90 protein-coding genes, 2 tRNA genes and 1 pseudogene are annotated in these 91,212 nt (G+C 66.7%); 34 read left to right on the forward strand and 59 right to left on the reverse strand.

What is annotated here, in order from left to right:
• Position 1 precedes the first annotated feature (1 nt).
• The 5 genes from BMZ19_RS18320 to moaB form a co-directional block, all read right to left on the reverse strand.
• Positions 2–77 (reverse strand) — tRNA-Ala (locus tag BMZ19_RS18320).
• Positions 78–255: 178 nt separating this feature from the next.
• Complete coding sequence (gene gltX / locus BMZ19_RS18325) at positions 256–1,737, reverse strand: glutamate--tRNA ligase (protein WP_090313030.1); 1,482 nt, start codon at positions 1,735–1,737, stop codon at positions 256–258.
• Between the two features lie 136 nt (positions 1,738–1,873).
• Complete coding sequence (locus BMZ19_RS18330; protein WP_090313031.1) at positions 1,874–2,950, reverse strand: NAD(P)-dependent alcohol dehydrogenase; 1,077 nt, start codon at positions 2,948–2,950, stop codon at positions 1,874–1,876.
• A 104-nt stretch (positions 2,951–3,054) separates the two neighbouring features.
• Complete coding sequence (locus BMZ19_RS18335) at positions 3,055–4,251, reverse strand: molybdopterin molybdotransferase MoeA (protein WP_090313032.1); 1,197 nt, start codon at positions 4,249–4,251, stop codon at positions 3,055–3,057.
• Positions 4,248–4,787 (reverse strand): molybdenum cofactor biosynthesis protein B, encoded by a 540-nt coding sequence (gene moaB / locus BMZ19_RS18340; RefSeq protein WP_090313033.1) that lies wholly within the window; start codon positions 4,785–4,787, stop codon positions 4,248–4,250. Before moaB ends, BMZ19_RS18335 begins: the two co-directional genes overlap by 4 nt.
• A 186-nt stretch (positions 4,788–4,973) precedes the next feature.
• Here moaB and BMZ19_RS18345 point away from each other — a divergent pair.
• Positions 4,974–5,050, forward strand: a tRNA-Pro gene (locus tag BMZ19_RS18345).
• Positions 5,051–5,213: 163 nt separating this feature from the next.
• Here BMZ19_RS18345 and BMZ19_RS18350 read toward each other — a convergent pair.
• The 11 genes from BMZ19_RS18350 to BMZ19_RS18400 form a co-directional block, all read right to left on the reverse strand.
• The gene (locus BMZ19_RS18350; RefSeq protein ID WP_090313034.1) at positions 5,214–5,756 is read right to left on the reverse strand and encodes a flavodoxin; all 543 of its coding nucleotides are present in this window, start codon (positions 5,754–5,756) and stop codon (positions 5,214–5,216) included.
• A gap of 227 nt (positions 5,757–5,983) precedes the next feature.
• The gene (gene clpX / locus BMZ19_RS18355; protein WP_090313035.1) at positions 5,984–7,315 is read right to left on the reverse strand and encodes an ATP-dependent Clp protease ATP-binding subunit ClpX; all 1,332 of its coding nucleotides are present in this window, start codon (positions 7,313–7,315) and stop codon (positions 5,984–5,986) included.
• Entirely contained in the window at positions 7,308–8,189 is an 882-nt protein-coding gene (nifM, locus tag BMZ19_RS18360; RefSeq protein ID WP_090313036.1) for a nitrogen fixation protein NifM, read from the reverse strand. Before nifM ends, clpX begins: the two co-directional genes overlap by 8 nt.
• The gene (locus BMZ19_RS18365; RefSeq protein WP_090313037.1) at positions 8,179–8,649 is read right to left on the reverse strand and encodes a nitrogen fixation protein NifZ; all 471 of its coding nucleotides are present in this window, start codon (positions 8,647–8,649) and stop codon (positions 8,179–8,181) included. The genes nifM and BMZ19_RS18365 overlap by 11 nt, the downstream gene beginning before the upstream one ends.
• A 19-nt stretch (positions 8,650–8,668) precedes the next feature.
• Positions 8,669–9,016, reverse strand: coding sequence for a nitrogenase-stabilizing/protective protein NifW (nifW, locus tag BMZ19_RS18370; protein WP_090313038.1), 348 nt, complete (start codon positions 9,014–9,016; stop codon positions 8,669–8,671).
• Positions 9,013–9,552: a hypothetical protein gene (locus BMZ19_RS18375; protein ID WP_090313039.1), complete on the reverse strand. Its 540-nt coding sequence runs from the start codon at positions 9,550–9,552 to the stop codon at positions 9,013–9,015. Before BMZ19_RS18375 ends, nifW begins: the two co-directional genes overlap by 4 nt.
• Positions 9,553–9,563: 11 nt before the next feature.
• Entirely contained in the window at positions 9,564–10,346 is a 783-nt protein-coding gene (gene cysE / locus BMZ19_RS18380) for a serine O-acetyltransferase (protein WP_090313040.1), read from the reverse strand.
• Complete coding sequence (gene nifV, locus BMZ19_RS18385) at positions 10,343–11,497, reverse strand: homocitrate synthase (protein WP_090313041.1); 1,155 nt, start codon at positions 11,495–11,497, stop codon at positions 10,343–10,345. Before nifV ends, cysE begins: the two co-directional genes overlap by 4 nt.
• Positions 11,498–11,549: 52 nt before the next feature.
• Positions 11,550–12,758, reverse strand: a complete 1,209-nt coding sequence (gene nifS / locus BMZ19_RS18390) for a cysteine desulfurase NifS (protein WP_090313042.1) — start codon at positions 12,756–12,758, stop codon at positions 11,550–11,552.
• Position 12,759: 1 nt separating this feature from the next.
• On the reverse strand, positions 12,760–13,743 hold the full coding sequence (nifU, locus tag BMZ19_RS18395) for a Fe-S cluster assembly protein NifU (RefSeq protein WP_090313043.1): 984 nt from the start codon (positions 13,741–13,743) through the stop codon (positions 12,760–12,762).
• Positions 13,744–13,805: 62 nt separating this feature from the next.
• On the reverse strand, positions 13,806–14,129 hold the full coding sequence (locus BMZ19_RS18400; RefSeq protein WP_090313044.1) for a HesB/IscA family protein: 324 nt from the start codon (positions 14,127–14,129) through the stop codon (positions 13,806–13,808).
• Positions 14,130–14,548: 419 nt separating this feature from the next.
• Here BMZ19_RS18400 and BMZ19_RS18405 point away from each other — a divergent pair, with 419 nt between their 5' ends.
• From BMZ19_RS18405 to BMZ19_RS18425, 5 genes are all read left to right on the forward strand, one after another.
• Positions 14,549–15,361, forward strand: coding sequence for a TOBE domain-containing protein (locus BMZ19_RS18405; protein WP_090313045.1), 813 nt, complete (start codon positions 14,549–14,551; stop codon positions 15,359–15,361).
• A gap of 15 nt (positions 15,362–15,376) precedes the next feature.
• Complete coding sequence (gene modA / locus BMZ19_RS18410; protein ID WP_090313046.1) at positions 15,377–16,138, forward strand: molybdate ABC transporter substrate-binding protein; 762 nt, start codon at positions 15,377–15,379, stop codon at positions 16,136–16,138.
• Positions 16,139–16,157: 19 nt separating this feature from the next.
• Positions 16,158–16,841 (forward strand): molybdate ABC transporter permease subunit, encoded by a 684-nt coding sequence (gene modB, locus BMZ19_RS18415; protein ID WP_090313047.1) that lies wholly within the window; start codon positions 16,158–16,160, stop codon positions 16,839–16,841.
• A gap of 23 nt (positions 16,842–16,864) precedes the next feature.
• Positions 16,865–17,992, forward strand: a complete 1,128-nt coding sequence (gene modC / locus BMZ19_RS18420) for a molybdenum ABC transporter ATP-binding protein (protein WP_090313048.1) — start codon at positions 16,865–16,867, stop codon at positions 17,990–17,992.
• Between the two features lie 178 nt (positions 17,993–18,170).
• Positions 18,171–18,389 carry a Nif11-like leader peptide family natural product precursor gene (locus BMZ19_RS18425; RefSeq protein WP_090313049.1) on the forward strand — a complete coding sequence of 73 codons (219 nt, stop codon included), beginning with the start codon at positions 18,171–18,173 and terminating at the stop codon, positions 18,387–18,389.
• Between the two features lie 85 nt (positions 18,390–18,474).
• Here the strand turns inward: BMZ19_RS18425 and BMZ19_RS18430 are convergent, their stop codons facing one another.
• The 11 genes from BMZ19_RS18430 to BMZ19_RS18480 form a co-directional block, all read right to left on the reverse strand.
• Entirely contained in the window at positions 18,475–19,221 is a 747-nt protein-coding gene (locus BMZ19_RS18430) for a DUF364 domain-containing protein (RefSeq protein ID WP_170847808.1), read from the reverse strand.
• Positions 19,218–19,595 carry a hypothetical protein gene (locus BMZ19_RS18435; protein WP_090313050.1) on the reverse strand — a complete coding sequence of 126 codons (378 nt, stop codon included), beginning with the start codon at positions 19,593–19,595 and terminating at the stop codon, positions 19,218–19,220. Before BMZ19_RS18435 ends, BMZ19_RS18430 begins: the two co-directional genes overlap by 4 nt.
• Positions 19,592–20,092 carry a hypothetical protein gene (locus BMZ19_RS18440; RefSeq protein WP_090313051.1) on the reverse strand — a complete coding sequence of 167 codons (501 nt, stop codon included), beginning with the start codon at positions 20,090–20,092 and terminating at the stop codon, positions 19,592–19,594. Before BMZ19_RS18440 ends, BMZ19_RS18435 begins: the two co-directional genes overlap by 4 nt.
• A gap of 5 nt (positions 20,093–20,097) precedes the next feature.
• Complete coding sequence (locus tag BMZ19_RS18445; RefSeq protein WP_090313052.1) at positions 20,098–20,421, reverse strand: 2Fe-2S ferredoxin; 324 nt, start codon at positions 20,419–20,421, stop codon at positions 20,098–20,100.
• A gap of 11 nt (positions 20,422–20,432) precedes the next feature.
• Positions 20,433–20,729, reverse strand: coding sequence for a ferredoxin III, nif-specific (gene fdxB, locus BMZ19_RS18450; RefSeq protein ID WP_090313053.1), 297 nt, complete (start codon positions 20,727–20,729; stop codon positions 20,433–20,435).
• A 390-nt stretch (positions 20,730–21,119) separates the two neighbouring features.
• A complete protein-coding gene (locus BMZ19_RS18455) occupies positions 21,120–21,329 on the reverse strand; it encodes a CCE_0567 family metalloprotein (protein WP_090313054.1) in 210 nt (69 codons plus the stop codon).
• 15 nt (positions 21,330–21,344) lie between these two features.
• On the reverse strand, positions 21,345–21,827 hold the full coding sequence (locus BMZ19_RS18460; RefSeq protein WP_090313055.1) for a NifX-associated nitrogen fixation protein: 483 nt from the start codon (positions 21,825–21,827) through the stop codon (positions 21,345–21,347).
• Positions 21,828–21,854: 27 nt separating this feature from the next.
• Positions 21,855–22,331, reverse strand: a complete 477-nt coding sequence (locus BMZ19_RS18465; RefSeq protein ID WP_090313056.1) for a NifB/NifX family molybdenum-iron cluster-binding protein — start codon at positions 22,329–22,331, stop codon at positions 21,855–21,857.
• Between the two features lie 3 nt (positions 22,332–22,334).
• Positions 22,335–23,711, reverse strand: coding sequence for a nitrogenase iron-molybdenum cofactor biosynthesis protein NifN (gene nifN / locus BMZ19_RS18470; protein WP_090313057.1), 1,377 nt, complete (start codon positions 23,709–23,711; stop codon positions 22,335–22,337).
• Positions 23,712–23,722: 11 nt separating this feature from the next.
• Positions 23,723–25,117: a nitrogenase iron-molybdenum cofactor biosynthesis protein NifE gene (gene nifE, locus BMZ19_RS18475; protein ID WP_090313058.1), complete on the reverse strand. Its 1,395-nt coding sequence runs from the start codon at positions 25,115–25,117 to the stop codon at positions 23,723–23,725.
• Positions 25,118–25,418: 301 nt separating this feature from the next.
• On the reverse strand, positions 25,419–26,072 hold the full coding sequence (locus BMZ19_RS18480) for a peroxiredoxin (RefSeq protein WP_090313059.1): 654 nt from the start codon (positions 26,070–26,072) through the stop codon (positions 25,419–25,421).
• Positions 26,073–26,388: 316 nt separating this feature from the next.
• Here BMZ19_RS18480 and BMZ19_RS18485 point away from each other — a divergent pair, with 316 nt between their 5' ends.
• Positions 26,389–26,907, forward strand: coding sequence for a metal-dependent hydrolase (locus BMZ19_RS18485; RefSeq protein WP_090313060.1), 519 nt, complete (start codon positions 26,389–26,391; stop codon positions 26,905–26,907).
• Between the two features lie 78 nt (positions 26,908–26,985).
• On the opposite strand, the gene BMZ19_RS18490 is transcribed toward BMZ19_RS18485, so the two are convergent.
• From BMZ19_RS18490 to nifH, 9 genes are all read right to left on the reverse strand, one after another.
• Positions 26,986–29,493 carry a DEAD/DEAH box helicase gene (locus BMZ19_RS18490; RefSeq protein ID WP_090313061.1) on the reverse strand — a complete coding sequence of 836 codons (2,508 nt, stop codon included), beginning with the start codon at positions 29,491–29,493 and terminating at the stop codon, positions 26,986–26,988.
• A gap of 1 nt (position 29,494) precedes the next feature.
• A complete protein-coding gene (locus tag BMZ19_RS18495) occupies positions 29,495–30,421 on the reverse strand; it encodes a HamA C-terminal domain-containing protein (protein WP_090313062.1) in 927 nt (308 codons plus the stop codon).
• Between the two features lie 475 nt (positions 30,422–30,896).
• Positions 30,897–31,628, reverse strand: a complete 732-nt coding sequence (locus BMZ19_RS18500; protein WP_090313063.1) for a 4Fe4S-binding leucine-rich repeat protein — start codon at positions 31,626–31,628, stop codon at positions 30,897–30,899.
• Between the two features lie 8 nt (positions 31,629–31,636).
• Entirely contained in the window at positions 31,637–31,906 is a 270-nt protein-coding gene (locus BMZ19_RS18505; RefSeq protein WP_090313064.1) for a DUF6129 family protein, read from the reverse strand.
• A 10-nt stretch (positions 31,907–31,916) separates the two neighbouring features.
• A complete protein-coding gene (locus tag BMZ19_RS18510; protein WP_090313065.1) occupies positions 31,917–32,660 on the reverse strand; it encodes a dinitrogenase iron-molybdenum cofactor biosynthesis protein in 744 nt (247 codons plus the stop codon).
• 3 nt (positions 32,661–32,663) lie between these two features.
• The gene (gene nifT, locus BMZ19_RS18515; protein WP_090313066.1) at positions 32,664–32,885 is read right to left on the reverse strand and encodes a putative nitrogen fixation protein NifT; all 222 of its coding nucleotides are present in this window, start codon (positions 32,883–32,885) and stop codon (positions 32,664–32,666) included.
• A gap of 158 nt (positions 32,886–33,043) precedes the next feature.
• Positions 33,044–34,615, reverse strand: coding sequence for a nitrogenase molybdenum-iron protein subunit beta (gene nifK / locus BMZ19_RS18520; protein ID WP_090313067.1), 1,572 nt, complete (start codon positions 34,613–34,615; stop codon positions 33,044–33,046).
• Positions 34,616–34,728: 113 nt separating this feature from the next.
• The gene (gene nifD, locus BMZ19_RS18525) at positions 34,729–36,210 is read right to left on the reverse strand and encodes a nitrogenase molybdenum-iron protein alpha chain (RefSeq protein ID WP_090313068.1); all 1,482 of its coding nucleotides are present in this window, start codon (positions 36,208–36,210) and stop codon (positions 34,729–34,731) included.
• A gap of 122 nt (positions 36,211–36,332) precedes the next feature.
• Positions 36,333–37,214, reverse strand: a complete 882-nt coding sequence (gene nifH / locus BMZ19_RS18530) for a nitrogenase iron protein (RefSeq protein ID WP_090313069.1) — start codon at positions 37,212–37,214, stop codon at positions 36,333–36,335.
• 443 nt (positions 37,215–37,657) lie between these two features.
• Here nifH and BMZ19_RS18535 point away from each other — a divergent pair, with 443 nt between their 5' ends.
• Complete coding sequence (locus tag BMZ19_RS18535) at positions 37,658–38,554, forward strand: SIR2 family protein (RefSeq protein ID WP_090313070.1); 897 nt, start codon at positions 37,658–37,660, stop codon at positions 38,552–38,554.
• Positions 38,555–38,556: 2 nt separating this feature from the next.
• Positions 38,557–39,120, forward strand: coding sequence for a hypothetical protein (locus BMZ19_RS18540; RefSeq protein ID WP_090313071.1), 564 nt, complete (start codon positions 38,557–38,559; stop codon positions 39,118–39,120).
• 218 nt (positions 39,121–39,338) lie between these two features.
• Here the strand turns inward: BMZ19_RS18540 and BMZ19_RS18545 are convergent, their stop codons facing one another.
• A complete protein-coding gene (locus tag BMZ19_RS18545; protein WP_090313072.1) occupies positions 39,339–40,076 on the reverse strand; it encodes a helix-turn-helix domain-containing protein in 738 nt (245 codons plus the stop codon).
• 117 nt (positions 40,077–40,193) lie between these two features.
• Here BMZ19_RS18545 and BMZ19_RS18550 point away from each other — a divergent pair, with 117 nt between their 5' ends.
• The 5 genes from BMZ19_RS18550 to BMZ19_RS18570 all read left to right on the forward strand — a co-directional run bounded on the left by BMZ19_RS18550 (position 40,194) and on the right by BMZ19_RS18570 (position 46,784).
• Positions 40,194–41,024 (forward strand): hypothetical protein, encoded by an 831-nt coding sequence (locus BMZ19_RS18550; RefSeq protein WP_090313073.1) that lies wholly within the window; start codon positions 40,194–40,196, stop codon positions 41,022–41,024.
• A gap of 15 nt (positions 41,025–41,039) precedes the next feature.
• On the forward strand, positions 41,040–43,214 hold the full coding sequence (gene aas, locus BMZ19_RS18555; RefSeq protein ID WP_090313074.1) for a bifunctional acyl-ACP--phospholipid O-acyltransferase/long-chain-fatty-acid--ACP ligase: 2,175 nt from the start codon (positions 41,040–41,042) through the stop codon (positions 43,212–43,214).
• Positions 43,211–45,088 carry an MFS transporter gene (locus BMZ19_RS18560; protein ID WP_090313075.1) on the forward strand — a complete coding sequence of 626 codons (1,878 nt, stop codon included), beginning with the start codon at positions 43,211–43,213 and terminating at the stop codon, positions 45,086–45,088. The genes aas and BMZ19_RS18560 overlap by 4 nt, the downstream gene beginning before the upstream one ends.
• A gap of 98 nt (positions 45,089–45,186) precedes the next feature.
• A complete protein-coding gene (locus tag BMZ19_RS18565) occupies positions 45,187–46,110 on the forward strand; it encodes an aldo/keto reductase (protein WP_090313076.1) in 924 nt (307 codons plus the stop codon).
• A complete protein-coding gene (locus BMZ19_RS18570) occupies positions 46,110–46,784 on the forward strand; it encodes a DUF6064 family protein (RefSeq protein ID WP_090313077.1) in 675 nt (224 codons plus the stop codon). The genes BMZ19_RS18565 and BMZ19_RS18570 overlap by 1 nt, the downstream gene beginning before the upstream one ends.
• 83 nt (positions 46,785–46,867) lie before the next feature.
• On the opposite strand, the gene BMZ19_RS18575 is transcribed toward BMZ19_RS18570, so the two are convergent.
• The 14 genes from BMZ19_RS18575 to rsxA form a co-directional block, all read right to left on the reverse strand.
• Positions 46,868–47,101: a hypothetical protein gene (locus tag BMZ19_RS18575; RefSeq protein ID WP_244517274.1), complete on the reverse strand. Its 234-nt coding sequence runs from the start codon at positions 47,099–47,101 to the stop codon at positions 46,868–46,870.
• Between the two features lie 197 nt (positions 47,102–47,298).
• Entirely contained in the window at positions 47,299–47,727 is a 429-nt protein-coding gene (locus BMZ19_RS18580) for a hypothetical protein (protein ID WP_090313078.1), read from the reverse strand.
• 282 nt (positions 47,728–48,009) lie between these two features.
• Positions 48,010–48,396, reverse strand: a complete 387-nt coding sequence (locus BMZ19_RS22270; RefSeq protein WP_139214709.1) for a hypothetical protein — start codon at positions 48,394–48,396, stop codon at positions 48,010–48,012.
• 406 nt (positions 48,397–48,802) lie between these two features.
• Entirely contained in the window at positions 48,803–49,534 is a 732-nt protein-coding gene (locus BMZ19_RS18585) for a dinitrogenase iron-molybdenum cofactor biosynthesis protein (protein WP_090313079.1), read from the reverse strand.
• Positions 49,534–49,674 carry a hypothetical protein gene (locus BMZ19_RS22480; RefSeq protein WP_170847809.1) on the reverse strand — a complete coding sequence of 47 codons (141 nt, stop codon included), beginning with the start codon at positions 49,672–49,674 and terminating at the stop codon, positions 49,534–49,536. Before BMZ19_RS22480 ends, BMZ19_RS18585 begins: the two co-directional genes overlap by 1 nt.
• A gap of 21 nt (positions 49,675–49,695) precedes the next feature.
• On the reverse strand, positions 49,696–50,094 hold the full coding sequence (locus tag BMZ19_RS18590) for a NifB/NifX family molybdenum-iron cluster-binding protein (RefSeq protein WP_090313080.1): 399 nt from the start codon (positions 50,092–50,094) through the stop codon (positions 49,696–49,698).
• A gap of 2 nt (positions 50,095–50,096) precedes the next feature.
• Positions 50,097–50,819 (reverse strand): dinitrogenase iron-molybdenum cofactor biosynthesis protein, encoded by a 723-nt coding sequence (locus BMZ19_RS18595; protein WP_090313081.1) that lies wholly within the window; start codon positions 50,817–50,819, stop codon positions 50,097–50,099.
• A gap of 23 nt (positions 50,820–50,842) precedes the next feature.
• Positions 50,843–51,097, reverse strand: a complete 255-nt coding sequence (locus BMZ19_RS18600) for an RnfH family protein (protein ID WP_090313082.1) — start codon at positions 51,095–51,097, stop codon at positions 50,843–50,845.
• A gap of 21 nt (positions 51,098–51,118) precedes the next feature.
• Entirely contained in the window at positions 51,119–51,805 is a 687-nt protein-coding gene (locus BMZ19_RS18605; protein WP_090313083.1) for an electron transport complex subunit E, read from the reverse strand.
• Positions 51,802–52,479, reverse strand: coding sequence for an electron transport complex subunit RsxG (gene rsxG, locus BMZ19_RS18610; protein WP_090313084.1), 678 nt, complete (start codon positions 52,477–52,479; stop codon positions 51,802–51,804). The genes BMZ19_RS18605 and rsxG overlap by 4 nt, the downstream gene beginning before the upstream one ends.
• The gene (locus BMZ19_RS18615; RefSeq protein ID WP_090313085.1) at positions 52,476–53,576 is read right to left on the reverse strand and encodes an RnfABCDGE type electron transport complex subunit D; all 1,101 of its coding nucleotides are present in this window, start codon (positions 53,574–53,576) and stop codon (positions 52,476–52,478) included. Before BMZ19_RS18615 ends, rsxG begins: the two co-directional genes overlap by 4 nt.
• Positions 53,573–55,033, reverse strand: coding sequence for an electron transport complex subunit RsxC (gene rsxC / locus BMZ19_RS18620; RefSeq protein ID WP_090313086.1), 1,461 nt, complete (start codon positions 55,031–55,033; stop codon positions 53,573–53,575). The genes BMZ19_RS18615 and rsxC overlap by 4 nt, the downstream gene beginning before the upstream one ends.
• 20 nt (positions 55,034–55,053) lie before the next feature.
• On the reverse strand, positions 55,054–55,578 hold the full coding sequence (locus BMZ19_RS18625; protein ID WP_090313087.1) for an RnfABCDGE type electron transport complex subunit B: 525 nt from the start codon (positions 55,576–55,578) through the stop codon (positions 55,054–55,056).
• Between the two features lie 43 nt (positions 55,579–55,621).
• The gene (gene rsxA / locus BMZ19_RS18630; protein ID WP_090313088.1) at positions 55,622–56,194 is read right to left on the reverse strand and encodes an electron transport complex subunit RsxA; all 573 of its coding nucleotides are present in this window, start codon (positions 56,192–56,194) and stop codon (positions 55,622–55,624) included.
• Positions 56,195–56,644: 450 nt separating this feature from the next.
• On the opposite strand from rsxA, the gene nifL reads away from it, so the two are divergent.
• From nifL to grxD, 8 genes are all read left to right on the forward strand, one after another.
• Positions 56,645–58,204 (forward strand): nitrogen fixation negative regulator NifL, encoded by a 1,560-nt coding sequence (gene nifL, locus BMZ19_RS18635; protein ID WP_090313089.1) that lies wholly within the window; start codon positions 56,645–56,647, stop codon positions 58,202–58,204.
• A gap of 18 nt (positions 58,205–58,222) precedes the next feature.
• Positions 58,223–59,788, forward strand: coding sequence for a nif-specific transcriptional activator NifA (gene nifA, locus BMZ19_RS18640; protein ID WP_090313090.1), 1,566 nt, complete (start codon positions 58,223–58,225; stop codon positions 59,786–59,788).
• Positions 59,789–60,068: 280 nt separating this feature from the next.
• Positions 60,069–61,580: a nitrogenase cofactor biosynthesis protein NifB gene (nifB, locus tag BMZ19_RS18645; protein WP_090313091.1), complete on the forward strand. Its 1,512-nt coding sequence runs from the start codon at positions 60,069–60,071 to the stop codon at positions 61,578–61,580.
• Between the two features lie 41 nt (positions 61,581–61,621).
• A complete protein-coding gene (locus tag BMZ19_RS18650) occupies positions 61,622–61,900 on the forward strand; it encodes a 4Fe-4S binding protein (protein ID WP_090313092.1) in 279 nt (92 codons plus the stop codon).
• Between the two features lie 10 nt (positions 61,901–61,910).
• Entirely contained in the window at positions 61,911–62,351 is a 441-nt protein-coding gene (locus BMZ19_RS18655) for an ArsC/Spx/MgsR family protein (RefSeq protein WP_090313093.1), read from the forward strand.
• Between the two features lie 2 nt (positions 62,352–62,353).
• Positions 62,354–62,938 (forward strand): nitrogen fixation protein NifQ, encoded by a 585-nt coding sequence (locus tag BMZ19_RS18660; RefSeq protein WP_090313094.1) that lies wholly within the window; start codon positions 62,354–62,356, stop codon positions 62,936–62,938.
• On the forward strand, positions 62,935–63,294 hold the full coding sequence (locus tag BMZ19_RS18665; protein ID WP_090313095.1) for a rhodanese-like domain-containing protein: 360 nt from the start codon (positions 62,935–62,937) through the stop codon (positions 63,292–63,294). The genes BMZ19_RS18660 and BMZ19_RS18665 overlap by 4 nt, the downstream gene beginning before the upstream one ends.
• Positions 63,295–63,307: 13 nt before the next feature.
• The gene (gene grxD, locus BMZ19_RS18670; RefSeq protein WP_090313096.1) at positions 63,308–63,637 is read left to right on the forward strand and encodes a Grx4 family monothiol glutaredoxin; all 330 of its coding nucleotides are present in this window, start codon (positions 63,308–63,310) and stop codon (positions 63,635–63,637) included.
• A 61-nt stretch (positions 63,638–63,698) separates the two neighbouring features.
• Here grxD and BMZ19_RS18675 read toward each other — a convergent pair whose 3' ends face one another.
• Positions 63,699–63,977, reverse strand: coding sequence for a glutaredoxin family protein (locus BMZ19_RS18675; RefSeq protein WP_244517275.1), 279 nt, complete (start codon positions 63,975–63,977; stop codon positions 63,699–63,701).
• Between the two features lie 153 nt (positions 63,978–64,130).
• On the opposite strand from BMZ19_RS18675, the gene BMZ19_RS18680 reads away from it, so the two are divergent.
• Positions 64,131–66,092 carry a cation:proton antiporter gene (locus BMZ19_RS18680; protein ID WP_090313098.1) on the forward strand — a complete coding sequence of 654 codons (1,962 nt, stop codon included), beginning with the start codon at positions 64,131–64,133 and terminating at the stop codon, positions 66,090–66,092.
• A 79-nt stretch (positions 66,093–66,171) separates the two neighbouring features.
• On the opposite strand, the gene BMZ19_RS18685 is transcribed toward BMZ19_RS18680, so the two are convergent.
• Complete coding sequence (locus tag BMZ19_RS18685; RefSeq protein ID WP_090313099.1) at positions 66,172–67,380, reverse strand: ammonium transporter; 1,209 nt, start codon at positions 67,378–67,380, stop codon at positions 66,172–66,174.
• 595 nt (positions 67,381–67,975) lie between these two features.
• Between BMZ19_RS18685 and BMZ19_RS18690 the strand changes: the two genes are divergently transcribed.
• Complete coding sequence (locus tag BMZ19_RS18690) at positions 67,976–69,196, forward strand: EAL domain-containing protein (protein WP_090313100.1); 1,221 nt, start codon at positions 67,976–67,978, stop codon at positions 69,194–69,196.
• Between the two features lie 500 nt (positions 69,197–69,696).
• On the opposite strand, the pseudogene BMZ19_RS22275 reads toward BMZ19_RS18690, so the two are convergent.
• The 6 genes and pseudogenes from BMZ19_RS22275 to BMZ19_RS18725 all read right to left on the reverse strand — a co-directional run.
• Positions 69,697–69,837: pseudogene (locus tag BMZ19_RS22275) on the reverse strand (MFS transporter); the annotation flags it as partial.
• A 200-nt stretch (positions 69,838–70,037) separates the two neighbouring features.
• Positions 70,038–70,796: an SDR family NAD(P)-dependent oxidoreductase gene (locus tag BMZ19_RS18705; RefSeq protein WP_090313102.1), complete on the reverse strand. Its 759-nt coding sequence runs from the start codon at positions 70,794–70,796 to the stop codon at positions 70,038–70,040.
• 17 nt (positions 70,797–70,813) lie between these two features.
• A complete protein-coding gene (locus tag BMZ19_RS18710) occupies positions 70,814–71,989 on the reverse strand; it encodes an acyl-CoA dehydrogenase family protein (RefSeq protein WP_090313103.1) in 1,176 nt (391 codons plus the stop codon).
• Positions 71,990–72,021: 32 nt separating this feature from the next.
• Positions 72,022–72,741: a histidine phosphatase family protein gene (locus BMZ19_RS18715; RefSeq protein WP_090313104.1), complete on the reverse strand. Its 720-nt coding sequence runs from the start codon at positions 72,739–72,741 to the stop codon at positions 72,022–72,024.
• Entirely contained in the window at positions 72,734–73,108 is a 375-nt protein-coding gene (locus BMZ19_RS18720; protein WP_090313105.1) for a DUF6285 domain-containing protein, read from the reverse strand. The genes BMZ19_RS18715 and BMZ19_RS18720 overlap by 8 nt, the downstream gene beginning before the upstream one ends.
• Positions 73,105–74,157, reverse strand: coding sequence for a phosphotransferase family protein (locus tag BMZ19_RS18725; protein ID WP_090313106.1), 1,053 nt, complete (start codon positions 74,155–74,157; stop codon positions 73,105–73,107). Before BMZ19_RS18725 ends, BMZ19_RS18720 begins: the two co-directional genes overlap by 4 nt.
• A 372-nt stretch (positions 74,158–74,529) precedes the next feature.
• Between BMZ19_RS18725 and BMZ19_RS18730 the strand changes: the two genes are divergently transcribed.
• From BMZ19_RS18730 to BMZ19_RS18775, 10 genes are all read left to right on the forward strand, one after another.
• Positions 74,530–77,184 (forward strand): winged helix-turn-helix domain-containing protein, encoded by a 2,655-nt coding sequence (locus BMZ19_RS18730; protein ID WP_090313107.1) that lies wholly within the window; start codon positions 74,530–74,532, stop codon positions 77,182–77,184.
• A 116-nt stretch (positions 77,185–77,300) separates the two neighbouring features.
• On the forward strand, positions 77,301–79,088 hold the full coding sequence (locus BMZ19_RS18735; protein ID WP_090313108.1) for an acyl-CoA dehydrogenase C-terminal domain-containing protein: 1,788 nt from the start codon (positions 77,301–77,303) through the stop codon (positions 79,086–79,088).
• Positions 79,089–79,262: 174 nt separating this feature from the next.
• A complete protein-coding gene (locus tag BMZ19_RS18740; protein ID WP_090313109.1) occupies positions 79,263–81,365 on the forward strand; it encodes a 3-hydroxyacyl-CoA dehydrogenase NAD-binding domain-containing protein in 2,103 nt (700 codons plus the stop codon).
• A 32-nt stretch (positions 81,366–81,397) separates the two neighbouring features.
• Positions 81,398–82,582, forward strand: coding sequence for an acetyl-CoA C-acyltransferase (locus BMZ19_RS18745; RefSeq protein ID WP_090313110.1), 1,185 nt, complete (start codon positions 81,398–81,400; stop codon positions 82,580–82,582).
• Positions 82,583–82,599: 17 nt separating this feature from the next.
• Positions 82,600–83,373, forward strand: a complete 774-nt coding sequence (locus BMZ19_RS18750) for an SDR family NAD(P)-dependent oxidoreductase (RefSeq protein ID WP_090313111.1) — start codon at positions 82,600–82,602, stop codon at positions 83,371–83,373.
• 102 nt (positions 83,374–83,475) lie between these two features.
• Positions 83,476–85,443 carry a propionate catabolism operon regulatory protein PrpR gene (gene prpR / locus BMZ19_RS18755; protein ID WP_090313112.1) on the forward strand — a complete coding sequence of 656 codons (1,968 nt, stop codon included), beginning with the start codon at positions 83,476–83,478 and terminating at the stop codon, positions 85,441–85,443.
• A gap of 293 nt (positions 85,444–85,736) precedes the next feature.
• Positions 85,737–87,338 carry a long-chain fatty acid--CoA ligase gene (locus BMZ19_RS18760; protein WP_244517279.1) on the forward strand — a complete coding sequence of 534 codons (1,602 nt, stop codon included), beginning with the start codon at positions 85,737–85,739 and terminating at the stop codon, positions 87,336–87,338.
• Between the two features lie 161 nt (positions 87,339–87,499).
• Complete coding sequence (locus tag BMZ19_RS18765) at positions 87,500–89,365, forward strand: DUF1302 domain-containing protein (protein ID WP_090313114.1); 1,866 nt, start codon at positions 87,500–87,502, stop codon at positions 89,363–89,365.
• A gap of 30 nt (positions 89,366–89,395) precedes the next feature.
• Positions 89,396–90,754 carry a DUF1329 domain-containing protein gene (locus BMZ19_RS18770; protein ID WP_090313115.1) on the forward strand — a complete coding sequence of 453 codons (1,359 nt, stop codon included), beginning with the start codon at positions 89,396–89,398 and terminating at the stop codon, positions 90,752–90,754.
• Between the two features lie 86 nt (positions 90,755–90,840).
• A partial coding sequence (locus tag BMZ19_RS18775) for a WD40/YVTN/BNR-like repeat-containing protein (RefSeq protein ID WP_244517276.1) occupies positions 90,841–91,212 on the forward strand: 372 nt, incomplete at its 3' end.

The raw sequence follows: 91,212 nt of genomic DNA on the forward strand, positions 1-91,212 counted from the left end.
TTGGTGGAGCTAGACGGGATCGAACCGTCGACCTCTTGCATGCCATGCAAGCGCTCTCCCAGCTGAGCTATAGCCCCACTTTCGTGAGCGCCTTCACTTGCGAACCAGGTTCGTCGTGAAGACGGGGCGCATGTTAATGGCGACCCGCAAACCCGTCAACACTTTTTTCGATTTTTTCTTAAAAGATTTCGCAAGCAGAACAAACACTTACCTCAAGCGAAGGGATGGCGGGAGTGGCCCGCCATCCCTTCCGGCTTACTCGATGGCAGCCAGCAGCTTCTCCCACTCCTTGGTTTCCTTCTTCGACACGCCGCCGAGCAGCTCGACGGCCTGGCGCAGACGGAAGCGCGACAGGTCGGGGCCGAGGATCTCCATGGCGTCGAGCACCGATACCGAGCTGGCCTGCCCGCTGATGGCCGGGAAGATCAGCGGCATCAGGTCACGCAGCTTGCAGCCCATGAAGGCGGCGACCGCATTGATGATCGCGGTGATGTTGTCCTTGTTCCACTGGCGCAGCGCCTCCAGCTTCCAGAGGATCAGCTGCAGCGCTTGGCGCACCTGCTCGGGCGACAGTTTCTTGTGCTCGAACAGCTTGGCGTCCGGGCTCACCCCGCCCATGAAGAAGAAGCCGGCCAGCGGCGCCAGCTGGCTGAAGGTCTCCACGCGGTTCTGCACGTGCGGGGCGATCTGCATCAGGTACTGCGGGTTGAGCGCCCACTTCTGGATTTCGGCAGCGAAACGCTCGACCGGCAGTTCGCGCAGCCACTGGCCGTTCAGCCAGGACAGCTTGTCGACGTCGAAGATCGGCCCGCCGAGCGACACGCGGCTGAGATCGAAGTGCTCGACCATCTCGGCCAGGGAGAACTTCTCGCGCTCGTCCGGCATCGACCAGCCCATGCGCCCCAGGTAGTTGAGCATGGCTTCGGGCAGGTAGCCCATGCGCTGGTAGAAGGTCACCGAGGTGGGGTTCTTGCGCTTGGACAGCTTGCTCTTGTCCGGGTTGCGCAGCAGCGGCATGTAGCACAGCTGCGGCTGTTCCCAGCCGAAGTACTCGTACAGCTTGATCAGCTTGGGCGCCGACGGCAGCCATTCCTCACCGCGCAGCACGTGGGTGATGCCCATCAGGTGGTCGTCGACCACGTTGGCGAGGAAGTAGGTGGGCAGGCCGTCGGTCTTCATCAGCACCTGCATGTCCATGCGATCCCAGGGGATCTCCACTTCGCCACGCAGCATGTCCGGCACCACGCAGACGCCCTCGGTCGGCACCTTCATGCGCACCACGTGGGCCTCGCCGGCAGCGATGCGCTGCTGCGCCTCGGCCGGATCGATGTGCATGCAGTGGCCGTCGTAGCGCGGGGTTTCCTTGTTGGCCATCTGCTCGGCGCGTACCGCATCGAGGCGCTCGGCGCTGCAGAAGCAGGGGAAGGCGTGGCCCTTGGCGACCAACTCGTCCGAGTACTGCTTGTAGATGTGGCCGCGCTCGCTCTGCCGGTACGGACCGTGCGGGCCGCCGACGTCCGGGCCCTCGTCCCACTCGATGCCCAGCCAGCGCAGGGCGTCGTAGATCTGCTGTTCGGACTCGCGGGTCGAACGCAGCTGGTCGGTATCCTCGATGCGCAGGATGAACTGACCGCCGTGCTGGCGGGCGAAGCACAGGTTGAACAGGGCGATGTAGGCGGTGCCGACGTGCGGGTCGCCGGTGGGCGACGGCGCGATGCGGGTACGAACGGTGGTCATGGCGACTCTCGGACTGAGCGTTGATGCAAAGGCGCGATGTTAGCAGCCACGCGGCCTCCGGCTCCAGCCGCAGCCGCGTGCGCCACAAACGACGAAGCCCGGACGCGGCCGGGCTTCGTCGACTTCAGGGCACCCCTCAGAACGGCTTGATCGCCACCTTGAGCACGCCGTCGCGCTGGTGGCCGAACAGGTCGTAGGCCTCCACGATCTGCTCCAGCTTGTACTCGTGGGTCACCAGCAGGCCCAGATCGACCCGCCCGGAGGCCACCACATTGAGCAGCCGGCGCATGCGCTCCTTGCCGCCGGGGCACAGCGAGGTGACGATCTTGTTGTCGCCCAGACCGGCATGGAAGGCGCCCAGCGGAATGACCAGATCGCTGGAATACACGCCCAGGCTGGACAGGGTGCCGCCCGGCTTGAGCACGCGCAGCGCGCTCTCGAAGGTCGTCTGCGTGCCGAGCGCCTCGATCGCCGCATCCACGCCGCGGCCGCCGGTCAGCTTGAGGATTTCGTCGACCACGTCGACTTCGCGGAAGTTGAGGGTGACGTCGGCGCCCAACTGCCTGGCGATCTGCAGGCGCTCGTTCACTCCGTCGATGGCGATGATCATGCTCGCCCCGCGCAGCTTGGCACCGGCGGTGGCGCACAAGCCGATCGGTCCCTGGGCGAACACCGCGACGATGTCGCCGATCTTGATGTTGGCCGCCTCGGCGCCGGCGAAGCCGGTGGACATGATGTCCGGGCACATCAGCACCTGCTCGTCACTGAGGCCATCTGGCACCGGCGCCAGGTTGGCCTGGGCGTCGGGCACCAGCACGTATTCGGCCTGGGTGCCATCGATGGTGTTGCCGAAGCGCCAGCCGCCCATCGGCTTGTAGCCGTGGCAGGTGCAGCCGCCGTCCTGGGAGGACAGACCATCCTGACTGGCGTAGGAGTTGAAGCTCGGGCAGATCGCCCCGGCGATCACCCGCTGACCCTCCTGGTAACCCTGCACGTTGCTGCCGAGCTTCTCGATGATGCCCACCGGCTCGTGGCCGATGGTCAGCCCCGGCGCCACCGGGTACTCACCCTTGAGGATGTGCACGTCGGTGCCGCAGATGGTGGTGGTGGTGATGCGCACCAGCGCATCGTTCGGCCCCACCGGCGGGATCGGCTTGTCGACCAGCTCGATGCGGCCGGGGGCCACGAATACCGCTGCTTTCATCATCGTCATCGGAACACTCCTTAGTACCAATGGAGCCGGGCAAGCCGGCCTGGACAGGCATTCACTCTAGTCCAGCGCCGATGACAACGACATGCCCGAGGTCATGGCCGCGCTCAGAACAGCTCGCTGAGCGGAATGAAGGTCACCGCATCGCCCTCCGCCAGGGTGCTGCCCTCGCGGACTTCGACCAGCCCATCGGCCCAGGCGGCGCTGCGCAGCACGCCGGAACTCTGGTTGGGATGCAGCACCGCCCTGCCCTGCTCCAGCCGCCCGCGGAGGAATTCGCGACGCCCGCCGGCCTTCGACCAGACGAAGCCGGCCGGCACGCTGAAGCGCAGCGGCTCGAGACGCGTCGCGCCGAGCCGGCGCAGCAGGTAGGGACGCACCAGCAACCCGGCGGTCACCAGGGTCGCCGCCGGGTTGCCGGGCAGACCGATCAGCGGCGTGCCGCGATAATGTCCGCAGGTCAGCGGCTTGCCCGGCTTGAGCGCCAGCTTCCACAGGGTCAGCTCGCCCTCCTCGCGCAGCACCTGGCCGAGGAAGTCCGCCTCGCCCACCGACACGCCGCCGGTGGAAAGGATCAGGTCGGCCGCGCCCAGCGCCGCGAGGCGCGCGCGGGTCTGCGCCAGATCGTCGGGCAGGATGCCGGCGTCCAGCACCTCACAGCCCAGCCGGGTCAGCCAGGCCGCCAGCAAGGCCCGGTTGCTGTTGTAGATCTGCCCGGCACCGAGCGGCTGGCCCGGCTCGACCAGTTCGTCGCCGGTGGACAGCAGCGCCACCCGCGGCCGGCGACGCACCTCGACCTGCGCCACGCCGAGCGAGGCGACCAGGCCCAGCTCTACCGGCCCCAGACGACTGCCGGCCTCCAGCAGGACTTCACCGCTGGTCACCTCCTGGCCACGCGGGCGGACGTTCTGCCCCAGGCGCAGCTCTTCGCAAAAGCGCACCCGGCCATCGGCCAGCACTTCGACGTTCTCCTGCATCTCCACCGTGTCGGCACCCTCGGGCAGCGGCGCGCCGGTGAAGATGCGCGCGCAGCTGCCCGGCTGCAGCGCAACCGGCGCCTGGCCGGCGAAGATCTGCTGGCTGACCGCCAGCGGCTCGCCGGTCCAGTCGGCCAGGCGCAGGGCGTAGCCGTCCATTGCGCTATTCGGCCAGGGCGGCAGATCGAGTCCGGCGACCAGCGCCGTCGCCAGCACCCACCCCTCGGCTGCGCCGGCGGGGATGCACTCGGTCTCGACGATCGGCTCGGCCGCGGCCTGCGCCAGCAGGCGCTCCAGCGCCTCTTCCAGCGGTAGCAGCGCACTCATCCGCGCGACTCGCAGGCCGGCGCCTGCTTGAGGTGGGCGACGAAGTTGCACGGCCGATGCCGCGCATCCAGCTGGCTGGCGAGGATGCCGTCCCAGCCGGTGCGGCAGGCGTTGGTCGAGCCCGGCAGGCAGCACACCAGGGTGCCGTTGGCCAGCCCGGCCAGGGCGCGCGACTGGATGGTCGAGGTGCCGATGTCGTCGAAGGATATCTGCCGGAACAGCTCGCCGAAGCCGTCCACCTGCTTGTCGAGCAGGCAGGCCACCGCCTCGGGAGTGCTGTCGCGGCCGGTGAAGCCGGTGCCGCCGGTGATCAGCACCACCTGCACCTCGTCCTCGGCGATCCACTGCGCCACCTGGGCGCGGATGCGGTACAGGTCGTCCTTGAGCAGCACGCGAGCCGCCAGATGGTGGCCGGCACCCTGCAGGCGCTCGACCAGCAGGCCACCGGAGGTATCGGTGTCCAGGCTACGGGTATCGCTGACCGTCAGGACGGCGATGTTCAAGGGAACGAAAACGCTCTCGGCATGCTTGCTCATCAAGGGGGCTCCACGCGTGATTGGGGATGAAAAACGACTGACCGGTTTATAGCACCAACCTAGCACCAACCGGGCCAACTGCACCCGCAGCACTTGCGCGCCATTCCGGGATGCGGAAATTTTGATTTTTTTTCAGCTAACCCCTTGTGCCCCATAAGTTTTTCTGTAGAATGCGCCCCATCAACACGGAGCGTAGCGCAGCTTGGTAGCGCGTCTCGTTCGGGACGAGAAGGTCGCTGGTTCGAATCCAGTCGCTCCGACCATATCCCGATTCATTGATCGGCTCGATCGGTGAATCAAACAGAAAAGCCCGCTCAATGCGGGCTTTTCTGTTTCTGCACGTCCAATCTCCCCCGCCCAAGTGCTCGCCTACGGTGCAAGCGGCCCGGTCATGGCCCGTGGGCGCATGACCGGAATCCGTTCGTCTTACAGCGGCAGGTCGAAGTCCGCGGCGATCAGCTGCAGCCAGTTGCTCAGACGCTCTTCGGTGAGGCCGCTCTGGTTGTCCAGATCCAGCGCCAGACCGACGAACTTGCCGTCGACCACCGCCTCGGAATGCTTGAACTCGTAGCCTTCGGTCGGCCAGGCGCCGACCACCTTGGCGCCGCGCTCGGCCACGAACGCGTGGAGAATGCCCATGCCATCGAGGAACTCGTCGGGATAACCCACCTGGTCGCCCAGACCGAAGAGGGCCACGGTCTTGCCGGTGAAATCGACGTCCTGCAGCTGCGGCAGGAATTCCTCCCAGCTCTCGTTCTCGCAGTCGGCCGACAGGCCCGGCAGCTCGCCGTCGCCCAGGGTCGGCGTGCCGATGATCAGGTACTGGTACTGGGCCAGCTCCTCGGCCGTGGCGCGGTTGACGTTGAGCGCGTCCGCCATGGTGTCGTCGTCGAAGCGTTTCTTGATCATTTTGGCCACCTTGCGGGTCTTGCCCGTGTTGGTGCCGAAGAAGAGTCCAATCCTGGCCATAACTCACCTCTGACTGCGTACATGTGATCCGAATTCGGGGCTGCCTGCCTCGGCGCGGGCCAGGCTGGCCCTTACCTACCAGCAGGAATCGGGCCACCGCCGATGCCTGCGCGAAAAACACCAAGCAATTGATTCAAAAGGACTTTATTTCCTTACGGGGCACGCCTTGTCGCAAAACCGACGCGGCGCGACGGCCGCTGCGAGCCGGTCTGTCGGCTTTGCCACACTCACTGGTCGGCCGCCAGGCGCGCCGGCTCGGTGCTGGTTGCGACCAGCGGAGCGCTGTCCACCGCCAATGCACTGGCCTCCTCCTCGGCCAGGGTTTCCAGCACCTTGATGCGGGCATCGCCCCCCTCCTCGACCAGGTCCAGGGTGCAGACCCGCAGCAGCGGCTGCGACGGCATGTCGAACATGGTCTGCTGCAGGGCCACCTCGAGCACCGCGCGCAGGCCGCGAGCGCCGGTCTTGCGCTGCAGGGCCTGGTCGGCGATGTGGTCGAGCGCCGCCGCGGTGATCTCCAGCGTCACGCCCTGATAGGCGAACAGCTGCTTGTACTGCTTGACCAGAGCATTGCGCGGTTCGGTGAGGATGCGCAGCAGGGTGGCGTGATCCAGCTCCTGAAGGAAGGTGATGATCGGGAAGCGACCGATGAACTCGGGGATCAGACCGAACTCGTGCAGATCGTCCGGCAACAGCGAGGCTAGCAACTCGTTGATCGACGGCTGCGCCTGGCGCGGCGGCTGGGCATGGAAGCCGATGCCGCCGGTCTTCGGCTGGATGCGGCTGCAGACCAGCGCCTCCAGGCCGGGAAAGGCGCCGCCGGCGATGAACAGGATGTTGCGGGTGTCGACCACCTGCTCCTCGCCGTGTTCGCTGCGCCGGCCGGACTTGGCGATGCGCACCTCGGTGCCCTCGACCATCTTCAGCAGGGCCTGTTGCACGCCCTCGCCGGAGATGTCGCGCACCGCCGTGCCGCCGCCGCTGCGTCGCGCCAGCTTGTCCACCTCGTCGATGTAGACGATCCCCCACTGCGCCTGCTGCACGTCGCCGTTGGCGGCTTCCAGCAGGCGGGTGATGATGCTGTCGACGTCGTCGCCGACATAGCCGGCCTGGGTCAGGGTGGTGGCATCGGCCGACGCGAACGGCACGCCGAGGATGCGCGCCAGGGTGCGCACCAGCAGGGTCTTGCCGGTGCCCGACGGACCGGCCATGAGGATGTTGGATTTCTCCAGCTCGACTTCCTCGCCGAGCTGGCAGATCGGCTCGCGGTCGCAGTTGAGCAGACGCAGGTAATGGTTGAAGACCGCGACGGACAGGGTTTCCTTGGCCGCCTCTTGGCCGATCACCGACTCGTCGAGGTGCTGCTTGTAGGCGGCCGGGGTACGCAGCTGTGGCGCCAGCTGCTGCAGCTTGCGGCGCTGCCCCCAGCTGCTCACCACCTGATGGGCCAGGTTGACGCAGGCTTCGCAGATGCAGCCTTCGTTGCCGGCGATCAGCGGCACCGTCGGGCTTTTTTCCGCGCCGCAGAAGGAACAGCAGGGTTTCTCGGTATCAGCCATGAGCCTTCTCCACGGGGGCGGGTTGTTGCAACAGGCGCTCCAGCCATTGCCGCTGGAACGCCTTGCGCTGGCGGTCTTGCAGGCGGTCGCGCAGGCGCGGCAGGGCTTCCTCGAGCGTCACCTTGGCGGCAGGGGCCACCGCTTCGCAACGCAGCAGGTGCAGGCCCAGCGGCGACTCGAGCAGCGGGCTCAGTTCGCCCGCGGCCAGCGAGAACAGGCTGGCCTCCAGCTGCGGATACAGCTTGCCGGGCGTGACGTAACCGAGCAGACCGCCCTGCAGCGCGGTGGGGCACTCCGAATGCTTGAGGGCCTGATCGGCAAAGCGTTCCGGCTTGCTGCGCACACGCTTGGCAATCGCCTCCAGCCGCGCCCGCGCCGCTTGCCGGGTGTTTTCCGGATAGTCCGGATTGATGGTGATCAGGATATGCCGCGCCTCGCGCGACTCCGGGCGCTGGAACTGCTCCGGGTGGTTGAAGTAGTAGAGGCTCAGATCGGTGTCGCTGATTTCCGGCAGGCCGGCGCAGATGCGCTCGAGCACCGCCTCGACCTTCAGCGCCCGGGCCAGCGCCGCACGCAGGCCTCCGTCGTCCAGGCCGTGACTGGCCAGCGCCTGCTGCAGTGCCTGGCCATCGGCATAGCGGCTGGCGATCTGCGCGCGAGCCTCCTCGACCTGCGCCGCGGGAATCACCACGCCGCTCGCTTCGCCACTGCGCAGCACGGCATCCTCGATCCGCCGCTGGCGGGCGACGATGCGCCCGGCCTGCCGGAGCTGCTCGGCATCGAGCTTGTCCGGCTCGCAGCCGAACTGCTCGCGCGCCACCTGCAGCAGGTAGTAGCGCTCGTCAATCCCGTTCGGGAGTGCATCATTGTCCATCGATCACCTCCGCCGACGCATCGACCGCGCCCAGGCTCTGCTCGGGAACCTGCAGCACCAGGCCGTCGCCGAAGTGCACGTGGTACTGAACGCCCTGCGGCAGGTCGCGCAGCACCTTCATCACGCTGCCCTGGCGGCCCATTTCCACCACCACCTCGCCGCGCAGGGCCAGGCTGCGGGTGGCGACCACGTTGTCGCGGAACTCGAACAGGCTGGGCACCCAGGGCTCCGCCGCCGCTATCAGCTCCTCCTCGCGACAGCCGACGGTGCGGCCGGACTCGAGAAAGTGCACGCGGTAGATCAACTGGTCCTGCAGGTAGGTGCCGACGTCGTACACACAGCCCACCGCGCCGCGGCGGATTAGCAGCGTGCCGGTGTCCATGCCCGGATAGGTGCCGTCGTTGCGCACATTGCGCACCACGCGCACTTCATCGCCGTACTCGAAAAGCGGCAGGCTCATGACACTGTCCTCCCCTGGCTCAGCTCAGCAGCTGGTCGATGGAGACGAAGGTGGTCTGCGGCTCGTGCATGCGAAACACCTTGAACACCTTCTCGGTCTGCGCGTCGGAGTCGACGAAGTCCTGGTAGGCGCGGCTGAGCAGCTGGCGATAGACCGCCTGGCGCACGCTGTCGTCGTGCCTGTCCAGATCGCCGCTCTTGCTCAGGTAGTCGTGGTAGCGCTGCATGATGTGCAGACGATTGATGTGCACGACCGTCTGGTCGAAGGGCACGCCGAAGAAGTCGAGGAAGTCTTCGGCAGACACCAGGTCTTCCATGGCCTCGTCCAGCGTCAGGTCGGAATCCGGGGAAAAGCCTTGTACGGTCATGGTCGTGTCTCCGCGGTGGCCGCAATAGGGAAAGTGACGATCTCGGCGTTGTTCGCTGCCAGCACATCCAGCAGCAGCCTGGCGCCCAGGCGGTTGTCCGTATCCAGCTCGACGACCTTGACGAGCATCGCCTTGCCCTGCTCGAAACGGCCCAGGCGCAGGCAGAGGTAGCCGGCGCCCTTGAGCGCCAGCAGATGGAAGCGCAGCAGGCCGATGCCGCGCGCGGCGGCCATGACCAGCGCGTCCTGGTCGATGTGCCGCCAGTCGGCGGGCAGGCCCAGGCGCGGCCCGACCACCGCCATCACCCGCAGGGCGATGTGCAGGGCGTCCTGGTAGCGGTGCTGGTAGTAGTAGAAGCGGTACAGGCCGACCAGCACGCTGAGGTTGTCCGGCGCCAGCGCCTGCGCGGCCAGCAGCGGCGGCTCGGCACCGCCCTCGGCGTACTGCTCGGCGGCGGCGGCGAGCAGGCGGTCGAGCGCGGCCGACTGCGGTTCGTCGAAGTACAGGCCGTCGCCGTTGAAGTCCTGCAGATCCATGGCCGCCCCCGTCACTCGCCCGGCAGGCGCCGCCGCGGCGCGCCCAGTGTCTTGGCCACCGCGCCGCCGGCGCAGTCGCTCTCGCAGATGCTGTTGTCCGCGTTGCAGCCCTGGTAGTACTGCTGCTGGCTGCCGGCGGCGAGCAGGCCGCCCGCCTCGACCTGCTTCTCCAGGCTGTCCAGGCGCTCGAGCAGGCAAGCGATGGCCTTGCCCACCGGGTCGGGGATCAGGTGATGGTCGAGGTCGATGCCGTAGGGATTGGGCTGGCCGGCCTCGCGCAGCCTGACCACCTTGCCGGGAATGCCGACCACCGTGCAGCCGTCCGGCACGTCCTGCACCACCACCGAGTTGGCGCCGACCCGGGCGCCGGCGCCCACGGTGATCGGCCCGAGGATCTTGGCACCGGCGCCGACCAGCACGCCGTCGCCGAGGGTCGGATGGCGCTTGCCCTTGCGCCAGCTGGTGCCGCCGAGGGTGACCCCGTGGTAGAGGGTCACATCGGCGCCGATCTCGGCGGTCTCGCCGATCACCACGCCGGCGCCGTGGTCGATGAAGAAGCGCGGGCCGATGGTGGCGCCGGGGTGGATGTCGACGTTGCTGAGCAGGCGGGCGACGAACGACAGCAGCCGCGCCACATAGCGCCACTCGGCCCGCCACAGGCGATGGCCGAGGCGATAGAGCATGATCGCGTGCACCCCCGGATAGGTGGTGAGCACCTCGAAGGTGGTGCGCGCGGCCGGATCGCGCTGGAACACGCAGCGGATGTCGTCGCGCCACTCACCGAGCAGGCTCATGCCAGACCTCCTGCGGCCAGGACGGGCGCGCCCTGCTCGCCCAGCTGGCGATGGAACTCCTCCAACTCGAGCGCCTGCGGGCTGCGCTTGGTCCGGGTGGAGAAGACCCGGATGCGCCCGAGCAGCGCCTGGCACTGCCAGTCGTCCAGCTCGATGCCCAGCTCGCGGTAGCGGGTGCGTACCATGTGCGCGCCGGAATGCTTGCCCAGCACCAGGCTGTGGCTGCGCCCCAGCTCGTCGGGATTCAGGCCCTCGTAGTTGCGCCGGTGCTTGAGCAAGCCGTCGACATGGATGCCCGCCTCGTGGGTGAACACCCCGGCGCCGACCACGCTCTTCTGCCAGGCCACCTGACGCCCGGAGGCCTGCTCGACCAGCGCCGAGATCGCCGGGATGCCGCGGGTGTCGATGCCGGTATCGATGCCGTGCAGATGCTTGAGGGCCAGCGCGCACTCCTCCAGCGCCGCATTGCCGGCGCGCTCGCCCAGACCGTTGACCGTGGTGTTGATGTGGGTGGCGCCGCCCAGCACCGCCGCCAGGGTGTTGGCGGTGGCCAGGCCGAAGTCGTCGTGGGCGTGCACCTCCAGCTCCAGGTCGAGTCGGCTTCGCAGGAAGCGGAAGCGCTCGAGCATGCCGAACGGCTCCATCACCCCCACGGTATCGGCGAAGCGCAGGCGCCGTGCGCCGGCGGCCTGGGCCGCGTGGGCGACGCGCACGACGAACTCCATGTCGGCGCGCGAGGCATCCTCGCAGCCGAGACACACCTCCAGTCCGGCCAGGCGCGCTTCGCCGACCAGTCGCGCCACTTCGCGCAGGGCCCAGTCGCGGTCGCGGCCGAGCTTGTGCTGGAGCATCAGGTCGGAGACCGGCAGCGACAGATCGACCATGCCCACCCCGCTGTCGCGGGCCGCGGCAAGATCGCTCTCGCACAGCCGGCACCAGGCCAGCAGATGCGCCGGCAGCTTGAGGGCGGCGATGGCGCGCATGCCCTCGCGCTCCTCCTCGCCCATGCTGGGAATGCCGATCTCCAGCTCCGGCACGCCCAGCGCGGCGAGGGCGCGGGCGATGGCGATCTTCTCCTCGACACTGAAGGCCACCCCGGCGCTCTGCTCGCCGTCGCGCAGGGTGGTGTCGTCGATGATCACGCTGGCCATGGCTTCCTCCAACAACAACTGCGGATGGGGCGATCTCCCGCGGGGCGACGACTCAGGCGTAGACCGGCGCGAACGCCTTGCCGGGGTCTTCCACCGGACCGTTGCCGTTCCAGTACGGCGACAGCTTGCGCAGCTGGGCGACGATCGGCGGCACCTCGCGGATCACGTGGTCGATCTCCGCTTCCGTGGTGTAGCGCGACAGCGAGAAGCGCACGGTGCCGTGGGCGGCTGTGTAGGGAATGTCCATGGCGCGCATCACGTGGGACGGCTCCAGCGAGCCGGAGGTGCACGCCGAACCGCTGGAGGCGGCGATGCCGACCTTGTTGAGCAGCAGCAGGATGGCCTCGCCCTCGATGTACTCGAAGGCGATGTTGGCGGTGTTGGGCAGACGGTTGCCCGGATCGCCGGTGACGAACGCGTAAGGCACCGCCGCGAGGATGGCGGCCTCGAGCTTGTCGCGCAGGCGCTTGATCTCGCTGTTCTCGTGCGCCATGAACTGCAGCGCGCGCTCGGCGGCCACGCCCAGGCCGACGATGGAGGCGGCGTTCTCGGTGCCGGCGCGGCGCCCGCGCTCCTGGTGGCCACCGCGCAGCAGCGGGCGGAAGCGCGTACCGCGGCGCAGGTAGAGCACGCCGATGCCCTTGGGTGCGTGCAGCTTGTGGCCGGACAGCGAGAGCATGTGGATCGACGAGTTCTGCAGGTCTAGCGGCACCTTGCCGACCGCCTGCACCGCGTCGGTGTGGAACATGACCCCGTATTCGTCGGCCATGCGCGCCATTTCCTCGACCGGGAACAGGGTGCCGGTCTCGTTATTGGCCCACATCACCGACACCACCGCCACGTCGTCGCCCAGCAGCGCGGCGTACTCGTCCAGGTTGAGCCGACCGCGCTTGTCCACCGCCAGCTTGTGCACGGTGTAACCCTCGGTGACCAGGTAGTCGCACAGGGTCAGCACCGCCGGGTGCTCGACCGTGGTGGTGATGATGGTCTTGCGCTCGGGCTGGGCCTTGAGCGCCGAGAGGATCGCCGTGGAGTCGGCCTCGGTGCCGCAGGAGGTGAAGATGATTTCCGAATCGTGCTCGGCGCCGAGCAGCTTCTGCACGCTCTGCCGGGCCTTCTTCAGCGCCAGGCCGACCTGGTTGCCGAAGCTGTGCAGCGACGACGGGTTGCCGAACTGCTCGGTGAAGAACGGCAGCATGGCCTGCACCACTTCGTCGTCGACGCGGGTGGTGGCGTTGTTGTCGAGATAGACGGCGGTCATGTCACACCTCCAGCTGGGCATGGGCGGCCGCGGCGCCGGCGGCGCTGACCGGGATCACCTTGACGAACTCGCCGAGTTCCTCGATCAGCCGCTGCTGGATCCCGCTGAGGGTCATGCTGGCCATCTGGCAGCCGGTGCAGGCGCCGGTCAGCTTGACGTAGACGTTCTTGCCGTCGACCTCGAGCAGCTCGACGTCGCCGTGGTCGCGCTGCAGGGTCGGACGGATCGACTCCAGCACGGTCTCGATGCGGCGGATGCGCTGCAGGTTGGTCATCTTCGGCGCGGCGGGCGCGGGGGCCGCCGCAGGGGCGGGGGCCGGCTCGGCGACCGGGGCCGGGGCCGGGGCCGGGGCGTTGAGATTGACCAGGCCGGACTTCGACTTGGCCTTGGTCGGCGCAGCGACGAACACCTCGCCGCGGGCGGCCAGCTCCTCGCTGAGCAGGCGCTCAAGGCCTTCATGGCAGGCCGAGCAGCCGCCGCCGGCCTTGGTGTAGTTGGTGACGTCCTCGACGCTGGACAGGTTGTTGGCGCGGATGGTCTCGCGCACCATCACCTCGTCGACGGCGAAGCACTTGCAGACCAGCGCGCCTTCCTCGTGGTCGTCCTCGAGCTCCTCGCCGCGGTAGTTGGCCACCGCCGCCTGCAGGGCCTCGCGGCCCATCACCGAGCAGTGCATCTTCTCCGGCGGCAGGCCGTCGAGGAAGTCGGCGATGTCCTGGTTGCTGATCTTCAGCGCCTGGTCGACGGTGAGCCCCTTGATCATCTCGGTCAGCGCCGAGCTTGATGCGATCGCCGAGCCGCAGCCGAAGGTCTGGAAGCCGGCATCGAGGATGACGTCGGTGTCCGGGTCGACCTTGAGGGTCAGGCGCAGGGCGTCGCCGCAGCTCAGCGAACCGACGTCGCCGACGGCGTTGGCCTCGGCCACCGCCCCGGCGTTCTTCGGGTTGTAGAAGTGTTCTTTGACCTTTTCCGAGTAATCCCACATGACGGCTGATCTCCGGTGATTCCTGGATCGCCGGTCGTCGCCGGCGACTTCGATTCGTTGGCTTAGCAGGCGAAGGACTTGCCGCAGCTGCAGCTGTTGCTGGCGTTCGGATTGACGAAGGTGAAACCGCTGCCTTCCATGCTTTCCACGAAGTCCATGGTCACGCCCTCGAGCAGCGGGGCGCTGGTGTCGTCGATCAGCAGGGTGATGCCGCCGCAGTCGAGCTGCTGGTCGCCCTCGGCACCGCTCTCCTCCAGTTTCAGGCTGTATTTGAGCCCGGAGCAGCCGCCACCCTCGACGCGGATACGCAAGCCGGCGACCGGCTTGTCCGTGCTGCTGATGAAGCGGGTAACGGCACTCTTCGCGCTGTCGGTCATGGTAATCATCGGCTTCTCTCCTCGGCTCCGCGGTGGCTTGAGCCAACCGGCAGTACAGCCGTTGCAACCGTCATGCCACGCCGAGAAACAAGAGAAATTCCTTTAATTTCAATCAGTTGATAAAACCCCCGGGCGCCCGAGGCTGTCGCGAAAAGCACGCCTTGCGGTCAATGTCGGGTTTGCGACAAGAGCGACGACGACATCCGCGGTACCGCGCAACGACCGCGAGCGGCGCTGTGCGTGTAGCGCTATATACAAAACGACATAGCGCCGGCAAAACTGTCGTATCCCGGACAAACCACGCGCCCACTCGGCAGGCCTGCAAAAGCACGCAAACCATTGATTGCAAAGGCGAACACCTGGGAAACCGGGAACTGGTCGCCTTTTTGCACTCGTCATCGTCACCAACCGGCCAACAAGGAGATGCCATGAGCGACCCACAGACACCCGGCCCACTGCGCGTGGATGGCCAGCTCTGGTTCAACCGCGACGAAAAGGGCTACCTGGGCGGCAAGCGCATCGAGCTGCTGGAACAGATCGAGGCCACCGGCTCGATCAGCCGCGCCGCCAAGCAGATCAAGCTCAGCTACAAGGCCGCCTGGGATGCGGTGGACGCCATGAACAACCTGTCGGAGCGGCCGCTGGTGGTCTGCTCCGCCGGCGGTGCGCAGGGCGGCGGTACCCGGCTGACCGACTTCGGCCGCGAGATGCTCCACGTCTGGCGGCGCATGCAGAGCGAGTACGAGCGCTTTCTCGCCCAGGTGGCCCAGGGCATCGAACAGTTCGACGACATCGACCGCCTGTTGAGGGCCATCGCCATGAAGACCAGCGCACGCAACCAGTTCCGCGGCCGCATCAGCCAAGTCGAGAAAGGCGCCGTCAACGGCATCCTGACCCTCGATCTGGGCGATGGACTGAACATCGTCGCCACCCTGACCAACGACAGCATCGACGAGCTGCAACTGGCTCCGGGCAAGACCGCCATGGCGCTGATCAAGGCCAGCTTCGTGCTGCTCTCGCCCGATCCGCAGGTGAAGATCAGCGCGCGCAATCGCCTGACCGGCACCATCTGCGCGCTGATTCCCGGCGCGGTGAACTGCGAGGTGAAACTGCTGCTGCCGGGCGGGCGCACCCTCAGCGCGGTAGTCACCCTCGACAGCGTCAGCGAGCTGGGCCTGGCCACCGGGCAACCCTGCACGGCGCTGATCAAGGCATCCCACGTCATCATCGCCATCGATTGAAATGAGGTCATCACCATGAGAAACGGATTTTCCCGGCGCTGCGCCGCCCTGCTGCTTAGCCTGATGCCGCTCGCGGCTGCCCAGGCCGGCGAGGTCCAGGTCGCCGTCGCCGCCAACTTCACCGCGCCGATGCAGGCCATCGCCGCCGAGTTCGAGAAGGACACCGGGCACAAGGCCCTGCTCGCCTTCGGCGCCACCGGCAAGTTCTACGCGCAGATCCACAACGGCGCGCCTTTCGAGGTCTTCCTCGCCGCCGACGACAGCACCCCGCTGAAGCTGGAACAGGAAGCCGCCAGTGTGCCGGGATCGCGCTTCACCTATGCCATCGGCACCCTGGTGCTGTGGTCGGCCACGCCGGGCTACGTCGACGACCAGGGCGCGGTGTTGAAAAAGGATCAGTTCAAGCACCTGGCGCTGGCCAACCCGAAGACCGCGCCCTACGGCGTGGCCGCGCAGGCCGCCCTGGCCAAACTCGGCATCGCCGAGGAAGACCTGAAGGGGCGCCTGGTGCTGGGCGAGAACATCACCCAGACGCACCAGTTCGTCGCCACCGGCAACGCCGAGCTGGGCTTCATCGCCCTGTCGCAGGTGTACCGGGACGGCAAGGTCGCCAGCGGCTCGGCCTGGATCGTACCGGCCGAGTACCATGCGCCGATCCGCCAGGATGCGGTGATTCTCGCCAAGGGCCAGCACAACCCGGCCGCGGCGGCGCTGGTCGACTACCTCAAGGGGCCGAAGGCGAGCGCGCTGATCCGCTCCTACGGCTACGCTCTCTGACCGAACAAGGAGCCGCGGCATGGTCCCGCTCGACAGTGTCGACCTCGCAGCGATCTGGCTGACCCTCAAGCTGGCCACGCTGACCACCGTGCTGCTGCTGCTGATCGGCACGCCGATCGGCTGGTGGCTGGCGCGCACCCGCTCGAAGTGGAAGGGCCCCATCGGTGCGGTGGTCGCCCTGCCCCTGGTGCTGCCGCCCACCGTGCTGGGCTTCTACCTGCTGGTGGCGATGGGCCCGCACGGCTTCATCGGCCAGCTGACCCAGAGCCTGGGCCTGGGCACCCTGCCCTTCACCTTCGCCGGTCTGGTGGTGGCCTCGGTGTTCTACTCGCTGCCGTTCGTCGTGCAGCCCCTGCAGAACGCCTTCGAGGCCATCGGCGAACGCCCGCTGGAAGTGGCGGCGACCCTGCGCGCCGGGCCCGTGGATACCTTCTTCACGGTCGTACTGCCACTGGCCAAACCCGGCTTCGTCACCGCGGCGATCCTTGGCTTCGCCCACACCGTCGGCGAATTCGGCGTGGTGCTGATGATCGGCGGCAACATCCCGGAGAAGACCCGCGTGGTGTCGGTACAGATCTACGATCACGTCGAGGCCATGGAGTACGCCCAGGCGCACTGGCTGGCCGGCGGCATGCTGGCATTCTCCTTCGTGGTGCTGCTGGTGCTCTACACCAGCCGACTGAAACAGGGCTGGCGCGGCTGAACGCGCTGAATGAAGGAGTCACCATGCACACGCTGACCGAACCCACTGTCGCCAGCGCCGCCGAGCGCGCCGATGTCGGCATCCACGCGCGCTTTCGCCGGACCTTTGCCGGCTTCAGCCTGGATGTCGATCTCAACCTGCCGGGACGCGGCGTCACCGCACTGTTCGGCCACTCCGGCTCGGGCAAGACCACCTGCCTGCGCTGCGTCGCCGGCCTGGAGCGGGCCGCCGAGGCGCGCCTGGAAGTCAACGGCGAGCTGTGGCAGGACAGCGCCAGCGGCGTGTTCGTGCCGCCGCACCGGCGCGCGCTCGGCTACGTATTCCAGGAAGCCAGCCTGTTTCCCCACCTGAACGTGCGGCGCAATCTGGAATACGGCCTGCGCCGGGTCGACCGAGCGACGCGGCGGGTGGAGTGGGATCGGGTGCTCGAGCTGCTCGGCATCGGCCACCTGCTCGAGCGCATGCCCGAGCGCCTGTCCGGCGGCGAGCGCCAGCGCGTCGGCATCGCCCGCGCGCTGCTCACCAGCCCGCGCCTGCTGCTGATGGACGAGCCGCTGGCGGCGCTCGACCTCAAGCGCAAGAACGAGATCCTCCCTTATCTGGAACGCCTGCACGACGAGCTGGACATTCCCATCCTCTACGTCAGCCATGCGCCGGACGAGGTGGCGCGTCTGGCCGACCACGTGGTGCTGCTCGACCAGGGCCGGCTGGTCGCCCAGGGCGGCCTGCAGGAAACCCTGGCGCGCCTCGATCTGCCCACCGCCTTCGGCGAGGACGCCGGGGTGGTCGTCGAAGCGCTGGTGGCCGGGCACGACGAGGCCTACCACCTCACCCGCCTGGTGTTCCCCGGCGGCGAGGTGCTGGTCGCCCGCCGTCCGGAGGCGCTCGGCCAGCGGTTGCGCTTTCGCGTGCATGCCCGCGACGTCAGCCTGGCGCTGGCGCGCGCCGAGGGCACCAGCATCACCAACCTGCTGCCGGCCACGGTGCAGGCGCTGGCCGCCGCCGACACCCCGGCGCACGTGCTGGTGCGCCTGGATGCCGACGGCACCCCGCTGCTGGCGCGGATCACCCGGCGCTCCGCCGACCAGCTCGGCATCGCCGCGGGGCAGCGGCTGTGGGCGCAGATCAAGGCGGTGGCGCTGCTGGGCTGAGCGCTTGTGCGGATTGCTGCAACGCCCGGCTGTGCGATTGTCGCCAACGCGACAAGCATTTCTCACGCAAGCCATTGATTTACAAGGAATCCCACAAGGCATCAATGTTGCATTGAAGGACGCGGGCAGGTGCCGGTCGAGACTTGCCTTCCGTCAACCGCGACAGAGAGAGAGCAGCATGTCAGTCAAGGAAATCAAAGCCTTCTCGGATAAAGCCCGCGCCGATCAGGCCCTGGCCGAGAAGTTGAAAGCCTGCGAGAAGGTCCGCGAAGTGATCGCCCTCGGCAAGGAGAGCGGCTTCAGCTTCATCGAGGACGCCCTGTATCCGCCGAACGAGCCGCAATTCCGCGAGGAGCAGCTGTCCGAGAAGATGGCCAAGGCGCTGTTGCGCGCCTGAGTCCCCGGCGGGCAACGGAGCGCTGCACCAGGAAATGCAGCGCTCCGTTGCTCCATTACCACGCCAGGCCAGGCCGAGCGCATGCTCAGTCCAGCGCCAGCAGCGCGTACTCCACCGGCCCGGCGAACAGCCGGGTACCGCCGCCCTCGGCCACCACCTGGCGCGCGGCCGGCGCATCCAGCACCCGCACCCCGGCCAGGTAGTCGACGCCGAACGCCCGCCAGTCGGCGAGCCACGGTAGGCTCGGCCCCATCAGCACCACGCGGGCCTGGCGGGACAGTTCGAGCAGGCGCGGCAGGGTCTTGTTGGCCAGGCTGCTGGCGGTGACGAACACCCAGTCGGCCTGCGGCAGGACGAACTCGGCGGCGCTGTCCGGCAGGTCGCCGTCCTGCGGGTTGCGCTCCAGGCACTGGTAGGGGAAATCGTGCCAGAGGCGCTCGAGCCCCGGATAGTGGCCGATCACCACCACCCGCTGCCCGGCCAGCTGCGGGCGAAAATGCGCGAACACGCGCAGATGGCCGGGCGCCTCGCCGCGCAGCGGCTGGGCATCGCGCAGACAGGAGCCAGCGCCGTTGAGGCTGGCATTCAGCACGGCCAGCCCGACCGCCGCTTCGGCGCCGTTCCACGACAGCAGCCACGGCCGCAGCTCCGCGCCGGGACGCCCGGCAAGGGTGCCCGCCCAGCTCAGGGTGCGCGGCACCTGACGCGGACTGAAGGAGAAACCGAGGCGCTCGTCCACTTCGGCCAGCGTCCAGCTCAGGCCGAGTTGCAGGCGCTCGACCGGCTCGGCTCCGGCCGCACTGGCGAGCAGCCAGTCATACAGCCCGTTCATGCGCCGAGCGCCGGCAGCAGACGCAGTTCGCTCTTCACCGCCCCACTGCGCCCCCAGGCAGTGGCGGCCTCGATCACCCAGTTCGCCTTGCGCGGATGCGCCAGCAGCACGTCGAATTCGGCGAAGGCCAGGCCATCGCCGTGCACCAGGATGCTGCCCTGGTAGGCGCCGCCCGGCGTACGCCACTCGGCATACAGGCTGTGGCTGCGCGCGTAGGAGTCCTCGCGCAGCTCGGCACGGCTATGGGGCGTACCGGCCACCGCCACGCCCTGCTCGACGCCGGCCGCCTGCAGGCTGGCCGCCAGCGCCTGCCAGACTTCCGCGAACAGGGGCTGGACCGCCTGCAGGCGCTGTTCCAGAGACAGGATCGTCATTCGTCATCCTCGCTGAAGGAACGGGCAATCTGCAGGAAGGCGCCGCCACCGATCTCGTCGACCGGGTCGAGCTCCAGCAGTTTTTCCAGCACGCAGCGGGCCAGCGCCACCCTGGCGCGGCGCAGGCGGATCACCCCCAGCGCCTTGAGGCTGAACAGGTACAGGCGCTCGCCGCCCTGGCGGCGCGACCAGTCGGCACTACCGGGATGCAGGCGCCGGTAGTTGCGGTCGAAGCCGGCAACGCCGGCAGCGGCGCGCAGGGCGGCCCAGACTGCCGCCTCCGCGTCCTGGTAGCGGGCCCTGACGAAGTAGAACTTGTACAGGCCGATGTGCGCGTCCGGCTCCTCCGGCCAACGCCGCCGCGCCTCGAGCAGCAGCGCCTCGACCCCGTCGGGGGTAGCCGCACAGAGCGCGTGGTTGAGCAGGTAGCGCAGCTTGTGCGGCGTGCGTTCGGAGAAGAACGCGCGCTCGCCGGCGAACAGCAGCACCTCGGCCATCGCCGTCACCAGATTTCCGCCGGGGTGAGCTTGTCGGCGTACGGCTCGCCGCCGAGCAGATGCTGCTCGACGATGCGCGCCGCGTCCTCCGGCTCGACCCAGCTGTACATGATCGAACCCGGGTAGATCAGCACGTTGGCGCCGGCCTGGCACGGGCCGATGCAGCCGGTGGTGGTCAGCGCGATGCGGTTGTTGAGGTTGTGCTTGATCAGCACCTGGGCGAAGGCGTTGTACAGCGCCTCGCTGCCCTTGGCGCCGCAGCTGCCGCGCGGATGGCCCTCGGGACGCCGCTGGCCGCAGAGGAAGATGTGGAATTCGGGTTTGGCCATGATCGTTCTCCTCAGGCCGCAGCCGCTTCGTGGGTATGGCATTGCTTGGGACAGACCGCCGCGCAGGCCTTGCAGCCGATGCAGTCGAGGCCGTTCTGGACGGTCATCACCATCATTTCGTCGTCGTCATCGAAGTCGTCGGCGTCCTCGACCATCTCGGAGCGCTCGACCAGCGTGAACACGTCGCGCGGGCAGACCTTGTAGCAGCGCCCGCAACCGATGCACTTCTGCGCATCCAGCGCGGTGACGAACTCAGGAACCCATTCGGCGCCGCCGCGGGTACGTCCGGTAATCATTGCCTCAGCCATGTTCAATCTCCTGCCCGCCACCTCGCGTGGCGCAGATCAACGGTTGTCGGCAGGGCTGGCCTGCCTGTCGTTATATGCCCGGCCACGGGGTCGGGGTGCCGCGCAGCCTTGTGGGCCGGGCGCGGCGGGGTGCGCTGCCGCCGGAGCGGCAAGACACGAAATGGGGCTGCTCGGCAGGCCCCGAATAGAACGGCGCGGGCCTTGTGGGCCAGTGCCGGATCGCCTCAGGGCAATCGCATGCCGGTCTGTAGGGGCGAATTCATTCGCCTTGGCGGGGTGTTTCGGCGAATGAATTCGCCCCTACAGCGGATTGACCAGGCTCGGAAGCCACTCATGCGCTTGCCCGGCGGGGCGCCCCGAGAGGGGCGCCTGTGCTCCGCGACTCGCCCATCAACCGGCGCTGGCCTGATCCAGCCGCGCCTTGGCCGCCGCCCAGTCCAGGCAGGCCTGATGGGTGCGCTGGGCCAGCTCGGGCAGCGTGGCGTAGTCGATGAGCAGGCGATCCTCGACCAGGTCGTGGATCTGCGATGCCCACTCGGTGGCGATGCGCTTCTTCTGGCTGACGTCCTTCTGCAGGGCCTTGAGATCGTCCTCGCTCATGCTCGTCTCCCGGTTTCAGAGTTCCGCCACCGCGCGGTGCGCAGCGACCAGGCCGGCCGCCTTGGCCAGCTGCTTTTCCGCCTCGGCGACCAGCGCGTCCAGCGAGTCGAAGCCGAAGCGGTGGACATCGCGCAGGGTCTTGTCCAGCGCCACCAGCTTGCCGACCAGGATCAGCGCGCGACCGAAGCCCTCGTGGCTGATGTTGATCATCGGCACGGCGAGCAGCCCGGTCTCGCGCTCGATCATCTGCGCCAGGGCGTTGTAGTAGGCCTTGACCCGCGACAGGGTGGTTTCGTCGGGGTCGCCCACCACCGGAATGGCCCGGCGGCGCGCCTTGGTCAGCACCAGCGGATCGAGCACGCGGGCGTCGCTCCAGGTGTCGTAGGTGCCGTAGCTGTCCATGGAGCGCAGCTGCACCACCATCTGCCGGATGATCGGCTGCTGCAGGGCGGGATCGCCGTCCAGTACCACCGCTTGTTGCTCGTCTGCTTCGTACATGTGCGCTTCCTCGTGAAAATGCGTGTCCTACTCGTCCCAGGCTTCGGCCGCCATGGCGTCGAAACGCCGGCTGTCGCCGCCCCGGGTGCGCTGGATGGCCTTGGCCAGCCAGGTCGAGGGTCCGTCGCGCAGCTCGGCCTGCAGGCTCTCGATCAGCTCATCGATGCGCGCCGCCTCGGCGACCTTGACCGGCTGCACGCCGACGGCCAGCAACTGGCGCACCGCCGAGGCGCCGCAGGCGCGGCAGTACACCGCGATGCAGCCGTCGAGCAGCTCGAGCTTGCTGACCAGCTTGTCCTCGTTGCCGTCCTGGTCGAGGTCGCCGAACTCGGCCACCGAGAGCAGCCGGGCCTGCTGCGGGTTGACGCCGTAGATGACGAAGGAGCGCGACGAACCGAAGTGCTGGTCCACCGTCTCGCGGTCGGCGGAAGCGAAGGCCACCTTGAGCAGGGTGCCGTCGTCCTCGCCGTCGAGAATCTGCAGTTGTCGGGTCGGGCTGGACATGGCTCAGTGCCTCCTGGGCGGCTGTTCGCTGGCGGGTTTCTGCGCGTAGATCGAGTGATACGGGGCGATCCCCTGGTGGTGCTCGACCAGCAGGTTGGCGAGGTCGAACAGCGCCTGCGAGGTGCCGCGATAGCCGATCCAGCAACGCTGGAAGCCGCCGAGCAGGTCGTACTGCGGAAAGCCCATGCGCAGCAGCGGCACGCCGAGGCGCTGGGCGACGGCCAGCGCATGGCTGTTGCCGAGGATCAGCTGGGCGGCGTGTTCCGCGGCGCCGTGCTCGAGGTCCTCCAGATCGCCGACCTGGATGACGGCCAGCGGCGAGGCGGCCAGCGCCGGCGCGCGGGCCGGCACCACCGCCGCCACGGTGCGCGCGCCCATGCCGCGCAGCAGGGCGTCGAAGCCGAGCAGCAGGTCGGGGTCGGCGGCCATCGCCACCCGCGCGTCGCCGAGCATGAAGTGGGTATCCAGCATGGTGTCCTGCAGCTGGCGGCGCTGGCGCTGCCAGCGCTCGGGCACCGGGTTGCCGCTGATCTCGGCCAGCGCCAGCAGCCAGGCGTCCACCGCCTCCAGGCCGAGCAGCAAACCGAAGCGGCGCTCCGGCACGCCGGTGCGCGCCGCCAGGGCATCGGCAGCGGCGTCCAGGCTCTGCCCGACCACCAGGGTGGCGATGCTCTGCCCCGCGCTGGCCAGCTCGTCCACCGCCAGTCCGCCGGTGGTCAGCGGGTTGAAGGCCGCCTCGTCGAGGTGGCCGTCGAGCGAGGCGGACAGATCCGGAATCAGCAGCGAGCGCAGGCCGAAGCTCTCGATGCTCTCGGCGATGAACTCGAGATCCCCCGGCGTCAGGTTGGCCGAGCACAGCACGTTGACCTGGCGCAGCCGCTGGCCGACCTGGTCGCGGCGCTCCGGCACCAGGGTCTCGATGAGCGCCTTGACCGTGGCGGCGAAGCCGCTCTCGAAACTGCCGGCGAAGTCCGGGGTGTTCACCGGGATCACCGCCACGTCCCGGTACTCGGGAAACTCGCTGCGGAACTGGTGCAGCGCGCTGTGCAGATCGCAGCCCTGGGTTTCCGCCAGCGCGGTGGTCAGCAGGCCGATCACCGCCGGCTTCTGCTTCTCGCAGATCACCCGCAGCGCCTCGACGACGTTGTCGTCGGCGCCCATCACCGAGCTGACCTGGTCCATCGCCGTGGTCTGCAGCGGCACCGGCTCGCGGAAGTGGCGCACGAAGAACACCTTGGCGAACGCGGTGCAGCCCGCCGAGCCGTGCAGCAGCGGCATGCTGCGCGCCATGCCGAGGATGGCCAGGGCGCCGCCCATGGTCTGGCTGGCCTTCAGCGGGCTGACGGCCAGGGCTTTGTTGCGGTTGACGATCTCGGCCATGGCGATGCTCCTCAGCCGTTGGCGACAGTGGCGCCGGCCCAGGGAGCCGGGCGGCGCACGGAATCCCACACCGGGCTTTCCAGAGTCAGGCACAGCTGGCGCACCAGCTCGAGCATGCCGTCGTAGCCGGCGTAGCCGAATTCGCGTTCCTGGTTGATGTCGAGGAACGGGATGCGCCCCTTGAGCGCGGTGTACATGTTGCGACCGCCGGCGATGAGGATGTCGGCGCGGTACTCCTCCACCGTCTTCAGCAGCGCGCGCGGGTTGCCCTCGTCGAGCATCTTCACGTCGTCGCCCATCAGCTCGCGGATGCGCGCCTTGTCCTCCTCGGTGGACTTCTTGGTGCCGGTGGCGACCACCTTCATGCCCAGGTCCTGCAGCGCGGAGATCACCGACCAGGACTTCACCCCGCCGGTGTAGAGCAGCACGCGCTTGCCGGCCAGCCGCGCGCGCCAGGGCTCCAGGGCGGCGCGGATCTTCGCCTCCTCGCGCTCGATCAGCGCCTCGGTACGCGCGCTCAGATCGTCATCGCCGATCAGCCGGGCGAAATCGCGCAGCGCCTGCGAGGTATCGGTGATGCCGTAGAAGCTGCCCTCGAACCAGGGCGTGCCGTAGCGCTCCTGCAGCTTGCGGGCGACGTTGAGCATGGCCTTGGAGCAGACCATCATGTTCACCTCGGCGGCGTGCATGCTCTGCACCTCGCGAAAGCGCGCATCGCCGGACAGGGTGCACAGCACGCGGATTCCCAGCTCGTCGAGCAGCGGCAGCACGTGCCAGAACTCGCCGGCGATGTTGTACTCGCCGACCAGGTTGACGTCGTGGACGCGGATGCCGGGGCGTTCGCTGCCGGCCGGCAGGGGATCAGGCTGGCGAGTGCCGATCACGTACTTGAGCATGGCCTCGCCGGCAATGCGGTTGCCGAGGTTCTTGGTGCCGTAGAAACCGGCCGAATCCACCGGCACCACCGGGGTATGGAAGTGCTCGCTGGCGGCCTTGCAGATCGCGTCGATGTCGTCGCCGATCAGCGCCGGCACGCAGGTGTTGTAGACGAACACCGCCGGCGGCGCGTAAGTCTCCACCGCCTGGCGGATGGCATGGAACAGACGCTTCTCGGCGCGGCCCATGATCACGTCCTGCTCGGTGAGGTCGGTGGTCATGCCGATGCGGTACAGGTCAGGGCCGCTGGAGCGGGTGCCGCGGTTGTCCCAGGAGCTGCCGGCACAGGCAATCGGCCCGTGGACGATGTGCGCCACGTCGGCGATCGGCAGCAGGGCGATCTGCGCACCGTCGAAGGCACAGCCACCGTCGGTGGCGCCCGGCTTGGGCTTGGCGCAGCCGGACTTCTCCTTCTTGTTGTGCTCGCAGGAAGGCTCGTCGAGCAGCTCGGCAATGTCCTTGGCTTTCATCGCTTACCCCTCTGGATGCGTCGGTGCGGCATTCGCGAGGGGTGTTGCAAGGGCTGCACCAGAGCACAGGCAATTGATTTAAAAGGATTTTTACTGAAGATGCGTTGTCGCAAAGGCGCCGGGATGTCGGGTTTGCGACAACCGGGTGGCGGGGACGGCGCGGAGAGGATTCAGCCGGACCAATCTCTCCGTCCTCGCAAGTCACGCAGATGCATGCCGTCACTCAGCCAATAGGCCCGGCGTCTGCGACGGAGAAAAACGCCTGCGGCTGAGCGGATAGCCCAGGCGTTTTTCTGTTGCCTTACTTCGGCGCGTGGGTTGTGCGCAGGTAGGGCAGCTTGATGTCGATGCTGCCGTACTTCTCGCGGGCCTGATCGTCGTTGAGCGATAGTGCGACGATCACGTCTTGGCCCACCGTCCAGTCAGCGGGGGTGGCCAGCGGCACCTCGTAGGTCAGCTGCAGGGCGTCCAGGGCACGCAGCACTTCGGCAAAGTTGCGCCCCACGGACATCGGATAGGTCATGGACAGCTTGAGCTTCTTGTCCGGGCCGATGATGAACACGGAGCGCACGGTGGCTGTTTCGGCGGCGGTACGGCCATCGGGCAAGTAGGCCTCGGCAGGCAGCATGTCGAACGCCTTGGAGACGGCCAACCCTTCGTCCGCAATGATCGGGAAGGCCGCCTTGGTGCCGCAGAAGCCTTCGATATCGCCTTTCCACTTCTTGTGCGCTTCCACACCATCCACCGACACGCCAATCACCTTGGTGCCACGCTTCGCCCACTCATCGACCAGTTGCGCGACGGCGCCGAACTCGGTGGTGCACACCGGGGTGAAGTCCTTCGGGTGGGAAAAAAGGATGGCCCAGTCGGAACCGATCCAGTCGTGGAAGGTGATGGGCCCCTGGTCGGTATCGGCCGTGAAGTTGGGAACGAGGTCGTTGATGCGCAGTGCCATGGATATGCCCTCCTCGAGCTTGATGAACGACAAGCATGGAAGAGCCTAGACGGGATTTGAAACGCCGGGGCCGTGCATCACCGCGGACTTCACAGCCATCCGCTGCTGGCCGTTGTTCATCGGGCGCTCCTGATGTACCCATTCCCGGCCGCTCGGCAAGGTCTTTGGTTGTCATCGCTTACCTCCTCTGCATGCAGAAGTGCGCGATTCACCAGGAGTGTGGCAAGAGCTGTAGCAGAAGACATTTCCGGGTGGCAGTCTTGCGTTTCAGCTGGCTGCTTCAGCAGCACGGATTGCTTCCTCTGGAGCCACTTCCATGTTCATTGCCCACCTGCCCTCCGGCTACATCCTGGCCTCGCTGCTGTTGAAACGCGCCGGGCAGCTTCCCGTCCAGGCGCGAACACTCATGCTGGCCGGAATCCTTGGTGCCGTGGCGCCCGACTTCGACATGCTCTACTTCTATTTGGTGGACAACCGGCAGACCCATCACCACCGCTATTTCGTGCACTGGCCCATTCTCTGGTTCGGCCTGGCGCTCGCCTGCACGATCTGGCAGCGGCTGGCGCCGACCTCACGACGCGCTCCTGCCGCCCTGGTGTTCAGCCTGGGCGGCATCCTCCATCTGCTGCTGGACAGTTTCGTCGGCGACATCTGGTGGCTGGCGCCCCTCGTCGACCAGCCCTTTGCCCTGTTCAGCGTGCCGGCCGTATTCAAGCCTTGGTGGCTGAACTTCATCCTGCACTGGTCCTTCGCAGTCGAACTGGGAATCTGGCTGTGGGCGTTGCTGATCTACCGCAGGCAGGACAATAGCTTGGCGCACGGGAACCATGGCTAAGCGGACTATGTCGAGCAGGCCTCCGGTAGCCGCAGCTCGAAAGAATAAATCGCCCCCTTTCACCCCAAATATTCTCAATTACTGCCAACCGAGAATATCTTTTATTTCTTTCAGGCAGACCCTTGGCATTTTAAGCCTTGAGACCTCCGTTTCATTCAACACCTTCAGGTAGTCTTCTATTTCTACCGCCCCACTCCAATCAACAGCATTTTTAAGCTTAAGAGCGGTGAATCTAGAAAACCCAAGAGACATCAAACTAAGCTCTACCGCAGAGCATGCCCCAAACTCCAAGAATGTATGATATTGCGCCTGTTTCGCATCATCATCACTGAATCCTTTAGTGACGAGACAGTACCTTATAATATCCTCATAAGCACTAAAATATTTCACCATCTTAAATCGTATCTCGGACTCTATTACCTTTAGCAGTTCCCTTATTACCAGCGAGATACTTATATTTCCGCCACCTTTCTCCTTATAATTAACCCGCTCCCTAATCAGAGTACTTATTGACTCTCCGGTGATCCATTGATGCGCCAGGAACCCCACCCACTTTCTGAATTTTGGGTTTTCTGCCCATTCAAAAACTTCTGAAATCAAATTTATAGCGCTTACCATCCGATGGTATCCGCCCTGCTGAAATGGACTGATGAGTGAGAGCACCTCTGTATGCACCATGCTACATAGGCACTCATAAAGCTTCTGAAGGTGATCTGGCCTTAAGCTGCTATGGGATTTTAGAATTTCATCAGGCAGCGTAATTTTCAAGTTCTTTATGTGGCTGAGATTATCCACCAGGACTTCAAGATTTTCCTTTGTTTCATATCTCGATAGAACTTGGCCATCCCCAAGCGTGACTGTCTCTTGGTACAGCCGACTAAATCCAGCTTCCGCGAGATCTTTGTCTTCAATGCTTACATTCCCTTTTATAAGATCAAATATTAGTGAGCCACCATCATCCATTAGCCTTTCCATTGAGGCCTTTATTTCCTGAAGATTATCTCCTACATATGACTCTTCTTTCCAATCACTTGGCCGTACGCACCAAATATTTCCGTGAAACTCATGAAGAAGCCTGCCGGCACGCCCGGAAAGGTTCAAGAAGTCTGACCGTGACATAGGTGAGTTTCCGCTGTGCGGGTTTTCTATGACGATGTGCTTTGCGGGCAGGTTAACCCCTTGCAATAGAGTGCTGGTACAGCACAAAAATCTTACCTCCCCACTTTTAAACAGATCTTCAACACCTGCTCTAACAATGGATGGCATATCCCCATAGTGGAAGGCTATTCCGCGCTCTAACGTCTCTACCAGAGGGTAATCAGGGTGAATTTCCGCCTTAATGAATTGAATAAAATCTTTAACCTCATCGGATACAGTAAATTCTCTTCCTATCTTTAAAAGCTCACCTGCAACGCTTTCAGCCTCTCCAGGCCCATTTGCAAAAACAATAGTTGACTCGCCACTGAAGGTGATTTCATTAGCAAGATTCGCCCGTTGTTTTACCTTGGAACCCCTAAAACTGAAGCCAATAGGTGCATTCCCAAGATCTATGTTCTGGTTTGCCGCCACAAGGGAGGCGTTAATTAACTTAGACCGCCCTGGAACTTCCGATATAAGAAGAAGATTTTGTGATACAGGGGAGATTGTCTCTGTAAAAAACACCCCCTCATCTTGCCGACCAAATAGGCTGAGAAAGTATCCCGGATTACTAATTAACGGACTCGCGAAGAGAATGGATGTTTTAGGGTGCAGCGTTAACGCTAGGTCGACTGCGCTTTGAAGCGTAACACCTCTACTCCCCTTTTGAATTTCATGAGCCTCATCAACAAAAATAGATGTAATCGGCCTCTTGTTGTTTTCCGGCTTTAACAGACTCAGAAAGCGCTCAGGGGTCAGAACATATATAACACTGGCTACTTTCCGACTCTCCTTTATTGGAAATGGCGCAGTTCTGACTACTGCGCCAGCTATCCCTCTACTCCGTATAGCCGACCGCACTCTCGCTGAAACTTCCGATATTAGCGCCCTAGTTGGAACAACATAAACAATATTCTTCTCCACCCCCGCATCTAAGCGCCTTATTAAATCAAGATTCAGTATGAATGACTTTCCTGCCGAAGTAGGAGCGGAGATACTCAAGGACTTTTGAGACTCCAGCGATGCGTAAAATTTGTACTGAAAATCCGTTAATATAAAACCTTCATCAGTGGTGTTCTCCACCTCTCTTGCCAATCGCTCCAAAGAAAGGGAAAGAGCTGGAGAGGAACCATCCAATTCTTGATATCTCTTTCTGAGCAAAGCTCTTCCGGGAAAGTTACCTATTCTTGATAGCACTATATCGGCAGCCAGAGCAATGGCTTTTTTGTGGGGCAAATCGCTTTCAACAATCCGGCTAACTACTTCATATGCGAGCGATAAATCTTCTGGATTGTCAGAGATGGATAGTATAGATGACAGACCTATCAGTCTTCTAACTTCATCTTCAGTCAGCGAGCTGGCGCCTCGCCGCGCCGGAATCAAATGATCAATACTGTGCCGAAACAGCTTATCCAAATCCGATTTAAACCCTTCTAATTTGATTTCCATATCAGCTTAGGGCCTCATTGAATTCGTTTCTAAACTCTTGGACCGATGGGAACGGCATAAAGAAAATATCGAACCTTAGATATTTTCTCGAAAAACCATTCAACTTCTTCTCCAGCAAAACTGAGATGCTCTCTACTTCTTTCTCAAATTTCTCCCTAAACTCCATAGCAAGGTCTTGACTCGACTTAAAGCTTTCGTTTGAGTAAGCATTCCAGTTATATCCGATCAAACAGGCGTGATTGACTCTAGCCCCCGGCCCTGGCTCGCCAAGCATAATATGCTCCGCCACTGCTTCTTGAACCTCCATGTCGGCGTACTTAAAATGCTTTGTTATCATTGTAAACTCATGCTTATAGGACTCATCAGCATGAAAACTCTCAATACTTTTAAGCGCTGATGTAAGCGCATCGCCGATCTCTCTATACAGCTTCGACTCACCAAAATAGAAATCGACAACCTTGTCATACTCATTCCACTTTGCATGTATCCCATCAGAGCCATTAACCTCAAGCTTCTTATTTGTCTTAAGCTCCATCTTTGCAACAATTTGTGGAGCTTGAACAATAGATTCCATCAAGAAGAACAGTAGAGCTTCTCCGGCCTCGCCCGTTTTGTCAGGACTCTCATCGGTTACATCCGGATGGCGAAATAATTTTCGCGCCTCCTTGGTGAATCTGGCCGACTCTTTAGCCGTAAGAGTGGACGGCCTATTCTTTGCGGCTATACAGTAATGAACTATATATTGATAAAGCAGCTCTGCAAGAGCTTTTGTCATTGGACGCCCATTACCATCAAATCTTAGATGGTGAAACCTCAGATTTGCTTTCAAAGAACGCACACACTGAGTGTGTTCAATAGAGTCAATGCAGGCTTGGTAATCATCGCGATCGACAGCTATTAGAGACTGAATATCTGCCAACTTAACCATTCCTTGCCTCTCTTCCTTATAAGCACAACAGCACTTAGCCAATTTTTTTTCAGATTCGTTGTCCGGATTTTTTTGATATTTTTTGGCATCACTTAATCAGCAGACAACCAATATCATTGACAAATGAACCTGGCGAAAACCTCGAGATCTCTTATACCGTTCGCCCCTCGCTTGATGCTCCCCTAAAGCCTGTACGAAAAATCAGCCGAGAAAATACCAGGAAAGGCGAAAAGCGACGAGAAAGCGGAGTTTACTATTCCGAACTGCTTATCAACGCTGCATGGCCGAGCGCTGGAATTTTCCATGCAAAGCTTATATACGAAGACAGCTTATACGCCATGACTGCAATTCCCTTGCTTGCGGGGGCATCCAACAAGCACAGAGGGTATCGCGCGCGCCACAAAAAAAACAACCGGGACAGCCGTCGCCGTCCCGGTCCCCGAAGCAAAAAATCCGCTTTTGTCTGCCGACCGCCCTACCCCAACCGCTCCTCAATCGCCCTCCTCACCTCCGGGTCTTGCTCATCCAGCACGCGCAGGGCATCGAGCGGCGCGTTCTCCACCGCCGCCAGGCGCACGGTCCAGTCGGGGTCGTGGAGCATGTCAATCACGTCCTCGCCCTTGAGCCGCGAGGCGACGATGCGGCGGATTTCCGGTTCGGCGTCCTGGGCCATCAGGCCGAGGCTCATCTCCGGCAGGCGCTTGGCGACCAGCTTGCGCACCTGGCGGTCCTCGTCGCGGATGAAGCGGAACAGCCGGCCGGGGGCGATGCGCTGGACCACGTAGGCACGCACCAGGTAGTCGGGGTCGTCGGCCATCTGTTCGAGCTGTTCCAGCGGCAGGCGGTCGGCGACGGTGATGCGCACCTCGCGGTCCTCGTCCTGCAGCAGGGCGACGAGCTGCTCGCGCGGCAGCCGGTAGGCCACCGCGCGGCGCACCACTTCGTCGCTGTCGCGGATCAGCGGGGTCAGCGCCTCGACCGGGGCGTAGCGCACGGCGATGGCGCGGCGCTCCCAGAACGGGTCGCCGAGGTACTGCCCGGCCAGCTGCGGGTTGTTGCGGAAGAAGCGGTCGATCTGCCGGCCGCTCTGCACCGCCACGCAGGCATCGCCCGGGGTGCAGCGGCCGGCCAGCAGCAAGCTGCGGCGGAAGGCGCAGGCATGGCAGTCGCCGATGGGGGTGTGGTCCGGGCCTTGATCGTCGAGCATGCCGCACCTCAATCGGGGATGATTTCGGCCAGGACGATGCCGGAGGCGGCGTCGGGGTCGTTGCTCAGTATCGAGCAGTGATCGCTAGAGTTGACCAGGTAGAGGTTGAAGCGCGGGCGCTCGAACAGGGGCTTGGCGTTGACCATGATGTCGTCGTCCATGCACAGGGTGAAGTGCACCCCGGGGTTGGCGCTGCGCAGGCGGGCCAGCAGGGCGTCGTCGAGTACGCCCTCCTCGGCCTGGCGAATGACGTCGTCGAGTACGGCTTGGCTGATCATGGCTGTGTCCTCATCCGGAACTTTCACAAGTGAATCGCACGCGCTGGCCGGGCTCGGCGCCCATGGCCTTGGCCAGCCAGGGCGGTGGCGTGGTCGCCAGCACGCGCTGCAGCTCCTCGACGATTTCGCGGGCCGGCAGCGCTGTGGCGTGCTTGATCGGGTGCACCCCGGCGCGGATCACCTTGGCCGCCGCCGGGCCGCCGATGCTGAGGGTGTAGAGCAACTGGCAGTCGTGCAGCAGTTCGGCGCGCTGGGCATTGCGGTCGTCGTCCTCGCCGCAGGGACCCGGTTCGCGCAGTTCGATCAGGCGGCTTTCGCGCGGCGAGATCTGGTAGATCAGAAAGCGCGCGCAGCTGCCGAAACTGCCGTCCAGGCGCTCGCCGCTGTTGGAGGCGCAGGCGATGCGCACCGAATCGGCCAGCTCGCCGTCGCGATAGGCCTGCGGCACCGGCAGCGGCTCCTCCGGCATGTGCACGCCGCGGCCCTTGAGCAGGCCGACCGCGCGCTGCAGCTGACGCTCGGTTAGTTCCGGCTGCGCCGCCTCGTGCGGCCCCGGGGTCAGCAGCGCGGCGCGCAGACGGGCCATGCGCAGCTTGCTCAGACGGGCTTCGGTGATCGGCTCGCCGGTGACCGCCAGCAGCGCGCGCAGCAGACGTGCGGTATCCACGTCCTTGAGTTCGCGTGCGGCCAGGGCGATGCGCAGGGCCAGGTGGCCCGGCAGTTGCGCAGGCCTGGTCAGCGGTGGCGTGGCCATGGCTCAGGCCTCGCCGGCTCGCTTGGCGCGCAGGGTGATCGGCAGCTTCGGCGGTGCCGAAAGCGGTTCGAGATAGTAGCTGGAGCCATCGGCCAGGGTGACTTCGCCGCCCCAGCGGTCGGGGCTGTCGAATTCCAGGGCGGTGACGATTTCCTCCTGGTCCTTCTTGGCGATGTAGAAGGTCAGCTGACCTTTGGCGTTGTGGCGAAGCATGACGCTGGGCATGGGACGTTCTCCAGGAGCAAGGGGCTGACGGGCGACGCGCAGCGACCGAGGGCCGCCGCGCGCAGGATCGCCAGTGGAAAGGCCGGGGCGGACTGCGCCGCTCCGGCCGGAACCATCAACAAGAGCCATCAACAAGAGCCGTCGACAGACAACCGACCTTAGCGAACCAGGTCGTAGTTGTAGTCGGTGGTCTGCATGCCACGGGTTTCCTCGTCCAGACGCTCCAGCACCGAGTTGACGATGGTGGTCAGCATCTGCATGGCACCCTCGTAGCCCAGGGTGGTCTGGCGATGCAGGTGGTGACGGTCGAAGATCGGGAAGCCGAGGCGGATCAGCGGCACCTCGAATTCCTTGCCCTTGTGCAGGGTGTCGCGCTGGATGAACTTGCCGTAGCTGTTGCCGATCATGAAGTCCGGCTTGTTGGTGAAGACCAGCGAGCGCAGGTGCCAGAGGTCCTTGCCGACGTACACGGTGCAGTCCTTGCCGTACGGAGAGGCTTCGAGGATCGCATCCATGGCCTTCTTCCAACGCTTGTTGCCGTTGTTGCAGAGGATGTGGGTCGGCTCGCAACCCAGCTCCAGCAGGAACTTGGCCAGGCCCATGACGAAGTCCGGGTCGCCCCAGATGGCAAACTTCTTGCCGTGCAGCCAGGTGTGGGAGTCGGTGATCATGTCGACCAGGCGACCACGCTCTTTTTCCAGGCTGGCCGGGATCGGCTGACCGGTGATTTCGCTGATCTTCATCAGGAATTCGTCGGTCCAGTCCAGGCCCATCGGGATGCTCAGCTTGGGTACTTCGTGCTTCCAGGTGCCTTCGACCAGCTTCTTGGTCTTTTCCAGCTGCCACGGCTGCAGCAGCAGGGTGGTGGTGGCGTTCGGCGCGTCCTTGACCTCGGCCTGGCTGGTGCCGCCGGCGTACATGCGGAACTGGCCGTCGGCCGGGGTATCCAGCACCTCTTCGGGATCGGAGAGGAAGCTGTAGTCGACGTCCATTTCCTTGAGCATGCGCTTGATGACGCGGAAGTTGCCCAGGTAGGTCTCGAAGCCCGGAACGATGTTGACCTTGCCGTTGCTGCCAACGACCTTGTCTTCCATGTAGTTCAGGGTGAAGTAGCGGGCGATGCCCTCGAACATGTTGTCCCAGCCGGTCACATGGCTGCCGACGAAGCTCGGGGTGTGGGCGTACGGAACAGGGTAGTCCTGCTCGATGAACCCTTCCTTCTTCGAGTTGTTGATGAAGGCGTTGAGGTCGTCGCCGATGACTTCGGCCATGCAGGTGGTGGACACGGCGATCATGTCGGGCTTATAGGTCGCCTTGCAGTTCTGCAGACCGTCCTTCATGTTCTGCTGGCCGCCGAACACCGCCGCGTCTTCGGTCATCGAGTCGGATACGCAGGACACCGGCTCGCGGAAGTGGCGGTTGAAGTAGGTGCGGAAGTAGGCGACGCAGCCCTGCGAGCCGTGCACGTAGGGCATGGTTTTTTCGAAGCCCAGCGAGCAGAGCACCGCGCCCAGCGGCTGGCAGGCCTTGGCCGGGTTGACGGTCAGCGCTTCGCGCGCAAAGTTCAGCTCCTGGTATTCCTGGGTGGTGGTCCACTGGAAGACTTCGTCGATCTTGTCCTGCGGATGCTTCTCCTCGAAGTCATCGCGCTTGCGGGCAAGCATGTCCTTGTATTCTTCGTCGCGGAACAGCGGATAGCTGGGTTTGATGTTATCGACTTGCTGGCTCATGACTCTTCTCCTGCGCCTCACTCATCTGTGAACGGCGCTAGCGGATATCGGCCGCGGGCATGCCCCGGTTGGCGGGGCCGCCCGCAGCGGACGTTGCGTACGGTTGCGGACAATCAGGCGCTGACGGCGACTTTCTCGACGGCGGCTTCCGTCTTCTGCCAGGGAGCCTGCAGCCTGCTCCAGCACGGATTGTTCAGGGTCATGTCCATGTCACGGGCGAAGATGGCGAAGCCGTCGAAGCCGTGGTACGGGCCGGAGTAGTCCCAGGAGTGCATCTGGCGGAAGGGGATGCCCATCTTCTGGAAGATGAACTTTTCCTTGATGCCGGAGCCGATCAGGTCGGGCTTGACGCGCTTGACGAACTCTTCGAACTCGTAGCCGGTGACATCGTCGTACAGCAGGGTGGCGCTACCCATTTCCTTCATGGTGCGGTCGTAGTCGTCGTTGTGACCGAACTCGTAACCGGTACCGACCACTTCCATGCCCAGATCTTCGTAGGCACCGATCACGTGGCGCGGACGCAGGCCGCCGATGTAAAGCATGACGCGCTTGCCTTCCAGGCGCGGACGGTACTTGGCGACGACGGCTTCCCACTCGGCCTGGTACTTGGCAACCACTTCCTCGCACTTGGCCTGGATCGACTCGTCGAACTGGGCGGCGATGGCGCGCAGCGATTCGATGGTCTTGGTCGGGCCGAAGAAGTTGTATTCCATCCATGGGATACCGTACTTCTCTTCCATGTGACGGGAGATGTAGTTCATCGAGCGGTAGCAGTGCACCAGGTTCAGCTTGACCTTGGGGGTCAGCTCGATTTCGGCGATGGAACCGTCGCCGGACCACTGGGCCACCACGCGCAGGCCCATTTCTTCGAGCAGGATGCGCGAGGACCAGGCGTCGCCACCGATGTTGTAATCACCGATGATGGCCACGTCGTAGGGGGTGGTCTGGAAGGAGGTGTCTTCGTCGCGGGCGCCCAGCACCCAGTCGCGCACCGCGTCGTTGGCGATGTGGTGGCCGAGGGACTGCGACACGCCGCGGAAGCCTTCGCAACGCACCGGAACCACGGTGGTGTCGTGCTCGGCGGCCTTCTTCTTGGCGACCGCCTCGATGTCGTCGCCGATCAGACCGATCGGGCACTCGGACTGGATGGAGACACCCTTGTTCAGCGGGAACAGGGTTTCGACTTCGTCGATCAGCTTGGCCAGCTTCTTGTCGCCGCCGAAGACGATGTCCTTCTCCTGGAAGTCGGAGGTGAAGTTCATGGTGACGAAGGCGTTCACGCCGGTGGTGCCGATGTAGTAGTTACGACGGCCCGCACGCGAATACTGCCCGCAGCCCACCGGGCCGTGGGAGATGTGGATCATGTCCTTGATCGGACCCCAGACCACACCCTTGGAGCCGGCGTAGGCGCAGCCGCGGATGGTCATCAGACCCGGCAGCGACTTCTTGTTGGAGGTGATGCACTTCTTCGATTGTTCCAGGGTCGGATCGTTCGGAGACAGGTGCTTCGCGCGGTCCTTGCGGGCCTTCTCGGGATAGACTTCCAGGACTTCCTGGATGAGGCTTTCGACCTCTTCGCGTGACATACCGGACATGGGTATGACTCCTCTTGCCTTGCGTTCATATGCGGGTAACGGACCAGTCGCACTGCGCGCCGCGCAGTGCGACTATCCGGCAGGGCCCATCTGCCCTGCCCCGTCCTGCTGCAACGGTGCGATCAGGCACTGACCTCGTCGGCGGCGGTCTTGCCGACGATGCTCTCGTCCTCGACATCCATGACGCCGAACTCCATCAGCAGCGCTTCGAGTTCGTCCATGGTGATCGGGGTCGGGATGACCAGGTTCTTGTTCTCGTAGATCTTCTTGGCCAGCGCGCGGTACTCGTCGGCCTGCTTGGCGGCCGGGTCGTACTCGATCACGGTCATGCGGCGGATTTCGGCGCGCTGTACCACGTTGTCGCGCGGCACGAAATGGATCATCTGGGTGCCCATCTTCTCGGCCAGGGCGATGATCAGTTCGTCCTCGCGGTCGGTCTGACGGCTGTTGCAGATCAGGCCGGCCAGGCGCACGCTGCCCGAGTTGGCGTACTTGACGATGCCCTTGGAGATGTTGTTGGCGGCGTACATCGCCATCATCTCGCCGGAGCAGACGATGTAGATTTCCTGGGCCTTGTTCTCGCGGATGGGCATGGCGAAGCCGCCGCACACCACGTCGCCGAGCACGTCGTAGAACACGAAGTCCAGATCGTCCTCATAGGCGCCTTCCTCTTCGAGGAAGTTGATCGCGGTGATCACGCCACGGCCGGCGCAGCCAACACCTGGCTCCGGGCCACCGGACTCGACGCACTTGACGCCGCCGTAGCCGACCTTGAGCACGTCTTCCAGCTCGAGGTCTTCCACGGTGCCGGCCTCGGCCGCCATTTCCATGATGGTGTTCTGGGCCTTGGAGTGCAGGATCAGGCGAGTGGAGTCGGCTTTCGGATCGCAACCGACGATCATCACCTTCTTGCCCATCTCGGCCAGGGCTGCCACGAGGTTTTGGGTGGTCGTGGATTTGCCAATCCCACCCTTACCGTAGATAGCGCATTGACGCATTGCCATAATTGAGTTCCTCAGGTTTCGTTTCCACATCAAGTGGGCTGTAGGCACGAACAAGCCTGCGCATCGAGATAAATGCAGCCTTTGTGCCAGCCTTGAAAATGAAACCCAAGTTACTGTTTTAAAAGGGATTATTTTTAAATCACGGATTGTCGCGGACGTTTGATACACAACAAACATGCGTTATCCGCCGTATCAATGGCGACAACCCAACAAACTCCCCGAAACCTCGGGAACACTCTTATCAGTGAACTTTGCGCAGTTGTGGCAAACACGACAATTGTCGCGAAGCAACTCGCTCTCTCCAGTCAATTGGCGTCCAGCCAACTTCCCGGCATTCAATAAATCTTTTCAAGATCAAGGAGTTGTGACGATCACGCAAAGTGGCGCGGATATTGCGATTGGACTCTGCAGCAGTACGCCCCTATTCCCAGCAGGAGAGTCCAGTGAACAGCAGCCAGATAAAGGAGATCCTTGCCCAGCTCGGCAGCGGCGACATCGTTCCCTACCTGGGCCCCGGCGTCCTCGACGGCGTGGTCGACCGCCTGAGCGGCCAGCCGATCCCCGCCGACAGCGACAGCCTGATCCTCGCCATGACCGGCGGCCAGCCGATGTCGCCGCGGCTGATGTACGAGTTCCCGCGCGCGGCCATGCATCTGGAGAACAAGAAGGGCCGCAGCTTCATCGAGCGCTTCCTGACCCAGACCTACGGCGGCGACAACTGGACGCCCTCGCCCGTGCACCAGTGGCTGGCCGATCTGCAGCTGCCCTACATCATCGACTGCAACCGCGACACCCAGCTGCAGCGCTGCTATGCCGACCGCGCCCACACCCTGGTGGTCGGCGCCGCGCGCCTGGCCGGCACGCCCTACCGCTTCGACCTCTACCAGGGCGAGGCCGGCCAGTACCGGCCGATCAGCCTGGCCGAGGTGGATACGGCGCTGCCGGTGCTGTTCAAGCCGCTGGGCACGCCGCTGCCCAAGCCCGGCTACGTCGCCTCGGATGCCGACTTCGTCGACTACATCACCGAGCTGATGGGCGGCTTCGCAGTGCCGGCCTGGGTCAAGCTCAAGCGCCGCAACAAGCGCTACCTGTTCCTCGGCATGCCGTTCAACCGCGACACCGAGCGCATGGTGATGAGCGACCTGATCCACGACGCCGCCGAGCCTGCCGGCTGGGCGCTGATCGCCGAACCGGGCAACAGCGCGCGCAAGCTCTGCGCGCGCAAGCACGTGCAACTGATCGAGGCCGACTGGAGCAGCCTGTTCGCCCTCGGCACCCCCGACACCGCCGCCCACGTCCCTACCGGCGGCCTGAATCCCTTGACCGACATGAGAACCTGACCATGCTGCTGAAAACCTACGAAGCCCAAAACCTGCTGTGCAACCTGAGCGTCCTCGGCGCCACCAGCCGCACCGACACCTATGCCTTCCGCGGCGACCTGGTCGTGACCGAAGGCGATATCGCCGACGATGCCGGCCGTCGCCTGCCGCCGACCGCGGTGGTCAAGCAGGCCGTCGTGCTCGCCGTCGGCGACAAGCTGACCATGGTCGCCGGTGGCCTGGTGCACCTGGCCGATCTGCCGCTGTTCATCGAGCGCTATCGCGGCGATCTGGCCGCCGAGGTCAGCGTGCTGTTCTACGTCGAGGACCTGACCAAGGCGCTCATCACCGAGCTGGACGGCGTGAAGATGATCCTCCTGCCGCACGAGGAAGGCGCCATCTGGAACACCCTGATGGGCGACCTGCGCCTGGACAAGGAAGACTTCAAGGGCCAGAGCGCCGAAGACAAGGTGATCACCCAGTACGAGGCCCTGAAGACCTTCAAGCCGAAGCTGGAAACCATCGCCTTCGAGACCGCCCTGACCTTCGTCAGCAAGATCCAGCGCGAGCATCGCGGTCCGGTCTGATTCATCTGCTCTACAGAGCCTGTTCAGGATCTCGCGAGCTAGAGCCAGGCAAGGCGAAATCGGTTGAGGAAGCGGAGTTTACAAGTGGTAAATGAGCATTCCGAAACCGATGTCAACGCAGCCAGGCCGACGCGCAGCAGATCCTGAATAGGCTCTCAGTGTCCCGCTAGGCCGATAAGCCACTCCCCCGCTCCAGGGGGAGTTTTTCTTTGCGCCAATCAACGCGGACGGCGCAACGCGGTAAACGCCCCCAGTTCCCACTCACGCAGCGCCAGCAGCAGCCCGCAGCCGTGGCGCTTGCCCAGCGGGGCGGCGAGACTCTCCTCGTGCAGTTCGGCGAACTTCTGCCGCAGCTTGCGGATCTCCGCCTGCAGGCGCGCCTGTGCCGACTCGGTGAGCATGCCGTGGGAGAACGCCAGCACCTCGTCGCTGCCGGCAAAGTCGCTGGCGAGGAAGTCGCCCAGGCCGCGACGGCGGAAGAACGCGCGGATCGGTCCAGCGGGCAGCCAGTCGAAGTCGCGCGCCACGTTGAGCCGTACGCGGTTGCCCGGCAGCAGCTGGATCAGGCGCAGGCGGTCGAGGCGCGCCAGGCGCTGGATGCACTCGGCCTCGCTGAGTCGGTATACGCTGAGCATGTCCGCCAAGGTCCACTGGTTGAGCACGCACACCGCCACCAGCAGCAGCTTCTCGTCGCCGATCAGCTCCTGCTCCTGGTCTTCACTGAGGGTGTGCAGGCGGCTTTCGCCGAGCGCCGCCTCCTGGGTCAGTTCGGCGAGGGTGAAGCCGAGCAGGTGGCTGATCTCCACCAGCCGTTCCAGACTGAAGCTGCCGCTGGCGAACAGGCGCTTGATGCTCGGCTCGGAAACGCCGAGGGCGCCGGCCAGGTCGCGGTAGGTCATGCCGTGGATCTTCAGGCGGCGCTTGAGGGTGGCCACCAGCTGGTCGAGTTCGCCCATGGAAAAAGTCGCATATTCCGATACTTTGCCGGTCAGTCTACGCGCCTTTTTCCGAAAAAGTTCAACCCTGCTTTGCCGGCAGGCATCCTGAGACCGTCCATTTCAGGGAGAAATGCCATGAACCGCCTGTGCCATCACCTGCCCCTCGTGCTCACCGCGCTGCTGACCGGCGCCGCCCTGCTCTACGGCCCCGTCGCCCAGCTGGCCAACTACCACGCCTTCGCCGACCAGAGCGAAGTCCTCGGCATCGCGCATTTCACCGACGTGCTGTCCAACCTCGGCTTCGCCCTGGTGGCGCTGTGGGGTCTGTGGCGCCTGGTGCCGGCGCGCCGCTCGGCCGCCCTCGTCCACGGCTGGCCCGGCTACTACCTGTTTCTCGTCGGCCTGCTGCTGACCGCCTTCGGCTCCAGCTGGTATCACCTCGATCCCGACAATGCGCGGCTGATCTGGGACCGCGTGCCCATCGCCCTGGCCAGCGGCGGTCTGCTCGCCGGGGTATGGGGCGACTGCCGGCAGCGCAGCAGCGCCCTGCTCGCCGGCGCGCTGGCGCTGGCAGCGCCGCTGAGCGTCGCCTGGTGGTACTGGACCGAGCTGGCCGGCGCCGACGACCTGCGCCCCTACCTGCTGCTGCAGGTGCTGCCGATCGTGCTGATCCCGCTGTGGCAGTGGCTGCACGGCCGCCCGCGTGGCGAGCGCCTGGCCTTCGCCGTCGCTCTGGCGCTGTACATCGTCGGCAAGTTTGCCGAACTGCTCGACCACCAGATCGCCGCGCTGCTCGGCCCGCTCAGCGGCCACACCCTCAAGCATCTGCTGTCCAGCGTCGCCACCGCCGTGGTGGTCGCCCAGCTAGTACGGCGCAGTAGCACTACGCTGCAGAAACCGCGCGCCCCGCTGGCCGCCGACACCGCCGCGGTGGCACCATCCCGGCACAGCACCCACCATCACTGAGGTCAGGGAACGATCATGCTCAAGAACCTCCTGCGCCGCCTGTTCCAGGCCCTGTTGCGCGTCCGCGTCACCGGCGATCCCGAGGTGCTGCGCAACCCGCGCACGCTGATCGTCGCCAACCACGAGTCGTTCCTCGACGGCCTGCTGCTCGGCCTGTTCCTGCCGGTCGACGCGGTGTTCGTGGTGCACACGCAGATCGCCAACCGTCCGCTGTTCCGCTGCCTGCTGTATTTCGTGCCGCACCTGGCGGTCGACTCGACCAGCCCGCTGGCGATCAAACAGATCGTCAAGCTGGTGGAGAGTGGCCGGCCGGTGATGATCTTCCCCGAGGGCCGCATCACCCGCACCGGCTCGCTGATGAAGGTCTACGACGGCGCTGCCTTCGTCGCCGCCAAGACCGGCGCGACCATCGTGCCGGTGCGCATCGACGGCGCCGCGCGCAGCTACTTCGGCCGACTGGCCGGGATCTATCCGCGTCGCGCGCTGCCGCAGGTGAGCATCGCCATCCAGCCGCGCCGCTACATCCCGATGCCCGAGCTGCCGTCGGCCAAACTGCGCCGCCGGCGTGCCGGCGAGCTGCTGCGCCACATCCTCCTCGACATGCTGGTCGCCACCCGCCCGCAGCGCACCCTGTTCGAGGCCTTCCTCGAGGCCAAAGCCACCTTCTGCGCCAACTACAAGCTGGTCGAGGACATCCGCCTGCAGGAGGAGTCCTACGGCTCGCTGCTGAAGATGGCTCTGGGCCTGGCCCGCCTGATGGCGCGCCACAGCGCACCGGGCGAAGTGGTCGGCGTGCTCACCCCCAACGCCGTGCCGACCCTCGGCCTGGTGCTCGGCCTGTCGTTGTCCGGGCGCATCCCCGCCATGCTCAACTACACCGCCGGCAGCGAGGGCCTGCGCGCCGCCTGCACCGCCGCCAACATCCACACCCTGGTCGCCTCGCGCACCTTCATCGACAAGGCGCGCCTCGGCCCTCTGCTCGAATGGCTCGACGGCGTCCGCGTGCTGTATCTGGAGGACCTCAAGAGCGAGCTGACTATCGCCGACCGCCTTTGGCTGCTCGCCCACCTGATCGTCCCGCGCCGCGCCGCGATGCCCCAGCAGCCCGACGATGCCGCGTTGGTGCTGTTCACCTCCGGCTCGGAAGGCAAGCCCAAGGGCGTGGTGCATTCGCACAATTCGCTGCTCTCCAACGTCGCCCAGGTGCGCGCGGTGGCCGACTTCACTCCGCTCGACAAGTTCATGATGGCGCTGCCGCTATTCCACTCCTTCGGCCTGACCTGCGGCGTGCTGCTGCCGCTGGTGTCCGGCTGCAAGGTGTTCCTCTACCCCAGTCCGCTGCACTACCGGATCATTCCGGAGATCGTCTACGACCGTGACTGCACCGTGCTGTTCGGCACCTCGACCTTCCTCGCCCACTACGGCAAGTTCGCCCACCCCTACGACTTCGGCCGCCTGCGCTACGTGGTCGCCGGCGCCGAGCGCCTCAACGACGAGGTACGCCAGCTGTGGATCGACAAGTTCGGCATCCGCATCCTCGAGGGCTACGGCGTCACCGAGTGCGCGCCGGTGGTGGCGGTCAACGTGCCGATGGCCTGCCGGCGCGGCAGCGTCGGCCAGCTGCTGCCCGGCATGCGCTACCAGCTCGAAGCGGTGCCCGGCATCGACCACGGCGGCGCGCTGCACGTGCAGGGACCGAACCTGATGAAGGGCTACCTGTTGTTCGACCAGCCCGGCATCATCCAGCCGCCGCCGGCCAGCAGCCCCGGCTGGTACGCCACCGGCGACATCGTCGAGTTCGACGCCGACGGCTTCCTGCACATCCGCGGCCGCCTCAAGCGCTTCGCCAAGCTGGCCGGCGAGATGATCTCGCTGGAAGTGGTCGAGCAGATCGCCGCCAGCGCCGCGCCGGGCAGCCTGCATGCCGCCTCGACACGCAGCGATGCCGCCAAGGGCGAGGCGCTGGTGCTGTTCACCAGCGCACCGGCGCTGAGTCGCGAGCAGCTGCTCGCCGCGGCGCGCAGCCTCGGCGCCCCGGAACTGGCGGTGCCGCGCGACATCCGCCACATCGCCGAGATACCCCTGCTCGGCTCCGGCAAGACCGACTACGTCGCCCTCAAGCGCCTGGCCGAGGCCGGCGCCGAGCGCCCCGCCCTCGCCGCGGACGCCAGCCAGGACAGCCCGACATGAGTTCGCCCCTCGACCTGCTCAAGGCGCGCCGCTTCGGCCCGCTGTTCGCCACCCAGTTCCTCGGCGCGTTCAACGACAACCTGTTCAAGAACGCGCTGGTGGTGCTGCTGACCTTCCAGGCCACGCAGTGGACTACGCTCGGCGTCGGCATGCTGGCCAACCTGGCGGCGGGCCTGTTCATCCTGCCGTTCTTTCTGTTCTCGGCCACCGCCGGCCAACTCGCCGACAAGTACGACAAGGCCGTGCTGGCGCGCTGGACCAAGCTGCTGGAGATTGTCATCGTGCTGGTCGCCGGTGCCGGCTTCTGGGCACACAGCCTCGAACTGCTGCTCGCCGCGCTTTTCCTGCTCGGCCTGCAGTCGACCCTGTTCGGCCCGGTGAAGTACGCCATCCTGCCGCAGCACCTCCACGAGGACGAGCTGGTCGGCGGCAACGCGCTGATCGAGGCCGGCACCTTCGTCGCCATCCTGGTCGGCACCCTGGCCGGTGGCCTGCTCGCCGGCGCCGCGGACAGCATGCTGTGGATCACCGCCGGCTGCCTGCTGGTCGCCGTGCTCGGTTACTGGAGCAGCCTGGGCATTCCCCCCGCCCCGGCGCCTGAACCGCAGCTCAAGATCAACCCCAACCCGCTGAGCGAGACCTGGCGCAACATCGGCTTCGCCCGCGAGAGCCATACGGTGTTCCTGGCGATCCTCGGCATCTCCTGGTTCTGGCTGTACGGCGCGCTGCTGCTCGCCCAGTTCCCCGCCTACGCCAAGGACGTGCTGGGCGGCACCGAGAGCGGGGTGACCCTGTTGCTCGGCATCTTCACCCTCGGCATCGGCGCCGGCTCGATGCTCTGCGAGCGGCTGTCCGGCAGGCTGGTGGAGATCGGCCTGGTGCCGCTCGGCTCCATCGGCCTGACCGTGTTCGGCCTCGACCTGGCCTTCGCCTCGCCGGACATGCCGCCGCCGGCGCCGCTGGCTTTCGCCGAACTGCTGCAGGCGCCGGGTACCCTGCGCGTGCTGTTCGACCTGTTCGGGCTGGGTCTCTTTGGCGGCTTCTTCATCGTGCCGCTGTACGCGCTGATGCAGTTGCGCTCGGCCGCCGAGCACCGCGCACGGATCGTCGCCGCCAACAACATCCTCAACGCGCTGTTCATGGTGGTCGGCGCCGGCGCCGCGGCCGGGCTGCTCGCCGCCGGCCTGTCGATCCCCGAACTGTTCGCCTGCGCGGCGCTGGCCAACGCGCTGGTCGCCGTGTACATCTACCGGCTGGTGCCGGAGTTCCTGCTGCGCTTCCTCGACTGGCTGCTGATCCACTCGGTCTACCGGCTGGACAAGCAGGGCGTCGAACGCATCCCCTTCAGCGGCCCGGCCCTGCTGGTGTGCAACCACGTCAGCTATGTCGACGCCCTGGTGATCGCCGCCGCCTGCCGGCGGCCGATCCGCTTCGTGATGGACCACCGCATCTTCCACTGGCCGCTGCTGTCCTTCGTGTTCCGCCACGCCCGCGCCATCCCCATCGCCCCGGCGAAGGAGGACGCCGCGCTGCTGGACAGGGCCTATGCCGACGTGGCGAGTGCGCTGGAGGCCGGCGAGCTGGTGGCGATCTTCCCCGAGGGGCACCTGACCGACGACGGCGAGATCGGTCCGTTCCGCCCCGGCACCCAGCGCATCCTCGAGTGCAACCCGGTCGAGGTGCTGCCCATGGCGCTGTCCGGGCTGTGGGACAGCCCGTTCTCGCGCCAGGCCACCACGCTGCTGCAGCGCCTGCGCCAGCTGCACCCGCTGCGGCGCGTCACGCTGAATGTCGGCGAGCCGCTGGCGGCGGAACAGGCCGAGCCGCAGGCGTTGCGCCAGCGGGTTGTGGAGTTGCGTGGCAGCGAGAAATAAGGTTCTTCGCGGGCCGCTCGGCCGGCAGCGGCTCCCCGGCTCCGCAGCCGGAGGTATGCTGACTGCACGGCAACTTCAAACTGGGCGAGGGACTGGATATGGGACCTCCTCTGCAGATCACCCGCCGCCGGCTGCTCGGCGCGCTCGCCGCTCTGGCCCTGCTGGGCCCGCGCCTGGCGCCGGCACGGGAGGACGGACCGGCCACCCGGCCCATCCCCTCCAGCGGTGAGCGCCTGCCGCTGGTCGGCCTGGGCAGCTGGATCACCTTCAACGTCGGCGACGACCGCGCTGCCCGCGACGCCTGTGCCGAGGTGATGGCCAACTTCTTCCGCGCCGGCGGACAGCTGATCGACAGCTCGCCCATGTACGGCTCGGCGCAGGAAGTGATCGGCTATGGCCTCGCCAAGCTGGGACATCCCGCGCGGCTGTTCTCTGCCGACAAGGTGTGGATTGCCGACGGCGCGGCCGGCCGTAGGCAGATGGAAACCTCGCGCCAACGCTGGGGCATCCCGCGCTTCGACCTGTTGCAGGTGCACAACCTGCTTGCCTGGCCGGCGCACCTGCCGACGCTGTTCGCGATGAAGGCGGCCGGTCAGCTGCGCTACGTGGGCATCACCACCTCGCACGGTCATCGCCATGACGAGATGGCGCGGATCATGGCCAGCCAGCCGCTGGATTTCGTCCAGCTGACCTACAACCTCGTCGACCGTGAAGTGGAACAGCGCCTGCTGCCGCTCGCCCGCGAACGCGGCATCGCCGTCATCGTCAACCGGCCGTTCCAGCGCGGCGCGCTGCTGAGCAAGCTCGGCCGCCAGCCGCTGCCAGCATGGGCGGGCGAAATCGACTGCACCAGCTGGGCCCAGTTCGCCCTCAAGTTCGTCATTTCCCATCCGGACGTCACCTGCGCGATTTCGGCCACCTCCCGCGTCGACCACGTGCTGGAGAATCTGGGCACGGCCACCGGAGCACTGCCGGATCAGGCCATGCGCAGCCGCATGGCCGCATTGGCGGCCCGACTCTGATGGCGGAGTGGTGGCTCTACGGCCCGCGCGATCTGCTGCTGTTTGCGCCGCGCACCTATTACCGGCTGTTCGAACTCTACAACCTCGAACTCTGGCCATTGCAGCTGCTCGCCCTCGCGCTCGGCACGACGGTGCTGGTGTTGTGGCGCCGCGGCGGCGCGCGGGCGGGGCGCGCCATCGCCGCGATCCTGCTGCTCTGCTGGCTGTGGGTCGCCTGGGGGTTCCACTGGCAGCGCTACGCCAGCATCAACCTGGCCGCCGGCTATTTCGCGCTGGCCTTCGTCGCCCAGGCGCTGCTGCTGCTCTGGCTGGGCGTGCTGCGCGGCCGGCTCGCCCCGGCACCGGCCACGCGGCTGCAGCAGCGCGCCGGTCTGATCCTGGTGCTGTTTGCCCTGCTGGGTTTCCCCTTGCTGGGCCCGCTGCTGGGCAGAAGCTGGACGCAGGCCGAGGTGTTCGGCATGGCGCCCGACCCGACCGCGCTGGCGACCCTCGGCGTCCTGCTGCTGGCCGGCGGGCGGCCGGCGTGGGGTCTGTGGCCGCTTCCCGTGGCCTGGTGCCTGGTCAGCGGCACGACCCTGTGGGCGATGGAGGCACCCGACTTTGCGCTGGCGCCGCTGGCCGCGTTGCTGGCGGTCGGCCTGGCCGCCGGCGGCGCCGCGAGGCGCTCGAGGTGACGCCCCACGCAGTCAGCTGCCGACGGCCCTATCCGCCGCAGGCATCTTCGCGTTGCGGCTGGCGAGATCACGCGGAGCGACGCTCAGAAGCCGAACTGGCCGAGGGCGGCCATCAGCACCAGCGCCAACACGGCGAGGCCGACGCACTGCACCCAGCGCTCCTCACTGTGGCCACTGCGCCAGCCATGGCGGGGATATCTACCCAGGGTGAACAGCTTCACCCACGGCCAGCCGACCCAGTAGAAGAAAGTGCCGAGGAAGAAGTCGCCGATGACGTCGACGAGAAGACGCCCAACCAGAGCCAGAATCTGATCCATTTTTTACTGACTCCAGCAAATAAATCCGTCCCGTTTTTCTGCCACCGTGCATACGGGACACGTACACGGCGGTTCGATGGATATATTCCTACCGCGCCGCAATGGCCGGCAGACCCAAATTCTCGATGAACCGCACCGGCAAGGCCAGTACCGGGGTCGTGCTCAACCACCAGCGGCCGACCGCCATGCTATGCGGCCTAGCTTTGCCAGTGATAGACATTCGTAACCTTCTCGCTGCTATCAAAACAGACGCGCAAGTAGTCGGTATCGATCTTCAAACCTGAACAGTAGCCAAGCTCGTAATCGAAGCAGTTGTTTTTGGCTGTCCGCATAGGCTCACCGATTAGGCGGGTAACCGTTGCCTTGGGTGCTCCAACAGTCAAATGATTTCTCTCCAAATCCCGGCACATCGGGCCACGAAGACATGCCATCTCTTTGTCGAAGCAATCATGATCACTCTTGCAGCTCAGCGCGGAAGACCAGACTGCGCTGTCAAAGCTCTCTCCCATGAATGGTAGATCGTGAAAGGCAAAGCGGAGAATGGGTTTCCAAAATAGAACAAGCAGCAATAACACTGCTGCAGTGAAAATGACAGCCCACTTCATGATCTTTAAGGCGCGTGACATAAAATCCTCAAGATGCATAACAATTAAGTCAACAGGCGAGCAAAAGCATAACTTTTGCGAGTCCAGCGAGCGAAGCAAACGATTTGAATACGGAGCAAGGCCGATAACAATGCTGACCCCCCGTGATCGATTGAGCGCTTGCCCCCGCTGCGCGAACTACAGAATGGCCCGGGCGGCAACGCCCAGCGAAGGCCGGATATACGAATGCAACCGCACTGACGACAGGGTTGGAACAGGGTTACTCACCACTTGTGGGGAGAGTCCATATACGCCTTGTTAGGACTACACAAATGCAAGGCTGAGCACCAGTCCAGGCGTGGTGAGAGCTAGAAGGATAATAGCAAGTCTTTTCAGGGCAAATAGAGTGACCTGTGTAGTGGTGTTTGCATGCATTGGAGATATGAAGCCCCATGCGAAACCGATAATTGGGTAGTGTGCAAATATTAATGCTAGACCTAAAGTTGGTTGGCCGTGCACGGGCTTCATGTTGGAAAAGAGGTTGACCATTGCATACGGTGATGTAAATGTATTGGAAATGAAGGCGGCAATACCTAGTGTATTGCCATTTATGATTAATAAAAATTGAATCAAGGCAATTAGTAGAAAAACCAGAGCTAGGAATGCAGCAGAGCCTATTCTGTGCCCAGGGGGCGGGATTAATAGAGGCATGCTGGATATCCTAACTATAAATAGACACCAAGTGGTGTATGACTCCCCGGACGGGGCTTGTGGATAACATTCCTTGTCCTTCCGTTCATCCCTGTCTAGACCGCGGCTTTCAGCGGTAGGGTGGTGCCTCTGGGGAGTTATACACCAGAGACAGCAAGCGGATGACAGGACGTTAACGGCGATACCCGTGCTTGTCCACCGCAAGCGCGCATGCGGATATGAGCCATCTGCCAATTGAGAAACCCGACGCAGATTTGGCGTCTGCGCCGGGGCGGGTGACCGGGGAAACAGTGCATAGCCTTTCGATGCTATTTCGCCAGGTGCCATTCCCCGCCGTAGGCAGGCTAGTCGTGCGACTGACAGGCAGGCAAGGCGCTGGCGGCCAGCAGACGGTGTTCGCTGCGCTTCAAGCCACCTCGTCCGACAGGGCAAAGCGCACCCGCTGCTCGGCGCTCTGCCCGAGCAGCTTGGCCAGCCACGGTGGCGGCGAGCCGGCCATCACGCGCTGCAGTTCGGCCAGCACCACCTCGGCCTGGTCGCCCTGGGGTTTCTTCAGCGGGTGGATGCCGGCCTTGACCACCTTGGCCGCGGCAGGGCCGCCGATGGAGACGACATACAGCACCTGGCAGTCGGCGATCTGCTCGACGCGCCAGGCGTTCTTGTCCTCGGCCAGATCGGCTTCCAGGGTCGAGCGAATGTCGATCAGCGTCTGCTCGCCGGCGCCGACCTGATAGATCAGAAAACGCAGACAGGTGCCGAAGTGGCCATCGAGCTGCGCACCGTTGTTGGAGGCAATGGCCACGCGGATCGAGCCGGCCGGCACCTCGCTCAAGGCCGCCGGCTGCGGCAGGTCGTCGGCGACGGTCTCGCCCCAGAGGATGCGCACCGCCTCCTTGAGGGCCGCCATCGGCGTATCGAGCAGGTCGACGTCCTCCTCGGAGCCGGCCAGGCCGATCTTCAGGTCGGTGACGGTCACCCCCTGCAGGCTCTGTTCGGTCAGCGGGCCGTTGACCTGCTGGTTGAGGATTTCCAGCAGTTGGCCGACGCTGGTGCCGGGCAGGGCCCGGGCAGCCAGGGCGATGCGCAGCGCGGTTTCGCGGCTCATGCTTACGGGATTCATGCTTGCAGGACTATTCATCAGCGGGCTCCTGGACGACCGCGGCGGTCGTCATGGTCATGGGGTCGAGCATGGGGCAGCGGATCGTCAGCAACTGGCGCGCGGGTGGCCAGCGCGATACGCAGGGCGGCTTCGCGGCTCAGGTTCGCGGGACTGTTCATCGCTGCCTCCTCGGCCTTGGCTTATGCCTGGTGGTACCCTTCCCCGCCGCACGCATGCTCGTCGTGGGGCTGGCCGGGCGGCAGGGCGTCGGCGAGGAAGGCCTTGACCGCGCGTTCGGGATCGCTTTCGCCGGTGGTGAGCAGGCTCACGCCGCGCTCGCCGAGACGACGGATCACGCCGTCGCCGGCACTGCCGGCAATCGCCACGTCCACCGCATGCAGCGGGTGGCGCTCGGGCTGCTCGCAGACATGCCACTCGTGCAGGCAGGCGTGCTCGTCCAATTCGAGGGTGTAGGCGCCGTCCGGTGCCTCGCCCGGCCAGACGTCGAACACCCGCCAGCGATGGGCCCGCCCGGCGTGGCCGGCCACCTGGCCCTGGCGGTCGATGGCCACGGCGATCAGTCGACGAATATCACTCATGTTCAAAGCACCTCATCCGAACGGGAAAAGCGCACGCGCTGCTCGGCGGCGACACCGAGCAGCTTGGCCAGCCACGGCGGCGGCGAGCCGGCCATCACCGCCTGCAGTTCGGCGAGGATGTCCGCCGCCATGCCGCCCTCGATCCGCTTCATCGGGTAGATGTCGGCACGCACCACCTTGGCCGCCGCCGGTCCGCCGACCGACACCACGTAGAGCACCTGGCAGTCGCGGATCAGGTCGACGCGAAAGCCGTTGCGGTCATCCGAGAAGTCGGCCTCCAGGGCCGAACGGACATCGACCAGCGCCTTTTCCTCGGCGCTCACCTGGTAGATCAGAAAGCGCAGGCAGGAGCCGAAGTGGCCGTCCAGGTTCTCGCCGCTGTTGGAGGCGATGGCCACGCGGATCGAGCGCTCCGGCAGCGTGTCGAGGACCACCGGCTGCGGCAGGTCGCTGTCCACGGTCTCGCCCCAGAGGATGCGCACTGCGTCCTTGATCGCCGGCAGGCCGACGCTGATGTCCTCGCCATCCTCCTCGCCGTCGGCACTGGCGAAGCCGGTCTTGAGGTTGGTGACGGTCACCGTCTGCAGGCTCTCCTCGGTCAGCGGGCCTTCGATGCTCTGATGAAGCATCTCCAGCAGCCTGCCGACGCCGATGCCGGGCAGTACCCGGGCGGCCAGGGCGATGCGCAGCGCGGTGTCGCGACTCATGTTCATGGGGGTTTGCATCAGCGGCCTCCTCGGCGAGCTAATCAATCGTCATCGTCGTCATCGTCGAGCACCCGCGTGATGCGCTGGTAGATCTCCACGCGGTCGCCTTCCTTCAACGGACTGTCGAGCTTCACCAACTTGCCGAACACGCCGACCTTCTGTTTTTTCAGGTCGATCTCCGGGCAGAAGCGCAGCAGCCCGGACTGCTCGATGGCCTGGGCCACGCTACTGCCGTCGGCGACCTGGCAGCTCAGCAGTAACGGCTGGGCGGCGGCATACACCACAGCGACTTTCATGGTTTCACTCCTGTGCCGGACTCATTGCAGTACCACCAGTTCGCCGTGACTCTTGATCCGCCGCTCGGCGCGCTTGCGGTCAAGCACGCGCTTGCCGGCGAGCAGGAAGCCCAGGACGATGAACGCTCCCGGCGGCAGGACGGCCAGCAGGATGCCCTGGAAGCCGGGCAGCACGGTGATCTCCAACCACTGGAAGTGCGGCCCCAGCAGCGACGAGGCCTGGGCAAACAGGGTGCCGCTGCCGAGGATCTCGCGGATGCCGCCGATCAACACCAGCACCCAGGTGAAGCCGATACCCATGCCGGCGCCGTCGAGGATCGAGGGAATCACCGGGTTCTTCAGGCTGAAGGATTCGGCGCGGCCGAGCACCGCGCAGTTGGTGACGATCAGGGCGATGAACAGACCGAGTACCTTGTACAGCTCGTGCATCCAGGCGTTCATCGCCATATCGATCAGGGTCACCACACCGGCGATCAGACCGATCATCACCGGGTTGCGCACCTCGGGCGAAATGGTATGGCGCAGCGCCGAGATGATCGCGTTGGTCAGGATCAGCACCAGGGTGGTGGCCAAGCCCATGCCCAGGCCGTTGGTGGCGGTGGTGGTGACCGCCAGCGCCGGGCACAGGGCGAGCATCTGCACCAGGGCGACGTTGTAGTCCCACAGCGCCGAGGTGAAGTAGTGCCACGGTCGTTTCGCTTCGCTCATGGTTGTGCCTCCTCTTCCGGAGCGGTCAGCCGCGCGGCCTGGCGGACCTGGAACTGCAGGGCCTGCAGCACGCTCTTGACCACCGCGCGCGGGGTGATGGTGGCGCCGGCGAACTGGTCGAACTGGCCGCCGTCCTTCTTCACCTTCCACTGCGCCAGCGGGGTGTTGGCCAGCGACAGGCCGTCGAACGCCTTGATCCAGTCGCTGCGCGAGACTTCGATCTTGTCGGCCAGCCCGGGGGTTTCCTTGTGGCTGAGCACCCGCACGCCGAGGATCTGCCCCTCGCTGCTCAGCGCGACCAGGTGGAGGATGGTGCCGCCGTAGCCGATGTTGCCGACCTGGAAGGCCACCGCCACCAGGCGGCCGTCCTTGCGCGCCGGATACACCTCGACCGCGCCCAGCTCGGCGTCCTGCAGGCTGAACGCATCGGCCAGCGGGTTGTTGTCGTACAGCCGCTGCGGCAGCACCTGGCGCAGCACGGCGAGGCGGTCGGCCTCCTGCTGGACGGCGATCTGCTCATGGGTCAGCTGGTTGCCGAGCAGCAGCGCCAGCGCCACCAGCGCGCAGACCGCCGCCAGCGACAACCCCTGGTACTCGACCCGCGACCGCCAGCGTTGCAGCCGCGAAGGCGGCGCGACGGCCGCCTGCGCGGGGGTCAGCGTGCTCTCGCTCATGGCTTGCCCTCCTGATTGAGCGGATTGGTTTGCCGCCCGACGGGCAGCGGCTTGCCGCGTGCGTTGCGGCCGTAGGCGCGCGGCCGCCAGTAGCGATCAATCAGCGGGGTCAGCGCATTCATGAACAGCACGGCGAAGGCCACCGCCTCGGGGAAGCTGCCCCAGGTGCGGATCACGTAGACCAGCACGCCGCAGCCGGCGCCGAAGATCAGCCGGCCGCTGCGGCTGACCGGCGAGGTGACCGGATCGGTGGCGATGAACAGCGCACCGAGCAGCAGGCCGCCGCTGGCCAGGTGGTAGAGCCCGCCGGGATAGCGCCCGGGATTGATCTGGTGGGCGATGGCCGCCAGCAGCAGCACGGCGAGCAGCATGCTCAGGGGGATTTCCCAGTGGATGATGCGCCGCGCCAGCAGCCAGGCGCCGCCGAGCAGGAGCAGCAGCTCGGAGGTTTCGCCCAGGCTGCCGGCGCTGTTGCCGAGCAGGGCTGCCAGCAGGCTGAAGTCGCCGGCGAGGATCGCCTCGGCGCTGTGGCCCAGGGTCAGCTCGGTCTTCAGGTGGCCCAGCGCGGTGGCGCCGCTCATGCCGTCGGCCAGCGGAGCGCCGGCGAAGGTGATCGCCAGACCCTCGACGAAGCCCGGCGCGCCGGCCGAACCCAGCGGCTGCGGCAGCGCCCAGGTGGTCATCTGCAGCGGGAAGGCAATCAGCAGGGCGACCCGCGCCAGCATCGCCGGGTTGAACGGGTTCTGGCCGATACCACCGTACAGCTGCTTGCCGATGCCGATGGCGAACACGCTGCCGCCGACGGCGATCCACCAGGGCGCCCACGGCGGCAGCGACAGGGCCAGCAGCCAGCCGGTGAGCAGCGCCGAACCGTCCTGCAGGCGCGCCAGCGGCTGGCCGAGCCAGCGCAGGCAGGCGGCCTCGGTGGCCAACGCGCTGGCGCAGGTCAGCAGCCACAGGTTGATCGCCGGCCAGCCGAACAGGTAGAGACCGAACAGGGTGGCCGGTGCCAGCGCCAGGCAGACGTGGAGCATGATGCGGTTGACCGAGGAACGGTCGTGGGCGAAAGGCCCGGAGGCGATGCCGATGCTGCTCATGACTGCACCTCGCTGGTCGGCTTGTCCGCCGGCTTGCGCTTGGCGGCCTTGACCGCTTCCTTGGCCGCGGCCTCCTGGGCATGGCGCTCGGCGCGGGCCTCGGTCAGCCGCTTGATGTATTCGGTCTTGCGCTCGGCGCTGCGCCGCTCGTCCTGCTTGCCCATGGCGTACTGGAAGTACTGCACCAGCGGGATGTGCGAGGGGCAGACGTAGGAGCAGCAGCCGCAGAGGATGCAGTCGCGCAGGCCATAGTCGCTGGCACCGTCGAGGTCGTCGGCGCGCGCGCGGGCGGCCATTTCCAGCGGCAGCAGGCCCATCGGGCAGGCGTCCACGCAGCTGGCGCAGCGGATGCACGGCGAGGCCTGGTCGTTGCGCAGTTCGTGCGGGGCCAGGGCCAGCAGGCCGGTGGCGCCCTTGATCACCGGCACCTGCAGCGACGGCAGGGCGACCCCCATCATCGGCCCGCCGAGCAGCAGGCGCTGCGGCTCGAGAGACAGGCCGCCGCAGGCATCGAGCAGTGCCTGGGCCGGGGTGCCGATCAGCACCTCGAGGTTCCGCGGGTTGTTCACGCAGCTGCCGGCCACGCTGACCACCCGCGAGATCAGCGGACGGCCGTGGCGCAGCGCCTGCTGGATGGCGTAGACGGTGCCGACGTTGTGCACCAGCGCACCGACCGAGGTGCTGCGCGCCTCGGCCGGTACCTCGCGGCCGGTGACCGACTGGATCAGCTGCTTGGCCGAGCCCATCGGGTACAGCGCCGGCACCGCCTCGACCTCGATGGCACCGAACGGCTCGCTGGCCGCGCGCATGGCGGCCAGCGCCTCGGGCTTGTTGTCCTCGATGGCGATCACCACCCGGTAGGCGCGCAGGATGTGCTGGATCAGCCGCGCGCCGTCGACGATGGCCTCGGCGCGCTCGCGCATCAGGCGGTCGTCGCAGGTCAGGTAGGGTTCGCACTCGCTGCCGTTGACCAGCACGGTCTTGATCTCGTGGCGGGTGCCCTGCTTGAGCTTGACCGCCGCCGGGAAGATCGCCCCGCCCATGCCGACGATGCCGGCCTGGGCGACGCGCTCGGCCAAGACCAGCGGACTCTCGTCGAACGGGTTGGCCGGCACGTCCAGCTCGATCCAGCGCTCCTCGCCGTCGCACTCGAGGACCATGCCGTTGACGGTCAGGCCGGAGGGATGCGGAGCGAGGATCGGGCCGATCTCGACGATCCACCCCGAGCTGGGCGCATGGATCGGCGCCGACATTTCCGCCGGCGAACCGGCGATCAGCTGGCCCTTGAGGACCCGGTCGCCGACCTTGACCAGCGGCAGCGCCTCGGCGCCGGCGTGCTGGCGCAGCGGCAGGTAGAGGCGCGGCGGCAGCGGCAGGCCGCCGATCGGCAGCGCTGCCGAGCGGTCCTTGTGGGCGGCCGGGTGGATACCACCGCGGATGCGAGCGAGATTGAACATGGGGATGCTCCGTGATCGATTCAGACCGCCTGGGGCTTGCTCCAGCGCCAGGTGTCCAGGGTCGGCGCCTGCGTGACGAGGGCCACGCAATCCTCCGGGCAGGCTTCCTGACACCGGGCGCAACCGGTGCAGGCGTCCCGCAGCACGCTGTGGATCTGCCCGCTGGCGCCGACGATGGCGTCGGTCGGGCAGGCGCGGTAGCAGCGGGTGCAGCCGGTGCACTGCGCCGCGTCGATCCGCGCCAGCAGCGGCGCGCTCATCTGTCCGGCGTCCAAGGTCACGCCGAGCAGTTCGGCGAGCTTCTCGGCCAGGGCCACGCCGCCGGGCGGGCAGCAGGTGACGGCGGCCTGGCCTTCGACCAGCGCGCTGGCGGCCGGGCCGCAACCGGGGAAGCCGCACTGGCCGCACTGGCTGCCGGGCATCAGCCCTTCGATTTCCTTGAGCAGCGGGTTGTCGTCGCTGACCGCGAACTTGCGCGCCGCCAGGCCCAGGCCGCTACCCAGCAGCAGGCCCATCACCGCCAGGGCCAGGGTTGCCATCAGCATCTCGCTCTCCTCGCCGGCAACTGCCGGCCATCGCAGTTGCAGGTCAGATCAGGCCGCCGAAGCCCATGAACGCCAGCGCCAGCAGGCCGGCGGTGACGAAGGCGATCGGCGGGCCGGAAAACGCCGCCGGCACGCTGGCCAGCGCCAGGCGCTCGCGCAGGCCGGCGAAGATGGCCATGACCAGGGTGAAGCCGACGGCCGAGCCGAAGCCGAACAGCGCGGCCTGCAGCAGGTCGTGGCCTTCGCGCACACTGATCAGCGGCACGCCGAGCACCGCGCAGTTGGTGGTGATCAGCGGCAGGTAGATGCCCAGCGCGCGGTACAGCTCCGGGCTGGCCTTGCGGATGATCATCTCGATCAGCTGCACCATCGCGGCGATCACCACGATGTAGGCGAGGATGCGCAGGAAGCCGATGCCCAGCGGCAGCAGCACGTAGTGCTCGAGCAGCCAGCTGCTGATGCCGCCGAGGGTCATCACCAGGGTGGTGGCCACGCCCATGCCGATCGACGGATCGAGCTTGCCGGACACGCCCATGAACGGGCACAGGCCGAGAAAGCGCGCCAGCACCACGTTATTGACCAGCACGGTGCCGATCAGAAACAACAGATAGTCCATTGCCCCACCCCACTCGGTTGACTCTGGTGTGCCCCCTTGTCGGGCACTCACCTTTGCAGGGTGTTTCTGCAGCAAGCGTGCCATGGCCCCGCACAGCGGCGATCCGGCCGCCCAGGCCCCGAAAAGCTTGATCCAGATCAACGGCTCTGCAGACAAATCGGCGCTGGCCGGCCCTCTGCCGTGGACCTTTGTCGGCTTTGCGACAGACAACCGCGGCGATTGCCGGGCCCCGCGTGGGTTTTCACACAGAAAATACCGGCCAACCGCGGCAAAACCGCTCTGCCAAGCCGGTTTGCCGCGCCGGAGTGGCTTCAAGAGCGGCTTTTTTCGGCGGCACAGTGTTTGCACAAGTCCCTACACCTGCTGTGCCTTTGTCGCTGCCGTGGCGTGGGCGTGCCGCAGGTGAGTTTCGCGTTCGCTGGTTCTCCGTGGATTGAAGAGGCAAAGCGCATGACCCAGGGCATTCCGACCCGCAGCAACGAGACGCCAGTGGCCCCCGCCGCCAGCGAGGAGCTGTTACCCGAGGCATTCCGGCAGATGGCGGAACACGCGCCCATCGCCATTTCCATCACCGACCTCAAGGCCAACATCCTGTATGCCAACCGGGCCTTCAGCAGCATCACCGGTTACAGCCGCGAGGAAGTGATCGGCAAGAACGAATCCCTGCTGTCCAACGGCACCACGCCGCGCCTGGTCTACCAGGCGCTGTGGAGTCGGCTGGCACAGAAGAAGCCGTGGTCCGGCGTGCTGGTCAACCGGCGCAAGGACGGCAGCCTGTACCTGGCCGAGCTGACCGTGGCGCCGGTGTTCGACGAATGCGGGCAAACCCACTACTACCTGGGCATGCACCGCGACAGCAGCGACCTGCACGAGCTGGAGCAGCGGGTCAGCAACCAGCGCCTGATGATCGAGGCGGTGGTCAGCGCCGCCCCGGCGGCGATGGTGGTGCTCGACCGCGAACAGCGCATCGAGCTGTCCAACCCGAGCTTCGCCCGTCTGGCGCGCGAGCTGACCAGCGACGGCAGCGGCGAAAGCCTTGTGGCGCTGCTGCGGGAAAACCTCGCCATGCCCTTCTCGGCCCTGGAGGAACACGGCCGCGCCTTCTCCGGCAAGGAAATCCCCTTCGACCTTGGTGGCCACGCGCCGCGCTGGCTGTCCTGCCACGGCATGGCCATCCATATCGAGGACGAGCGTGCCCAGGTGTTCTTCTCGCCCGGCGAGGAGCGTTACCTGCTGCTAACCATCAATGACATCTCCGAGCTGCGCCAAAAGCAGCAGGACTCGCGGCTCAATGCGCTCAAGGCGCTGATGGCCGAGGAGGAACTGCTCGACGGCATGCGCGAAACCTTCAACGGCGCCATCCATCGCCTGCAGGGGCCGGTCAACCTGATCAGCGCGGCGCTGCGCATGCTCGAGCGGCGCCTTGGCGCGCAGGCCGAGAACGACCCAGTGGTGGCGGCCATGCGCGAGGCCAGCACGGCCGGCCTGGAGGCGCTGGACAGCCTCGGCGGCGCCATGCCGGTGCGTCTGGCCGAGGCCAAGATGCCGGTCAACCTCAACCAGCTGATCCGCGAAGTGGTCACCCTGTGCACCGACAGCCTGCTGGCCCAGGGCATCGTCGTCGACTGGCAGCCGGCGCTGCGCCTGCCCTGGGTGATGGGCGCGGAAAGCCGCCTGCGCAGCATGATCAAGCAGCTGCTGATGAACGCCATCGAGGCGATCGACCACAGCCAGGTCAGCCGCCGCGAACTGTTCATCAGTACCCGGGTGGAGAACCAGCAGGTGGTACGCATGGAAATCACCGACAGCGGCCCGGGGATCGCCGCCGAGCTGGTGCTCAAGGTGTTCGAGCCGTTCTTCAGCACCAAGCCGCCGCATAGCGCCGGCCACGGCATGGGCCTGGCCATGGTCCAGGAGATCGTCAGCGAACATGCCGGCACCGTGCACATCGACACCAGCTACCAGCAGGGTTGCCGGGTGGTGGTCGAACTTCCCTTCACCGCCAGTTGACCCATGGAGCGCAAGCCGATGAATACCCAGCTCGCTCAGCGCCCCGCGCCGACGTCGCGCCCCGATCTCTACGACAGTCAGCTGCAGGCCCTGGCCCGCATTTCCCGCACCCTCAGCCGGGTGCAGCAGATCGAGGACATCCTCGCCCAGATCCTCGCCGTACTGCACAACGATCTCGGTCTGCTGCACGGTCTGGTGTCGATTTCCGACTCCGGGCACAGCGCCCTGCAGGTCGGCGCCATCCACAGCGACTCCGAAGCGGTGGTCAGCGCCTGCGAGTCAGTACGCTACCGGATCGGCGAGGGCGTGATCGGCAACATCTTCAAGCACGGCAACAGCGTGGTGCTCGGTCGCATCTCGTCGGAACCGCGCTTTCTCGACCGCCTGGCGCTCTACGACCTGGAGCTGCCGTTCATCGCCGTGCCGATCAAGACCCACGAAGGCAACATCATCGGCGTGCTGGCCGCCCAGCCGGGCAGCCGCGCCGACGAGCTGCTGCCCGACCGCGCGCGCTTCATGGAGATCGTCGCCAACCTGCTGGCGCAGACCGTGCGCCTGGTAGTGAACATCGAGGACAGCCGCGAGGTGGCCAACGAGCGCGACGAGCTGCGCCGTGAGGTGCGCGGCAAGTACGGCTTCGAGAACATGGTGGTCGGCCACACGCCGTCGATGCGCCGGGTGTTCGACCAGGTGCGCCGGGTCGGCAAGTGGGACAGCACGGTGCTGGTGCTCGGCGAGTCCGGCACCGGCAAGGAGCTGATCGCCAGCGCCATCCACTACAACTCGCCGCGCGCCCACCAGCCGTTCGTGCGCCTGAACTGCGCCGCGCTGCCGGAAACCCTGCTCGAGTCGGAACTGTTCGGCCACGAGAAAGGTGCCTTCACCGGCGCGGTCAAGCAGCGCAAGGGACGCTTCGAACAGGCCGACGGCGGCACCCTGTTCCTCGACGAGATCGGCGAGATTTCGCCGATGTTCCAGGCCAAGCTGCTGCGCGTGCTGCAGGAGGGCGAGTTCGAGCGGGTCGGCGGCAACCAGACGGTGCGGGTCAACGTGCGCATCGTCGCCGCCACCAACCGCGACCTGGAGAGCGAGGTGGAAAAGGGCAAGTTCCGCGAGGACCTCTACTACCGCCTCAACGTCATGGCCATCCGCATTCCGCCACTGCGCGAGCGCAGCGCCGACATTCCCGATCTGGCCGAATTCCTGCTCGCCAAGATCGGTCGCCAGCAGGGCCGCAAGCTGTCGATCACCGACAGCGCCATCCGCCTGCTGATGAGCCACCGCTGGCCGGGCAACGTGCGCGAGCTGGAGAACTGCCTGGAGCGCTCGGCGATCATGAGCGAGGACGGCAGCATCAGCCGCGACGTGGTGTCGCTGAGCGGCCTCGACCACGACAGCCAGCCGCTCGCCCCGCTGCCCGAGGTCGACCTGGCCGACGAGGCGCTGGACGACCGCGAGCGGGTGGTCGCCGCCCTGGAGCAGGCCGGCTGGGTGCAGGCCAAGGCCGCGCGCCTGCTGGGCATGACCCCGCGGCAGATCGCCTACCGCATCCAGACCCTGAACATCCACATGCGCAAGATCTGATCCCGCGCGGCGGTGCCCAGCCGCCGCCGACGCCCCTCCTCCCGCCTCCCCCGACCATCGACCGGCCACCGCCTCGCGCGGCGGCTGGTTGCTGCCCAGCGATGGCGCAGCGCTTTGTCGCATGTCCGACACGCTCCCGCCGCCCGAACGCCGCGGGTTGTCGGCTGCCCGACAAAACGCAGCCGACGGAAACCAGTAAATCCTTTTAAAACAACAGCTTGTTGATTGGGCACGGGGATTGCTCAATCTCTGGTGACTTTCTCTTTCCCGGAGACCGACCATGGAACTGAGCGTACTTGGGCAAAACGATGCGGAGCAGCACAGTGCTGGCGGTTGCTCCTCTGGATCCTGCGGCAGCACGGACGATCAGCTTTCCCAGCTGCCGGAACACATCCGCGAGAAGGTGCACAACCATCCCTGCTATTCCGAGGATGCCCACCACTACTTCGCGCGCATGCACGTGGCGGTGGCGCCGGCCTGCAACATCCAGTGCCACTACTGCAACCGCAAGTACGACTGCGCCAACGAGTCGCGCCCCGGCGTGGTCTCCGAGGTGCTCGATCCGCTGCAGGCGGTGAGGAAGGTCAAGGCGGTGGCGGCGACCATCCCGCAGATGACCGTGCTCGGCATCGCCGGCCCCGGCGATCCGCTGGCCAACCCGCAGCGCACTTTCGAGACCTTCCGCATGCTCAGCGAGGAGGCGCCGGACATCAAGCTGTGCGTTTCCACCAATGGCCTGGCGCTGCCGGACTGCGTGGACGAGCTGGCCAAGCACAACATCGACCACGTGACCATCACCATCAACTGCGTGGATCCGGAAATCGGCGCCAAGATCTACCCGTGGATCTACTGGAACAACAAGCGCATCCGCGGCGTCAAGGCAGCGAAGATCCTCATCGAGCGCCAGCAGAAAGGCCTGGAGATGCTGATCGAGCGCGGCATCCTGGTGAAGGTCAACTCGGTGCTGATCCCCGGGGTCAACGACGAGCACCTCAAGGAAGTCAGCAAGATCGTCAAGTCCAAGGGCGCCTTCCTGCACAACGTCATGCCGCTGATCGCCGAAGCCGAGCATGGCACCTTCTACGGTGTGATGGGCCAACGCAGCCCCGAGCCGGAGGAGCTGCAGGACCTGCAGGACGCCTGTGCCGGCGACATGAACATGATGCGCCACTGCCGCCAGTGCCGCGCTGATGCGGTCGGCCTGCTCGGCGAGGACCGCGGCGACGAGTTCACCATCGACAAGATCGAGGAAATGGACATCGACTACGCGGCGGCCATGGTCAAGCGCGCCGCCATCCACGCCGCGATCAAGGAAGAACTCGACGAGAAGGCGGCGAAGAAGGCCCGCCTGGCCAGCCTGTCGGTGCCCAGGTTCGACGCCCCGTCCAGCAGGACCCATCGCCCGGTGCTGATGGCCGTGGCCACCAGCGGCGGCGGCCTGATCAACCAGCACTACGGCCATGCCACCGAGTTTCTCGTCTACGAGGCCTCCGCCAACGGCGTGCGCTTCATCGGCCACCGCAAGGTCGATCAGTACTGCGTCGGCAACGACAGCTGCGGCGAGAAGGAAAGCGCGCTGGCCGGCAGCATCCGCGCCCTCAAGGGCTGCGAGGCGGTGCTCTGCTCGAAGATCGGATTCGAGCCGTGGGGGCTGCTGGAGGAAGCCGGCATCCAGCCCAATGGCGAGCACGCCATGGAGCCCATCGAGGAAGCGGTGCTGGCGGTCTATCAGGAAATGCTCATGGCCGGGCGCCTGGAGCAGGCCGAAACGCCGCTGCGGGCCAATGCCTGAAGCGGTATCCGGACAGTACGAGTGATTCGTGGAGGTACAAGATGGCGCTGAAGATAGTGGAATCCTGTGTCAACTGCTGGGCCTGCGTCGACGTCTGCCCGAGCGAGGCGATCTCCCCGGGAGGTGCGTACTTCAAGATCAGTGCGCACAAGTGCACCGAGTGCGACGGCGACTTCACCGAGCAGCAGTGCGCGAGCATCTGTCCGATCGAGGGCGCCATCCTGCTCGCCGACGGCAGCCCGGCCAATCCGGCCGGCTCGCTGACCGGCATCCCGCCGGAGCGCCTCGCCGAGGCCATGCGCGAAATCCAGGCACGCTGAGGGCCGCACCATGACTGCCGTTGTCTTCTACGAGAAAACCGGCTGCGCCACCAACAGCCGGCAGAAGCAGCTGCTGCGCGCGGCCGGCATCGACCTGCAGGTGCGCAGCCTGCTCGACGAGCCGTGGAGCGCCGAGCGCCTGCGGCCATTCTTCGCCGGGCGGCCGGTGGTCGAGTGGTTCAACCGTGCGGCGCCGGCGGTCAAGTCCGGCGCGGTGGACCCGCAGCAGCTGAGCGCCGAGCAAGCCCTGGCGCTGCTGCTGGCCGAGCCGCTGCTGATCCGACGCCCGCTGATCCAGTGGGACGCGGCGCACCTGCTCGGCTTCGATCTCGCCGCGCTCAACGCGCTGCTGCCGGCGCAGCAGCAACTGCAGGCAGCAGCGGGCGGCAGCGACGGCTGCTCGCGCGAAGCCCACGGCCACGCCGCCTGCCAGCCGCCCCGGGAGAACTGACGATGACCGCCCAGGCCCTGCAGCGCAGCGACGCCGCCAGCGCGCCCGCCCGGCGCAGCCCCAACGTGGAGTGGCTGGAGCGGATTCTCCTGGCCCAGCGCAACGGCCACAGCTGCCTGCCGCTGCATCTCGGTCTGGACGCGCAAACTCACGCGGCCTTGATCCAGGCCAACTTTGCGAATCTGGCCCGACAGTACCCTAGCGCTCCGGCGCTGGCCGGGGAATGCGATGCCCTGCGCGCCGAGTTGCTGGAGCTGCGCCGCGACGAGTGGCAGGAACTGCGCGACCTGCTGCTCGGTGCGCGGCGCGGCGTTGATGCACATGAACCGGCGCTGGCCAGCATCGTCGCCGCCGCCTGCCTGGGCGGTGGCCACCTATGGCATGACCTCGGCCTGAGCTCGCGCGAGCAGCTGCGCGAACTGCTGGAGTACAACTTTCCCCAGCTCGCTGGCCGCAACGTGAACAACATGCGCTGGAAGAAGTTTTTCTACAAACAGCTGTGCGAACAGGACGGCGGCTACGTCTGCCGCTCGCCCAACTGCGAAGACTGCCCCACCTACCATGACTGTTTTGGAGAAGAGCTATGAGCGACTTCAAGCGCATCAGCGTCGAACACGCCGAGACCTTGCTGAGCGGAGGGGAGAACGTGATGCTGCTGGACATGCGCGACGCGCGTGCCTACTGCCAGGGACATGATCCGCGCGCCATCCACCTCAGCGACACCACCCTGCGCTCGCTGGTCAAGTTCACACCGCGTCAGGTGCACCTGATCGTCTGTGGCGACGAGCCGCGCAGCAGCCAGGAAATGGCGCGCTATTTCAGCGACTGTGGCTTCGTCAACAGCTACAGCCTCGACGGCGGCTACGCAGCCTGGCAGGCGCGTCGCGACCAGAAGAGCAAAATGCCGCGCCGCGCGGCGCTGTCCATCGCCGCCCACGGCTGAAAAGGAAAAGATCATGCAGGTACTGGATACTGAAACCCGCATCCGCAAGCAGATCGCCGACAACCCGGTGATCCTCTACATGAAGGGCACCCCCGAGGCGCCGGAGTGCGGCTTTTCCCGCGCGGCGGTGGGGGCGCTGCACAAGATCGGCAAGCCCTTCGCCTTCGTCAACGTGCTGACCGCTCCGCACATCCGCGAGAAGCTGCCGAAGATCTCCCAGTGGCCGACCTATCCGCAGCTCTTCGTCAACGGCGAGCTGGTCGGCGGCTGCGACATCATCCTCGGCATGGAAGCCGACGGCAGCCTGCCACGACTGCTGGCCACGGCAGGCTGCGAAGCCTGACCCGGTTACCGGCACCCGGCGGCCGGCGTCACTCCCCGGGCGCAGGCCGCCGGGTGCTGCCTTATGCCTCGACTTGCCCCGGCTGGACCAGGCCCAGAAACAGCGCGATGTCGGCTGCCGCGAACGGCCAGCCCAGTTCGGCGCCAGTGTCCAGGCGACGCAGTACGGGAATGCGCAGGCCGTAGGCCTCGACCCACTCCTCGCGCTCGGCGATATCCACCACTTCCACCTGAAGACCCAGGCCGACGAAAGGCATCAGGACCTCCTCGGCCACTTCGCACAGGTGGCAACCGAGGGTTCCGAACAGCTGGCAGGCAGGCAACGTGACATCGATCGGCATGACATCGCTCATGGTGTAGGGGCGAGGCGGCAGTCTACCATGCAGGCCAACCGCCCGATGGCGCCCAGCCGACCTAGGTCGCGCTGGACGCTGGCGCCATGGATTGGGCACTCTGTGGGGATTCGCGCCCCTTCCGTCTCTAGAGAATTATCGGTGTTCGTCAATCTGCTGATCATCCTGGCCGCCTCGCTGCTGGTCATCGCCCTGTTTCGCCACCTCAAGCTGCCGCCGCTGCTGGCCTACATGAGCGTCGGCCTGGCGCTCGGCCCCGGCAGCCTCGGCTGGCTGCAGCACCACGAGGACATGCCGCTGCTCGCCGAGTTCGGCGTGGTATTCCTGCTGTTCAGTCTCGGCCTGGAATTTTCCCTGCCGCGCATGCTGGCCCTGCGCCGGGTGGTGTTCGGTCTGGGCAGCCTGCAGGTGATCGTCTGCACGCTGCCGCTGGCCGGCCTGCTGCACCTGGCCGGGCTGGCCCTGCCGGCGGCGCTGCTGATCGGCGGCGGCCTGGCGCTGTCGTCCACCGCCATCGTCACCAAGGAGCTGAGCAGCCTCGGCGAGGTGTTCAGTTCGCACGGCCAGAACTCCATCGGCGTGCTGCTGTTCCAGGATCTGGTCGCCGTGCTGCTGCTGACCATGATTCCGGTGATCGCCGGCGGCTCCGAGCAGGCCTGGTACTGGGCGCTGCCGATCACCCTGGGCAAGGCCGCGCTGCTGTTCGCCGGCCTGCTGGTGGCCAGCCGCTGGCTGCTGCCGCGGCTGTTCCACGAGGTGGCGCAGGCCAACGCCCCGGAACTGTTCGTGCTGCTGGCGCTGGTCATCGTGCTGCTCACCGCCTGGCTGACCCACCTGCTCGGCCTGTCGATGGCGCTGGGCGCCTTCCTGGCCGGCATGCTGCTCGGCGAGAGCCACTATCGCCACCAGATCGAGGCCGACATCCGTCCGTTCCGCGACGTCCTCCTCGGCCTGTTCTTCGTCAGCGTCGGCATGCTGATCGACGTCAGCCTGTTCGCCTCCCACGGCCTGCTGATCCTCGCCATGACCCTGGCTCTGCTGCTGATCAAGGGCAGCCTGGTGGCGCTGCTGGTGCGCCTGCGCGGCGGCGACAACGAGGCGGCCTGGCGCAGCGGCCTGACCTTGGCCCAGGGCGGCGAGTTCTGCTTTGCCCTGGTCGCCCAGGCGCAGCAGGTCGATCTGCTGCCGGCCCACCTCAGCGGGTTGATTCTCGCCGCCACCTTCTGCTCGATGGCGGTCACCCCGCTGCTGCTGCGCGCCGCGCCGCAAATGGCCGCGCGCCTCAGCCAGCGCCCGCATGCCGAGGGCCGTGCCGAGGAGATCGCCGGCGCCTGCGCGGAACACGAACAGCACGTGCTGATCTGCGGCTTCGGCCGGGTCGGCCAGTCGATCGGCCGCTTCCTGCGCCGCGAAGGCATCCCCTTCGTCGCCCTGGACAACGACCCGATCCGCGTGCAGGAAGCCGCCGCCGGCGAACTCAGCGTGCACTACGGCGACTCGCGACGCGGCGAGCTGCTGGAAGCCCTCGGTGCCAGTCGTGCTCGCCTGCTGGTGGTGGCCGCCGACAACCCCGAGCATGCCCTGGAGACGGTCAAGCAGGCGCGCAAGCTGTCGGCGACCCTGCCGATCCTGGTGCGCACCCGCGACGACAGCCACCTGGCCAGCCTGCAGGAAGCCGGGGCCAACGAGGTGGTGCCGGAAGTGCTGGAGTCCAGCCTGATGCTGGCCTCCCATGCGCTCGTGATGCTCGGCCTGCCGGAACGTCGGGTGCAGGCGCGCATCGACGAGGTGCGCCTCGACCGCTATCACCTGTTGCATGGCTTCTATCACGGTACCAGCGCCAACCTGCTCGACCAGCAGGGCCGCCCGCGCATCCTGCTGCATGCGGTCAACCTGAGCGCCGACGCCTACGCCTGCGGTCGCCCGCTGGAAGAGCTGCGCCTGAGCGAGCTGGGCGTGGAGCTTCAGGCGGTGCGCCGCGCCGGCGACGAGCTGACCCTGGCCGACAATCCGCTGCTGCGCGAAGCCGACGCCCTGCTGCTGACCGGCCCGCTGGACGCCATCGAAAGAGCCGAAGCCCGGCTGCTGGCCGGCACCCAGTAAGGGAATAGCGCTCAGCTTGCCCACGCCATGAACGCAGAAGCCCGCTCGAGAGCGGGCTTCTGCGTTGGCGCAACTGCGCTTATTCGTGGCTGGTGGCGCCGATCTTGTGGATCGACAGGTCCGCACCGTAGTACTCCTCTTCCTGGCTCAGACGAATGCCCAGGGTGTTCTTCAGCAGTCCATACACCGCCAGACCGCCGAGCAGCGCCACGACGACGCCCAGGAGGGTACCAACCAGCTGGCTCATCAGGCTGACGCCGCCCAGCCCGCCGAGCGCCGTCTGCCCGAAGATGCCGCAGGCAACCCCGCCCCACACGCCGCACAAACCGTGCAGCGGCCAGACGCCGAGCACGTCGTCGATCTTCCAGCGGTTCTGGGTGGCGGTGAAGGCCCAGACGAACAGTGCACCGGCAATCGCCCCGGTGAGCAGCGCACCGATCGGGTGCATCAGGTCGGAACCGGCGCAGACCGCGACCAGACCGGCCAGCGGGCCGTTGTGCAGGAAGCCGGGGTCGTTGCGGCCGACCAGCAGCGCCGCCAGGGTACCGCCGACCATGGCCAGCAGCGAGTTGACCGCGACCAGGCCGCTGACGCCCTGCAAGGTCTGCGCGCTCATCACGTTGAAGCCGAACCAGCCGACGATCAGGATCCACGAGCCCAGTGCCAGGAACGGGATGTTCGACGGCGCGAAGGCCACCAGCTTGCCGTCGCGGTAGCGGCCGTTGCGGTGGCCGAGCAGCAGCACGGCCGCCAGCGCCAGCCAGCCACCGACCCCATGCACCACCACCGAGCCGGCGAAGTCGTGGAAGGAGGCACCGAAGCGCGCCTCCAGCCAGGCCTGCACGCCGAAGTTGCCGTTCCAGATCAGCCCCTCGAAGAACGGATAGACGAAGGCGACGATCAGCACGGTGGCGCACAGCTGCGGGCCGAACTTCGAGCGCTCGGCGATCCCGCCGGAGATGATCGCCGGAATCGCCGCGGCGAAGGTCAGCAGGAAGAAGAACTTCACCAGCGCGTAGCCGTGGTCGGTGCTCAGTACGCTGGCCGGCTCGAGAAAGGTCACCCCGTAGGCGATCCAGTAGCCGACGAAGAAGTAGGCCAGCGTCGAGACCGCGAAATCGGCAAGGATCTTCGACAGCGCGTTGACCTGGTTCTTCTGCCGCACGGTGCCGACCTCGAGGAAGGCAAAGCCGGCGTGCATGGCCAGGACCATGACCGCCCCGAGCAGGATGAACAGGGTGTTGGAGCCGTGAATCAGGGTTTCCACGGCACTATTGAGGTTTTCCATCGGCGCAGCGCGCTCCTCTGACAAGCAGTAAGGCACCAAAGCGGATCACTGACAGCCCTCCGCGCACTACTGGCGAGCGCGCGCACCATCCGGAAGCACTGGTCACGATAGACCAGTCAGCCTGGGAACACCGGTCGGTCAGGCCAGCTTTGGTAGCTGGTTCTTGTAAATCAAGGGGTTGAGTGCGCAAGCCAACACCCTGTCGGTTATTGCCCTGCCCCAAGGTCGGGCAGGCCAAGACGCACCCGCATCAAACAGATGCAAGCAGCATGCCGATACGCACCATCAACTGGCGGAATGACACAGAAATGTGCACTCGGCGCAGGCCACCCGCCGAGATCGCACCCGTAGTCTCGGCAGCAGGCCATCTGCCACAGGCTCCATGCCTCAACTCGGTCACCGTGGCCCCATAACCGCGCGTCGCGCCGATGGCTCGGCGGCGTTGACCCGCGCCTCTGGTCCGCCACGCCCGGAGCAGGCACCAAAATCGGGCATGACCGCGACCATAGGCAAATCACGTCACTGCCCATGAAAGCTGGCCGCATTCTTGCTTACCCTCGCCAACCGCCCGAGTGGGCCACTGCTGGAGCCTGTTGTGTTCGATGGCCAACCGCTTGCCGTCTTCCAACCCTTTGTCGATACCGCCACCGGCCTGATCGCCGGCGTGGAGGCCCTCGCGCGCCTGCGCGACAGCCAGGGCCGTCTGCGCTCGGCCGGACCGCTGTTCGCCTGTCCGCAAACCAACCAGAGCGCCCTGCGCCGCCTCGACCGCCAGGTACGCGACCAGGCCCTGCGCCAGCTGCAACAGGCGCCGCGCGACTGGTTCCTCAGCCTGAACATCTCGCCGCGCTGGATCAGCCGCCTGCAGCCCGACCAGCCGCTGCCCAGCCTGCGCCAGCTCGACCAGCACCAGGTCGATGCGCGGCGCATCGTCTTCGAGATCACCGAACTCGACGGCGACAGCCCGCGCCTGCTGGCGGCCGTGGCGCAATACCGCCAGGCCGGCGCGCGCATCGCCGTGGACGACTTCGGCGCCGGCTATTCGCAACTCGACCGCGTGCTGGCCCTGCAGCCGGACATCCTCAAGCTGGACATGCGTCTGTTCAAGGACGCCGCGCGCGGCGGCCCCAGCTGCGAGGTGGTCAAGGCGCTCGCGCAGATGGCGGAAAAGACCGGCTGCCAGATCATCGCCGAGGGCGTGGAGAGCGCAGCCGAGCTGGATTTTGCCCTGGAGTGCGGCGCCCGCTACGTGCAGGGTTTCCTGTTTGCCGACGGCCAGGCGCAGTTCCCGGCCGCCGACGCCTTTGCCCGCCACTTCGCCCTCCTGCGCGACCATTACGTCCAGGGCAAGCTGGCCGAGCGTGCGCGCCTGATCGAACTGCGTCGCCAGCTCGGCGAGCTGATGGGCCGCCTGCGCCCATGGGCGGAAAGTCGCGCCGGCGCCAGCGCCATGCCGCCGATCGAGGAGTATCCGTGGCTGCTGCGCATCTACCAGTGCGACCGGACCGGCGCGCAGATCACCCCGAACTTCGACCGCCAGGGCGAGGGCTGGCACGAGGATCCCAGCTACCTGCGCCACAACTGGTCGTGGCGCCCGTACTTCCACCAGTTGCTGGCCGAGGGTCTCGACGAGTGGCGACTGACCCTGTCACCCACCTACCGCGACGTCACCAGCAACCAGTACTGCCTGACCGCCGGCCAGTGCATCGACAACGGCCGCCGCCTGCTGCTGGTCGACATCGACGCCGCCGCCCTGAGCACCTGCCCGCAGCCAGCCGCCTGGTGCCCGCTGCAGTTCGGCCTCACCGGCTCCTGAACTCGCGGCAGGGCTTGCAGGCCGGCGCGCCAGCCAATCAGCGGGAGCCAGACCTCTCTGGGTCTGTCGTGATAGCCGCGATCCGCGCAGAAGTCCCGGCTTCTGTTGTCCCGGTCGAGTGCATCCACCAGATGCAGGGTGGAACCTCACCTGTTCATCGGACAGGTTGAACAGCTGCTGGAACACCAGCAGGCGCGTCATCAGCTCCGTTGGGTAGGGATGCCGACCGCCCTGCCCCGGCTGGGCCGGGAGTCCAGCGCACAATCTCAGATTGCCAGGGCAGCAAAGTCCACATATTTGTTCAGCAGAGCCAGAGGACCACCCAGGCTGTCCAGTTTGACTTCACGCTCCTGGGTGGCTTTTATATGCGCCCTCCAGAGCGTGGCCTGCGCCTACTCCTCGGGCGCCGTTTCATTCAGCTCCACACCTCTCGGCCTCAACCACAGGCGAATGCCATAATCGCATGCGATAGCGCCGAATAAAGGTGCTGCCCTGCACCGTCAGGCCGGCCTCTCCTCGGCGCGCAAGCGCATCACCGCCTGCTCTCGCACCGGCCAGTTAAGCAACGCGGCCATCGTGCTCAGAGCGATGCAGATCTGCCAGACCAAGGCGTAGCTGCCTGTACGATCGAACAATAGGCCGATGGCCATGCCGCGTTGCTCCACCGGCGCCACGCGGCCGACCGCACCGAGAACGAGGCCCAGACCGACCAGCAGGCCGGTACTCAGCCACAGCATGCCCAGCGCGAGCGCCAGGGTCAGCGAGCTGCCGAGCAGGATCCAGGCGCAATCGCGCCACCAGGCGGTCGGCGGCACGGCCGTTGCGGAGCAGTCCATGCGCTTCAAAACGCCGATATCCCGCCGTCCACCGCGACGGCCTGCCCGGTCATGTAGCCGTTCTCCCGCGCGCACAGCATCAGCATGACGCTGACGATCTCCGCGGGGGTGCCGAGGCGCTTCATCGGCGAGCCCTGGGCGAGGAACTGCTCCTTCTCGCCGACCTCGCTCTCGGTGACCATCGGCGTCGCGCTGTAGAACGGGCACACGGCATTGATGCGGATGCCCTGGCGGGCGTACTCGACCGCCGCCGTGCGGGTCAGCCCCACCACCGCATGCTTGGCGGCGCCGTAGGCCGCCAGCTTGGGCGCGCCGCCCAGACCGGCCATCGAGGCGACGTTGAGGATCACCCCGCCGCCCTGCGCGAGCATCTGGCGGATCTGGTGCTTCATGCCGAAGAACACGCCCTTGGCGTTGACCGCGAAGCTGAGGTCCAGCTCGTCCTCGTCGGTGTCGATGAAGCTCTTCAGCGGCGTGAGGATACCGGCGTTGTTGATGCCGACGTCGAGGCGCCCGAAGCGGGTGACCGCCGCCTCGACCAGCGACTTGACCTCGGCCTCGCGGGTCACGTCGCAGACCGCGGCGACCACCTGGGCGCCGGCCTCGTGCAACTCGGCGGCCACCCGCGCCAGGCCCGCCGCGTTGCGGTCGCCGAGCACGAGCCTGGCACCCATGCCGGCCAGACGCCAAGCCAGCAGCTCGCCGAAGCCGCTGGCCGCCCCGGTGATCAGCACCACCTGATCCTGGTAACTGTCGATATGCATGCTCTGCCCTCCCCCGATCAGACGTGCGCCGCAGCGGCACGGTCGAGGATCTTCTTCGCCAGGCTCATGCGGTGCACCTCGTTGGGACCGTCGTAGATGCGGAAGCTGCGTGCGTCGCGGAAGATGCGTTCGACGATCGCCTCGCCGGTGACCCCCTGCCCCCCCAATACCTGCACGCAGCGGTCGATCACCCGCCAGATGCCTTCCGAGCTGATCACCTTGGCCATGCTCGACTCGAAATTGCCGCGCTCGCCCTGATCCAGCACCCAGGCGCAGTGCCAGATCGCCAGGCGGGTGACGTGCAGGTCCATCTCGTTGTCGGCGAGCATGAACCCCACCCCCTGGTGCTCGCCCAGCGGCTTGCCGAACGACTGGCGACTGTTGGCGTAGGCACAGGCGGTATCGTGGGCACGGCGTGCCTGGCCAAGCCAGCGCATGCAGTGGGTCAGGCGAGCCGGCGCCAGGCGCACCTGGGCGTAGCGGAAGCCCTTGCCGACCTCGCCGAGCACATCGCTGGCCGGCACGCGCAGGTTCTCGAAGCGCAGCACGCCATGGCCGCCGGCGAAGCAGCTGTCGAGCGAATCCATCATGCGCTCGAGGACGAAGCCCGGGCGGTCGGTGTCGGTGAGGAACATGGTCGCGCTGCCGTCCTCCATGCGCGCCATGATGATCGCCAGCTGCGCGCCCTCGGCACCGGTGATGAACCACTTGTGGCCGTTGATGACATAGTCGTTGCCGTCGCGCACCGCGGTGGTGGTCAGCATCGACGGATCGGAGCCGGCGCCCGGGCTCGGCTCGGTCATCGCGAAGCAGGAACGGATGTGGCCCTGGACCATCGGCCGCAGCCAGCGGTCCTTCTGCGCCGGCGTAGCCACCACCTCGAGCAGGTGGATGTTGCCTTCGTCGGGGGCGTGGATGTTCAGGGCGATGGGCCCCAGCGGCGAATAGCCGGCCTCCTCGAAGACGATCGCCTTCTCGGCGTGGCTCAGTCCCAGACCGCCCATCTCCCGCGAGGCATGGGGGGTCAGCAGGCCATGGGCGCGGGCCTTTTCCACCAGTTCCTGGCGCAGCTCCGCGGAGGGGCCGTGCGCGGTCTGCCGCGGATCGTTTTCCATGGGCAGGATTTCTTCGGCGATGAAGCGCCGGACCTTGGCCTGCAGCGCGAGCAGCTCGGCAGAGAGAGCGAAGTTCATGTGTCGATGTTCCTTTTGTTCCGAAGAAGGCTTCAGGCGAGCAGGCCACGCGGATCGATGGCAGCGAACAGGTTTTCCATCACGGTTTGCCGGATCCCCGTCTTGGCCGGGTCGTAGGGGGTGAAGTTCTGCGCGCGGATGATGGCGCGCACCACCTGCGGCCCATCCATGTCGATGTCCAGCACGTTGAGGCAGGCGGTGTCCTGTTCGAAGGCGGCGAGGCCGCGCAGCCCCGCGCCGCTCGCCCAGGCCAGCAGGATCCGGTTGACCGCGTCGTGGCTAACCACCAGCGCCGTCTCCCACTCCGGCTCGGCGAGCAGCTGGTGGAAGGTCTCCAGCACCCGCCCCTGGAACTGCCGCCACGCCTCGCCGCGCAGGAAGGCCGCGCCCTCCTGATCGGCCAGCAGGTAGGCCTGGCTGACCTCCGCGTGCAGGGCCTCGGCCGGGATCTCGCGCAGGCGGCCGGCGCGGATCTCGCGCAGACCGGCCAGTTCCTCGACCGGCAGGCCGCGCCCGCCCAGCAGCTCATCGAGGGTCTGCCGGGCGCGCGGATAGTCCGAGCACACCGCGCGGTCGACCGGCAGGTCGGCGAGGACCTGGCCGAGCGCCCGCGCCTGGCGCACGCCCTCGGCCGACAGCGGCACGCCGCGCGGGTCGAGCGGCCGGCCGGCGGCATCGAAATAGCTGACGTGGCCGTGGCGCACCAGGTAGCAACGGCGCCGGCGCAGCGGTCGCGAAGAGAACTCAGTCATGGGCCACCACCTTGGGATTGCTGATCCGCAGCTGCTCGCGGGTGATCGTCAGCAGGGCGTCGAGCAGGCGCTCGCGGGCCGCGCCGCGCTCGTCGTACAGCCCGGCGCGGATGTTGCGGGCGACCTGGGCACGCGCCTCGGCCAGGCTCGACTCGGCCTGGCCATGCAGGTCCAGCACGCGGGCCAGGGCGGCCACCTCGGCCTGGGTGCAGGCGGCCGCCAGCTCGATCTCGCGAGTGGCGATGGCCATCGCGCTGGTGATCATCCGCGCCTCGTAGTGCAGGCTCGCCGGCAGCGCCGGCAGCAGCTGCTTGAGCAGCAGATCGCGGGCGGTGGCGAGCAGATCGCGGGCGTCGGGCTGGTTCATGCTTCACCTCCGGAGGTCAGCGCCAGGATTTCGTATTCGAGTTCCGGGACCAGACGCCCGGTCAGCGCCAGTTCCAGGGAGCGCTGCTGCCCGGACAGATGACGTTGGGCCTGCTGGAGCGCGATCACCGCCCAGCGCAGGTGGGCGAGGACCTGCCAGAACAGCAGATCCCCGGCCGTCAGCTCTTGCCCGGAGACGCTGCGATAGCCGGCCAGGAAGTCCTCCAGCTGGCCGATGCCGCCGGCCTCGAGATCCGGGCGGGCGAAACGCCAGCAGCGGGCGGAGAACCAGCCGAGGTCTTCGCGCGGGTCGCCCCAGCCGGCGAACTCCCAGTCCAGCACGCCGGTCAGGGTGCCGTCGGCCACCAGGTAGTTGCCGGTGCGGTAGTCGCGGTGGAGCAGGCGGGGGGCGAGCGGCGCGGGCTTGTTCAGTTCGCACCAGCGCAGGCCCCACTCGAGCGCCGGATAGGCTTCCTGCAGGGTGTCGAGGAAACGGCGGTACTGGTCGACGCTGGCCTGCGCGGGATCGCTCGCGGGCTCGGCCAGGAACTCCAGACCGGGCTGCGGCGGCCTGATCCGATGCAGGCGCGCGAGGTTCTCGCCCAGTTGCACACAAAGCGCGCCACGCCGCTCCTCCAGCGCGCGATCGGTGGTCAGCCGATGGCCGCTGGCGGTGCCGGCCAGCGCCTCCATGACGAAGAAGCACCTGCCGATCACCTGCGTATCCAGGCACAACCACAGCGGCCTGGGCACCTTCACGCCGGCCCGGTGAACCGCACTGAGCACGGCAAACTCCTGTTCGCGACTCATGCTCGCCGCCACGGCCGACGCCGCATCGGTACGCAGCACCCAGCGCTGACGCCGGTCGCCCACGCGGGCCTCCAGCAGCCAGTTCTCCTGGATGGCACCGCCGGACAGGCGCTCGCTGCGCTCGATGACGACGCACTCGCCTTCCATGCGTTCGGTCAGGTAGGCGGACAGTGCCTCATGGGCATCCGCTATGTCGATTCGGGCGCTGTCGCGCCGCGGATTGTTGCTGCTTGCTGACATGGTCGACTCGTCTCGCAGGTTCATTCCTGCCAGGCAGGGAGCAAGATCGGTGCCAGCGTCGTCGAAAAAACTATTTTTTCGCTTTAAATCAATAGATTACATCCATTAAAAGTACCCGCCCGGGCAACCCGGACCGCCGCCGGCAATGCAGAGTTGCAACATGTCATTTCAGCCGAGAAATACCGTTTCACACCTGGCAGGCGGACGCCGCTCGGACGGAGGCGCCCCGCCACGGCGGATAGCGAATTTCCCCCGCGGCCTGGCTCCGCTCGGCTAGCATGGGGACGCCCGGGCTGCTGCTCGCCGCAAGGTTCCGGGCGCCGAAACCGTCTCAGTGCCGGCCACTGGCTGCCTGCAAGGAATCCGCACGCAATGGCTCTACCCGCGCTCAAGCCCAACCAGTTGCGTCCTCCCGCCGAGCCGGCGAAGGCCCTCGCCCGTCCGCGCCTGCTGCAGCGGCTGGCCAGCTCGGCCGAGGCCGGCTGCTTCACCCTGCTGCAGGCCCCGCTGGGCTATGGCAAGAGCACCCTGCTCGGCCAGTTCGCCCGCACCCAGTCCGGCCGCTGCGCCTGGCTGCGCCTGACCCCGGCGGAGAACCAGCCGCTGAGCCTGCTGACCCATCTGCATGCGGCGCTCGGCTTGCCGGCGGACCACCGGGCGACGGCGGATGCCGAGGGCCTGTGGAGCGAGATCCAGCGGTACCTGGAAAGCGCCGGCGAACCGCTGACCCTGCTGCTCGACGACCTGCAGCTGCTCAGCTCGCCGTCCGCCTGCCAGTACCTCGAGCAGCTGCTGCACTTCCCGCCGCCGGCACTGCTCCTGCTGGCCGCCAGCGAAGGACCGCCACGGCTGCCGCTGGCACACCTGCGCCGCGACGCGCGGCTGACGCTGATCGACGCCCACGAGCTGGCCCTGGACAGCGAGGAAACCCGCCAGCTGGCCGCCGCCCGCGAGGTGCACCTGAGCGCCGACGCGGTCTACCAGTTGCGCGCCGGCAGCGAAGGCTGGATCAGCGGCGTGCTGTTCTGGCTCGACGCCTACCGCGAGGCGGCGACCAACGGGCAGCCGCCCACCGACCTGCGACCGATCACCGGGCAGGCCTACGCCCATGCCCGGCAGTTCCTCGAGGAAGAACGCCTGCGCCGCCTCAAGCCCGCACTGCTCGGCTTCCTCGAGCGGACGTCGGTGGTACAGGTGTTCGATGCCGCCCTGGCCGGCGAACTCGACGGCGGTGCGGAGGCCGGCGAGGCGATCCGCCAGCTGCGCCGTCTGGACCTGTTCATCGAGGAACGCGCCGGCCAGCGCGGCGAGTACCGCTATCACCCGGTCCTGCGCAACAGCCTCTACCAGCGCCTGCAGCAGCGCGATCCGCAGCGCCTGCGTCAGCTGCATCGCCAGGCGGCGAACTGGCTGCTGGAGCAGCGCCGCTTCGCCGAGGCCATCTACCAGTTCGGCCGCGCCAGGGATCTCGATGCGGTGCTGAGCATCGTCGACCGGCATGCCTTCGACCTGCTGCGCGAGGGCCAGGTCAACGCGCTGGTCGACTTTCTCGGCGAGGTCGCCGGGCATGCCGGCAGCGACAGTTTCACCCTGGCGGTCACCGAGGCCTCCACCATCATCGTCACCAACGACGTGGCGCAGACCTGCCAGTGCATCCGCCGCCTGCAGGGGCTGCTCAGACGCCAGGGCGCCCCTCGCCATCCGCAGCGGGTGCAGCAGACCATCGCCTTCCTGCGCAGCCGCCTGGCCTACCTGGGAGGCAACCTGGCGCACGGCCTGGAGGTGACCGGCCGCGCCCTGCAGCGCTTTCCCCAGCACAACGCGGCCAGCTCGGTGCTGCACTTCGACCGCGCCAGCTGCCTGGCCGCCCTCGGGCGTCTGGACGAGGCGCGCGGCGAGGCCGAGCTGGCCCTCGGCGAGCTGCAGGGCTTCGGCCTCAGCGGCTTCACCAATCTCCCGCAGCTGCTGCTCGGCCAGATCGAACTGGCCCAGGGCCGTGGCGAGGCGGCCTGGCAGCGCTTCCTCGCCATGGACAGCCAGCCGCAGGCCAGCACCGCGGGGAGCTTCTACGCGCTGTTCCCGCACCTGGGCAAGGGCCTGGTCCTGCTGCAGGCCAACCAGCTGGAGCAGGCCCGCCAGTGCCTGGACCAGGCCGAGCGGGTGGCGCTGGACTTCCCCCATTGCGCCGCCCTGGCCTGGGTGTTCCACCACCAGGCCTGCCTGTACTGGGCCCAGGGCGAGACGCGCCAGGCCAGGACGCGCTGGGACGAGGTGCGGCGCATGGCCAGCCAGTACCGGCTGTTCACCCTCTACCGCCAGGCCGGCGCCTGGCGGGCACGCCTGGCCGTGCGCGAGGACGACCAGGAATTCCTCCTCGGCTGGCTCGAGGAATGGCACTGGTGCTTCCGCCACTACGGCGAGCATCTGCAGCCCGAGGAGTGGCTGGCCTATGCCTGGGTGCAGCGCCACCTGGGGCAGCACGCCAAGGCCGGGCAGATCCTTGCCGATCTCAGGGAACAGGTGCAGGCACAGGGCAACCACCGCCTGCTGCTCGATGTGCTGCTGCTCGAGGCCGGCCTCGCCCAGGACCGCGGCGCCCATGCCGAGGCCCTCGGCAGCCTCGAGCAGGCCCTGCAGCTGGCCAGCCGCCACGCCCTCGGCCAGTTGCTGCAGTACGAGGGCGACGACCAGCTGGAATCCCTGCGCCAGCTGCTGCTGCCGCAGACCCGCGCGCAGCTCGGCCTGGTCGAACCGGCGCCGCCGCGCGAGCGGCTCAACGCGCTGTTCCGCCGCCTGCTCGCGGGCAGGGAGACGGCCGCCAGCGCGCTCATCGTGCCGCTGTCGCGCCGCGAGCTGGACGTGCTGCAGCGCATGGCGCGCGGGCAGACCAACCAGCAGATCGCCGACGCGCTGTTCATCAGCCTCAGCACGGTCAAGACCCACATCAACCACCTGTTTCGCAAGCTCGACGTGGTCGACCGCGACGGCGCCCTGCGCTCGGCGCGCGAACTCGACCTGCTGGACTGACCTCCACCCTCCCCCTCGACCCGATTCCACCCCCCGTTCCACCGGGGGGTTGGACGTTGCGGAGCCTTTCCGCTTGCTACAACGGCGCATCGCTCGTTCATCCACAGGAGAACCGCATGCCCAGCTATCAGGCCCCCCTGCGCGACATCGCCTTCGTCGCCCACGAACTGCTCGACCTCGGCAGCCACTACCAGCAACTCGCCGGCTGCGAAGCCCTCGATCCGGCCACCTTCGACGCCATCGTCGAGGAAGGCGCCAAGTTTGCGGCAGAGCAACTCGCGCCACTCAACGCGATCGGCGACCAGCACGGCTGCCGCTGGCAGGACGGTCGGGTCAGCACCCCACCCGGGTTTGCCGCGGCCTTCCGCCAGTTCGCCGCCAACGGCTGGCTCGGCCTCGACAAGGACCCGCAGTACGGCGGCCAGGGCCTGCCGCCCTCGCTGGGCTTCGTGATCCACGAGCTGCTGTGCAGCGCCAACCATGCCTTCAGCCAGTTCCCCAACCTCACCGGCGGCGCCACCAGCACCATCAGCGAGCACGCCGACGAGGCGCTCCGCCAGCGCTTCCTGCCGGCGCTGATCGAGGGCCGCTGGAGCGGCACCATGTGCCTGACCGAGCCGCACTGCGGCTCCGACCTCGGCCTGCTGCGCACCCGCGCCGAGCCGCAGGCCGACGGCAGCTACCGGATCAGCGGCAGCAAGATGTTCATCTCCGCCGGCGAGCACGACCTGACCGAGAACATCGTCCACCTGGTGCTGGCCCGCATCGACGGCGCCCCGGCCGGGGTCAAGGGCATCTCGCTGTTCGTGGTGCCGAAGATCCGCGTCGAGGCCGACGGCAGCCTCGGCGCTGCCAACGGCGTCAGCTGCGGCTCCATCGAGGAAAAGATGGGCCTGCACGGCAACCCCACCTGCGTGCTCAACTTCGACGACGCCTGCGGCTACCTGCTCGGCGAGGCCCATCGCGGCCTGAACGCCATGTTCACCTTCATCAACGAGTCGCGCCTGGCCGTGGCCCAGCAGGCCCAGGCGCACGCCGAGACGGCCTTCCAGGGCGCCCTGGCCTACGCCCGCGAGCGTCTGCAGATGCGCGCCACCCCGCGCCTGCGCCCCGAGCTGCCGGCCGACCCGATCATCGGCCATGCCGACGTGCGGCGCATGCTGCTGACCCAGAAGGCCTACGCCGAAGGCGGCCGCATGCTGACCTATGCTTGCGCCCAGCAGGTCGACCGCCTGCACCACGCCGTCACGCCGGCGGCGCGCGCCGCCGCCGCCCGCCGCCTGGCGCTGCTCACGCCGATCGCCAAGGGCATCCTCAGCGAGGCCGGCAACGAGGCCGCGCAGCTGGGCATCCAGGTGTTCGGCGGCCACGGCTTCATCCGCGAGTGGGGCATGGAGCAGATCGCCCGCGACGTGCGCATCACCTCGATCTACGAGGGCACCAACACCATCCAGGGCCTCGACCTGCTCACCCGCAAGGTGTTCGCCGACGGCGGCGAGGCGCTCGCCGAGCTGCTCGCCGAGATCGAGGACTTCACCCGCACCGCGGCGGCGCCGGCCGAGCTGGTCCGCCCGCTGCTGGAACAGGTGAATGCCTGGCGCGAGGTCAGCGCCTGGCTGCACGAGCGCAGCGGCAGCGATGCCAACCTGGTCGGCGCCAGCGCCTTCGACTACCTGATGCTCGCCGGCTACACCCTGCTCGGCTACCTCTGGCTGCGCGCTGCCTGCCAGGCCGAGCAGGCCCTGGCCAACGGCAGCGGCGAAGCGGACTTCTACCAGGGCAAGCGGGAAACCGCGCGCTTCTACCTGCAGCGCCTGCTGCCCAGGGCCGCCCTGCACCGCACGCTGATCGAGAGCGGCAGCGCCAACCTGATGAGCATCGCCGACAGCGCCTTCGCGCGCTGAGGGCCGTCTCCACGCTCCGCTGCTATCTCACCCTTCGGCAGCGGAGTTCCTTGGTGGCCGCCTGTTGCGTGGCAGCCACCCTTTTTATCGCCAGACCCCGGCCGCGCACGCGGCCGGGCAGCGGGCAGCGGGGCGGATGTCCCGCCGCGCCCGCCCATTCGAAGAGGGATTTCCATGCAGCAGTTGATCGACTACCGCCGCGACCAGGAGCTGGCCCTGATCGGCCTGTGCCACGCGCCGGTCAATGCGCTCGGCCACGAACTGCGCCAGGCGCTGGCCAGCGCATGCGAGCTGGCCGCCAGCGACCCGGCGGTGCGCGCCATCGTCCTCCATGGCCGGCAGCTGCCGTTCAGCGCCGGCGCCGACATCGGCGAGTTCGGCACGCCGCTCACCTGGCAGGCGCCGGCCCTACCGCAGCTGCTGGTGGATCTGGCGCGGATCGACAAGCCGCTGATCGCCGCCATCGGTGGCGTGGCCCTCGGCGGCGGCCTGGAGCTGGCCCTCGCCTGCAGCCAGCGCATCGCCAGCGCCGACGCCCGCCTGGGCCTGCCGGAGGTGCGCCTCGGCCTGCTGCCGGGCGCCGGCGGCACCCAGCGCCTGCCGCGCCTGATCGGTGTAGCGGCCGCCCTGCAGATGATGCTCGACGGCCAGCCGGTCGACGCCCGCCAGGCCCGCGACATGGGGCTGGTCGACCGTCTGGTCGAGCCCGGCGCAGATCTCGTCGCCGAGGCCTGCCGCTTCGCCCGCGAACTGCTGGCGGGACCGGCGCCGGCACGCCCAAAGCAAGGCCCTCTCGACGAGCCGAGCAGCGATTTCTTCGCCGCCCAGGAGGCCCAGCTAACCGCCCGCAAGCCCGGCCAGCTGGCGCCGCAGCTGGTGCTGGCGACGGTGCGCGCCGCCAGCGAGCTGCCGCTGGCGCAGGGGCTGGCCCGCGAGCAGGCGCTGTTCCGCCAGGCGCTGGAGAGTCCGCAGGCCACGGCGCTGCGCCACCAGTTCTTCGCCGAGCGCGAGGCGCTGAAGATCCCCGGCATCGACGCGACCACCCCGCTGCGGCCGATCCGCAAGGTCGCGGTGATAGGCGCCGGCACCATGGGCGGCGGCATCGCCATGAACTTCGTCAATGCCGGCATCCCGGTGACCCTGCTGGAGGTCAAGCCGGAGGCCCTCGACCGCGGCCTGGCGCAGATCCGCAAGAACTACGAGATCAGCCTCAAGCGCGGCAAGCTCAGCCCCGCGCAGCTCGAACAGCGCATGGCCCTGCTGGCCGGCACCCTCGACTATGCCGACCTGGCCGACGCCGACCTGGTGATCGAGGCGGTGTTCGAGAACCTGGCCATCAAGCAGACGGTGTTCCGCACCCTCGACGAGGTGTGCAAGCCCGGCGCCATCCTCGCCAGCAATACCTCGACCCTGGATGTCGACCAGATCGCCGCCGTCACCCGCCGCCCGCAGGACGTGGTCGGCCTGCACTTCTTCAGCCCGGCCAACGTCATGCGCCTGCTGGAGGTGGTGCGCGGCGAGGCGACAGCGCCGGACGTGCTGGCCACCACCCTGCAGATCGCCAGGCGCATCGGCAAGCTGCCGGTGGTCTCCCGCGTGTGCTTCGGCTTCATCGGCAACCGCATGCTCGAGCCCTACGCCCGCGAGGCCCATCGCCTGGTGCTGGAAGGCGCCAGCCCGGCGCAGGTCGACCGCGTGCTCACCGGCCTCGGCCTGGCCATGGGCGTGTTCGCCATGTACGACCTGGCCGGCATCGACATCGGCTACCTGGTGCGCGAGGCCATGCGCGACCAGCTCGCCCATGATCCGAGCTACTTCCGCCTGGCCGACGAGCTGTGCGCGCGCGGCTGGCACGGCCAGAAGAGCGGGCGCGGCTTCTACCGCTACGAGGGCCGCGAGCGCCTGGAGGACGCCGAGGTGGTGGAGATCGCCGAGCGCCTGGCCGCCGAGCTGGGCATCCAGCAGCGGAGCATTTCCGACCAGGAAATCCACGACCGCTGCCTGTTCATGCTGATCAACGAGGGCCTGCAGCTGCTCGACGAAGGCATCGCCCTGCGCAGCGGCGACGTCGACCTGGTGTGGATCAACGGCTACGGCTTCCCGGCCTGGCGCGGCGGCCCGCTGCATTACGCCGAACAGCTGGGCCTCGCCGAGGTGCTCGCCGGCATCGAGCAGTACCGCGACCGGCTCGGCGCCTACGGCGCGCTGTGGCTGCAGCCAGCGCCGCTGCTGCAGCGCCTGGTCGCCGCCGGCAAGACCCGCATCGAAATCTGCTGATCCTCTTCCGCCCCCGACAGGAAACCCGAATCATGAAAGAAGCCGTCATCCTCTCCACCGCCCGCACGCCGATCGGCAAGGCCTTTCGCGGCGCCTTCAACCACACCCGCTCGCCCAGCCTGGCCGCCCACGCCATCCAGGCCGCGGTGGCGCGCGCCGGCATCGACGCCGACGAGATCGAGGATCTGGTGATGGGCACCGCACTGCCCTCCGGCACCGCCGGCTGGAACCTCGGCCGCATGAGCGCGCTGGCCGCCGGGCTGCCGGTGTCGGTCAGCGGCCAGACCCTGGACCGCCAGTGCGCCTCCGGGTTGATGGCCATCGCCACCGCCGCCAAGCAGATCATCGTCGACGGCATGCAGGTCACCATCGGTGCCGGTCAGGAGAACATCAGCGCCGTGCAGGCCCGCAACCTGGAGTGGGCGCTGAGCGAGTGCGACGACAACGTCACCCGCCACGCCGCGCACGCCTACATGCCGATGCTGCACACCGCCGAGCACGTGGCGCGGCGCTACGGCATCAGCCGCGAGGAGCAGGACCGCTACGCCCTGCAGTCCCAGCAGCGCACCGCCGCAGCGCAGGAGGCGGGGCTGTTCGAAGCGGAGATCGTTCCGGTGACCACCGTGCAGGCGGTCAGCGACAAGCACAGCGGCGAGGTCAGCTACCGGCAGGTGACCATTGCCCGGGACGAGGGCAACCGTCCGCAGACCCGCCCGGAAGACCTCGCCCAGCTCAAGCCGGTGCTCGACGGCGGCTGCGTCACCGCCGGCAACGCCAGCCAGCTGTCCGACGGCGCCAGCGCCTGCGTGCTGATGGAAGCGCGCCTGGCCGAGCAGCGCAACCTCGAACCGCTGGGCCTGTACCGCGGCATCGCCGTTGCCGGCCTGGCCCCGGAGGAAATGGGCATCGGCCCGGTGCTCGCGGTGCCCAAGCTGCTCAAGCAGCACGGCCTCAAGGTCGACGACATCGGCCTGTGGGAGCTTAACGAGGCCTTCGCCTGCCAGGTGCTGTACTGCCGCGACCGCCTGGGCATCGACGAGGCGCGCCTGAACGTCAACGGCGGCGCCATCGCCATCGGCCACCCCTACGGCATGAGCGGCGCGCGCATGGTCGGCCACGCCCTACTGGAGGGCAAGCGCCGCGGTGTGAAGTACGTGGTGGTGACCATGTGCGTCGGCGGCGGCATGGGCGCCGCCGGCCTGTTCGAAGTGCTGTGAAACCAGGAGATCCGACCATGCTCGCAACCCACTTCTCCCTGGCCGGCAAGACCGTGCTGGTCACCGGCGCCTCCAGCGGCCTGGGCGCCCACTTCGCCCGCCTGACCAAGCGCGCCGGCGCCCGCGTGGTGCTGGCCGCGCGGCGCGTCGAGCGCCTCGAGCGCCTGGCCGCCGAGCTACAGGCGGACGGCGGCGAGGCGCTGGCCGTCGCCCTCGACGTGACCCGCCGCGATAGCGTCGAGGCGGCCTTCGACGCCGCCGAGGCGCGCTTCGGCGGCGTCGACGTGGTGATCAACAATGCCGGCGTCGGCGATCCCGGGCGCTTCCTCGAACTCGGCGAGGACGACTGGCAGCACATGCTGTCGACCAACCTTGACGGCGTGTTCCGCGTCGCCCAGTGCGCCAGCCAGCGCCTGGTCAAGGCCGGGTGCGGCGGCAGCATCGTCAACATCGCCTCGATCCTCGGCCTGCGCGTCGGCACCGGTCTCAGCCACTACTGCACGGCCAAGGCCGGGGTGGTGCAGCTGACCAAGGCGATGGCGCTGGAGCTGGCCCGCCACCACATCAGGGTCAACGCCATCGCTCCCGGCTACTTCAGGACCGAGATGAACGACGCCTACTTCGACAGCGAGGCGGGCCAGAGCTACATCCGCAGCCAGGTGCCGCTGCGCCGCCTGGGCCGTCTGGAAGAGCTCGACGGCCCCCTGCTGCTGCTGGCCAGCGAAGCCGGCGCGTTCATGACCGGCAGCGTGCTGGCGGTGGACGGCGGGCATCTGGTCAACCCGCTCTAGCCCAGCGTCCGGCTCGCGGAGCGTCGCCGGGCGCTCCGCGAGGCCGCCCGCCCCGGCCGTTTTCCCCCGATCCGCCGCCGCGTGCGGCCAGTGGAGCCGAACATGTCCGTCGAACCTTACCTGCCGCGGGTGATCGCCCTGCTCACCCATCTTCGCCAGCCGCAAGGAGCGAGCCGTATGGCGCGCATCGTCGAGCAGGTGATTGCCGACTATCAGGGCCGCGCGCGGATCGAGATCGTCGAAACCGACCTCGCCCAACTGCTGGAACGGGCCCGCGAGCTGGAAAGCGGCCAGCGGGTGGACATCATCGTCTGCTCCGGCGCCACCGCCGACTACCTGCGCCGGCATATCGCGACCTCGGTGCTGTCCATCCACATGGGCGAGTTCGACCTGATCCGCGCCCTCGACCTGGCCCGCTCGCGGGCCACCAAGGTCGGCATCCTCAGCTTCGGCCAGCCGCATGCCGAGCTGGCGGCGCTGCAGTCGCTGTTCACGGTCGCGATCCGCGAGGCCACCTACGCCAGCTTCGAGGAGGCGCGCGAGCAGGTCGAGCGCCTGGCCAGCGACGGCTATCGGGTCATCGTCGGCTCCTCGACGGTCGCCCAGCTCGCCGACGAGGCCGGCAGTCAGGGAGTGCTGGCTCTCAACGCCGACAGCATCAGGCGCACCCTGGACAACGCGCTATCCATCTGCCGCAGCCGGGCGCAGAGCCTGCTCCAGCAGCAGCGCCTCAACGCCGTGCTGCGCAACCTGAGCGACGGGGTGATCGCCCTCGACGCCGAGGGACGGGTGCAGTCCATCAACCCGCGGATGGCCACCCTGCTGGAGACTTCCGCGGAGCGGGCCAGTGGCCGACCGATCGGCGAGGTCATCCCCGACCTCAATCCCTCCGCCATCCTGCGCAGCGGCGAGGGTGAGGAAAACCAGCTGATCCGGGTCGGCGCCAAGACCCTGGCCGCCAACCTGACGCCGATCATCGAGGACGGCAAGGCGGACGGCGTGGTCATCACCTGCCAGGAGAGCAACGCCATCCAGCGCGCCGATCGGCGCATCCGCAGCCAGGCACGGCCGCGCCAGCTCACTGCGCGCTACCGCTTCGAGCAGATCATCGGCGCGGCGCCGGCCTTCCGGGCCACCGTGCGCCTGGCGCAGCGCTACGCGCAGACCGACTCCACCGTACTGATCACCGGGGAAAGCGGTACCGGCAAGGAGCTGCTGGCGCAGAGCCTGCACAATGCCAGCGCCCGCCAGCAGGCCCCCTTCGTGGCGATCAACTGCGCCGCCTTTCCCGAGTCGCTGCTGGAGAGCGAGCTGTTCGGCTACGAGGAAGGCGCCTTCACCGGCTCGCGCAAGGGCGGCAAGATCGGTCTGATCGAGACGGCGCATACCGGCACCCTGTTCCTCGACGAAATCGGCGACATGCCGGTGTCGCTGCAGACCCGCCTGCTGCGCGTGCTGCAGGAGCGCGAGGTGCTGCGCCTAGGCGCCTCGGAGCCGACCCCGGTGGACATCCGCGTGATCGCCGCGACCCACTGCGACCTGCGCGCGCGCATCGCCGACGGCCGCTTCCGCGAGGACCTGTTCTACCGGCTGAACATCCTGCGCCTGGTCGTGCCGCCGCTGCGCGAACGGCTCCAGGACATCCCGCCCCTGGTCAGCGCCATCCTCGAGCGGCTGCCGCGCACGCCCGGCTCGCCCCAGCCCGCCCTTGAAGCCTTCCGCCCGCTCATGCCCCATCTGCTGCGCCACAGCTGGCCCGGCAACATCCGCGAGCTGGAGAACATCGTCGAGCGCGCGGCGATCTCCGCCCAGGCGCTGGAAGACGGCGATCCGGGCGACAGCCTCGCCACCCTGTTTCCCGAGCTGTTCGAGGACGCGCAGGCCGAGTTCGCCACGCAGCCGTCGGCGCCGGCCGCCGACGACCTGCGCAGCCTGGGCAAGGCCGCCGAGGCGGCCCATGCCCGCCAGGTGCTGGATGCCTGCCAGGGCGACATGGACGAGACCGCACGGCGTCTCGGGGTGAGCCGCACCACCCTGTGGCGTCGTCTGCGGGTCGCCAGGGATGACTGAGCCCTTCATTGCAGAGATGCAATCGGGCAACGGCAAGAGCCTTTCACATCTGCAACGCGGCTGCCGGCAATCGCCCCTAAAGCCCCTTTCCGCCCCACGGACTTCATCGCTATCTAACTGAATCAAAAGGATTTTTTAAAAAAAGACGTCACCCTTAGGTTGCTGGCACACCCCTTGCTAATGTCATCGCGGTGGTCGCGTCTCCCCCTGACGACCACCGCCATAGGGCCACTACGCGGCCCCGGGCGCCACACCACCACCAACAACAAGGCAGGAGATTCGCAGTGCAAGGCATGATGATGAACTTCAACCTGGGTATCACGGCGGTCATGCGCCACGCCGAGCAGGTTGCGGGTGACACCGAGATCGTCTCCCTGTTCGCCGACGGCCGCCGCCACCGCTACACCTACGCGCAGGCCTTCGCTCGCGTGCGCCGCCTCGCCAACGTGCTGGATCGCCTGCAAGCCGCGCCGGGAGCACGCCTGGGCACCCTGGCTTGGAACGACCACCGCCACTTCGAGCTGCACTACGCCATCCCCTGTTCGGGACGCATCTGCCACACCATCAACCCCAAACTGTTCCCCGAGCAGGTTCGCTACATCATCCAGCACGCTCAGGACGACATCCTGTTCATCGATCCGCAGTTCATTCCGCTGATCGAGAGCCTGGTCGCCGGGCTGCCCAGCGTCCGCCACTTCGTCGCCCTGTGCGCAGCGGACGAGCTGCCACCGAGCAGCCTGCCCAACCTGCTGAGCTACGAGGCCCTGCTGGCCGAGTCCGGCGAGGACTACACCTGGCCGGAACTGGACGAACGCACCGCCTGCGGCCTGTGCTACACCTCGGGCACCACCGGCCACCCCAAGGGGGTGCTGACCAGTCACCGCAGCGCAGTCCTCCACGGCATGGCGCAGAACATGGCGGACAACATCGGCCTGCGCGCCCTGGACGTGGTCATGCCGATGGTACCGATGTTCCATGTGAACGCCTGGGGCATGCCCTACAACGCGGCAATGGTCGGCGCCAGGCTGGTGCTGCCCGGCCCGCGGGTCGCCGACGCCGCCACCATGGTCCGCCTGATCAACGATGAAGCCGTGACCCTGGCCCTGGCGGTGCCGACCCTGTGGTCGAACATCAGCGACTATCTGCACAGCAGCGGAGTCAGCGTGCCCAGCATGGGTCGCGGGGTGACCGGCGGCGCCGCCTGCCCGCTGGCGCTGATCGAGGCCATGGCGCGCCACGGCGTGCAACTGGAAAACGGCTGGGGGATGACCGAGCTGAGCCCCATGGGCAGCTACAACCGCTACCAGCCCTGGTACGCCGAGCTGGACGAAGCCGCTCGTGGCAGGCAGCAGATCAAGTCCGGGCGCCCCCTGTTCGGCGTCGAGATGCGCCTCGTCGACGAGACCGGCCTGCTACTGCCGCGCGACGGCGTCGCCAGCGGTGCCCTGCAGGTGCGCGGCCCCTGGGTCAGCAGTGGCTACTACGGCCAGGAAGGCGGAGCGGACTGGTTCGACACCGGCGACGTCGCCAGCATCGACCCGTGCGGCTACCTGCTGATCACCGACCGGATCAAGGACGTGATCAAGTCAGGCGGCGAGTGGATCTCCTCGGTAGAGATCGAGAACGCGGTGCTCGCCCACCCGCAGATCGCCCAGGCCGCCGTGGTGGGCGTGCCGCACCCGCGCTGGAGCGAGCGCCCGCTGCTGCTGATCGTGCCCCGCAGCCCCTGGCAAGCCCCCAGCCACCAGCAACTGCTCGCCTTCCTCGCCGATCGGCTGCCCAAGTGGTGGCTGCCCGACGCCAGCGAACAGCTTGCCGAGCTGCCGCTCACCGCCACCGGCAAGGTCAGCAAGAAGGCCCTGCGCGAGCAGTTCGCCGACTACGCCTGGCCCTGAACGCAAGCCTCCGAACCGCCCCTCCAGTCCGGCAGTGCCACTGTGCGCCGCCGGCCGGGAGCTCCTTGTCTCTCCTGCACCCGCGGCAGCGCCTGCCGCCCGCAGAGGCCGGAGCGGATATGCACGCAGTTCACCACCTCCTCACAAGCAGAGACCACGCAATGCACAACAACAAGAACGCTCTCTTCTGCCCCTCCGCCCGCAGCCTGCTCGCCACGGCCATCCTGGCGGCCAGCCTGCCGGCCGCCCAGGCCTTCGAGCTGGACACCGGCAGCGCCGACTGGAGCGTGCGTTTCGACAACACCGCCAAGCTCAGCTACGGCCAACGCGTGGAAGGCGAGAACGCCAAGATCGCCGCGACCGCCAATCTCAACGACGGCGACAAGAACTTCAGCGTCGGCAGCGCGGTCACCCAGCGCTTCGACCTGCTGACCGAGCTGGACGTGGTCTACCAGGGGAGCATGGGCCTGCGGGTCAGTGCGGCGAGCTGGTACGACCATGCCTACGACGACGTCGGCTCCAACTCCAATCCCTTCCCGGGCCAGGAAGCGAACGCCGGCAACCTGGTCCTCGCCCGCCCGGTGGCGGGACTGCCGGCCGGCACGGTGCTGGCCGGTGGTCCGGCCCGGCGTCACGGCCTGAGCAACTACACCGACCGCTACTACAACGGCCCGTCCGGCGAAATCCTCGACGCCTTCGTGTTCTACAGCACCGAGATCGGCCAGGAGTCGATGCTCAGCGGCAAGCTCGGCAAGCATACGGTGTACTGGGGCGAAAGCCTGTACAACGCCGCCAACGGCATCAACTACGGCCAGTCGGCGCTGGACCTGGCCAAGCTGTACAACGTACCGGGCACCGAGACCAAGGAGCTGTTCCTGCCGCGCAACCAGCTGTCGCTCAGCTTCACAATCAATCCCGAGCTGACCGTGGCGGCCCAGTACTTCTTCGAGTTCCAGAACTCGCGGCTGCCGGAAGGCGGTACCTACATGGGTGCCTACGACATGCTGGCCGACGGCGGCGAGGTGTTCTGGCTGCCGCTGCCCAACGCCGTCGGTGGCGCCGGAGCCTTCTACGCCGCCCCGCGCGGCCATGACGTCAAGCCGCACAACTCCGGCGACTACGGACTGATGGCCAAGTGGAGCCCGGAGTGGCTGGACGGCACCCTCGGCGTCTACTACCGCAACACCTCCGACCCCATGCCGGCGGTGCTGGTGAATGCCCCCGCACTGCATACCGGCAGCCTGGCAGGGATGAACTACCTGACCGCCTACGCCGACGACATCGACATCTACGGCATCAGCCTGTCGAAGAGCGTCGGCCCGGTCAGCGTCGGCCTCGACCTCAACTACCGCGAGAACATGCCGCTGGCGAGCAACTTCAGCACCATCAACGCGCCCCTGCAGCAGGCGCTGGCCGGCACGCCGGGCGGCGCCAACCTGATCGGTGCCGTGCCGGACAACGGTGAAACCGGCCTGGCGCGCGGCAAGACCTTCCACGTGGTGCTGAACGGTCTGGTCACCTTCGGCAACACGCCGCTGTGGGATGCCTCGTCGCTGGCCGTGGAGGCCGCCATGACCCACCTGGTCAGCGTCGACGAAGCCGAGCAGACCTACAAGGGCGACTCCAGCTATCGCGGCGTCGACAAGGCCACCACCAATGCCTACACCCTGGCGGTCAACTTCACCCCGATCTGGTACCAGGCGCTGCCCGGCGTCGATCTGTCCCTGCCGCTGGCCTACAACGTCGGCCTCAAGGGCCAGTCGGCGATCCAGCTCGGTGGCAACGAGGATTCCGGCAGCTTCTCGGTGGGCATCGCAGCCGACGTCTACCAGAAGTACAAGTTCGATCTGAAGTACGTGGACGCCTTCGGCAAGTTCGATACCTGCGAAAACGGCAGCGACAACAACACCCCCGGCCTCAATGGCCAGTACCAGTGCATCCCCGGACAGATCACCGCGCAGGCCGGCCTGGCGCCGCTGCTCAAGGATCGCGGCATGGTCACCGCCTCGTTCAAGACCACCTTCTGACCCCCGAATAACAACAAGCGGAGAATCGCGATGAAATACTTCAACAACCTGCTGACCGCCTCGCTGGCGGCCATCATCGCCAGCCAGGCCCAGGCAGCCGTACCGCCCCAGGAGGCCGCCAGACTGGGCAATCAGCTGACCCTGGTGGGCGCCGAACAGGCCGCCAATGCCGACGGCTCCATCCCTGCCTACCAGGGCGGCCTGACCACGCCGCCGCCCGCCTTCAAAGCGGGCGATACCTTCCGTCCCGACCCGTTCGCCGACGAGAAGCCGCTGCTGGTGATCGACGGCAAGAACGTCGCCCAGTACAAGGACCAGCTGACCGCGGTCACCGCCGAGCTGATCAGCCGTTACCCGAGCTTCCGCATCGAGGTCTACCCCAGCCACCGCACCGCCACGCTGCCCAAGGCGCTGCTCGACAACACCCTGAAGAACGCCACCGGCGCCAAATCGCTGGAGAACGGCATGGCGATCGAGAACGTGCTGCCGGGCGTGCCCTTCCCGATTCCGCAGAGCGGCGCGGAAGCCATGTGGAACCACCTGCTGCGCTACCAGGGCGTGGCACAGAAGGCCAAGTACGACTCCTGGAACGTCGACGCCGCCGGCGTGGCAGCCCTGGCCACCACCGGCCTGGCGTTCAACGGCTTCCCGATCTACGAGGACCTGAACAAGGTCATCGACGCCAAGGACACCTACTTCCAGACCAAGCTCTACTACACCGGCCCGACCCGCCGCGTCGGCGAGTCGCTGATGCTCAAGGACTCGGCCAACCCGCTGGCCAACCCGCGCCGCGCCTGGCAGTACCTGCCCGGCCAGCGTCGCGTGAAACTGGCGCCCAGCCTGGCCTACGACACGCCGAACCCGGGCACCGCCGGCTCCGGCACCTTCGACGACGTCTACGTGTTCAACGGCGCGCTGGACCGCTACGACTGGAAGCTGGTCGGCAAGAAGGAAATGTTCGTGCCGTACAACACCTACAGGCTCACCTACATGAAGGATGCCAAGCAGCTGACCACGGCGAACCATCTGAATCCGGAGCTGGTGCGCTGGGAGAAGCACCGCGTGTGGGTGGTGGAAGGCACCCTGAAGTCCGGCTCCCGTCACATCTACCACAAGCGGCGCTTCTACCTGGACGAAGACAGCTGGTTCGCCCTGGCCTCCGACCAGTACGACGCCCGTGGCCAGCTGTATCGCGGTTCCTACAGCTTCTTCACCCAGAGCTATGACGTCGCAACGCCGAACAACAACCCCCATGTGGTCTACGACCTGATCGGCGGCAGCTACAACGCCAACGGCCTGATCGGCCCGCACGGCGGCATCGAGTACATCGCGCCGCTGTCCAACGCTCAGTGGTCGCCGGAGGCTTTGGCGGGTGCCGGTATCCGCTGATGCAGTAGGGAGCGATCCGCTCCCCCAAGGACACCGGGCGGCACCCAGCGTGCCGCCCGGTACGGCTTTCGCAAGAGGACGCGGTAATGGGTTCCTTCAATAAGTGCGCGCTGCTGGCGCTGGGTATCGCGCTGGGTTCGCTGCAGGGCATGGCCCAGGCAGCCACCTTCGTGGATGTGCTGGACTTGCCGGCCCGCTCGAGCGAACTGGCATCGCGCAGCCCGCTGCGCGATGTGGCGCGCGCGGGTGATCGGCTGGTCGCGGTCGGCCTGCGCGGTCACATTCTGTATTCCGAGGATGCCGGCAAGAGCTGGCAGCAGGCCAGCGTGCCGGTCAGCTCCGACCTCAACGCGGTGCATTTCCCCGCCGCCAAGCAGGGCTGGGCGGTCGGCAACGATGGCGTGGTGCTGCACAGCCGCGATGGCGGCGCCAGCTGGGAGAAGCAGCTGGACGGCCGG

Origin of the sequence: Pseudomonas linyingensis (assembly GCF_900109175.1) — a bacterium.
In the GTDB taxonomy this organism is placed as follows: domain Bacteria; phylum Pseudomonadota; class Gammaproteobacteria; order Pseudomonadales; family Pseudomonadaceae; genus Geopseudomonas; species Geopseudomonas linyingensis.

What these genes read in the sequence shown, in the direction of transcription:
- gltX (WP_090313030.1), bottom strand. Translation starts at nt 1,737, where the DNA reads ATGACCACCGTTCGTACCCGCATCGCGCCGTCGCCCACCGGCGACCCG.
- BMZ19_RS18330 (WP_090313031.1), bottom strand. Translation starts at nt 2,950, where the DNA reads ATGACGATGATGAAAGCAGCGGTATTCGTGGCCCCCGGCCGCATCGAG.
- BMZ19_RS18335 (WP_090313032.1), bottom strand. Translation starts at nt 4,251, where the DNA reads ATGAGTGCGCTGCTACCGCTGGAAGAGGCGCTGGAGCGCCTGCTGGCG.
- moaB (WP_090313033.1), bottom strand. Translation starts at nt 4,787, where the DNA reads ATGAGCAAGCATGCCGAGAGCGTTTTCGTTCCCTTGAACATCGCCGTC.
- BMZ19_RS18350 (WP_090313034.1), bottom strand. Translation starts at nt 5,756, where the DNA reads ATGGCCAGGATTGGACTCTTCTTCGGCACCAACACGGGCAAGACCCGC.
- clpX (WP_090313035.1), bottom strand. Translation starts at nt 7,315, where the DNA reads ATGGCTGATACCGAGAAACCCTGCTGTTCCTTCTGCGGCGCGGAAAAA.
- nifM (WP_090313036.1), bottom strand. Translation starts at nt 8,189, where the DNA reads ATGGACAATGATGCACTCCCGAACGGGATTGACGAGCGCTACTACCTG.
- BMZ19_RS18365 (WP_090313037.1), bottom strand. Translation starts at nt 8,649, where the DNA reads ATGAGCCTGCCGCTTTTCGAGTACGGCGATGAAGTGCGCGTGGTGCGC.
- nifW (WP_090313038.1), bottom strand. Translation starts at nt 9,016, where the DNA reads ATGACCGTACAAGGCTTTTCCCCGGATTCCGACCTGACGCTGGACGAG.
- BMZ19_RS18375 (WP_090313039.1), bottom strand. Translation starts at nt 9,552, where the DNA reads ATGGATCTGCAGGACTTCAACGGCGACGGCCTGTACTTCGACGAACCG.
- cysE (WP_090313040.1), bottom strand. Translation starts at nt 10,346, where the DNA reads ATGAGCCTGCTCGGTGAGTGGCGCGACGACATCCGCTGCGTGTTCCAG.
- nifV (WP_090313041.1), bottom strand. Translation starts at nt 11,497, where the DNA reads ATGGCCAGCGTGATCATCGACGACACCACCCTGCGCGACGGCGAGCAG.
- nifS (WP_090313042.1), bottom strand. Translation starts at nt 12,758, where the DNA reads ATGACCGCCGTCTATCTCGACAACAACGCCACCACCCGCGTCGACGAC.
- nifU (WP_090313043.1), bottom strand. Translation starts at nt 13,743, where the DNA reads ATGTGGGATTACTCGGAAAAGGTCAAAGAACACTTCTACAACCCGAAG.
- BMZ19_RS18400 (WP_090313044.1), bottom strand. Translation starts at nt 14,129, where the DNA reads ATGATTACCATGACCGACAGCGCGAAGAGTGCCGTTACCCGCTTCATC.
- BMZ19_RS18405 (WP_090313045.1), top strand. Translation starts at nt 14,549, where the DNA reads ATGAGCGACCCACAGACACCCGGCCCACTGCGCGTGGATGGCCAGCTC.
- modA (WP_090313046.1), top strand. Translation starts at nt 15,377, where the DNA reads ATGAGAAACGGATTTTCCCGGCGCTGCGCCGCCCTGCTGCTTAGCCTG.
- modB (WP_090313047.1), top strand. Translation starts at nt 16,158, where the DNA reads ATGGTCCCGCTCGACAGTGTCGACCTCGCAGCGATCTGGCTGACCCTC.
- modC (WP_090313048.1), top strand. Translation starts at nt 16,865, where the DNA reads ATGCACACGCTGACCGAACCCACTGTCGCCAGCGCCGCCGAGCGCGCC.
- BMZ19_RS18425 (WP_090313049.1), top strand. Translation starts at nt 18,171, where the DNA reads ATGTCAGTCAAGGAAATCAAAGCCTTCTCGGATAAAGCCCGCGCCGAT.
- BMZ19_RS18430 (WP_170847808.1), bottom strand. Translation starts at nt 19,221, where the DNA reads ATGAACGGGCTGTATGACTGGCTGCTCGCCAGTGCGGCCGGAGCCGAG.
- BMZ19_RS18435 (WP_090313050.1), bottom strand. Translation starts at nt 19,595, where the DNA reads ATGACGATCCTGTCTCTGGAACAGCGCCTGCAGGCGGTCCAGCCCCTG.
- BMZ19_RS18440 (WP_090313051.1), bottom strand. Translation starts at nt 20,092, where the DNA reads ATGGCCGAGGTGCTGCTGTTCGCCGGCGAGCGCGCGTTCTTCTCCGAA.
- BMZ19_RS18445 (WP_090313052.1), bottom strand. Translation starts at nt 20,421, where the DNA reads ATGGCCAAACCCGAATTCCACATCTTCCTCTGCGGCCAGCGGCGTCCC.
- fdxB (WP_090313053.1), bottom strand. Translation starts at nt 20,729, where the DNA reads ATGGCTGAGGCAATGATTACCGGACGTACCCGCGGCGGCGCCGAATGG.
- BMZ19_RS18455 (WP_090313054.1), bottom strand. Translation starts at nt 21,329, where the DNA reads ATGAGCGAGGACGATCTCAAGGCCCTGCAGAAGGACGTCAGCCAGAAG.
- BMZ19_RS18460 (WP_090313055.1), bottom strand. Translation starts at nt 21,827, where the DNA reads ATGTACGAAGCAGACGAGCAACAAGCGGTGGTACTGGACGGCGATCCC.
- BMZ19_RS18465 (WP_090313056.1), bottom strand. Translation starts at nt 22,331, where the DNA reads ATGTCCAGCCCGACCCGACAACTGCAGATTCTCGACGGCGAGGACGAC.
- nifN (WP_090313057.1), bottom strand. Translation starts at nt 23,711, where the DNA reads ATGGCCGAGATCGTCAACCGCAACAAAGCCCTGGCCGTCAGCCCGCTG.
- nifE (WP_090313058.1), bottom strand. Translation starts at nt 25,117, where the DNA reads ATGAAAGCCAAGGACATTGCCGAGCTGCTCGACGAGCCTTCCTGCGAG.
- BMZ19_RS18480 (WP_090313059.1), bottom strand. Translation starts at nt 26,072, where the DNA reads ATGGCACTGCGCATCAACGACCTCGTTCCCAACTTCACGGCCGATACC.
- BMZ19_RS18485 (WP_090313060.1), top strand. Translation starts at nt 26,389, where the DNA reads ATGTTCATTGCCCACCTGCCCTCCGGCTACATCCTGGCCTCGCTGCTG.
- BMZ19_RS18490 (WP_090313061.1), bottom strand. Translation starts at nt 29,493, where the DNA reads ATGGAAATCAAATTAGAAGGGTTTAAATCGGATTTGGATAAGCTGTTT.
- BMZ19_RS18495 (WP_090313062.1), bottom strand. Translation starts at nt 30,421, where the DNA reads ATGGTTAAGTTGGCAGATATTCAGTCTCTAATAGCTGTCGATCGCGAT.
- BMZ19_RS18500 (WP_090313063.1), bottom strand. Translation starts at nt 31,628, where the DNA reads ATGCTCGACGATCAAGGCCCGGACCACACCCCCATCGGCGACTGCCAT.
- BMZ19_RS18505 (WP_090313064.1), bottom strand. Translation starts at nt 31,906, where the DNA reads ATGATCAGCCAAGCCGTACTCGACGACGTCATTCGCCAGGCCGAGGAG.
- BMZ19_RS18510 (WP_090313065.1), bottom strand. Translation starts at nt 32,660, where the DNA reads ATGGCCACGCCACCGCTGACCAGGCCTGCGCAACTGCCGGGCCACCTG.
- nifT (WP_090313066.1), bottom strand. Translation starts at nt 32,885, where the DNA reads ATGCCCAGCGTCATGCTTCGCCACAACGCCAAAGGTCAGCTGACCTTC.
- nifK (WP_090313067.1), bottom strand. Translation starts at nt 34,615, where the DNA reads ATGAGCCAGCAAGTCGATAACATCAAACCCAGCTATCCGCTGTTCCGC.
- nifD (WP_090313068.1), bottom strand. Translation starts at nt 36,210, where the DNA reads ATGTCCGGTATGTCACGCGAAGAGGTCGAAAGCCTCATCCAGGAAGTC.
- nifH (WP_090313069.1), bottom strand. Translation starts at nt 37,214, where the DNA reads ATGGCAATGCGTCAATGCGCTATCTACGGTAAGGGTGGGATTGGCAAA.
- BMZ19_RS18540 (WP_090313071.1), top strand. Translation starts at nt 38,557, where the DNA reads ATGCTGCTGAAAACCTACGAAGCCCAAAACCTGCTGTGCAACCTGAGC.
- BMZ19_RS18545 (WP_090313072.1), bottom strand. Translation starts at nt 40,076, where the DNA reads ATGGGCGAACTCGACCAGCTGGTGGCCACCCTCAAGCGCCGCCTGAAG.
- BMZ19_RS18550 (WP_090313073.1), top strand. Translation starts at nt 40,194, where the DNA reads ATGAACCGCCTGTGCCATCACCTGCCCCTCGTGCTCACCGCGCTGCTG.
- aas (WP_090313074.1), top strand. Translation starts at nt 41,040, where the DNA reads ATGCTCAAGAACCTCCTGCGCCGCCTGTTCCAGGCCCTGTTGCGCGTC.
- BMZ19_RS18560 (WP_090313075.1), top strand. Translation starts at nt 43,211, where the DNA reads ATGAGTTCGCCCCTCGACCTGCTCAAGGCGCGCCGCTTCGGCCCGCTG.
- BMZ19_RS18565 (WP_090313076.1), top strand. Translation starts at nt 45,187, where the DNA reads ATGGGACCTCCTCTGCAGATCACCCGCCGCCGGCTGCTCGGCGCGCTC.
- BMZ19_RS18570 (WP_090313077.1), top strand. Translation starts at nt 46,110, where the DNA reads ATGGCGGAGTGGTGGCTCTACGGCCCGCGCGATCTGCTGCTGTTTGCG.
- BMZ19_RS18575 (WP_244517274.1), bottom strand. Translation starts at nt 47,101, where the DNA reads ATGGATCAGATTCTGGCTCTGGTTGGGCGTCTTCTCGTCGACGTCATC.
- BMZ19_RS18580 (WP_090313078.1), bottom strand. Translation starts at nt 47,727, where the DNA reads ATGTCACGCGCCTTAAAGATCATGAAGTGGGCTGTCATTTTCACTGCA.
- BMZ19_RS22270 (WP_139214709.1), bottom strand. Translation starts at nt 48,396, where the DNA reads ATGCCTCTATTAATCCCGCCCCCTGGGCACAGAATAGGCTCTGCTGCA.
- BMZ19_RS18585 (WP_090313079.1), bottom strand. Translation starts at nt 49,534, where the DNA reads ATGAATAGTCCTGCAAGCATGAATCCCGTAAGCATGAGCCGCGAAACC.
- BMZ19_RS22480 (WP_170847809.1), bottom strand. Translation starts at nt 49,674, where the DNA reads ATGAACAGTCCCGCGAACCTGAGCCGCGAAGCCGCCCTGCGTATCGCG.
- BMZ19_RS18590 (WP_090313080.1), bottom strand. Translation starts at nt 50,094, where the DNA reads ATGAGTGATATTCGTCGACTGATCGCCGTGGCCATCGACCGCCAGGGC.
- BMZ19_RS18595 (WP_090313081.1), bottom strand. Translation starts at nt 50,819, where the DNA reads ATGCAAACCCCCATGAACATGAGTCGCGACACCGCGCTGCGCATCGCC.
- BMZ19_RS18600 (WP_090313082.1), bottom strand. Translation starts at nt 51,097, where the DNA reads ATGAAAGTCGCTGTGGTGTATGCCGCCGCCCAGCCGTTACTGCTGAGC.
- BMZ19_RS18605 (WP_090313083.1), bottom strand. Translation starts at nt 51,805, where the DNA reads ATGAGCGAAGCGAAACGACCGTGGCACTACTTCACCTCGGCGCTGTGG.
- rsxG (WP_090313084.1), bottom strand. Translation starts at nt 52,479, where the DNA reads ATGAGCGAGAGCACGCTGACCCCCGCGCAGGCGGCCGTCGCGCCGCCT.
- BMZ19_RS18615 (WP_090313085.1), bottom strand. Translation starts at nt 53,576, where the DNA reads ATGAGCAGCATCGGCATCGCCTCCGGGCCTTTCGCCCACGACCGTTCC.
- rsxC (WP_090313086.1), bottom strand. Translation starts at nt 55,033, where the DNA reads ATGTTCAATCTCGCTCGCATCCGCGGTGGTATCCACCCGGCCGCCCAC.
- BMZ19_RS18625 (WP_090313087.1), bottom strand. Translation starts at nt 55,578, where the DNA reads ATGCTGATGGCAACCCTGGCCCTGGCGGTGATGGGCCTGCTGCTGGGT.
- rsxA (WP_090313088.1), bottom strand. Translation starts at nt 56,194, where the DNA reads ATGGACTATCTGTTGTTTCTGATCGGCACCGTGCTGGTCAATAACGTG.
- nifL (WP_090313089.1), top strand. Translation starts at nt 56,645, where the DNA reads ATGACCCAGGGCATTCCGACCCGCAGCAACGAGACGCCAGTGGCCCCC.
- nifA (WP_090313090.1), top strand. Translation starts at nt 58,223, where the DNA reads ATGAATACCCAGCTCGCTCAGCGCCCCGCGCCGACGTCGCGCCCCGAT.
- nifB (WP_090313091.1), top strand. Translation starts at nt 60,069, where the DNA reads ATGGAACTGAGCGTACTTGGGCAAAACGATGCGGAGCAGCACAGTGCT.
- BMZ19_RS18650 (WP_090313092.1), top strand. Translation starts at nt 61,622, where the DNA reads ATGGCGCTGAAGATAGTGGAATCCTGTGTCAACTGCTGGGCCTGCGTC.
- BMZ19_RS18655 (WP_090313093.1), top strand. Translation starts at nt 61,911, where the DNA reads ATGACTGCCGTTGTCTTCTACGAGAAAACCGGCTGCGCCACCAACAGC.
- BMZ19_RS18660 (WP_090313094.1), top strand. Translation starts at nt 62,354, where the DNA reads ATGACCGCCCAGGCCCTGCAGCGCAGCGACGCCGCCAGCGCGCCCGCC.
- BMZ19_RS18665 (WP_090313095.1), top strand. Translation starts at nt 62,935, where the DNA reads ATGAGCGACTTCAAGCGCATCAGCGTCGAACACGCCGAGACCTTGCTG.
- grxD (WP_090313096.1), top strand. Translation starts at nt 63,308, where the DNA reads ATGCAGGTACTGGATACTGAAACCCGCATCCGCAAGCAGATCGCCGAC.
- BMZ19_RS18675 (WP_244517275.1), bottom strand. Translation starts at nt 63,977, where the DNA reads ATGCCGATCGATGTCACGTTGCCTGCCTGCCAGCTGTTCGGAACCCTC.
- BMZ19_RS18685 (WP_090313099.1), bottom strand. Translation starts at nt 67,380, where the DNA reads ATGGAAAACCTCAATAGTGCCGTGGAAACCCTGATTCACGGCTCCAAC.
- BMZ19_RS18705 (WP_090313102.1), bottom strand. Translation starts at nt 70,796, where the DNA reads ATGCATATCGACAGTTACCAGGATCAGGTGGTGCTGATCACCGGGGCG.
- BMZ19_RS18710 (WP_090313103.1), bottom strand. Translation starts at nt 71,989, where the DNA reads ATGAACTTCGCTCTCTCTGCCGAGCTGCTCGCGCTGCAGGCCAAGGTC.
- BMZ19_RS18715 (WP_090313104.1), bottom strand. Translation starts at nt 72,741, where the DNA reads ATGACTGAGTTCTCTTCGCGACCGCTGCGCCGGCGCCGTTGCTACCTG.
- BMZ19_RS18720 (WP_090313105.1), bottom strand. Translation starts at nt 73,108, where the DNA reads ATGAACCAGCCCGACGCCCGCGATCTGCTCGCCACCGCCCGCGATCTG.
- BMZ19_RS18725 (WP_090313106.1), bottom strand. Translation starts at nt 74,157, where the DNA reads ATGTCAGCAAGCAGCAACAATCCGCGGCGCGACAGCGCCCGAATCGAC.
- BMZ19_RS18730 (WP_090313107.1), top strand. Translation starts at nt 74,530, where the DNA reads ATGGCTCTACCCGCGCTCAAGCCCAACCAGTTGCGTCCTCCCGCCGAG.
- BMZ19_RS18735 (WP_090313108.1), top strand. Translation starts at nt 77,301, where the DNA reads ATGCCCAGCTATCAGGCCCCCCTGCGCGACATCGCCTTCGTCGCCCAC.
- BMZ19_RS18740 (WP_090313109.1), top strand. Translation starts at nt 79,263, where the DNA reads ATGCAGCAGTTGATCGACTACCGCCGCGACCAGGAGCTGGCCCTGATC.
- BMZ19_RS18745 (WP_090313110.1), top strand. Translation starts at nt 81,398, where the DNA reads ATGAAAGAAGCCGTCATCCTCTCCACCGCCCGCACGCCGATCGGCAAG.
- BMZ19_RS18750 (WP_090313111.1), top strand. Translation starts at nt 82,600, where the DNA reads ATGCTCGCAACCCACTTCTCCCTGGCCGGCAAGACCGTGCTGGTCACC.
- prpR (WP_090313112.1), top strand. Translation starts at nt 83,476, where the DNA reads ATGTCCGTCGAACCTTACCTGCCGCGGGTGATCGCCCTGCTCACCCAT.
- BMZ19_RS18760 (WP_244517279.1), top strand. Translation starts at nt 85,737, where the DNA reads ATGATGATGAACTTCAACCTGGGTATCACGGCGGTCATGCGCCACGCC.
- BMZ19_RS18765 (WP_090313114.1), top strand. Translation starts at nt 87,500, where the DNA reads ATGCACAACAACAAGAACGCTCTCTTCTGCCCCTCCGCCCGCAGCCTG.
- BMZ19_RS18770 (WP_090313115.1), top strand. Translation starts at nt 89,396, where the DNA reads ATGAAATACTTCAACAACCTGCTGACCGCCTCGCTGGCGGCCATCATC.